This is a genomic window from Nonomuraea polychroma, from assembly GCF_004011505.1.
In the GTDB taxonomy this organism is placed as follows: Bacteria; Actinomycetota; Actinomycetes; order Streptosporangiales; family Streptosporangiaceae; genus Nonomuraea; species Nonomuraea polychroma.
This window is the reverse complement of record NZ_SAUN01000001.1, coordinates 2,284,522-2,397,358: the sequence shown is the minus strand read 5'-3', so window position 1 is coordinate 2,397,358 and position 112,837 is coordinate 2,284,522. Positions and strand designations below refer to the sequence as shown.

The window sequence follows — 112,837 nt, the reverse complement described above, 5'->3', positions numbered from 1 at the left end:
TATCACTGAGGGATGTACGCCCTCGGTGAGGTGGACGCGGGTGCGCAGGGATCCGAGCTCCGAGCCGTCACCGTGCGGCACGTGCGGGTCATGCGGGCGGAAGCTGGTGACCTCTATCCAATCCCCCTCGGACAGCCCGAGCTGCGCCGCCGTGGCCGTGTTGAGCCAGGCGGGATTGGAGTGGACGATCTCCTGGAGCCACTTTGACTGGCCGGTCCGGTGGGCGTTGTGGACGTTCCACTTGAAGCTGATCATGATCAGCTCGTCCGCGGCGAAAGGTCGGCTATGGCTGGGGATGGGGTCGTAGATCGGGAGCGGATCGATGCGCTTGTCGGCCTGTTCGCCCTTCACCGCGATGAACGTGCTGGAGACCTCGACCTTGCGTGAAGGGGTGGTGAAGCCACGGCGGGCGATGCCGTTGATGAGGATGCCGATCGCCTGGCGTTCGCCGGTCTTGGGATCAGTGCCCTTGTAGATGACTCCCGTCGGCTCGTCGATCTCGCTTCCGGCCAGTTCCTCGTCACTGAGCCGGCGCTCGTAGGGCAGGTAGTGCGGCCGCTTCCGGGGGTCTTGCCAGGCACCGTGGGCGCGCATGTGGCTCAGGCCACCGGGGACGGCGCGAAAGTACTCCTCGAAGTACTCTTCCGGCGTCTGCCAGGGGAAATACCGCTCCATGCCGCCGCCGATGCGCCGGGCGAGCTCCGGGAAGACCTCCCGGAGGTCTTTGGTCTCCCCGAGCGGCCGGACGACCGGCTGGCGAAGTCCGACGTAGTCCACGAGTCCCTGAGGTGGTCGTGCGTCGATGTCCCACCGCTCCAGATAGGTGGTCCAGGGCAGGACGATGTCGGCGAGATGGGCGGTTTCCGAGTACATCACGTCCATGCAGAAGTGGAAGGGGATGAGCTCTTCGTCCGCCAGCACGTCCCTGACCAGGTTGGCCTCGGGCCAAGCCCACGCCTGGTCGCAGTTGTAGGTCATCAGGGCGGAGACGCGTTGCCGGCGTTCCTTGATCCACAGGTAGACGATCTCGCCGACCTTCATCTCCCTGCCCTGCCAGGCGTTGGCCAGTGGCCAGTCCTTGGCATCGGCGATGACACTGCGGACCGTGGGCTTGGGTGGAATGGGCCCGGGCTCGGGGAACTGCTTGTCGTCCCATTCGGCGTTCGGATGCCAGCACCAGCCGCCGGCCTTGCCCATGTTGCCGACCAGGGCGTTGAGCACGGTGATGGCTCGATCGTTGTAGAAACCGTTGCGGTGGGCGTGGGATCCGCGGTTGCAGATCGTGGTGCACCGCGGGGCGGCGGCGGCGAATTCGCGGGCGATGCGGCGGATCGCCGTGGCGGGCATGCCGCTTTCGGCTTCGGCGCGCTCGGGAGTGTAGGAGCGGACGTGCTCGGCGTACTTGTCCGCCGGGTAGTTGCACCAGGTGTCGAACCACTCCTTGTCCCACAGGCCTTCGGCGCAGATCACGTTGGACATCGCCAGCGCGATGAGCCCGTCGGTTCCCGGCTTCACGCAGAACCATTCGTCGGACAGGGCCGCCGTATTGGAGAGTCGCGACTCGAGCGTCACGATCTTGGCGTTGTTGTGCTCGCGGGCACGCATCATCCGGGTGGCCACCGGGATATGGCCCTGGTGGGCTTCGGCCCAGTTGCAGCCGAAGTTCAGAATGTAGCGGCTGTTCTCGAAGTCTCCGAGGTCCCAGTCTGATTCGCCGATCGTCGTCAGGATGGCGGCACGTCGGTTCAACGAGCACAGTGCCCGGTGAGTGAAGTGCGACGGGGTGCCGTATGCGTTGAGGAAACGACGGACGATGTCCTTGGATCGGTTGCGTCCCTGTTGGAGCGCGAACTCCTCAGGATGTCCGCTCTCGCGGATGGCGCGCAGCCGGTCCGCGATCTCGTCGTATGCCTCCTCCCAGGAAATCCGCCGCCAGCGGCCCTCCCCACGTCTGCCGACCCGCTTCAGCGGATACAGCAGTCGGTACGGGTCGTACAGCACCGAGGGCCCGGCGACCCCCTTGGCGCAGATTGAGCCTCGGCTGTTTGGATCTTCAGGATTGCCCTCGATCGTGAGCAGCCGCCCTTCACGGACGTTGGCGATGATTCCGCAGGCGGTTGTGCACATCTGGCACATGGACGGTACCCGCGTGACCGCACCCGTCGTCTTGCCAGGCGTGAATCGAGGACCTGGTTCGACTGCCTGGTTGACGATCTCGATCGTTCCCAGTCCAGCGGCGGCGGCACCCGCCAGCGCGCCGATGCGGAAGAGGTCTCGGCGCGTCAGATCGTCGAACATGAGAGTCCCCTTGATCAGCCTGCAAGGAAGATTAAGTAGCGGACGGCGGCCGCGCCGACGAGGATCGCGAGCGCGCTCACCATCACAGCTGCTCGCCGACGGGAAAGGAGCAGGCACGCGGTGGGCGTGGCGACGCCGACCGCGACCACCAGGCCCCAGAACGGCAGCGCGTACGCGCCTGCCACCACCTCAGCCAGCAGTCGCCGCTGCAGCGGATCGCCGTTCAGGGACAGCCCCTCGAATATCAGAGCAAGGAGATAGCCGCCCAGCAACGTCGCCATCCCTGCCCGCGACACACTTCGGGCGCTGTCCACATGGGGCATCAACTCGACGATCAGTACGGCGCCGGCGGCACCCATGAGCAGGGAAGTCAGCAGGAAGATGAGCGCTGCCCCACTGGTGGCGGCCAAGGGAGATCCCCATGAACGCGACAGGACCGAGACGGGATAGATGGCCAGCCCGAAGCTGAGCGCGATCAGAAGCCAGGCCGGCACGGTTCTGATCCATCGTGGAAGCGTCCTCGCCGAAGCACTCCTGTCCGCTCGCCGGCGCCGCTCCAGCTGATAGAGCAGCACCGCGAGCAGGAACATCTTGACGGCAATGAGCTTGGCCCCGACCGAGATTGGCGATCCCAGGTTGTCGAAACGGGTGAGCATGAGGAAGAAGCCGGCGGGACGGCCGAGGTCCACCACCAAGATGACGCTGACCACGGCCAGGACGCCCAGCGCCACCCAAGAGCCGACACGTTCCACCGCGGCCCAACCGGGATACCGCCGCGTCCGTGCCCACCACGAGATCACAGTGAGCCCGCTCGGCATTCCCACCAGGACGAAGTAAGCCCCCAAAGGGGCGCCCCACGGCGTCTCCGGGAGCGGATCGCCTAGGGTCATCACTGTGTTCCGGGCAAGTCGGCCTCCGTGTCGATCTGCACGCCGTCCTCGGCGATGAGGCTCAGGGCGTTCCGGGGGTCGATGTACAGGACACGGGGCTGTGTTCCCTTCTCCTCTTTCCATGATCGGACGGGGTGAGATCCGGCCTTTCTGGCGATCTCACTGTCGGGATCGTCGAGGTCACCGAAGATCCGGCACTTGGTGGGACACGCCTCAACACAGGCCGGCTGCCGCCCTTCTGCCGTCCGATGCTCACAGAAGGTGCACTTCTGCGCCGCGTTCTTCTCGACGTCCACATAGATGGCGCCGTACGGGCAGGCGGCCATGCAGAACCGATTGAGGTTGCAGTCTCCTTCGTCGATCGTGACCTCGCCGTTTTCCAGGCGCACGATCGCCCCTGTCGGGCAGGCGTTCAGGCAGGGCGCGTCTTCGCAGTGGTTGCACAGAACGGGAATGAAATGCCGGGTCGCGTGGGGATAGGTGCCGTCCTCGACATACTTCACCGTGTCGCGGAAGACGCCGAGCGGGACGTCGAACTCGGCCTTGCAGGCGACTGAGCAGGCATGGCATCCGATGCAGGTGTTGAGATCGATGAGCATTCCGAGTCGCACCATGCGGTTCTCCTCGTCCATCGTGGTGCTCTGCCCTCTCGACTTTAGAAACATATAGAACCACGTCAACCGGCGACGGGCCGTATTTGGCAATACGGTTGCGCCGTAAAGCATGATCCCCAAGGTTGGGTTCCCGGCCAGGTGTTCGCATGGCGGCGATATGGCACTTGACCTGGCCAAATGTCAGCCTTCCATGATTTTTTCCTTTTGACAGTTGACGCTAACGTAAGCCGCGACGTACATTTCTGAGTGTCAGCAACCGAAGCCGAACGACAAGCGGAGGAGCTGGACCGACAATCGAGACACCGGATGTGAACCATGGATGAGAAGCGGGATCTGGACGGGGTGTTGCGGGCGATTGCCGAGCCGCGACGCCGGGCGATCTTGGGTCTCATCGCCACCAACGAACTGCCTGCCGGCGAGATCGCCCAGCACTTCTCGGTGACGCGGTCGGCGGTCTCTCAACACCTTCAGGTACTCAAGGACGCAGGCCTGATCACCGAGCGGCGGGACGGAACTCGCCGGCTGTATCGGGCGAGTGAGATCACCCTCGGTGAGCTGCGCGCCTTCTTCGAGGGCCTGTGGAGTGACAGCCTCGACCGTGCGCGATCCCTCGCGGAGGGTTCGAACGGCGGCGGAAACGGGTCGGCGCCCCACTAGCCGAGGCGCCCCGTAATCGATCACAAAGAGTTCTGCGGACACCCACTCATTGGCGTTGTTTCGCTTGCGCTGAATCAGGCTGAGAGCCCGTGCGTGGGTGGAGTCTGCCCCAAAACAGGGACAAGGAGTGTCGAAAATGTACGAGCAGTTTGGTGACAGGGCGCGGCAGATCGTGACGCTGGCGCAGGAGGAAGCCCGGATGTTCAACCACAACTACGTGGGTCCTGAGCACCTTCTCCTCGGGCTCATTCAGAGCGACGGGGCTGCCACCGAGGCACTGAGCAGCCTTGGCATCAGCCTGGACGACGTACACCAGCAGGTAGAAGAGATCGCCGGTATGGGCAGCCAGGCTCAGACCGGTCAAATTCCGCTCGCGCCTCAGCTGAACGAGGTGCTGGTGCTCTCGCAGCACGAGGCGCACCGGCTGGGGTACCGGCAGATCGGGAGCGAGCACCTTCTGCTCGGCCTGCTGGCCGCGCACGACAGCAAGGCGACCGAGGTCCTGGCCAAGTTAGGAGCCGAGCCGAGCAAGGTTCGCGAGCAGATCATGCAGAAGCTGGGCATGGAGCCGCGGCCGGCGGGCGGCCTTCCCAAGGCCCGTACGCTGGTGGGCCCCGAGACGGCTCCCCCGTCCACCCTGGACACCTACGGCCGCAACCTCACCGACGCCGCGCGCGACGGCAAGCTCGATCCGGTGATCGGCCGGGACAATGAGATCGAGCGCGTGATGCTGATCCTGTCCCGCCGCAGGAAGAACAACCCCGTGCTCGTCGGGGAGCCCGGCGTGGGCAAGACGGCGGTCGTGGAGGGGCTGGCCCAGCGCCTGGTCGCGGGCACGGTTCCCGAGACCCTGAAGGGGAAGCAGCTTTACACGCTCGACCTGGGCACTCTGGTCGCGGGTGCACGCTACCGCGGTGACTTCGAGGACCGGCTGAAGAAGGTCCTGGCCGAGGTGTGCGGCCGTGGAGACATCATCCTGTTCATCGACGAGCTTCACATGCTGGTCGGGGCCGGCGCCGCCGAGGGCGCGATGGACGCCGCGAGCATCCTCAAGCCGCTGATGGCACGCGGCGAGCTGCAGCTGGTCGGTGCCACGACGCTGGACGAGTATCGCAAGCACATCGAGAAGGACGCCGCGCTTGAACGGCGCTTCCAGCCCATCGACGTCGCCGAGCCGTCGGTGGCGGGCACGATCGAGATCCTCAAGGGCCTGCGCGCCCGCTACGAGGCACACCATGATGTGACCATCACCGATGCCGCCCTGGTCGCGGCAGCCCGGCTGAGCGACAGGTACGTCAACGACCGGTGCCTGCCCGACAAGGCGATCGACCTGCTGGACGAGGCCGGCTCCCAGCTGCGCCTGCACAGCGTGGACACGGCGCAGGACAGGCGGATCACCGAAGACCTGGTCGCCGAGGTGCTCGCCAACGCCACCGGCATCCCGGTGTGCCGGCTCACCGAGGGCGAGTCGCAGCGGCTGCTCCGCATGGAGGACGAGCTCCGTACGCGCATCGTCGGCCAGAGCGAGGCCATCGCGGCCCTCTCGCGCTCCATCCGCCGGGCCCGCGCCGGCCTGAAGGACCCCGACCGACCCGGTGGATCGTTCATCTTCGCCGGCCCCTCCGGTGTCGGCAAGACCGAGCTGACCAAGGCCCTGGCCGAGTTCCTCTTCGGTGACGACGACGCGCTGATCCGGCTCGACATGAGCGAGTTCATGGACAAGCACACCGTCTCCCGCCTGTTCGGCCCGCCTCCCGGCTACGTCGGTTACGACGAGGGCGGCCAGCTCACCGAGAAGGTCCGTCGCAAGCCGTTCTCCGTAGTCCTGTTCGACGAGATCGAGAAGGCGCACCCCGACGTCTTCGACACGCTGCTCCAGGTGCTGGACGATGGTCGGCTGACCGACTCTCAGGGGCGCGTGGTGGACTTCAAGAACACGGTGATCATCATGACCACCAACCTCGGCACCCGCGAACTGTCGCGAGGCGTGCCCATCGGCTTCGCGTCCGACCACGACCTGGCCGGCGACTACGAACGCGTCAAGGCCAAGACGAACCAGGAGCTCAAGCAGCACTTCCGGCCCGAGTTCTTGAACCGCGTGGATGACGTCGTCGTCTTCCACCAGCTCGGCAAGGACGAGATCATCCAGATCGTCGACCTGATGGCCGACAAGGTGAACGAGCGCCTCGCGGAGCACGGTATGAGCCTGCACCTGGAGCCCGCCGCCAAGGCGCTGCTGGCCGAGCGCGGTTACGACCCGATCCTGGGGGCCAGGCCGCTGCGCCGGGCGATGCAGCGTGAGCTCGACGACAACATCTCCGAGAAGATCCTCTACGGGGAGTTCCGCTCCGGCGACCTCATCATGGTCGACGTCAAGGACGACGGTACCCAGTCCTGCTTCACCTTCACCGCGGTCTCCCGTCTGGACCAGGTCGCTTGATAGGGCGCGAAGACCGTCGCCCAGCCCGAAGCCCACCGGCTCGATGAGCATCTCGAACCGGTGGGCTTTCGCATGGGCGCGTCACCGCCGCTGGAGCGATGCACGCCGTACGAGCGGGACGATCAGCTCCACCTTGCAGCCGCGGCTCGGCCGCCGCATGACGGTGACGGTGCCGCCGATGAGGTCGGCCCGTTCCGCCATGGTGCACAGGCCGGCGCCTCCTGATCGCCGGGGCAGCCGCGGGTCGAAGCCGCAGCCGTCGTCCTCCACCGTGGCGCGAAGCTCATGAGGCGCGATGTCGACCCTTACCAGGATCAGGGCAGGAGCACCGTGCTTCGCCGCGTTCCGGATGGCTTCCCGAAGGATGAAGAACGACTCGTCACGGACCTCCGGCGAGGCCCATGTCTCGTTCCCATTGACCCGCAGGCGCACATCCATGCCCGGAGACTTGACGCTCGCGATGAAGACCTCGAGACCCTGCTCCAACGAGGCCAAGGGTTCTTGGAGGCGCAGATCCGAGGTCAGCGCCCGTACGCTCCGCAAGATCTCCTGCACGGCCACCTGAGCCGTCTTGAGCGTCCGCAAGGCTTGAGCCGGATCATCCTGGCTGATGATGGCCAATTCGATAGAGCGCAAGGCCATGCTCGCGTCGTGGCCGACACGGTCATGCAGTTCCCGGGCGATGCGGCGACGTTCCTCGACGTGCGCCTTATGAATTCGGTTGAGCAGAAATCCCGAATGAGCCATGCAGGATTCCTCGATGTGTCTCGAGATACTCCGATACAACGAAGCGGTAGTGAGCGGGATCAATCCCGATGAATGATCGGACTCGTTCATCCGCCGTAACACATGCATCAAAGTGATCTCGAAGAAGATGGCCGCGGCCTGCCATGAATCCGTGGGGTTCGGGCTTGGCGCGACCGTCGCGGTGTCGGTGTCCCGCGCGCGCAAAGTGTCGTCTTCGGCCACGCGGATCGCCCCCGCCCGAAGGCTTGCGACGAGGTCTATGAGGCTTCTACGTGCGTGCTCTTTTGCCTGTTCCCAGCGCGATCGGTCGTTCGCCAGAGGGCTGCCTGCAGCGTGTAAGGCCCGCTCATATGCGGCCATGATGTCGACGTGATCATTTTCGACGGCTGCGGCGAGAACAAATCCGGGAGGCTCCTTGGCATCCTGATCGACTCTCGTCACTCTCTCCCCCCGTTGCCGAAGACGAGCGTTCTGAGCACCGATACATCGCAGATCATAGTCACTTAAACCGGACGGACAACCGCCAAAGGGAGATAAGAACTCATTGTCCGCCATTCATCCACTCTCCGACTATACCGACATGACGGGGCTGGGTTACCGTGAGCGCACTGCGTCTGCTGGAGAGGCATATGGCCGAGGGACCCACGACTGTTCTGCTCGTCGATGACCACACGATCGTGCGGGAGGGTGTCCAGAAGATCCTTGAGTCCCAGCAGGACTTGGTGGTGGTCGGCCAGGCCGGTGACGCCAAGGAAGCCGTGGCTCTGGCCGGCGAGACGAAGCCAGATGTAGTGCTGCTGGATGTCGAGATCCCCGGCGACGACGTCGAGACGACTGTTACGCGTTTGCACAAGGTGTCGCCGAGATCGCAAGTGATCATCCTGAGCATGTATGACGCAGCTCCTCTCCTCAAGAGCCTGCTTGCCATCGGCATTCGCGGCTACCTGCTGAAGAGCGTCAGCATGGACGAGCTGGTGTCGGCCGTGCGCAGTGCTCGTCGCGACGATGGGCGGGTGCTGCTCTCCGTCTCCCGCGAGAGCCTGGCCCAGACGGAGCAGGAGCCTTCCGGCGTGCTCTCCCATCGGGAGCGCGAAATCCTCGAACTCACCGCGCAGGCGATGAGCAACTCCCAGATCGCCTCTCGCCTGTCCCTCACCGAGGCGACGGTGAAGCGGCACATGCGGAAGATCTTCGCCAAGCTCGGGGCGGTCTCGCGCATCGACGCGGTCAACAAGGCCATGAGCGCATCCTTGATCAAGGGAGTGGATCGCATGTCGTCGAGCAGGTAACTAAGCATTTTAGAAGCAATCTGCCGGACCAAACAGTCCACTGATCCGCGCGCATCTACGTATCTTTCGATACCTGCAACTAACAAAAGGTATAGACAGTCGCCACCTTCGACAGGTAGAACTTACGCAACCGGGCTCCTAGGCTCGGGTCAACATCCAACGTCGGAGGGATGCTCATGGGACAGCCCGTTGCGTGGTTCGACATCACCGCGAAGGATGCCGCGAAGGCACACAAGTTCTATGCCGAGCTGTTCGGCTGGAACATCGACGCCAACAACCCGATGAACTACGGCATGGTCGACACGGGATCCAGTGAGGGGATCCCCGGCGGAATCGGGCAGGCCGGCAACGGCAACCAGCCCGGCATCGTCCTCTACGTCGCGGTTCAGGATGCCAAGGCGTCTCTGGAACACGTCGAACGCCTCGGCGGCAAGACTGAGGTACCCCCGTACGAAATCCCCGGGACCGGCGTGATGGCGGTCTTCCAGGACCCCGACGGCAACCGAGTCGGCCTCTGGCAGCGCTGACACTCCCGCCTGCGGCCAGGTAGGACGGCTACCTGGCCGAGGGCGGCCGCCCAAGGACAGAGGTCGATCCCATGGACGATGCGATCCCGCCCATCGTGGAACCTATCCGGCACGCGATAATGGTCGAGGCCGACCGGGAGCGCACTTTCAACACCTTCATCCGCGAGATCGGCAGTTGGTGGCCGATCCAGACCAGCGCGATCCAACCCGGCCAGGTCGAGTCCGTCCATGTGGAGGAACACGTGGGCGGCCGGATCTACGAGGTGCTGTTCGACGGGCGCGAATGCGACTGGGGTCACATCCAGAAGTGGGACCCGCCGAAGTTCTTCGCCTTCTCCTGGGAGGTGCTGCCGGGACCCATCTACACAGAGGTACTGCTCTATTTCAAGACCCTGGGGCCGCGGCTGACCCGTGTCGAGCTGGTTCATCACGGGTGGGAGAAGCTCGGCCCAATGATGATGGATCTTTACGCGAAGCACAAAGCCGGCTGGCCCAACATCCTCGGGGGTTTTGAGCGGATGTTCGCGCGCTAGCGCCTGGCTGCAGCGGTTCCTTCCTCTCCGTCAGTGGAGCATGCCATGACAACCGTGGTTCCACCTGTGCAGTCGCAACCCACAGAGCAGCAGACGCCCCGGAGGCGGTGGCTCGTCGTCACGCTGAGCGTCGTGGCGGGATTCCTGCTCACCGTCGTCTGGTCCGCGCACTTCGTCGACCAGACGATCGGCCACACGGTGGCCGACGGACTGCTCGGCCACGACGCGAACGAGGTTCCCATAGCGGGAGTGTCCGCAGGGCTGATCTTCGCCTTCGTCACCGGTCTCGCGGGCACGTTCACCGCCTGCAACATCGCCGCGTTCGGCGCTCTGGCGCCGCTGCTCAGCGATCAGCGGACCATGCGCGGACGTCTGGCGGCGGCGCTCAGGCCTCTGGCACACCTCGCCGCCGGAATGGTCGTCGTCTCGGCCCTGTACGGGGCGGTGGTCGCCATCGTCGGCACATCGATGCCCCAGTTCAGCACCGCGACAGCCACGGGACTCACACCGCGCTCGGTGCAGTCGATGGTGACGTTCGGCATCATCGGCATCGTCATGATCTACCTGGGTCTGGCGGCCCTGGGCATCGTCCGCGATCCGCTCGCTCGTGTATCACGCCGCTACCCGCATGCCCGCATGGCGCTCATGGGCGCCCTCATCGGCGCCTTCCTCATCGGGCGGCCGTACGGCCTGTTCCGCCAGCTCTTCAGGGATGCCGCGGAGAGCCACAACGTCCTGTACGGGGTCTTCGCCTTCGTCCTTCAGTCGATCGGCAACATCATCATCATCAGCACGCTCTTCCTGGGCATGGCGCTGCTGCCCGGAGGCAAGATGAATCGGTGGATGACCGCCAAACCGGGCCGCATGGCCGTGGTGATGGGGGCCGCGTTCATCGTCGCCGGCGTGTTCACCCTTCTCTACTGGGACGTGCGACTGCTCGCCCGCCGCGGCTACATCTGGTACCCGATCGCGCCCTGGGCGGCGTGACGGCTTAGCCCATATCACTGGCAAAGGAGATCTCATGGACGCCACTGCGCTGCGCGAGGCGCACGCGAATCTGCTGAACGTGGCCGAGAAGTGTGCGGACCAGCAGCGCATGGCTCCGCCTCCTGGGGAGTGGCCTGCCGAGTTCGTGCTCGCTCACGTGGCGAAGAACGATGCTCTCCTCGCGGACGCCACCGAGCTCCTGATCGCTGGACGGGCGTTGACGTTCGACAACGCGGAGGCGATCGACGAAGACGTGCTCTTGGGGATCGCCGCCGAGAGCGGGGGGTGGGCGAACCTCTGCGCCCTGGTCAAGGCCAATGGCGAGAGGCTTGCCCAGCTGACCGAGTGCCTCACCCCTGAGCAGGCCGCTACCCTGGTCCCCTCGAAGATCGTGGACAATGGCGAGGTGCGCCTGGACAGCCCGGTTCCGTGGGCACAGGTCCTCCAGATCAATGCGACTTTCCACGTGCTGGCGCATACTAGGCAATTGGAAGAACTCTTCAGTCCGCTTGGGGGGATGAATGCCACAGGTGGATGACACCTTGCGCGCGATCGCCGAGCCGAGACGTCTGGCGATTCTCCGGCTCGTCGCGAGCGAGGAACTGTCCGCGGGTCACATCGCAGAGCATTTCGAGGGTGTGACCCGCTCCGCCGTCTCCCAGCATCTCCAGGTGTTGAAAGACGCCGAGCTGATCTCTGAGCGCCGGGAAGGCACCAAGCGTCTTTATCGGGCGAGCGAGGATGGACTGGCCGAGTTGCGCAGGTTCCTCGATCAGATGTGGGGCGACTCGGTGAACCTCGCCCGGCGGCTGGCCGAGGGCGGCGACGGCGAGGAAGAGATTCGCGCGGTCGGCTGAACCCGGCGCTCAACGGAAGGCCGCGATGATCTTCGCCATGCGCTCGATCGGTTCCGTGTCCGAGAGATCCGGCAGGCGCACAATGACCTCTCCCACGCCTGCTTCCGCCAGCTCTCGGAAACGGCCTACGTGATCATGTACAGTGCCGGCGTTCACCGACTCCGCAAAGCGAGCGGGATCCCGTCGGGGCGGGCGAAGTCGGCTCACCAGTTGTGTCACGTGTCTGTCGTCGGCCCCTACCAGGGCGGTGGACAGATGTGTGAGTGCGACCTGCTCGGGATCGCGGCCGGCCTCGGCGCAGTGGCGACGTAGCACTCCCGCCTTGTGCCGCACGGTGCGCACGTCGCCGAAGACATTGGCGGCATCCGCATAGCGGGCGGCCAGCCTCAGCGTCCGCCGCTCAGCTCCGCCGCCCACGATGATGGGTATTTTCGCCTGGATGGGTCTGGGATAGCAGACCGCCTCCGGCACCGACAGGACACGCCCATCGAACCGCGGGCTGCCTGGTCCCCATATCAGGGGCAACAGTTGAAGCGCGTCCTCCAGCAGTGCATATCTCGCGGAGACCGGCGGGAACTCCCAGCCGTAGGCCAGGTGCTCCTCCTTGAACCAGGCGAGCCCCACCCCGCAGACCGCCCTGCCCCGGCTCAATATGTCCAGAGTCGCAACGATCTTGCCGAGGTGCGCGACGTTGCGGTAGGTGATACCGGAGACCAGCGTGCCGAGTCGTACCCGCGACGTGTGCGCGCACAGGTACGCCAGCGTGGTCCAGCTCTCCAGGAAGTCGTCCCAAGGCCGGCCTATCTGCGGAATCTGCCGGAAGTGGTCCATCACGTAGATGCCGTCGAATCCCGCGGACTCCGCCGCTTCGGCGATGTCCCTGAGATGGCCCGCCGTGGCCGCCCTGTCGCGGGAGAAGGAAAAGCTGGCCAGGTGCAGCCCGAACCGCATCCCGGCCGGTTCGTCATGCTGGCGCCGGGCGGCGGCCGCGGCTTCGGAGAACGCCTTGGGCACCACGCGAACGGGCCGGGGAGAGATCACCTTGTCAAAGCCCTCGGTGGCCAGCGTCTCCTTGGTGCGACGCCACGTACGGAGCTGGCTGTTCAGCACGTCAACCGGAATGCGTTTGGCCCGTCCCTGATTGCGTGAGCGGCACTCGGCGGCAGGCGTGTCGAAGGCCACCGCCACGCACGCCATCTGGTTCTCGCGCGCCAGGGCGAGCCAGGCGCGACGGCGTTCCACGTCGAGGCCGAGCGTGTCGATCACTGTGGTCAGCCGCCGACGCACGCGTATCGTCACTATCTGAAGCAGAAGCGTGAGCGCATCCGCGCTGGCTGCGATGTCGTCTTCGCCGCTTCCCACCATGGCGCGGAGATGGTCGCTCGAAACGATCCACTCGGCGGGAAAGCTCTTCGCGGCCCACGTCGACTTCCCCGACGCACCCGGACCGACCAGGACGATCAGGCAAGGTGATGGCACATCCAGGCTGTCTTCCATGCGTCCAGTCTGCATGGGTCCGAAAACTTCTGCTACGACAGTTGACGCTTTCGTAAGCGCTGCCTAACATTTAAAGAGTAGTAACGACCGGTCGTATGAGCTCACGCGCTTCCCGTCGCGTGCCTTCTCCCCATCCCAGGAGTAGCCATGACCGTCGTCGACTATGCCCTCAGGCCGATCGCCGGCTCCGTCAGCCCCGTCCGTGCTCGGACGCGCACCGCGGCCCTCGCCGTCGTGGCAGTGGCACCGTTCGTCGCCAACGCTGATGCCGGAATCGTGGCGCTGGCCCTTCCCGACATCCAGCGCGACCTCGACATGACCTTGACGGCGGCCCAGTGGGTCACCAACGTGTATGTCCTGCTGGTCGGCGGATTCCAGCTGTTAGGCGGGCGGCTCGCGGACATCGTCGGCCGGCGGCGCCTGTTCCTGACCTGCCTCCTTGGGTTCGTCCTGGCCTCCGCGATGTGCGGCGCCGCCACCGACGGCCCCTGGCTGATCGCCGGCCGCGCATTCCAGGCGGTTTCTGCGGCACTGCTCATCCCCGCCGCCATGGCGATCATGATCGCCATGTTCACCGACCCAGCCGAACGGAGCAGAGCCGTCGGCATCTGGGGGACGGTCGGCGGCATCGGCGCCATCACCGGCACCTGCGCGGGTGGCGTCGTGGTCAGCCAGTTCGACTGGCGCTGGGGCTTCTACGTGAACATCCCGATCGGCGTGGCCATCCTGGTGACCTCGCTCCGCCTGGTGCCGAAAGACGGCACCGAGCGCGCTCGCGGCGCGGACGTGCCCGGAGCAGCGTGCATGACCGGTGGCCTGCTCGCTATGGTCTACGGCTTTGTACGCGCCGCCGAACACGGCTGGGCCGACCCGTTCACCCTCGCGATCCTCGCCGGTGGCGCAATCCTGCTCATCGCCTTCGCGCTCATCCAGTCCCGGGCCAGTCACCCTCTCGTGCCGCCTGCGCTCGTCCGGAACCGCCGGCTCGTTTGCGGTGCCGTCGGCGTGCTACTGGTCTCCGCCGCCACGATCCCCGTCATCGTCGTCGGCAGCCTCTACCTCCAGCGAGTTCACGGCGCCGGTGCGCTGACAGCAGGCTTCATGCTCGTTCCTGTCGTCGGCATGGTGCTGCTGGTCGGCCCGCTGGGCACATATCTGCTCAACCGCCTCGGCCCACGTGTGCCGTACCTGCTGGGCTGGGCAGCGATCGGAGGAGGCCTGTTGCTGCTGACCCGGCTGGCACCAGATTCCGCCTACCTCACGGACATTCTTCCAGGACTCGTCCTCGTCGGTGTGGGGATGCCGTTCGCCTGGATCAACAGCGAAGTTGTGGCGACCTCGTCGGCGGACGAGCGCACCGCCGGCCTGGCGGCAGGCGTCGTCCAGGCCGCTGCGCAGATCGGCGCGGCGATCGGGCTGGCCATTGCCATGACCGCCGCCAACACCTACGCCGCCGGCAGGCTTGCCCAGGGCGCGGATCCGCTCACCGCCCTCTCTGACGGCGTAGCGCGGGCCTTCTTGCTGGCAGCGGTTCTGACGATCCCCGCGGTGCTCAACGCGATCGTGGGCATGCGGCGAGCCAACACGGCTGATTCACTTCAATAATCGATAGCTTGATGTTACGCTCAGACCCGGAACCAGGCTTCTAGCTCGAATCATCGCAAAAATCGATCATTGGCCTAATAAGAGTTCGTAGAGTAACCACTGGAGCCTCCCATGGCCACTAGTGACGGCCTCGACGCCGCCTACTCGCAGTCTCGTCAGCGGTGGACCTTAGTCCTCGCCTCCTTCGCCTCCTTCATGGTCGGTCTTGACGTACTGGTCGTCACGACCGCTCTGCCCACACTCCATCAGGACATGAACGCGGGCACGGCAGCGCTCGGTTGGACGATCAGCGCTTACGAGCTGGGCTTCGCGGCCCTGATCCTGACCGGCGCGGCGCTCGGAGACCGCTACGGCCGGCGTCTGCTGTTCGTCTCAGGGCTCGCCCTGTTCACCGTCAGCTCGTTGGTCTGCGCGATCAGCCCGACCATCGAGATCCTCATCGCGGCCCGCGCTCTCCAGGGGGTCGGCGGCGGAATCGCGATCGCGCTCGCCCTGGCCGTCATCACGGACGCCACCCCTCCCGAACAGAGAGGTGCGGCATTCGGTGTCTGGGGCGCCATTTCCGGCCTGGCCGTCGCGCTGGGGCCGCTGATCGGCGGGGCCATCATCGAACTGCTCTCATGGCAGTGGATCTTCTGGCTCAACGTGCCGGTCGGCATCGTCGTGATCATCCTCAGCCTCGTCAGGATCAGCGAAAGCAAGGGGATCGCGCACCGCATCGACCTGCTCGGACTGGTGTTGTCGACCCTGGGTGTCTACGGCATCGCACAGGCGCTCATCAGGGGCGGCGAGGACGGATGGGCCAGCCCGTACGTGCTCGGCGGCCTGGTCGGCGGAGTCGTGGCCCTGGTCGCCTTCCTGTGGTGGGAGCATCGCACCACCGCTCCCATGATGCCTCTCGATCTCTTCCGCAACCGCAGCTTCGTCGGCGGCTGCGTGGTCAGCTTCTCCCTGGCCGCCACGCTGTACGGCGTGGGCTTCGTCTTCGCCCAATACCTCCAGCTCGCCCTGGGCCACGATCCTCTCGGCGTGGGCGTCCGCATGTTGCCCTGGGTCGCTCTCGCGCTCTTCATCTCTCCCATGGCCGGGCGCATGGCCGACAGCAAGGGAGAACGCCCCCTGCTGATCGTCGGGCTCCTGCTGCACGCCGTCGGCTTCTTGGCGATCGCGCTGATGGCCATGGCCGACATCGGCTACGGCATGATGATCGTGCCGCTGCTCGCCGCCGGCGTCGGCGTCGCGGTCGCGTTCCCCACAGCCGCCTCCGCGGTGATGCGCTCTGTCGAGCCACAGCTCGTGGGCATCGCGGCAGGCGTCAGCAACACGATCAGGCAGGTCGGCGCGGTGTTCGGCGTCGCGGTGGCGGCCGCGGTCTTCTCCAGTGCGGGCGGGTACGGCTCGGCCGACCAGTTCGTCGACGGGTTCACACCCGCACTGATCGCGTTGACCGTCATCACGGTAGGGGGCGCGGCAGGCGCAGGGCTGATTCGCCGCCTTGAATTCTCCCCTCCGCCTTCGACGGCCCCGCAGGCAGAGCCGGCGGGCTGATCCCGGCCTGGCTCGGGTGGTGCGCTCATGTCTCGTTTGCCCGGTCTGCTGGCGCTAGGACTGCTCGCCGCCACCGCCGTCGTCACGATCAGGAGGTTGCGTCCGCCGCCCCCTCTTCCGGCGGACGCAGCCTCCCGTGAGTTCAGCGCGGCGCGGGCGAACGAGCACGTCCGGCGCTTTGCTCGCCGCCCTCATCCGGTCGGCAGCGCCGAACATGCCCGGGTGCGCGACTATCTCGTGAGTGAGATGCGACGGCTGGGCCTGCGCACGGAGGTTCAGGAAGCGGTGGGCAGATCGCCGCGCGATCGCCGGCCTGTGCTCGGCAGGGTCTTCAACATCGTAGGCGTGGTGCCCGGCGCCGCCCCCACGGGTCGCGTGATCGTGACGGCGCACTACGACTCGGTGCCGTCCGGCCCAGGTGCCAGCGATGACGGCACCGGTGTGGCGGCTCTGCTGGAAACTGCCCGAGCCCTCACCTCCGATCCGACGCCGCCGCGCAACGATGTCGTCTTCGTCGCGACGGATGCCGAGGAGGCCGGGCTCCTGGGCGCGGCCGCGTTCACCGACGAGCATCCCCTGGCACAAGGGCCCGCGATCGTCCTCAATTGGGACGCGAGAGGGAATCGCGGGCCCGTGCTGATGTTCCGCACGTCTCAGCCGAATGCTCGGCTGGTCCGGACGTTCGCGCGGTCGGCACCGTATCCAGTGGCCGATTCCGGAATCGCGGACATCGCGGCGAGGGTCCCCAATGACACAGACTTGTCCGCGTTCCTCGCCGCGGGCCTGGCCGGACTCGACTCCGGCTACATCACCGGGGCCCCGTACTTCCACAGTCCGCTGGACGACCCCGGTCATGTCGACGAGCCCACGCTGCAGCAGCTGGGGTCCAACATGCTGGCGCTGACGCGGGCTTTCGGCGAGTCGGATCTGTCCGAGCCTGACGACGCCGAGCGACTGGTCTACTTCAACACGCCGAGCGGCGCTCTCGCTCACTATCCGGCTCGCGCCGCGATTCCGCTCGCCGCGCTCGGCCTGGCCGCCACGACCGCACTGGTCGTCGCGGGACACCGCCGCGGCGTCGTCCGCTTCTCCGGATTCCTGGCGGGGACGGCATCGGCACTGCTGCCGCTGGGACTGTCCGTCGCCGCGGGGCAGGCGTTGTGGCCCATGCTTGTACGGGTCCGGCCCGAGTACGCCACCATGCGGATGTCGACGACCTACCGTCCCGGCCATTTCGAGGCCGGGCTGTTGGCCCTCGTCGGTGGCATCGTGCTGGGATGGTACGGCGTCGCTCGGCGACGGTGGGGCCCAGAGGCCCCGGCCGTCGGGATGCTCGTCTGGCCGACCACGCTCGGCTCCGCCCTGGCCGTGCTGTCCCCTGGCTCCTCCCACCTGGCCGCACTGCCTGCCCTGGGCGCCGCCACGGGGCGACTGGCCACGATGTTCTGCCCGCCACGGTGGCATGTTCCCGTGACGGCGGCGAGTCTCGTCCCCGCGGCCGTCATCGGTGCCGGCACGTGGGAGCTCCTGCCTCTGGGATTGCGGATGGCCGGCATCACCGCCGCTCCACGGCTGGCGTTCAGCGCCGGCCTGGCGCTACCGCTGATCGAAGAGCTATGGCCGCGGAGGTGGGCGTACCTGCCGCCGGTCCTGGCCTTCGGCATCGCCGCCGCCCTCGTCGCACGCGGGCTCGTCACCGACCGCGTTTCGCCCGACCAGCCGGGCGCCACGACATTGCGGTACATCATGGACGCCGACACCAGACAGGCGATGTGGGGGGCCGATCCGCCATTGGACGCCTGGAACGCGGGCTACGTGCACACCGATCAGACCGAGCATCCCTTCATCGACGTGTGGGGCGCGCAACCGATCTGCGTCGGCCCGGCGAAAGCCTCCGACGTGCCCGCGCCCGCACTCACGATCCTCGACGACACCACCGAAGGCTCGACCCGCCGGCTTCGAGTCCTTCTGCGATCGCAGCGTGACGTGAGTTCTATCGCATTGTCGGTCATGAACGGCGAGATACGCGAGATTGTCGTGGCGGGTAGACAGATCGTGGGATCGGGCTTCACGTTCGTGGCCCCGGATCCCGACGGAACCGAGGTCACTCTTAGCTTGACGAAGAGCGATGAGCCTGTCCGCCTGCGAGTCAGCGACACACAGGCCGGTCCCGGCACATTGACGGATCTGCCCGGCTATGCCGCGCCGCCGGACTGGCTCTACCTGCTCAGGGCGGACGTCACCGTGGTCAGAACCTACGAGGTGTGATCGGCACGAGCGCGGGGTCGGATGCCAGATGCACCAGCCGGAAGCCGATGGAGTCCCCCAGCGTTCCGCGCTTGCCGAGCTGCCACAGGAGGTGAGCCAGCCCTTCGATGAGCCTGCTCGACGACAGCGGCCCCGCGTCGGCGACATCGAAACCGGCGCGTTCCAGCACGCTGGTGACGAGTCGCTTGGCCACCGGATCGTCACCCGCTATCGGCACGGTGACGGTCTGTTCCAGGCGCGCCAGCTGCTTGGCGGAAACGCAGTTGAGCGCCTTGACCAGGCAACCTCCCGGAAGCGCCCGGGCGATCGCCTCTGCCGAGGACGAGCAGGGATCCAGGTTCCGATAGAACATGGGATTGGACACGTCCATGACGGGCTTTCCCGCGACGAACGAGCGGATCTTGGGCGCGATGTCCGTGCGGGTCACATCCGCGGGCGTGGCCAGGATCAGCAGGTCGGCATGCGCGGCCACCATCTCGGCCGATCCCGCCGCTGCCCTGGGCAGGCGCCGCGCGAGCTCCTCTGCCGTTCTCCGGCGCCGTGACGCGAGCAGCAGCGGAAACCCGTTGAGTGCGAACAGTTCGGCGCACGCGGAGCCCATCCGGCCACATCCGACGACGCCCAGGACGGGCAGACGCTCGCCGTTCACGCTGGCCGGCCCGCGTAGGCGTCGAGAGCGGCGCGCAATTCTTCGGGCACGTCCACGGGCACCAGCCCGTTGTCCTTCCTGGCCAGGCACGCGATCGTCTGCTCGCCTCGGGCCACCAGCTGCGCAAGGCCGGTATTGACCCGGAAGTACGTGAACTCCATGGAAACGCGATTGGCCTCGATACCGCGCAGCGACATGCGTACCGAAACCTGGTCCAGTGCGTAGAGCTCCAAGAAGTATTCGCACGAGCAGGAGACCGTCACCAGAGCGAGGTCGTCGGCGAGCCTTTCTATGACGCCCGGGGCGTGCTCGGCCAGAAAATGCTCGCGACAGACGCCCTGCCATTCCAGGTGGTTCGTGAAGTAGACGTTGCCCACCAGGTTGGTGTCGGCGAAGGTCACCAGGTGCCGGTACTCGTAGAAACGCTTCACGATTCCCCCTCGACCAGAACGGCGACGGCTGCGGGGCGGGACTCGCCGCCGATGTCGACGATCGCTGAGGCCACGTGACTCTTGCCCGCCCTCATGAGTACCCAGCCCTGCTCGTACGCTCCGGCCACGGTGAGCGATGCCTGGCCCGTCCTGCCGGTTTTGGAGAGGCATTCCCGAACTGTCCACAGCCGGGTCAGGACATGGGCCTCGGGCTCGCCTGTCAACCGGGCGATCTCCCTTGCCTGCGCGGTCCAGGCGATGAGCCCACGCAGAGCCTCCGGGTCGCCATCGGCCCACTCCCAGTCACAGGCGACCACACCACGTCCGTGAACTGCCATGGCCAGACCGTCGAGATGGCTCCGGCCGCGTCCGTTCTGGCGGGCACTCGCCCGATCGGCTCCGCTGGGCGTGACCTCCACTCGTACAGGGGAGTCGGGGATCAGGGCAGCCGCGCCTCGTTCCAAATATGGGGCGAGCAAGAGGTCGGGTCGGCCGCCTGCCGGATCGAGCGGGCCGACGTCGCGAAGACGCAGCCCTGTCCAGCTGAGCACGGGGCGGCCAGAGCGTTCGCGCAGCGTGACGTCATAGAGGTAGTCGGCGCCTGAGTGCTCTCGCTCGACGGCGGACAGGACGAGCTCCCCGTCCGTGCTCCGCGTTGTCTGCACGATGAAAGCGGCGCACCCTACAGGCAGCAGCCGCCGTTGGGGCACGCAGGCCTGGAGGACGTGGATGCTCGCGTCGTTGCGAGCCGGATCGCCGAGCATCAGCTTGGTGGGCAGTCCAGGGCCGAACGGGAAGTCGGGGCCGCTCGCGAGAACGGCGGTGCACCCTGTCGCCTCCAGGTGCTGGTAGCCGCGCAACCGTTGGAACAGCGGCCCATGGAAGAACAACCCTCCGTACAGCCCTCGCCCGTCATGGCTGGGCAACGACAACCGCTGCTCGGGCACCTTCACGGTCTCCGGCGGCTCGGACATGAGAATCCTGGCGGAGGCGTGATCCACCGCGTAGCCGCTCTCGTCGCTCCGCACGGCAACGTCGATGTCGCCGTCCTCACGGACGAGCGCGCAGAGCCTGATCGTGCGCGTGCCTTCGTCGGGCACCAGGATCGCGCGGTCGAAGCGCGCATCGGCGATGCCCATCGGACGGCTGCCCGTCAAAACGTGGGCCGACTGCGCCATGGCCTCGAGCATGCAGACTGCAGGAAGCACCCGCAGGCCGTCTATCCGGTGGTCAGCCAGATAAGGATCCGCCTCCGCGCTCAGTTCGGCCTCGGCGACCAGCTCGATGCCAGGGACGAAGAAGGGAGCGGTCTGGACGTATCGGTGCTCGGCCGCGGTGTATGCGCAGGTGAGCTGGGGAAGTCGTCCCGTGACCACCACCGAGGAGGTGTCCGGCCGAACGGTGAGCAACTCCAGCAGCAGGTCGGTGCCCTTCGCCGAGGGGAGGGGGACGACCCCGGCTCGCATCAGGCTGTCGAGCACGTCGAACCGCTCCCCCATCCCGGCGCCCGACCAGACCGTCCAATCGACATCGCAGACCTGACATTGCGGCAGCTCACGACGGAGGATGCGCATGTACTCCCGCAGTCTGCCGTTGGCCAGGGCGTAGTGCGCCTCCCCCCCGAGCCCGAAGCGGCCGATCACGGAGCCGTACGAGATCACCACGCGCAACGCGTCCCGGTCCAGCGCCGCGATCACATTGCGCAGTCCGTGATGCTTGGGCGCGGAGTGATCGGCGAACGCGGCGGCATCGAGGTCGGCGAAGCGTTGTGGCCGGTTGACGCCGCTACTGTGCACCACCGCGGTGATCGTCCCTAGGGTCCGGGAGATCACGTCTATAGCGCGGTGCGTGGAGGCGGCGTCGGTGACGTCCGCGCGCTCGTACACAAAGGTGATGCCTGCCTCGGTGAGCTTGGCGAGATTGGCACGAAGCTCCTCGTCGGAGTCCGGCCGGCTGCGCCCGAGCAGGGCGATGCGAGCTGCCGAGGCTCGACCGAGCGCGAGCGCCGTCTCGAAGCCGATGCCTTTGCCTCCTCCCGTCACGAGCACAACGTCCGCGGCGGTGAGAGGAAGCGTGGAGTGGTCACCGGCGTGGGCGATCGGCCGGTAGGCGGGCACGCAGGGACGCCCGGCGGAATCCAGCAGAATCTCTGGCGTCTCTTCGCCCGAGGACCGGAGGACGCGCAGGAGGGCTCCAGGGCTGTGACAGTCGGCCACGCCTATCCACCTGGCGACTTGGCCCGGATATTCCTGCCGGATCGTCGCGAGCAAGCCTGATGCGGTGTCGCCGTGGTCGACGACCGTGAGGGGCATGCCCTCGGCAACGGCCGCACGCACGGAGCTGACCATGACGTCGACGTCGCTGTCCGTTGGATCTTCGGGGAGGAAGATCAGCATTGCCGAGCGTTCCGCCGACGGGACGGGCAGGAGTGACGCCAGCCCATGCAGGAGGGGACCGGCGCCGACCACCTGCCAGGCATAGGTTTCCGCCTGCTCGGGCAGAGTCACGGGCTCCGCCGTGGGAAGGAGGATTCGGTGCCAGTCGGCCAGCCCTGGGAGAGACGCTGCTGCTTCATCGCCGTCTCCCCCGGCGGGAAGGGCTTCGATCGCCCGCGCGAGGTCGGCCACCGAGACGTCGGACATGATGAGCGGCTCGATGGGCATGGCACGTCCCGCGGCGGTCACGGCTTGCAGGCTGAGCTGGGCGACCCGTAGCGAGTTGAGATGGAGATCGCTGAGCAGCCGATCGTCGTCGGCTATGGCGTCGGACGGCAGCTCCAGAGCGTCGGCGACGAGCGCTCGCACCATCGCCGGCACGTCATCCACGCGGTCGGCCTCGCCCACGTGGTCAGCCTCACCCGGGCTCGGGCGCTCGGACCGCGGTGCCGGCTCGGCGGCACGTTCGCAGGGATTGCTCAGGAACTCAGGGGCGCGATCGAGATCGAACGGGCGATGGAATCGTTCGGCGAAGAACGGCCGCAGGTCGCTGATCGCCCCGGCGGCATAGAGCGCGGCCCCCGCCAGGCACAGGCCTTCCGCTGACGCGGAGCCCACGCCGAGTGCGACCGCGGGGACGGAGGTCTGGGCTGCCGCCATGGAAGCGAGTCCCTGTCCAGGACCGACCTCGACGAGGAGGTCGCACTCGGCGGCGAGAGCGGTGACCGCCCGCCCGAAGTGCACGGGCGAGGTGACCTGAAGGGTCAGCAGGCGACGCAGGTCGTGAGCCGGGGTGAGCAGGCGGCCACTGATCGTCGAGTAAACCCGCCTCTCCACCGGACGGATCGCCATGCGCGAGAGATGTTCTGAAAGCGGGTGCTCCACCGCCTTCATCTCCTGCGTGTGGAAGGCGTGGCTCACCCGCAGCCGCTGGGCCGTCACACCGGCGCGCGCGGCGCGCTCGAGGACCTTTTCGATGTCCGGGAGTGGACCTGCGACGACTTGGGCGACGCCGTTGTCGGCGGCGATCGTCAGGCTGGTGTCGTCGATGAACTCGGCGACCGACGCCGCCGATGCCGCGATCGACACCATGCCCGACCCTGGAGTCCCCAGCTCGCTCATGAGCCGGCCACGTCGGGTGACGAGATCGAGCAAGTCCGTCTCCGACAGGGCGCCGGCCCAGTGGAGGGCGGTGATCTCCCCGAGGCTGTGTCCGACTGCCGCCTCCGCCCGCACACCCAGCTTCGCCAGCCACTTCAGGCCCGCCAGGGATGCGCGCACTATGGAGGGCTGGGCGACGGCAGTGTCGGCTGTTAGGGTCCAGTCGCTGGTGAAAACGCTCTCGACCTCCGGCAGGACCTTCCCCAGCGCTCCGGCCGACGTGGTCGGCGGCGCCCCTTGGCCGGTGAAGAGCAGCCCGATCGTCGCGGCGCGTCCATGCGCCGCGACGATCCCGGGGGCCATGAGCGGGATTCCTTCCGCGTTCCCTTCGAGATCGTCCAGCATCGAGAGGGCCTGCACGGCTCGGCGGGCGAGCTGATCGGGGTCGCGCGCCACGATGCCCATGCGGAAACGCCCCGACCGCTCGGCGGCGGTCGCGGCGAGTTCGGCGGCCAGGTCGACGTGCTGGGCGAAGGCCATGCCGCCGGCCGTCTCCGCCACGCGGGCCACGGCGCCGGCGAGTTCCCGCACGGTGTCCCCGCCGACGACGAACGCCTCGTGACTGAGCGGCCGGGTCGCTGTCTTGCGCTCCGCAGCGGACAGGCCGTTTCGCCGGCGCCGTGCCTCGGACTCCAGAACGACATGGGTGTTGATGCCGCCGAATCCCATGGCGCTGACGGCGGCCCTCAAGGGAGCCTCCGGCCACGGCTCGGCGTCAGACACGATGCGCAGAGGGGCTCCGTCGCGGCGAAGCAGTTGATGAGGCTCTCGGCATCCGGTCGTCGGCGGAATCACCTGACGCTGCAGAGCCAGTGTGGCCTTCAGCAGGCCCGCCACGCCCGCCGCCGCCTTGGTGTGGCCGATGTTGGCCTTGATCGATCCGAGCGCTGCCGCCTGATCTCTGCGCAGGCAACGATGGGCTTCGATCAGCGCGGACAGCTCCACTTCGTCGCCGATCGCCGTGCCGGTGCCATGTCCCTCGAACAGCGAGATCGTCTCCGGCCCCCATCCGGCACGTGTGTACGCCCGCCATAAAGCGAGAAGCTGGCCGTTCTTCTCCGGCCTGCTGATCCCGCCCCGCCCATCGGAAGAGACACCCCAGCCGCGGATGAGCGCGAGGGGCGTCCGCCCTGCGGCCATGGCGTCCTCCCACCTCATGAGCGCGACCATGCCGCAGCCTTCACCTGGCCAAAATCCCGTGGGAGATGCGTCATAGATGCGCATGTCCGAGGTGGCGAGCGCCCCGGTGCGCGCGAAGCCGACGAGCTCGAAGGGATCGAGGCTGATGTCGACCCCTCCCGCCAGCACGAAGTCCGCTTCGCCGGCAAGCAGCGTGGAGCAGGCGGTAGTGACGGCCAGGAGCGAGGACGCGCACGCGCCGTCCACCGTGTAACCGCCGCCATGCAGGTCGAAGTGGTTGCACACCCGTCCTGCCATGGTGTTGGCCAGCGCTCCCGCGAGACTTTCGTCGTTCGGCTCCGGGAAGGGCGCCTTGAACGCCTGCTCGGCCGCCGCGAGGAAGCCTGCCCGCTGTTCGTCTGTCCATCCCTCTTCGGCAAGGGCGCCCTGGAGCACCCGCCGCACGTAGGGCCAGCGCACCCGCAGCCCGACCGCTCGGCTGAACTCGCCGTTCATCGAGTTGCCCAGGACGACGGCGACCCGGTCGCGGTCGAGCCCGCGGGCGTCCGGATAGCCGGCGGCGGCAAGGGCGTCGGCGGCGACGTCCAGGGCGAGCCAGTGCGTCGTGTCAGTGACCCGATGAGCGGATCCCGGGATGCGGAAGCGGGCGCGGTCGAACTGCCACCCTTCGAGTACTCCGGCGAATCTCACGTAGGTGCTGTCAGCATCACCCCCATCGGGGGCGTAGTCCTCCAGGTTCAGCCGCTCTCGGGGGATCGGCCGGAAGGAACGCCTGCACGCGAGCACGTTCTCCCAGAGCTGACCGGGATCCGAGGCGTCCGGGTAGCGGCAGCCCATCCCCACGATGGCTATGGCGTCGGTCATGCCCTTTCCCCCTCGACACGGGAGGCGCCCACCAAGGCCAGCTCCGGCTCCGGCTCGACTTGCGGCCGGGGCGCGCCTGCCAGCCACGCCAGCAGTGCGAGCCCGACCCCGCGAAGCGCGCACACGATCGTCAGGGCGAAGAACAACCCGAATACGATGTGGAAGGCGACCAGGGTCCCGTAGACGCCTGCGGTGATGACTCCGAACCACACCTGGTTCCTGGGCCGGACCGGTGTCGTCCCAGGATCAGTGATCATGTAGTTCGTGAAGAGGATGAAGGCCGTGCCGCTCATCACCAGGAGCGCGCTCAGCACGGGCGTGCCCTCGATGCCGCTCCGGATCACGGCCTGTGCCACGAACCCGGCGAGCCACCCCAGAATGAGCGGCATCTTGCCGGTGAGCTTGGCGTTCAACATCGTGCCGGCCATCAGGATCCCGGCAGGTATCAGCCAGTCCACGGGTCCGCTCACCCACTCGGTGAAGTGGTACGGCGGGGCGATTCCCACCCAGGGGAAGAGGAGCAGGACGACGACGATGCCGGTGTTCGAGGGATTGAGCACGTGGCGCAACCGCCCGCCCACCGGGACCTGGACCAGATACTTGGACGCGATCGCGATCGTCACGGCGAGCAGGATCGGTTCCACGCGGTCGTTGGCGTAGAGCAGCATGGCGCAGGCCAGCCCGGTGATGTGCGCCGGCAGCAGGAAGTCGATCATGCTGCGCCACGTCGGCTGGAACTTCATGGGGCGCTGACGGGTCCGGGCGTCGATGACCTCGAGCCCGAGCTCCAGCACGTACGCGCAGATCACGGCCGCGACCGGGGTGATGAACGCTTGCTCAAAGCCGAGCGCGGCGTGCCCGACCACAGTAAGCACCGTGATCGAGACGGCGAAGCGGCGGAGGGCGGCGACGCGCTTGTCACGCGGTGCGGGGGATTCGGTCACGGCTTAACCTCCTGAGTGGAACCGTTCGCGAGCAGCGCCAGGGTGTGCCAGCCGGGCGTGAGCGAGACGTTGGCGGCGTGACGGGCACCGCACGGATCGCGCCAGGTGAGTTTGGCGGTCACGGGGGTCTGAGGGTTCTGGAGCGCGAAGAGCAGCTCCGGCGCCGAGACCCCGCCGTGTCCGTTGGCCGGGTACACCTGCCCTGACCTGGTACCACGGGCACCGGAAAGAATCTGGGCCGTGGCGCCGATCGCGGGCCGCAGCTCGTCCGCCGGTGCGGTGCAGCGGCCCGCGGTTGCGGGCGTGAGGAGCCGCAGCCCGAGGAAGGGCGCGCTGGTGGCACGGGTGTTGCGGTACACGTAGGACTGGCGCCACTGGTTGGCGACGGCGAAGTCGAGGCGGCCGTCGTGGTCGAAGTCCGACAGGGCGATCGCCCGCGAGGGGCCCGGATCCGACACGCCGAGGCGAGCGGCGATGTCGTGGAAGCGTCCGTCGGCGCCGCGGGCGAAGAACGGATTCGTGTCGTCGCCCGAGATATCATCTCCCGGTGCGAATCGCGGCCAGGCGCCCGGCTTCGACAGCAGGTCGTCGTTGGCCATGGCGAGTTCCTGGAGGTTGGCCCAGCGGTTGGTGGTGCCGGCGACGAAGCCGGTGGTCTGGACGATCTGCACGTCTCCGTCGCCGGCGAAATCGCCGGTCTTGAGATCCCAGCCCCACCCTGACCGGGAGATGCCGAGCGGTTCGCTCTGGTCTTCGTACTGGGCCACGTCACCGGTGATGACGGGTTTCCTGGTACTCACCCAGGCGAAGTTGCTCTCGTGGAGTGCGAAGTTCTCCGTGATGTTGCTGACCACCATGTCCGGCACGTCGTCCAGGTTCAGATCGGGGAAGGCCACGCCCATGCCCTTGAAGGAGTCGTTGCCGAGCACCTTGGACTTCGGCGTGGTGAGATGGCGTGGGCCGCGCAGGACCTGCAGACGGACCTGACCCGGCGTGGACACGTTGCGCAACAGATAGTCGGGGCCGAAATCGTTGGCGAAGTAGAGCTCCGGCCGCCCGTCGGCGTCCAGATCCTGAGCGCCGATGGCGAGAGTCCACGCCTTGGCGAGATCGCCCGGGAAAGGCTGGGCCACAGGGGCGAACTCCACAGCCGGTTCCTGACCGGCTCGCGCGGAGCGGAAGAGCAGGATGCGGTTCGTGCCACCGTTGCGCGCGTCGGACAGCGAGCGTTGCATCTGCAACTCGTCCTGGTACGCCTCCGGATCGAGGACTCGAGCGTCGTCGGGAAAGAAGTTGCCGACGACGATGTCGACGTGGCCGTCCCCGTCGATGTCCGCCAGGGAGAGCGCATTGGTGTTCCACACCTCGTACGGCTGCACGAGCTCCCGCGGCACGTATGCCCCCGACGCGGTCTTGAGGAAGATCACCGGAGAGCGGCCCCAGTAGTAGACCAGGAGGTCATGGAGGCCGTCTTCGTTGTAGTCGGCGGGGACGCACCCTGTCGGAGCCATGGTCGCGTCGAACGCGAGAGGCGCCGGGGTGAGCCGCAGAGCGCTGTATCTGGCGCCCGTGCCGGGCAGCGGGCCGACAGTGACCGAATCGTCCCGGGGATCGATCAGGCAGACGTCGTCGGCCAGGCCGTTACCGTCGAGGTCGGCCAGGCCGACGCTCGCTCCCACGGCTGAGATCCACCCCTTGATGTGCTCGAAGGCAGGCGCGACGATCCGGACGTCACGGCCGGCGGTCGCGGCGTTGAGGGGTTGCCGGCTGAAACTGAACCGCTGTGCCAGCTCGTCCAGCTCCGCGGCGGAACCGGACGGCGGCCGGGCGGCGACCCATGCGGTGATCAGCAGGACGATGCAGCACAACCGGGCCGTCCAGGGCCGTAGCCGCCGCATCATGAGGCCACCCCGTGAGCCCTCAGGTTCCAGGCATCACGAATGCCCGCCCGCCACATCTCATACGCGTCGGGCGAGTCGGGGAACCGGATGGCGTGGCTCAGCGCGCCGTCGGTCCAGTCGGCCGCGGTCTCGGCGTCGACTCCAGTGATCGCTTCGACGGCCGCCGCGCAGCCGGACGGCATCACTCCCGACAGGACCCGGGCTTTGGCCGCGAACGCGGCTCCTTGCGCCAGGTGGTCCCGGTATCCATCGGCGGCCGTGAGCAACTCATCGACGGCGGGTCCCTGCCGCGCTCCGGTGTACGCGGCGGCCAGCCCGATCCCCGCCCATAGGTCGCGTCGGCGCCCGGCCGGGAAACCGCCGATGATGCCGGCGATCCGCGCCACGTTCGCCCCGGCGTAGAACCACAACGCCCGGCCGGCCCCCTGGTCGCGGATGGGCTGGACGGAGCCTCGTCCGCGGCGTTCGACCGCCTGCCTGACGAAGACCGCCTGCGGGTGGAAGAATGCCTGGTGGAAGCCCCAGCCGTCCCACGCGAGCCAGCCCAGCAGGGGATGAGCGAACTCCGTACCCGCCCAAGGACGCCGCCGCAGGCGCGCGTACGCCCAGCCCGCCCCTACGTGAATCAGATGTATGTACCGTTCCCCTGCGCCGGCGGCGAGCTCTCGAAGGCCGCGACCGCCTCCCATCGTGAGCTGGTCGACCAGCGCGGTGCTCATCGCGGCGCCCTCGAAGGCGAATCCGCGCAGCTCCCGTGGGAGATCAGGGAAAGTGAGCTCACCGGTCGGACCTGCTAGGGCCGTGTTGTAGCCGACCGCGAAGGCCTTCACCACCTCCTCGAGAGCGCGTTGAGTCTCGGGTGCCTCGGCTGGATGACAGCGGCCCTCGAGGGCGAGCTTGCGAGGGCCGATGGCGAGCATTCGACGGATCATTCGCGCTCTCATGGCAAATCTCTCAGGGTCAGCGGATCCGATGTGTTGCCTAGAACGGCAGCGTCCGGCCTGACGGTGTGCGCAGGTCGAGCGTCGGCAAGTGAGGATTCTTCTTGCTGCTCCGGGCTTTTCTCTTCTGGATAAATCGAGCCATTACCTGTCCCTTCGCCTGGATGTTATGAGCGGCGCTGACAAGCATTCAACTGCTCCTATCGAAGAAGCCTGTCAGGTATCGAAGGGAGCACCTCCGATACCACCTTCGGAGACTGCGGCGCGACACAGATGGCCATGTAGATTTAAAAATATATAGTGGGAAGAGGCTTCGTGTTACCGAGGAGGCGTCGTGGCAGACCAGGAGATCCAGAGCAATCCCCTCGACTACGCTTCGGCAGGCTTGGGACGACGCGCCGTCCTCATGGCCGGCGTCGCCGCGATGTCCGCGGGCTGCGCGGGGGAGGCCACCCGGCGAGCGCCCGGCCCGGCCTTCGACCCTCGGAACTGGGGCTCGGTCCGTGCCCAGTTCTCGCTCACCTCGCGCTACGCGCACTTCGCCGCGTTCATGCTGGCCGCGCATCCGGCTCCCGTACGGGACGCCATCACGCAGTACCGAGACGCACTGGACAGCCGACCTCAGGACTACGGGATCGGCTTCTACGACCTGGAGCGCAGCGACGACACGCGCAAGGCGATCGCCGGGTACATCGGGGCCCAGCCGCAGGAGGTGGCGCTGACCGACAGCACCACCATGGGGCTCGGCCTGGTCTATGGCGGCCTGCGGTTGAAGGCCGGCGAAGAGGTGATCACCACCGAGCACGACTTCTACTCGTGCCACGAGGCGCTGCGGTTGCGCGCGGAGACCGACGGCATCGTGATCCACAGGGTGCGGCTGTACGAGAATCCCGCCACGGCCTCCGCCGACGAGATCGTGAACAGGCTCGTTCGCCGGATCACCCCCAGGACCAGGGTGCTCGCCCTGACCTGGGTTCACTCGAGCACCGGCGTCAAGTTGCCGCTGTCGCAGATCAGCCAGGCGGTGAAGGAGATCAACGCCCGGCGCGGCCCGAGCCGACGGGTCCTGATCGTGGTCGACGGTGTCCACGGTTTTGCCGCGGAGAACGCCTCCATGAGCGACTTGGGGGCCGATGTCTTCATCACGGCCACGCACAAGTGGCTGTTCGGCCCGCGAGGCACCGGATTCGTCTGGGCGAGAACGGATGCTTGGCCGTTGCTTCGACCGGTGATCCCGAGTTTCTCCCGGCAGGCCTGGACGGGAACCCCCGGCCCGCCGGCCGACCTCAATACTCCGGGCGGCTACCACTCGTTCGAGAACCGCTGGGCCGTACCGCAGGCCGTCGCCTTCCACGAGTCCATCGGCAAGGCGGCCGTCGCGGAGCGGATCAGGTCCCAAGCCGTCCAGCTCAAGGAAGGGCTCGCCAAGCTGCCCAACGTCCGTCTCGTGACGCCCACGTCTCCGGAGCTATCGGCCGGAGTCATCTGCTGCGCGGTCAACGGCATGGAGCCGGACGCCGTCGTCCAGCGGCTTCTCACCAAGCACGCGATCTCGGCGGGTTCGACGCCGTACCGTGAGTCCTTCGTCCGGTTCGGGCCGAGCATCGTTACCAGTCCGGACGAGGTGGAGCGAGTGATCAAGGCGATGGCGTCGATGCGCTGACGATCGGGCGGATCTCCACGGTCGGCGAGCCCGGCCACGTTCGCACCATGCGCAGCACCTCGTCGAGGTCGGCCGCCTCGACCTCGATGTACCCGCTGAGCGCCGGCGTGGCGAACGGCCTGTCCCACATCACGGGATCCGGGCTGAAGCTCACGTCGACTGTGGTCGCGGTCTCCGCGGGTTTCAGCCGTCGGCTGTGCACGATGTTGGAGTGGTATTTGGCGAACCACCGATCGAGGAGATCCCTGGTCTCGTCATTCATTGGCTCGGCATCATCGCCGCCGCAATAGAGCAGTACGTATCGCATGTTCACCGATCCCATGCTCCAGTCCCGGGCTCGCCCATCGCGGACCCGGGACTGGGCGCTTGTGTGCTAGTGGCCTGTGACGCACATCCGGTAGCCGCCGTTGAGGATCATCTCGGCCATGCCCACGTAGGCCTCGGGGTCTTCGGGGGTGTAGGCGCCGAGACCGTCGCAGTACCGGTTGAACATGCAGAACGCCGCGGCGATGAGCACGGTGTCGTGGATCTCGACGTCCGTCGCGCCCGCGTTACGGGCGTCCGTGACGAGTTCCTCCGTGACCGCGTTACCGCTCCGCTGGACCGCTCCGGCGATCTTCAACAGCTTCTTGAGCTTCTCCGGGATCGGGGCGCTGTCGGGGTCGTTCATGACCTTGTCGACCAGCAGGCGGCCCTCGTCGTACTGGGCGCCGCTGACCTCCCGGTGTGTCGAGTAGCAGAACTTGGACTCGTTCAGCGCCGAGACGTAGGTGGCGATGAGCTCCCGGTCCGCCCGGCTCATCGAGTGCGGGTTGCGGAGCAGGGTCTCGGCCAACTCCGCGAGCGGGCGCCCCGTCTCCGGCCGGTACTGGAACAGGCCGGGCGTGCCGGGCGCCATCTCGGGTTGGATCGCGATGTGGGGCATGGTCTCTCCTCTGTCGACCTATCTCTAGTGGTGTGCTTGAGCTACATATAGTTTTCGGCGATTCATGAATTCCATCGCTTGAGCCAGTCGGTTTCTTGCGCGACCTTTTCCCGATGGAAGTCGGGCGAGGGAGAATAGAGGGTCACCTCGGGTGCCGGCTCGTGGAAGAACCGCCCCTCACCTTTGGCGGCGCAGTGTCCGCCGAGCTCGATATAGCACGAGCCGTATCCCGAGAAAGAGGAATCGGGGCCCTCCATTCCCAGAAAACGTGCGACCTCTATCGCGACCGTCTCCGCCTCGCCTTCCGCGAAGACCGCCGCCTTGGGCAGCGGCTTGCCGTTCGGGAGCTTCAGGAGTGTGACGTCGCCGACGGCCCAGACCCCGTCGGCCTCGCTGACGAGCGTGTGCGGGTCCACCGGGATCCAGCCACCGAAACTCGAGGCCACGGGCGCCGGCGGTCGATGTGCCGGGACGACGGCGAGGTGCTCGAACGTCTCGCGACTGCCGTCGGAGAAGACCAGTTGCCGTCTCTCCGGCACTATGTGGTCGATCATCTTGTTCGGGTGGAATCCGATGTTGTGTTGCTCGAGCATCCCCACCAAGGCCTTGCCGACTTCGGGTCCGGCAACAGGCATCGGCAGGGGGTCGGGCGTGAAGGCATCGATCTGGATCCGGTCGGGGATGCCACGTGAGCGCAGCATGTCGGCTGCGAGCAGGGCAGCCTCGAACGGAGCCGCCGGGCACTTGAACGGCACTCCTGCCACTAGGAACGCCACTCGGCCGTGGTTCAGCTTCCGTGCCCGCTCATGGGTCGCGCCGGCTCCCTCCAGCGTGTAGAACTCCGTCGCGACGCCGGCGGCGATCGCAGCGTCCAATCCCGGCGTGCTTCCCGTATCGAGCGCCGCCCCCAAAGCGATGACCAGCGCGTCGTAGCTCAGCTCGCCACCTTCCACGACCACCGAGCGGCGATCGAGGTCGATGGCCTGAACCTCCGCCTTCAGCATCTCAACGCCGCGCAGCGCGGATTCCGTCGGCCGTACTTTGACCGACTCGGCGGTGCGCCAGCCCCGCAGGACCCACAGCAGTGACAGCCCGAGGGCCCCGTCGAACGAGCGATCGACCAGGACGACACGATCGGACTGGGGCAGCAGCTCACGTAGCCGCGACGCCGCGATCAGGCCGCCAACTCCAGCACCCAGGACGACAACATTGCGAGGCATGGACCCTCCCGGATCAAACGTTGATCACCTTGTCCGCCCAGGCCGTCCAACCGGACAGCTCTTTCATGGATGACCGATGGGGCCCCTTGGCCGCGCGGGACTCGTCGATGCCTCGGGCATCCAGGCAGGTGCCGCAGCTCCCGACCTCGGCCCCTCGGTCGATCAGAGTGCGGATCATCGAGCCGACGTTGTAGTAGCCGTTGGGCGTGCGCTGGTCCGCCATCACGGAAACGACGGCGTCCCCGAAGAGGAAGACCTTGACCTCGTTCTCCTCCTCGTCGAGCAGGGTGCGCGCCCACCGGATGCCGTTGTAGGTTCGCTCGGTGCCGTAAGGAGGGTCATGCAGGACGAACAGGACTTTCACGGCGTGCTCCTTTCATAGGACGGTCGAACCGGCGCCATCCAGCGCGTCGTCGCGCCCAGGCGACCCCGGAGGGACTTGGACATGCGGTCCACGCACACGACGAGGATCGCGACGGCAGCGATGAGGGTCGCCAGCTCCTGATAGCGGAACAGGCGGAGCGCGATGGCCAGCGCCTGCCCGATGCCGCCGGCTCCGACGAAGCCGATGACGATCGAGCTTCTGATCGCGCACTCCCATTGGTAGAGGAGCTGGGAGGCGATGTTGGCCCGGGCCTGAGGCAGAATTCCCAGCAGCGCGCACGTCAGGCGAGAGCCGCCGGTCAGTTTCATCGTTTCCACGGGCGCGCGGTCGACGGCCTCGAGCTGCTCCGAACAGAGCTTGGCCACCACACCTGCCGAGTGAAGGCCGATCGCATAGACACCGGCGGCCGGCCCGAGCCCTACCGCGGCCACGAACAGCAGCGCCCAGAGGAGCTCGTGCACGCTGCGCAGGAGCGTGGCGGTTCCCCGGGCGACTCCGGATATCCATCGTGGCGCCTCGACATTGGCGGCGATCAGCAGCGCCAAGGGCAGGCCTATCGCCATGCTCAACACCATGGCCGCTACTGAGATCTGCACTGTTTCCAGCGCCGCGACGGCGACGCGTGACAGCAGATCGCCGTCGAGGTCCGGTGGAAAGAGCCCGGAGATGATGTCGGCGGCGCCTTCCCTGCCGGCCAGGAGGGACGCCGGCCCTACGCCTGTGCCGCTGATGGCCCAGCCCGCCATGACGGCCGCGCCGATGGCTAAAGTCCAGCGGAGCGCGCGCCGCCGCGGGGGAAGCTCGGTCATCATGTCACCCGCTCCGCCACGAGAGCTCTGCCGTAGATCCGGCTGAGGTCATCTGCTTCGGGTACGGCGCCGTCGAACACCACGCGGCCGTGGCGGAGCGCCACGACGCGTTCGAAGCAGGAGGCCACGGCCAGGTCGTGTGTCGTGGCCACCACGGTGGCCTCGGTTTGCAGCAGGTGTTCGATGACCTCCGCCGCACGGACCGGGTCGAGACCAGATGTCGCCTCGTCGGCAAGCAGGAGGAGAGGCTCCGTCAGCAGGGCCCGGACCAGTGCCACGCGCTGCCGTTGCCCTCCGGAGAGCCGCTCCACACTGGCAGGGAGCAGCTGCTCGATCTCGTGCCGGCGGGCCAGCTCGGTCAGACGGCGGACGTAGCGGCGGGGCACGGCTCCGCGCAGCACCGTGAGCCAGTCGATCAGACGCCACTGGTAGGCAGCCGCCGCCAGGATGTTGGTTCTGGCGGTCATTCCGGGGACGAGATCATCTCGCTGGCGTACGCAGCCGATGGATCGGCGCAGCGCGGTCACTTCGGACCTGGATCCGAAGGGATCGAGTCCGTCGACCCGGATCCACCCGGTGACGGGCGGGACGGCGCCGACGATCACTCTGAGGAGCGTCGTCTTACCGGCTCCAGACGGGCCGAGCAGGGCGACCCGTTCACCCGCCGCCACGGTCAGGTGAATGTCCTCGAGCACTGTCTGGTCACCGAAGCGCACCGTGACGTCCGCCAGTTCGATTCGCATAGCAGCCCCATTACCTGCCCTGTTCGGCGAGCAGCCCGAGTTCCGCCGCCTTGGTTCGCACGTCGGCGTAATGCACGCCCGACACACGGACGTACGCTTTGGCGCGTAGCAGGTCGAGCAGCTTCGCATCCTTGATCGCCAGGAAGGCGTCCGTGATGGCGGAGCGGATGTTGCCGTCCAAACCCTCCCGGGCGACCCACGGGTACCCCATGACCTTGTGGGTGCCGACGACCCGCAAGCCTCCCTTGGGGACCGTCCCCTGGCGCTCGAGGCGGTGGAGGATGCGCAGCTCGATCCCTCCGGCGTCCACACTGCCCGACAAGACGGCCCGGGCTGTGGCGTCATGGCCCCCGGTGAACCGCACGCTCTTCAGCGGCGGACACCGGGTCAGGTCGCCCGGTTCGCAGCGGGCCCCAGCCTCGACGATCATCGCGCGCGGGTACAGGCTGCCCGAGGTCGAGCTGACGTCGCCGAAGGCGAAGCGGCTGCCACGAGCGACCACGTCCCGGACCGAGCGCGCGGAGGAATCCTTCGGGACCACGATGGCGGCCAGGTACTCAGGAGTGCCCGTCTCCTGGTCGACCTCGGACACCAGCGGTGTGACCGCGGACTTTTCCCGTGCCTGCACGTAGGAGAGACCGCCGAGATAGGCCAGGTCGATCTTCTTGGCCGTGAGGGCGGTCACCACGCCGGCGTAGTCCGCGGCGACGAACAACTCCACCTTCCGCTGGAGCCGGCCCTCGAGATAGGCACGGAACGGCTCGTAGTGGGCGCGCTGCTGGTCGGGCGAGATGTTGGGGATGACGCCGACGTGGAGGGGTTCGTCGGCGGTCCGCTGGGCGCCGCAGCCGCCGGTCATGACGAGCACGGCCGACACCAGCAGGAGCGCGGCTTTGGGGAGTCGCATCAGCCGGCACTTCCCGTCGTGGCGAGTGCGGGTCCGGCGGCGTCCGCGCCCGCGACGGGACGTACGGAGACGCCGAGCGCGGTGGCGCCGATGAGCTCGTTGGCCATGAGATTGGAGATCGGCATGATGAGCCCGGCCTGGACATCCCGCCACAAGCGCTCGAAGGGCTGGGTGCGGGTATACGCGGCGCCACCCAATACGTCCACGAGGCGGCGGTAGATCGCGACTGCGTTGTTCGTGCAGGTGTTCTTGACGAAGGCGCAGCGGGCCAGACCCTCCTGCACCCCGAGCTGCTCGACCAGCCGCCTGCTGACGAACTCCTCCGCGTGCCGGTGCAGCACACTGCGGTTGATCTCGAGGAGGATCTCGCAATCGGCGATGGCGTCCTGCACCCGCGTGTCCCTGGTCAACCCGCGGCGCCGTACCACGTCGATCACCCACTCCAGGCCGGCGGCCGCGACTCCGGTGTACACCGCGCCGAACGAGGGGGCCTGCCAGCAGATGATCGTCTCCAGGATCCCGGCGTCGAAGTGGCCGATCGGTACCGACTGCACCACTGCCTGTTCGGGCACGAACAGGTCCTCGAAGACCACGTCGTTGCTCTGGGTGGCCCGCATGCCGAGCGTGTCCCAGGTCTGGTGAACGGTCACCGCCGGGTCCGACATGTCGACGAAGACCACGAACAACCGCGGGCCCAGTTCGGGGTCGTCATAGTGTGCCGTCGTCGCGCAGTGAGTGGCGACCGCGCTGTTCGTGGCGAAGTTCTTCCTCCCGTTGATGAGGAAGCCGCCGGGGACCCGCTCGGCCTTGGTACGGGCGTCGAGGAACAGATTGGAGACGCCGATCTCGCTGGAGATGGCCGCCAGCACGAGACCATCGCGACCGGCGATCCCGAGAACATGCTCCAGCATGGGGTTTCCGGTCTGCCGCCATACGGCGGCCCAAGAGCCGAGCGGCGCCGCGTGCATGGCGTAGGCCAATGCCGTCGCGCCGTCGGCCTGTGCCAGCCGTTCCAGGACCAGCAACATCTCTCCCTGCTCGGCGCCCAGCCCTCCGAGGGTTTCCGGCACCGTCAGCCGCATCAGCCCGGCCGCGCGGAGGTCGGCGTAGTTGTCGTAAGGGAAGACGTTGTCCCGGTCGTTCTTGACAGCGCGTTCGGTCAGCGCGGGGGCGACCTTTTCGGCGAGGCTCAGGAAGCCTCGCTGCCGTTCGTTCAGGCACTGTCGCACGGTGATCTCCTTGGTGATCCGCGACACGTCGGGCCGGGCGTGACATCGCCCGGACGGCCTGTCAGGTGACGTACCGGTCAAACATGATCAAACGGTACTTTATAATTATATAGTTCAGTCGAGGGACGGCTCTGTCAATAGGCCGTGCATGAGGTACGGCGCCGCTTCCAGTTGAAAATCCATAAGTGGATGGTGTCGTTTGACCGCACCTTCCACGGCGAGCAGGCACAGCAACGGAAAGACGAACTGGGGGTCGGCGAAATGGCCGTGCCGGCGCTGGAGGTCGAACAGCTCCACGGAGAAGGAGGAGAGGCTGAAGCGGTCGGCCACCAATCCCGCACTGCGGGCGATCAGCTCGGAGACGTCGCGCCTGAATCCCGCGACATCAGCGCCGGATGCGACCTTACGAACCGTGGACAACAAGATCTCGGCACATTCGTCGCCACGCCCCTGCACCATGCCCGCGAAGAACTCGGTGAACTTCAGCCGCGCGTCAGGGGTCATCTGGTAGGTGAACCCGGCGTCCAGCACAATCACCGAGCCGTCCCGTCTGATGTACGCGTTGCCCTGGTGCAGGTCGACGTGGATGAAGCCATGCAGGAAGAGCATCCGGTACACGGCCCGGACCAGCACCGCCATTCCCGTCTCGCGAACCGTGGCCGGCAGGCGGTCGGTCATCGTGCGGTCGAGTCCATCGATGAATTCCATGGTGATGACACCGTCGCCGCACCATTCCGGAACGGTCGCCGGTACCACGACCTCAGGAAGATCCGCGAGGTCCCGGCGAAGACGTTCAAGGTGGACCCGCTCCGAGACCAGGTCAAACTGGCGGATCAGGCATTCCCCCAGCTGCTCCGCGATGTCGTCGAGCGGCACTCGCAGCAGCGGCGGGAGCCTGCCGAGCACCCGCATCAGAGCCTTGACGATCCCGATGTCGGCTGACATGGCACGCTCGATCCCGGGGCGGCGCACTTTGACGGCCACCGCGAGACCATCCAGCTCGGCACGGTAGACGCAGGCGATGGATCCGCTCGCGACGGGTCGGCCGCCCAGCGCTCGGGCCAGTTCCCCGGGCAGCGGCCCGAGCGCGCGCTCTGCCGCTCGCCGCGCGTGAACCGCGCGCATGGGCGTGACGTCGTCCTGCAAGGCACCCAGCGCTCGTGCCATCGTCGTCCCCACCAGATCGGCCCGCGTGCCGAGGAGTTGCCCTACCTTGATGAAGGCGCCTTGCAATTTCTCGGCCAGCCGCACGACCTCGGACGCGACGCGCTCGGCCCGCGTCCGCCGCGACGGCAGCGCGAGGACGAGCACGACCCGAGCCATCGCGAGAACCGTCCAGAGCACGATGCGGAAGGCACGTGCCACCAGGAACGGGGCAGTCCGGAATCGCATGGTCAGCCCCGCCTTGTTCCCAGTCGCCTCTCCATGACTTCCCGCAGTTGTTCTGGGGAGCCGTCGAAAGCCGTGGGCGGGATCGGCACGGCCTCCGTGGAGCGGACGAAACCCGACTGGTGACCGCTGTCAGGCCGGGAGACTTTGATGCGCTTCGGCAGGCGGTCTTCCGCGGCGTCGCCGAACTCCACGACCTCCCATCGGCGGATCTGGCGCGCTCCCCGATGAACGAGGCGGGAGACCACGATTCCGTCGCCCACGGTGACGGACTCCGTGATATGAAGCCCCGGCACTGTGGCCGGTCCTTCGTAGCGCTTGAGTTCCGTACGCCGCGGTCGTATCGGAACCAGACCCCGCTCACCATCGGGGTCGATCGGCTCGAGCGCCGGGTGAGCCCAGGCCATGAGGTCGATGTAGCCGACGTCCGTCAGCGGCAGGCAGTCGAAGACCAGCCGCTCCAACACCTGAATCGGCTTCTTCATGGTCGGCAGGTACGTCTGGACCTGACAGGTCCGCTCAAACGGATCTTCGGTGATCCACACGTAGGTGCCGGACAGCACCTCCGGTTCCATCACGAAGAGTGCCGTCTGCGCCACTCCCTCTCCCCCGCCGCCGGTGAACCGCCGGCCGAACAGATAACGCATGGGTTTGTGGCCCAGATCGGCCTCGATGCAGAATCCATAGGAAGCGTGCCGGCCCGCACGGAGGTTCGCGCGGACCGGCACGGCAACGCGCACGTCGTTCATTCTCGATGGCCTATGCGAGCACTTCGGCGAGGTCGGCCGGAATCACCGCGCTCTGGATCGGCACATGGTGGATCAGCGAGCCGATCTCGATGTCCGCGGCGATGAGCTCGCCGACCTGACGGCCTTCAGGGTCGAAGAGCGTGTAGCTCTGCGACGTCCGCGACACGTCCCCGATGGGGGGAACCATCGCAACCCGCGACTCCAGCCGAACGATCTTGCTGCCGGTGTCGATGGTGGTGCCCAGCTCTTCAACCTCGAACCGAGGATAGAGCATGGTGATACAGTCCTTGATCGGTTGTATGCCGTGATCTTCCGGCGGCGGGCTCGGCTTGACCCGTGCTCCCTCCGCCTTTCCCGGTGAGTTCGACACCCGGACCTGACCGAACACTTCGCTGTGCCCGGTCACCTGGAGGGCCAGGAACTGCGCGGTGATGGTGGAGTTCGCCCAGGTGAGCGGCTGGCCGTCGGCGGCCTTGGGGTCGTGCCGACGGTAGACCGCCATGCCGTGCAAGTCGACGATGTCCTCGCCGAGCCCTTCGACCCGGACGTGGATGCGCTCCCGCACGGTGAAGGCCTCGAGCGAGGCCGACGTCAGCGTGTAAGGACGGATCGGGTAGAGGTTACCCTCGCCTCCCCACGCCGCTTCGTGACCCTTCACAACCTCCGCAGACGAGAGCGCCGCGCTCTGCTCGTTCTCGACGAGGGGTTTGAGGGGACGTTGAGGTTCGCTCACAATTGAACCTTTCGTCTGGATTTTTACTGTTGCTCGATGTCACCGCCTACTTGGCGAGTGACTGCATGAGCTCATCGAGAGAATCGACGACGTGCGCGAAGTCGATCTTCCGCTCGAGCCTCTCGGTGTCCTTGACCGTCCGGTCTCCGAGTTCGGTCGCGAGGACCTCGATCAGGCGATCGAGGTTGTTCTGCGCCACGCTCACCGGGAAGTGCTTGAGGGGGAGCTCGTGGACGGGGTCGGCCAGCGGCGAGCCCGTCTCCAGGGTGCCGTCCGTGCCGGTCGAATCCCGCCACACCCGCTCCACAGTGCGGTCGTACTCCCGGAAGGTCCCCGTGTAAAACGGCTTCCAACGCCTGCGCAGTTCGTTGGCCGAGATCCGCCCCTCGAGGAAGTCCGCGGCGACCGGAACGAAAGTGCCGCGGAATTCTTCGAGCAGTGAGGCGACGTCAGGAGTGAGAGTGGTGGCAGGGCTTTCCGCGATTGTCATGTGGCGCTCCCGTGTGTTCCTCGACCTGGTGTTACCTCTCTGGACATCTCATTCATTGGACTACTTTAAAGAGATATAGTCAAGCATGTGCTGAGGTGGTCGTCTCGGGGGTGAAATGTCACCATTTTCCTGACGGGAGGAGCGTTCCCCCAGGTGGAGGCGGTGGAGATCGACCTTGTGGCGAATGAGGCGCCGGCAGAGGATCCGGCGAGTGCTCCTAAAGGAATGCGCCGTACTCCTAAAGATTCCCGGCCTACCACTAAAGAGTCGTCGTGAAATAAAAAGGAGGCCCCGCCGTGCGGGGCCTCCATTTAGCGGAGACGGACGGGAATCGAACCCGCCGGCGACGCATCACGCCGCCCATCGGTTTTGTAGACCGTGAGGGCCACCAGACACCTAAACGTCTCCAACACCTGGAATTGTATCGCATCAATGGTGTCGATAGAAGTTCGTCCAGCATGATTTCTGCATTTTGCTGTTATGTCAGGTCAGGCTACTTATTGATTTTGAGCCGTCTCGAGTTACCGTCCACACGAACGGTGTGTCCTCGTTGATCAAGAAACTCCAGGAACGGGATGACCACCCGACGGCTGGTGTCGAGCGCTCTCCTTGCCTCACTGGCTGTGAACGGCTGGCGCAGCTCGCCGAGGATCCGCACCGCCTCCGCTTCGGCCTCCGGCAACAGCACGACCGTGTCGGCGATGCGGAGCACCGCTCCCGCCCGGGCCGCGGCGGCCAAGGTCCTGCCGGTCAGCCGCAGTTGCGCCAGACGGGACGCCTCGGGGGCCTGGAACGGGGAGCGTTCAAGGTCCTGGCGGAGCCGGTCGACCGCTTCTGTCACTTCAGGCGGGAGGCTAGGCCCCTGTGATGGACGGACGATCCGACCGGCCTCAAGTCGCAAGGGCGGCTGAACCAGAGCCTCGGCAAGGCGCCTGTCCGGCAGGCCCAGTTGTTGCCGCGCCGCGTCGACAGTGAGTCCGGGATCCAGCGGATGGTTGGCGGCATGCTTGGCAACGGCTTCGGTCAGATCCGTACGGAGCGATTCCCAATGGGCAGGATCGGCCAGCCAATCACCCGCGACAGGCCGGCCTTGCGGCTCACATCCCATCACGACCAGATCGGCCCTGCGCAGGAGCTTGTGCCGGCTCAGCAGGACCTGGGCGTCCGGCACCTCCGGCCAGCCCGCGAGCTCACGTGCCATCGTCGCTCCTCCGCCCCGGCGTTTGATCGGCGGTGGGCACACGTCCAGGACAGTGAGTCCGGCGATACGCCGCGATCCCGGATCACGCAGGATCGCGCGATCACCGATATGGAGCGGCAGGGGTGAGGCCAAGGTCAACCGGGCGGTGTCAGGGCCAAGTGGCCGCACGTAGACGGCGGTCGAAGCGGAACCGATATGCAGGCTCGGCTCGCGAGGCAGGACTTCCGCTGCTATACCCCTCAGTCGCACGTCGATCTGGTCGGTGATCGTCCAGTGTTCCGGGGTCACCAGCGCCATGCCACGGGTCACCGCGCCCTTGTCCACTCCTCTGAGGTTGACCGCCACGCGCGCCACGGCCGTTACGGTGTCCACTCGTTCCTTGAGCGATTCAAGACCCCGTACTCGGACGCGGGCCCCACCAGGGGCGAGCAACAGCTCGTCGCCGACCCGTACTCTTCCCGCGGGAAGCGTGCCGGTGACGACTGTCCCGCTGCCCCTGATAGTGAACGATCTGTCCACCCACAGCCTCACCGGAGCGGCGTCATCGGGTGCGGGCAACCTCCGCACGAGGCGGCTGAGCGCCGAGCGGAGTGCGGGTATCCCGTCACCCGTGATGCCACTGACGGCGACCGCTTCCACCTCACCGAGACAGGTGTTGACGATCTCCGATTGGGCCTCGGCTATCGCGGTTTCCGGGTCCTCTCTGTCGCTTCGGGTCACCACGAGCAGGCCATCCCGGACGCCGAGTGCGTCGATGGCCGCCAGATGCTCCGCCGACTGCGGCATCCAGCCTTCGTCGGCGGCGACCACGATCATGACGGCGGGCACGGGGCCCACACCGGACAGCATGTTGGTGACAAAGCGTTCATGTCCCGGCACGTCGACGAACGCCAGCCATTCCCCTGACGGGAGCTTCGTCCAGGCGTAGCCCAGATCGATCGTCATGCCACGCCGACGCTCCTCGGCCCACCTGTCGGGGTCGGTGTCGGTCAGCACGCGGACGAGCGTCGACTTACCATGGTCGACGTGTCCGGCTGTCGCTACGACATGCATGGCCGTGTCCTTCGTGCTCAGGTTGGGTTGTCGCTCGCCTTCAGCATGGCGAGGAGGATCTCGCCCAGCAGCTGGTCCTGTTCCGGCGGAACTGTGCGGAGGTCGACGACGACACGCCCCTTCTCAGTACGGGCGATGACAGGCGGATCGGCGGTCCGGAGCCGGGCCATCGCGACCGCCTCACTGATCGGTGCGGGATCGATGTCGACCAGAACGCTCGGCAATCCCTCGCCCGGCAGACTGCCGCCTCCCACCACGCTGACCCCTCGGCGCAGGCGGGCGGCCGAGCCAAACAGCGCGGCCAGCGTCTCCGCACGCGGGCGGATGTCCTCGGGAGTGAGCTTGAGCGCCCGCCACACCGGAAGGTCGTCGAGCCGGCCCTTCAGATGCGAGAGCAGCGTCGCCTCCATGGCCGCCAAGTTGAGCTTGTCGATCCGTACGGCGCGTGCGATGGGATGACGGCTCAGCTGGGTGACCAGATCCGCGCGACCGACGATGATCCCGGCCTGGGGACCGCCGAGCAGCTTGTCGCCGGAGAACACGGCGAGGTCCACGCCCGCTTGCAGGCTGTCCTCCAGCGTCGGCTCATCTCCCATCGAGCCATGCAGCAGGCCCGAGCCGATGTCGTGAAGCAGCGGTATGCCATGCTCCCGCGCCAGCTCGACCAGGGAGGACAGCGGCGGCTGGGCGGTGAAACCCTCGATGCGGTAGTTCGACGGGTGAACGACCATGAGCATGGCCGTTCGATCGGTGATGGCGCTCCGGTAGTCGCTCAGATGCGTGCGGTTGGTGGTACCAACCTCCACGAGAGTGACGCCAGCGGCCTCCATGACGCTCGGGATGCGAAACTCGCCGCCGATCTCGATCAGCTGCCCGCGAGAGACAATGACCTCGCGGTCCTTGGCCAGGCCGGACAGCGCGAGCAGGATGGCCGCGGCGGCGTTGTTGACCACCAGTGCCGCCGGCGCGCCCGTCAGCTCGCACACCAGGGCCCGCACCGCGGTGCCGCGTTTGCCGCGCTGGCCGGTCTGAAGGTCGAACTCGACCGTGGAGTATCCCGCCGCGTCCTCTATCGCCGCGCGCGCGGCCGCCGACAGGGGAGCGCGCCCGAGGTTGGTGTGCAGCACCACACCGGTCGCGTTGATGACCGATGTCAGCCGCCCGGCGCGCAGTGCTTCGATGGCCTTGGCCACCGTCTGCGCGAGATCGTCGAGCGAGGGCAGCTCGTGGCCGTCCCCTATGTCCAGGCGCGCGTATTCGAGCACGCGTCGTGCGGCTGTAACGACCACCGGCCGTCCCCAGGTCTCCACCTGCTCGACCAGCCAGGGATGGGCGAGGAGCACATCCATCTTGGGAATCGCCCGGCGTGCGTCATTGCTCATTCCTGGTCACCTCACGGCTGCTCGCCCGTCACCACGATCCGGCCCGCGTCTCCGTCGATCACCTTTCCCACCAAAGTCGCATAAAGACCGCGCCTCCACAGCTCCTCCAGCAGTTGCTCCGCGGGTTGGGGCACGGACATGAGCAGTCCGCCTGAGGTCTGCGCGTCGTGCAGCAGGATGCTGGTCTCGACGCTCACCTCGTCAGCGATGTCGACAGCCGATTCGAGGAACGAAATGTTGGCGCGGGTGCCCCTGGACACAAAGCCTGCTTGGGCGAGTTCCCACGCCCCGGGAAGGAAAGGGACTCTATCGGCGTAGATCTCGGCGCTGAGGCCGCTGGCCGCCAGCATTCTGTGGAGATGGCCGAGCAGCCCGAAGCCTGTCACGTCGGTCGCGGCGGACACCCCCGCCGCGACGGCCACCTCGCTGGCCGATGAGTTGAGCGTGGTCATCGACCTGACCGCCGCGCGGACAACGTCATTACCCGCCGCCTCCTGTTTGATGGCGGTGGAAATGACCCCCGTACCCAGAGGCTTGGTCAGGATGAGCCGATCGCCTGGTTGGACGCGGTCGATTGACAGGAGCCGATCCGGGTGGACCATGCCGACCACGGCCATGCCGTACTTGGGCACGGCGTCGTCGATGGTGTGGCCGCCCACCACCGCGCAACCGGCCGACGTCGCCACGGCGGCGCCTCCGCGCATTACCTCTCCGAGCATGTCGATCGGCAGGTCGTCGGCCGGCCAGGCGGCGAGGTTCAGCGCGATCGTCGGATGCCCGCCCATCGCATACACGTCGGAAAGGGCGTTGGCCGCGGCAATGCGTCCCCAGTCGAAAGGAGAGTCCACGATCGGGGTGAAAAAGTCCGTCGTCACGATGAGCGCCTGATCCTGGTTCAATTTGAGGACCGCGGCATCATCGCCCTCTGACAAGCCGATGAGCAGGTTCTCGTTCATCGGCTGAGGGAGAGGACCGAGGCTGCTCATGAGCTGGGTCAGGGAACCCTGGCGTAGCTTGCACGCACACCCCGCCCCCGGGGACAGTGAGGTCAGGCGAACGCTTTCCACGGTCAGCTCGCTCATCGCAACACTCCCACTGTCTATGCGCCATCGCACCCCGGCGAGAGAGATCTCGAGGCCTTGTCAGGTCCTGCTGAACAGCGATCTCACCGCAAGTAGACTACTATGAAGATATATAGTCAAGACGTTCCTTTTCGGGTACGCCGTGCTAGATGCTTTAGATCAGTGAGTGGGCGTTCCCGGAGCCAGTCCCAGCAAGGCGCTGCAGCGCATGATGGACTCCACATCCCCGATCATCGAGAGGCGCCCCGAGGCGAGGGCTTCGAACGGCGTCAGGCGCTTCGCGCCGATCTCCACGAACGTGTACGCGTCCGTGCGGGCGACCATGGCGGCCTCGCCCCCGTAAGGACCTTCCAGGGCCTTGACCTGGCCATCCGCGACCTGAATATGGAACACCACGTCATCCACATGGAACTCGTACGCTTCGTCCACATCGCCGGCACGATTCGCATCGATCATGGACTGCACGGCCAGGAAGCCCCAGTGAGGCCGCACTTCCAGGTCATCGTCGGGCCTGCCGAGGAATCCCATGCCCCAGTTGGCAAGCTTGAGCACGGGATCGCGAAGCTGGCGGCCGACCTCGGTCAACGCGTAGCCCTGGTCCCGGTTGGCGGGCTTGGTCAGAACGCCGTTCTCGACAAGGAATTTCAAGCGATCAGCAAGCAGGTTGGTCCCCATGCCAGGCAAGGCAGCGAGCAGCTCACCGTACCGCTTGGGGCCGAGCAGCAGCTCTCTCACGATCAGAAGCGTCCAGCGCTCACCAATGACGTCGAGAGCGGAGGCAAGGCCACAGTATTGCCCGTAGTACCTGCGCGAGTGGCTCATGGCGCGCACTCCTTTTCAATCGTCGCTACGACAACTACTTTAGTTCTAGATAGAATACACCCGGAATCCGGACTGAGCCGGAGGAGTCATGGCATCTGGATCACCTCGGGCACGCGTGTCCATCGTGCAGGATTCCGCCGCAAGCGGCGATCTCTCGCGGCTCTACTCGGACATCCGTGGGCACTTCGGCCTCGACTTCGTCCCAGATGTGTTCAAGCTTCTGAGCGGCAGACCGGATCTGCTCGAGGTCTTCTGGGTGGGCTACCAATCGATGTTCTCCATCGGGGTCCTGCCGCGTGAGGTGAAGGAACTGATCGCGGCGTTCGTGTCCCGTGAGGTGGCCTGCCGTTACTGCGCGGACGCCCATACGTTCTTCCTCACGCTCATCGACGCCGACCCGCGGTTGGTGGAGAGCCTTGCCATACCCGATGTCGATGGCATGCCGATCCCCGAAAACGTTCGCGAGTTACTGCGTTTCGCGGCTCGCGTGACGCATGAGGCGCACCGGATCGAGGACGGCGACTTCGACCGGTTGCGGGCGGCCGGCTGGGATCAGGAGCAGATCCTGGAGGCGGTATGGGAGATATGCCAGTTCAACGCCGTTGCGCGCCTGGCGAACGCCTTGGGGCTCCGGAGGGTCGGCGAACTCGCGGATCCCTAGACGACTACTGATAGATATAGTTAAGAATGCGAGATATGGTGCCATCAGTGGGTCATATCGCGATGGGCAGGTCGGACAGGCGCCACACGAGCATGCCGTCTTCAAGACGGAGGGCGCGGCGGGCCGTGAGCCGTCAGCGCACGGACGGCCTCATGTGCGAGCTCGCAGTAGGCGCCACGGCAGTAGGCCACGATGGTCGAGTCGCTCGGCAGATCCGTGAGCGGTCGGCGAGGTAGTTCAGCAGGATCGAGATGGCTTCGGCGATGTGGCCTGCGGCGTACTCCTCGTACGGCCGCACATCGATGACCGTCATGAGAATGTCGCATTCATCGTCGGGTTGGGCGCGCCGCCGAGATCGCCCGAGCCGAACTGGTCGACACCTCGGCACGGATGAGGCGGGATCTTCTCCACCGAGAACTCCCGAATTGCTGCCCGGAATGGTGCACCTGCACGGCCATCCAACGGATCTTTGCCAGGGACGCTGAACGTCAGCATCGAGGGAATCGTCGGCCGCGACGTGTCGGCCGCGATTCCCGAGGTGGCCGCATCGACCGGCTCCGCCTGCCATGAAGGTACGAATACGCCGTCAGCCGTTCTGGCCGCTATGCGGCCAAGCTGATCGCCCGCCAGTGCTCGAGCCCGGAGCAAGAGTCTCGTAGCACGGCACGGTCGCGCCTCCGGCGTGTCCTGGCTACGCCGGAGGCGCGGAAAGCCGGGCCCTGGTCAGGTGCTGGGCAACGGGGCGTACAGGTCGACGCCATTCCCGTCCGGGTCGAGTACGGTCGCGTATCTCATGCCCCAGGGCGTGTCCCAGGGTTCCGTGAGCGATGTAGCTCCGGCGTCGGTGAGTTCACGAAACTTCGTGTCGACTTCTGCTGGTGCGGGGAATTCGAAGGCGAAGAACGTTCTGGAACCGCTGGCCGGGCTGTTCCAGCCCGGTGTGTAGGAACTGCGGAACGGCTCGGTGTCGAGCATGAGGTGCATGCCGTTGGGCAGATCGCAGGAGGCGTGGTCGGGCATGTTGGCATCAACCTTGAAATCGAGCCCGAGCATGGCATAGAAGGCGATCGTCTTGTCCATGTCGGCCACCGCAAGGTCGATGGCGTTCATCACTGGGTACATGATCTACTCCTTCCGGAAGACTTCTCCTTGGTCGATGCCATGGGCATCGGCAGTTCGACAATAGACAAGTGACTCGGTGGCACAACCGCAATGAGGAATTTTGCGCCGAGATCGTGGACCCGCTTGGTGATCGTGTCGGTCATCCGCGGGCGCGGGCGGTTTTTCGCGGGATTGTCGTATCAGCCAGTGCGCCAACCGTCTTCTGAGTAAAGGCCGTTGGACGGGTGTAGCGAGAAGTCACGGATGCCGCGGCCAAAGCACCGCACGGTCATTGGAGGAACGACACGAGGAGGTCGGCCCGGTGAGGTACGTGCTGATGTTCTTCGCGGACGAGGAGCTCGTCCAGGAGATGGAGGCGACGGGCGAGCCAGGGCGGGAGGCGGTGTACGAGGCGGTCGCCCGCTGGATGGCCGGCAACGCCGACAAGGTCGCCGGCCGTCCGACCGCCGCGCCGCTGTTGTTCGAGGGCGAGCTCGGGTGGTCCCAGGAGACCCTGCCTCCCACTGTGGCGATAAATCGTACCGATGACAATCATCCATAGATCCTTGGAATACCGTAGAAGCGACCTGGGTGAGGAAGGACGTGATGATCCCGATCGTGGATGAGGGCTTGGGGAACTCCGCCTACCTGGTGGATCTCGGCGATGGCCGGGCCCTGGCAGTTGACGCTTCGCGTGACCTGCGAGAGATGAGGGCCGAAGCAGATCGACGTGGGCTCCGAGTGGCGTTCGCCGCTGAGACCCACCTGCATGCCGACTTCTTGACCGGCGCAATCGAGCTGGCCGCCACCGATGGAGCACGGATTGTGGCCTCCGCCTCCGGCGGGCGGACTTTCGATCACGTCGGACTGCGGGATGGGGATGAGGTAGACCTGGGCGGGCTGGTGTTATGGGCGTGGGAAACCCCCGGCCACACGGGAGAGCATCTGGCGTACTTGCTGCTGGACGGAAACCGAGTGCTGGGAGTGTTCACCGGCGGTTCCTTGATCGTGGGAGCGGCGGCGCGTACGGACCTGGCCGGTCCCGAACACACGGAGCCGCTGGCCCTCGCCCAGTACCACTCGTTGCGCCGCCTGATGGCGCTTCCTGACGAGACGGCGATCTGGCCCAGTCATGGCGCCGGGTCGTTCTGCTCGGCGTCTCCAGGTGCCGAGCGGACCTCGACGATCGGGAAGGAGAAGATCTCCAATCCGTTGCTCCAGTTGGGTGATGAGGAGACCTTCGTACGGAGGTTCCTGGACAGCCTGGGCAGCTTCCCGCCCTACTTCCGGCGCCTGGCGGAGATCAACCGGGGTGGGCCCGGCCTGGTCGGCCGGGCACGACTGGAACCGCTGAGCGCGGTCCATGTGCTGGCGTTGCTGGGCGATGGGGCTGTGCTGGTCGACGTACGTCCGGCAGCTGCCTTCGCGGCCCGGCACATCCCCGGTGCGATCTCCATTCCGCTACGACCGCAGTTCGCTTCCTGGCTCGGTTGGCTGCTGGATCTCGATACCACCATCGTCATCGTGCGGGATCGTGATCAGGACGCCGATGAGATCGTCTGGCAGGCGTTGAAGATCGGATACGAGTCAATGGCAGGCGAGCTGGCCGAACCCTGGCCGGGCGATCTGGAGACCATTCCCATGATCGCCCCAGGCCAAATCGGGGACCAGGCGGTGCTGGATGTGCGACAGGACGGCGAGTACGTCTCCGGACACATTCCTGGCGCCGTTCACGTCGAGCTCGGCGAGCTCCCTGGCGCGCCTGTGCCGGATGAACCGTTCGTCGTGATGTGCGGGCACGGCGAGCGCGCCATGACGGCGGCGAGCCTGCTGGCCCGGACCGGCCACCGGCGTCTGCGTGTGCTGAACGGCGGCCCCGAGGACTGGGCCAAGGCCACCGGACGTCAGCTGGAGCAAGGCGCGTGACCAGCGTGACTCCTGTACGACCTGATCACGGTAGGAATCCTCGTCCAAGCGTTTGCGATCCCCAGCGTCGCCGTGGGCGACACGTTCGTCATCTGGGCAGGCGCGCAGCTCCTCCTGGGGTCGGCACCGCACTGGTGTATCTGACACTGCTGGCGGTCATGGGCGGCGTGGCCCACCCCGCATGGCGCGCCCGCGCGGTGGGTGTCTACCGTTTGTGGCGCGACGGCGGTATCACTGCCGGTGCCTTGCTCGCCGGTCTGCTGGCTGACCTCTGGGAGCTCGACGTCGCAGTCTGGGCGGTCGCCGCAATCACCGCCTGTTCAGGATTGCTGGTGGCGGTGCGGATATACGAGACCCGCCCCAAGCAGTGGGCACTCACTGGTTGATCAAATGTCGACGCGGGTCCTGCCCCACCTGGTCACGATCTGTGTGCCTCCAGAAAACGGTCCACGTCCGCGGCCAATCGAGGCAGATCGGCTGCCGGGTCCGCCGAGCGGGCGAGAAGCATGCCGGCTTCGCACAACGTGCCGAAGATGAGCTGCGCCCGAGCGGGCAGTTTGTCATCCGCATCATCGCCAGCGGCCAAGCGCAGGCCGGCCAGGAGGACCCGCAGCGTGTGATCGTGCTCGATTTCCCGGGCCCTCTCCCAGCCCATCAATGACGGCGCATCAAGCAACACGATTTGCCGGAACCTGGGGTCGAGGCAATATTCCAGAAAGGTGCGAGCGCCGCGGCGGAGCGCGGTCCAGGCGTCGCTCTCCTCGGAGGCGGCCTGCTCGAGTTTTGCCGCCAATTCCTCTTGTTCGCGAACGAACACGGCGCGGAACAGTTCCATCTTCCCGCCGAAATGGTGATAGGCGGCACCCTTGGTGACGCCCGCCACTGCGGCGATCGCGTCAATCGACGTCTTCGCGTAACCATTGGTACCGAACAAGTTTCTCGCGGCACACACCAGCGCCGCTGTCGTCGCATCCGAACGCTCTGCCTGGGTACGGCGAATCATCGTCTCCCCATGAGCTCGCTACTCGCTGACTAATTGAGCACCGCCTGTATGGAACATCAAGTGACCTGAGCTTGTCACCCTCTCTGCTGCGTCAGAGCTGGAACGCTGGCCGTACCGTTCCGCCCGCGCCCGCGGCTGCCCTCGAAGGCCGACCCGGCCTGTGCACGCCCGAGTCGGGCTCTCAAGATCAGAGGGCAGGCCGACCTTCTCGACGGGCACCCTGTAGGAGAGGAACCATGTTGGCCGCTCATCGAGCAACTAGGCTGCCCGCTCGTCAGGTGCGCTCGCCCGCTCAGCCAGTCGCCACCGACACGATCACGAGTGGTGGCCTGCAGTCGTTCCTGGCCGTGGGCTGACCGCTGTGCAACAAACTGATCGTCGTGGCGTTGGGCACTTCGGGTGCGTTGAGCGTGTGGGCGCCGCTTCAGCCGCTACTGCTCGCGCCCGGCTGGCGGCCAGCGGCCTGAGCAACGTGCAGTTCGTCCACGCCGACGCACAGTCCCACACCTTCCCCAGCCTGTTCGATGTGGCGATCAGTCGGTTCGGCACGATGTTCTTCACCGACCCTGCCGCGGCGTTCACCACCCTTGCATCAGGCATGCGCTCCGGCGCCCGCCTGGTGTTGTCCACCTGGCAGCCGCTGGCCGCCAACGACTGGCTGATCATCCCCGGCGCCGCGCTGCTGCGCTACGGCACGATGCCCGCCCTCGGCGAAGGGCCGGGCATGTTCGCCCAGTCCGACCCCGCGGTGGTGGAGCAGGTTCTGACCGGCGCAGGCTTCGTCCATGCCCGGCTCACCGATGTGCGGCTTCCTCTCACCCTCGGTGCCGACCTGGACGAGGCGGTCGACTACCTGGCCCATTCGGGGCCCGGCCGCAGCGTCCTGGCCACCGTGCCCGCCCACGAGCGCGACGCCGCGCTCAGCGACGTACGCGCCGCTCTGACCGATCGCGCTGACCAAGCCGGTGTCCACATGAACGCCGCCATCTGGCTCATCACCGCCACCCGCTCCTGACGTGAGCTCGCCGGTGACCACGGAACGACGGTATGCCCGTTGTCGTTCTTCGTACTCGGCTCGGCCGCCATCGGTGTGGCTGCCGATGGCGGCTCCGCGCGGGGTCAGGGGTCACCCGGCGTTGTCAGCGCCGCTCTGTCAGCGGCGCCGGGTCAGCGGCGGGGCTGCTCGGTGATCCAGTAGGCGGCGAGCAGGCCGGAGGCGGCGGTGAGCACAGCGGCGGCGATGACGGTGGCGTTCAGGCCGAGGGCGTCGGCCAGGATGCCCGCGATCAGGGCTCCGGCGGCGTAGCCGACGTCGCGCCAGAACCGGTAGGTGCCCAGGGCGTTGGCGCGCCAGGCGGGATGGGCGTGGTCGGAGACGGAGGCAATCAGGGCCGGGTACACCATGGCGGTGCCGATGCCGAGCGCGACGGCGGACAGGATCCCGGCCAGCAGGGGGCGCTCCAGCAGGGCCAGGGCGAGGACGAACCCGGCGGCCTGGACGAGCATGCCGTACACGATGAGGGGCTTGCGGCCGATGCGGTCGGCGAGATGGCCTGTGGGTATCTGGCCTATACCCCACAAGATCGGATACAGGCCCTTGATCAGGCCGACGGCGGCCAGGCCCAGACCGTGGTCGGTGAACAGCAACGGGAAAACGCCCCAGGTCAAGCCGTCGTTGAGGTTGTTGACCAGACCGGCCTGACTGGCGCCGCGCAGCGAACGCTCACGCCAGGAGGTACGGGCGAAGGTGTGCGCCAGCCCGATGTCGCCGTCGGGCAGCGGCTTGAGGTGCTGGGCGAGTTCGAGGGCGACGTGGGCGGCGGTGTCGCGGACGATCAGCGCCAGGATCAGGCCGGCGGCGACAAAGACGACGCCGATGAGCTCGGGAGCCGGGCGCAACCCGTAGGCGGTGGCCAGATAGCCGGTGACCAGCGCGGTGACGCCGACCGCGGTGTAGCCGGCGGCCTCGTTGAGCCCGGTGGCCAGTCCCCGGCGGGCCGGGCCGACCAGGTCGATCTTCATGTTGACGGTCATCGACCAGGTCAGGCCCTGGTTGAGGCCGAGCAGCACGTTCGCGGCCACGATCCACCACCACGACGGCCCCCACGCCAGCATGAACGGCACCGGCGTGCCGATCAGCCATCCGGTGACCAGGAGTTGCTTGCGGTGGAAGCGCGCGGTCAGCGCGCCTGCGGCGAGGTTGGTCAGCGCCTTGGTCAGGCCGAAGGCGATGATGAACGAGAACACCGCCAGGTCGCTGGTCAGGCCGAACACGTCGGTGCCGATCAGCGGCACGGTGGTGCGCTCCAGCCCGACCAGACCACCGACGCACACGTTGACAATGACCAGCAGGGTGAACTGCGGCCAGTTCTCCCGCAGCCCGAGCCGCACTGGTGCGGCCGTGCCTGCGCTCACCGCTCACCGCCTTCGGTGGCGTCGAGCCGCGTGCCGTGGGCGGCGGCGTACTCGGCCGGGCCGCCGTTCAGGACAGTCACGCCGGTGTGGCCGGCGCGTTCCAGCAGGCTCGCGGCGGTCATGGCGCGCTCGCCGTGCCCGCAGGCCACGACCGCGCCCGCTGGGATGCCGTCGGTGTGGTCGGCGAGGTCGCCGAGTTCGACGTGGAGCGCGCCGGGCACGTGCCCGGCGGCGTACTCGGCCTCCTGCCGCACGTCGAGGTAGGGACCGTCCGGGGTCTGGTCGGCGCTCGCGAACGCCGTGGTGGCCTGCGCGCCGCCCGCCTCCAGCCAGGCGGGCATGCCGCCGGCCAGGTGCCCGGCCAGCCGTTCGTACCCGATCTTGTACGCCTGCCAGACGATCTCCTCCAGGTCCTGGCCGGCTCCGGTGACGAAGACCAGAGGTGCGGTGTCGGGCAGCAGCCAGCCGAGCCAGGTGGCGAACTGCTCGCGCAGCGGGATGGAGATCGCGCCGGGGATGTGACCGGCCGCGAACTCGGCCGCCGGGCGGGCGTCCACGACCTGACTGCCGTTGGCGAGCAGGTCCTTGACTTGAGTGGCGTTCAGTGCGGGCAGCGGCGGCGTGCCGACGAGGAGGGCGGGGCCGCGCCGGTTGTGCTCGGTCAGCAGGTCGAAATAGGCGGGGCAGGAGCCCAGGCTCGCCATCAGGCGCTGAACGAAGGTGTCCTCGTCCGGCGCGGCCAGCAGCGGGTTGGTGTGCTTTTGGGCGGCGATCGTGGTGGTGCGCTCGGCGCCGGGCGGGGCCGAGCAGAACGAGCCCGCCCCGTGCGTGGGCCACACCGCGGTCGCGTCCGGCAGGGCGACCAGCCGGTGCAGGGACCGGTACTGGGCGCGGGCCAGTTCCTCGGTGCGGTCGGCGCCGAGCAGGTCGGTGCGGGCGGCGGAGTCCACGATCAGCGATCCGCCGGTGAACACGCCGAGCTGCTGGTCGCCGTCGAGCAGCAGGTACGACAGGTGCTCGTCAGTGTGGCCGGGCGTGGCCAGCGCACGCAGGGTCAGCCCGCCCAAATCGACCTCGTCGCCGTCGACCAGGCCGCGGTGTGGGAAGGCGCGGCGCCCGGTGGCGGAGGCCAGCACCGTGGCCCCGTGATCATGGGCGAGTTGAACGGCGCCGGACAGGAAGTCGGCGTGCAAGTGGGTGTCGGCCGCGTACGCCACTGTCAACCCGCGCCGCCGGGCGGCGGCGTGCAGGGCGCGCAGGTCACGACTGGCGTCTACGGCCAGGGCCCGGCCGTCGCCCAGATCAAGCAGGTAGGCACTGTTGCCCAGCCCTTCGTCGACCAGCGGTATCAGATGGTCGTCAGCGAATCCCACGATGGTCCTCCACGATCTCGCCCGACAGATGGCTCGGGAATGTCTCGCATCACAGCCCTGAGCTATGTACGATATTCCATAGATTAATGGAGGATTGGATGACCAAGACAACCCCCATCGAGGCCAAGGCTCAGCTGTATGAGGCGTTCGCGGCCAGCGGCAAGGCGCTGGCCAGCGGCAAGCGCCTTGAACTGCTCGACCTGCTCGCCCAAGGAGAGCGCACCGTCGAAGCCCTGGCCAGGGCGGCAGGGCTGAACCTCACCACCGCCTCTGCCCACCTGCAGACACTCAAGCAGGCCGGGTTCGTCACCGCCCGCCGCGACGGCGTCCGTATCCACTACCGGCTCGCCGGTGACGACGTCGCCCGGTTGTTCGCCCTGCTGCGCAAGGTCGCCGAGACCCACCAGGCCACCGTCCCCCCAGCACGTGATGCTTACCTCGGCGATGACGGCGCGGTGGAGGTCACCCGGGAGGAACTGCGCGCCCGCGTTCAGGCAGGCGATGTGGTGGTGCTGGACGTACGGCCGGTGGAGGAATACCTGGCCGGCCACATCCCGGGCGCCGCCTCCATCCCAGTCACCGAACTGGCCGACCGCATCGGCGAATTGCCCGCCGACACGGAGATCGTCGTCTACTGCCGCGGCGAATACTGCGTGCTCGCCCACGACGCGGTCCGCCTGCTGACCGATCACGGCCGCCGGGCGATCCGCCTCAGCGACGGCATGCTGGAATGGCGGCTGTCCGAGCTGCCCGTTGAGACCGGAGCACCCGCATGACCGCCCGCCCGTCCCTGCACACGATCCCGCATCCGGGACTGGCCGGCGGACCGGTCTACCTCGACTACAACGCCACCACCCCCGTCGACCCACGGGTGGCCGAGGCGATGCTGCCGCACCTGACGGACCTGTTCGGCAACCCCTCCAGCAGCCACCCCTACAGCGAGCAGCCGCGCGCGGCACTGGAACAGGCCCGAGGCCAGGTCGCCGCACTGATCGGCGCACGCCCGCGCGAGGTCCTCTTCACCGCCTCCGGCTCGGAGGCCGACCTGCTTGCCCTGCGCGGCGCGGTCCTCGCAGACGACCGCCCGCGCCCGCATGTGATCACCCAGGCCACCGAGCACCCGGCCGTGCTCCAGACTTGCCACGCGCTCCAGCGCCTGCACGGCGCCCGGGTCACGGTGCTGCCGGTCGATGGCGACGGCCTGGTGGAGCCGGCCGCGCTGGCCGCGGCGCTTGATGAGGACACGGTGCTGGTGTCGGTGATGGCCGCCAACAACGAGACCGGCGCCCTGCAGCCGATCAGCGACCTGGCCGCTCTCGCTCACCAGCATGGCGCACTGCTGCATTGTGACGCTGCCCAGGCCGTCGGGAAGATCGGCGTCGACGTCGAGGCGCTGGGCGTGGATCTGCTCACCGTGGTCGGGCACAAGATGTACGCCCCGAAAGGGGTGGGCGCCCTGTACATACGCGACGGGGTGGAGCTGGAGCCGGTCGTCTACGGCGGCGGCCAGGAACGCGGCCTGCGCGCCGGCACCGAAAACGTCGCCCTGGCCGTCGCCCTCGGCACCGCCGCCGAACTCGCGGCCCGCGACCTCGCCAGCGGCGAGCCCGCCCGCCTGGCCGCCCTGCGCGACGGCCTCCATCAGCGGCTAGCGCACGGCCTACCCGGCCGGGTGCACCTCAACGGATCCGCCGAGCGGCGGCTGCCGAACACGCTGAACGTCAGCATCGACGGCGTTCTCGGCCACGACCTCCTCACGGTCGCTCCGGAAATTGCGGCCTCCACCGGATCGGCCTGCCACAGCGGCACCCACACCCCCTCCCCTGTCCTGACCGCCATGGGACTGGATGCTGATCACGCCCTCGCCGCGGTGCGGCTGTCACTGGGCCGCTGGAGCACCCCCACCGACATCGACACGGCAGCGACCACGCTGATCAAAGCGTCCATCCCGTGACAAAACCCGACACCACCGGGCAACCGCCGCCGCCACCAAAGGCCGATGAACCACCCGCTCGGATGCTGCCGACGGACGCGAGCCGTCAACTAGAGCGGTGCGACAAGTGCATACGCCTCTCCCGCCACTGGGAAAATGTAAGTCCCCGGTCGTCCATGGATGGCCGGGGACTGAAGAAGTCGCAGCTCTGCTCAAGGTCGATCCATCGACCATCCGCCGCTGGCGCACCGCCCGACCGCCTCCAGGACCGCCTTTCGTCCGGCTGACATCACGGCTGACCCTCTACAGCGTCCACGACCTCGAGCACTGGGTCACCCAGCACCGCATCGACCCGAAGTGAACATCGCACCAGCACGACAGTGCACGGCACTCAATCCATCCCCACAGAAGTTGAAGCACCGAGAGTCCACGGAGGCCCGCGACCTCTGTTTCGGGACGATCGAGCCCCGTGAGCGTCTCGTACGGCGCTTCGGAAGCTTCGCCGACGCCGGCCTATGGGCATGGAGGGCGGCGGACGCCTTCTTCGCTGAGGCGCGCGATCAAGAACGTCAGCCATGCCACGCCGCTCAGCTACCAGACCGGCTTACGGCTGTTCTGCGCCTACATCACCGATGCGTACTACGGCTGGCCAGCCGGATCCGAGGACCGTTTCAGGCGCGTGAAGTAGTCCGGAGCGTGCCTCCGCGGCCGACCGTCATGCCAGGTCAGCCAGAGCGGTTGTGAGAAAAATACCGCCGCCGCGCCGTGGGATCCGGCCGGCAACCGCCGACAGAGGCTCGACCGCTTCATTCCTGAGCGGAGGCCTGCGGCTTCAGGCGCCCGCCAGCCTGCTGTAGTCGGTGGCGGCATAAACCTGCAGGAGCCTCTCGACTCCATGCAGGAAGGTCTCGCAGATCAGCACCGGGTCGAACAGGCAGCCGGCGGCCATGGCGCCGTCGCGCATCATCACGAAGTGGCGGGCGGCCGGCTCGGCGCCGGTCTCCTGGATCTTGGCCAGCAATTCCGTGACGGTTTCCAGGAACCATTGGCGGTGGGCGAGCACGGCCTTGTGCACTGGGGACTCGGGGTCGGGATGCTCGGCGGCAGCGTTGAGGAAGGCACATCCCCGGAAGCCGGGGGACTGGATGCTTTGGGCGATGGACTTGCTGAGGGCGAGGATGGTGTCGGCGGCCGGTAGTCCGGCGGCAACGGCCTCGTCCGCCTGACCCCGCATGGCTCGGTCGACCTCGTTCAGGTAGGCGAGGACGAGGTCTTCCTTGCCGGGGAAGTGCCGGTAGAGGGTGGCCCGCGTCACCTGCGCTTCGGCGACGATGCGATCGATGCCGACGGCGTGGATGCCCTCCGTGTAGAAGAGCCGGGTGGCCGTGTTGAGCAGCCGGGACCGCGCTTCGGACGGCCGGCCTTCGGATTCGCTGCGCATAAGACCATCCTAGTAGGTAGAACGTTCGGTCTTGACAGTTTGCACTGTAGATTGCAGGCTATGCGAGATAGAACGTTCTGTCTTGCGAGAGAGTTGTTCCAGTGGCTCGTCGTCTTTACGTACGCACCGCCGCGCTGTCCATCGGTACGGCCGTGGTCGTCGCGGTCGGCCTGTCGGCGGCGGGTCCGGCGTCCGCGGCACGGAAGACCTCGGACCTTCCGTCCTTCGTGAAGCCGGCCCGGATTCCGATCGAGCATCCGCCGCGACCATGGCAGTCAGCAGCGCCCGTGCGCCGGGAGTGCCTTTCCGGAACGAGCAAGGCAGTCTCCTCGTCACTCAAACTCTGAAAGGATCACCGTGAGCTCCATCGCTGCTTGGCCCGGCATCTCCGGGACCGCGTCCGCGCTGCGGCGGCTGTACTTCGTCCGGTTCGCGTTCGCCATCGTCTGGGCCCTCGTGATGTTCACGACCGCCGCGAACCTGGGTCCGCTCGCGGTCACTCTGCTCGTGCTCTACCCGCTGTTCGACGTGACCGCCGCCATCATCGACGCCCGCGCCTCGCGCACCACCGGATCACCTGCCCTGCTGTACGTGAACATCGCGGTCAGCCTGATCACCGCCATCGGCGTGGCCATCGCCTGCACGTCCGGTATCCCGGCGGTGCTGCGCGTGTGGGGCGCTTGGGCGGTCGTGGCCGGGCTGCTCCAGCTGATCGTGGGGGTCACCCGCCGCAAGATGGGCGGCCAGTGGCCGATGATCATCAGCGGCGGCATCTCCGTACTCGCCGGCGCGTCGTTCATCCTCGGTGCCTCCGCGGACAGCCCGACGCTGATCAACGCGGCCGGCTACGCCATCACCGGCGGCATCTTCTTCCTCATCTCGGCCATCCGCCTCGGCCGCGCCGCGAAGGGAAACTGACATGGACGGCAGCACTTACGACAACACTTACGACGTCGTCGTCATCGGGGCTGGCCCGGTCGGGGAGAAGGTCGCCGACCGGGTGGTGCGGGGTGGAACTGAGCGCCGCTGTCGTCGAGCGCGAGCTCGTCGGTGGGGAATGCTCCTACTGGGCCTGCACGCCGACCAAGGCATTGCTGCGCAGCGCGGCGGCGTTGCGGGCGGCGCGTCAGATGCCGGGAGCGCGCGAGGCGGTGACCGACGGTCTCGACGCGGCCGCGGTGCTGGACCGCCGGGATTCCTTCGCCTCGCATTGGAAGGATGACGGTCAGGTCGGCTGGCTCGATTCGGCCGGAATCACTCTGCACCGTGGTCAGGGCCGGATCGTGTCCGCCAACGTGGTCGAGGTGACCGGCGACGACGGCGTCCGATCCCCTTGACGGCCCGGCATGCGGTGGTCATCGCGACCGGAAGCGGCGCGCTGCTGCCGGACGTTCCCGGTTTGCGCGACGCCGCGCCGTGGACCAGCCGGGAGGCGGCCGCCGCAAGCGCAGTCCCCCGCCGGCTCCCGATCATCGGTGGTGGCGTGGTGGCGTCGGAGATGGCCACCGCCTTCGCCGCCCTGGGGTCCTCGGTGACGATGCTGGCCCGTGACGGTGTGCTGCCGCAGGCCGAGCCGTTCGCCGGCGAGCGGGTCACCGAGTCGTTGCGGGACGCCGGCGTGTCGGTACGCCCCGGCGCGGAAGCCGCATCGGTGCACCGCGACCAGGCCGGAACAGTGCACATCACGATGACCGACGACGAGCAGGTCGAGGCCGACGAGGTTCTGGTGGCGATCGGCCGGACACCGAACACCCAGGACATCGGTCTCGGCGTAGTCGGCCTGGCGCCGGGCGCCTGGCTCACGGTGGACGACACGCTGCGCGTGGTCGGGGAGGACGGAACGCCGATCGGTGACGGATGGCTGTACGCCGCCGGTGACGTCAACCGGCGAGTGCTGCTGACCCACCAGGGCAAATACCAGGCCCGCGCGGTCGGCGACGTCATCGTGGCGCGGGCGAAGGGCGAAGAGGTCGAGGACGGCCGCTGGGGCCGGCACGTGGCCACGGCCGACGAGCGCGCGGTGCCCCAGGTGGTCTTCACCGAACCGGAGATCGCGTCGGTAGGGCTGACCGCTGCCGCGGCCGAGGCCGCCGGGATACGGATCCGCGTGGTCGATTACAACCTGGGCGCGGTGGCCGGATCCGCCCTGCATGCCGACGGATACCGGGGGCACGCCCGCATGGTCGTCGACGAGGACAGGAAAGTGATCGTCGGCTTCACGCTCGTGGGTCCGGATGTCGCAGAACTGCTGCACGCCGCGACGATCGCGGTCGTCGGCGAGGTTCCGCTGGACCGGCTGTGGCACGCGGTTCCGTCGTTCCCCACGGTCAGCGAGGTGTGGCTGCGGCTGTTGGAGGCGTACAGCCGCTGACCGCCGGGCCGCGTGCTGTTCCTGTCGCGGCTGCTCAACCGAAACCGCATGATCATGGTGACCCGTCAGGCTGTGACACGGGCACTCAGAAGAGCGGACCGCCGTCGGTCGCCTCGTATTGCTTGACCTCGATGTCCTTGGGTTTGCCACCTTCGGGCCTCGGAATCGGCACCCGATCACACTGGCTTGCCCACACTGGACGGTCGGGAGGATGCCGCATTCGATGCGAACCGAGGGGTCTTCGCGGTGAGGATCCGCCGGGAAAGCTGAACACCAGGACGTCGGCATCGTCCAGACCGAGCCGGAACGGAATGTCACGCCAAGCCGCTCCCGTCCAGCTCACTAGCGCGACTTTTCGTTCGCATGCTCGTCAACCGCCCCCGTACACGCCGCCCTTGTTCTTACCGGTAGGGACGATCGGGAGAATACATCGCGCTTCGAATACAGCACTGTTACCAGCGGTCCGAGCGGATATCGACCCATCACAGGTCGGTGGCTCGGAAGATCTCGAGGCGTTATCTGGCTCTAGCTCTGCCTGCGGACGCACCAGCTCGAACAGCACCTGAGTGCCCCGTCAGGGGGCGCTGGCGAGCCCTCAGCATGACCTATGGATACTTACTTTCGGCTCTCGTGAGGCGTTGGCGTGGGCCATGGTTCGCGCTCCTAGGGACGTGGGGTGTTCTCTGCGTTCGGGGCGGGGGCCTGGACGGTCGGCAAGGGCGCGATGACATTGTTCACCAACACGGTCGTGGCGGTCGTCGCCACGGCGATGGCGACGGCGGCCAGTGGTGCGGCGAGGGCCCGTAGCGTACGGATGTCCCTGAGACGCGCCCATGGCTCTCCGGCCAGCGCCATGAGGCGCCACTCCCACCACAGGCCCAGCCCGATGCTGACGACCGCGATGTTTCCCACCGCCACCAGCACAGCGGCCAGCGCCTCCTTCGGCGTGGGTGGCGTTGTATCGGCCAGATTCGGATCCGCCGTCATGGAGACGACGAGCGTCCCGACAATTCCGGGCAGTTGGATGAAGACGGCGGCGGCCAGGAAGGCCAGGCTCTTCACGATCGGAGTGGTGCCACGCACGCGGGGATAGAAGTAGCCGAAGACCATGCAGAGCGCGGGCAGGGACAGCACCGTCAGCGCTCCCGCCAGGAGCTGCCGGCCCTCTCCTTGCCCGGTCTCGACCGACTCGACGACCCGTACCGCCGAGAACGGCAACGACAGCAGCGCCCCCACCACCAGGGAGGCCAGCCCGTTCTGCCAGGGCGTTCGCCCGGCCAGGGGGGTGAGCGCGAGATCGGAGTCGACGGGGCCGGCGCTCTCGTCGGCCGCGCGCTCCAGCGACGTCCGCTGCTTGTCAAAGTCGGACAGGGACGCCTACGGCGGCTGCCGCAGCAGGTTCGTCAATGCAGCGCGGACGGCACGCCGCCTGATCATGTCCCGGACAAGCAGACGGTGCTCCGCCTCGGACACCTGCACGGGCGGGCCGTCCCAGACAGCAGCCAGGCGACGGCAGGCCACGCAACAAGCGCCATCGCCTGGCCGAAGGAGGAGGGGCCGCTGAGCAGCCCACGCAGCGTCAGAACAAAGAACACGGCCGTGTGCCAGGCCGTCGTCGCCGTCAAGGCGGCGGCGGTCCGGCCGATCCGCCGGGCGCGGACGACGAGCATCGCGGAGACCAGCAGCGCCACGGCGTAGGTCAGGGTGACAACGATGCTGTTTACAGGGCCGACGTACCCGTGCCAGACCCATTCTCCCTCGTACCACTGTTCTGGAAATGCCGTATAGATCAGGACGCCTGAGGTCACCAGTACAGCCCCGACCCACCAGGGTCCCACCTTCGGCGACCAACTGCGGCTCGCCTCGACACCCCATCCGAGGCCAACGTGGTCCCGGCCACGGACAGCACCGCCAGCCATACGGCGATGCCGGGAGCGACGCCGGACTGCCCCGCCCATACCCCCAGCAGCACGCCGCAGCCCATCGCGAGAAATGGCACGACGGGCAGCGCCCGGCGCCACCGGGGCACCGCGGCGACCACGGCCGCGAGCCCCGCCGCGCCGGACAGCCACCAGGCGTCCGCCGCCTGCCCGGAGAGCATCACCAGTCCCCAGACCGACAGCGTCACGCCCACCACCGCCGCCGCCACCGAACCGGTAACGAGCGGGCTTTTGCCGGGCACCGCGCGCGCAGCGGAAAACAGCGACAGGACGGGGAGCACACCCGCCAACACGCCAAGAGCGGTCCAGAAGCCCCAGTCGTTCAGGAAATTCTGCGCAAGGAACAGGGCCACCAACGCGGCGATCAGGAGCCAGTTGCGCGGGCGGCGCCACCAGCAGCCGCCGAGCGCGCGAGCGAATCAGTAGACGATCGCCAGCGAGACTCCCAGGTAGACCATCGGTTCGACCGCGGCAGCGGCCCTTCCCCGGAAGTCGAAGTCGGAGCGGCGCAACTCCTCCTCCTGTTCCCCCTCTCTGCCCACTTCCGCCCGCTGGCCGATCTCGTCGTCGCGGGCGAGGTAGCCCGCCACCGACGCAGTGTGGCCGTTTCTGACAAAGGCCGCCCTCATCGAGCGGTAGCCGTCCAGCCGTAAGTAATGCCGATCCTGGGTCAGGGGCGGCGGCCCGGTCACACCCGCGACCGTCCAGCCTTCGGCGGTGATGACGATCTCGTGAGCGGAGAAGGGCAACACGCCTTCGCCGGAGGCTGGCGAGAAGTCGATGGCGACATAGTCGTCGGTCTCGTACTTGCCGTACCCGATGCCGGTGAAAGTGACGATAGCCAGGCCGGAGCCGCGTTCCACCGTGGTTGTCGGGGTCGTGAACGCGGGGTACAGGACAGCGCCGCTTTCCGGGTTCATCCCGACATTGCCCACCCTGTCTTCAACGAACGGGGTGAGCGAATAGCCGGCGGCGCCCGCGCGCAACGCGGCCACGTCCGGGTCGTCGTCGGGCAGCCGGAACTCGTGCGTGACAGTGAGCTGGAAGACGCGCTCGTCCAAGCCGGAAACATCAATGCGTACGTCGTTTGCCTTCGGGTGTGCGCGCCAGGCGCCCACGCGGGCCTGCGTCAGCGTGATCGTGGTCGTCGCGGTGCGCTGCGGCTTCGGGGATGACGGCGTGGCCGGACCGCCGGTGACCGTCAGCGTGGCGGTGCCGAACCGTGACGCCGCCTGGTGGAACAGCAGCGACGGCGTATCGTGCTCCATCGCTTGGTCAAGAAGGAACTGCTCCAGCTTCTTCAGCCTCTCCCCCTTGGTCGAAACCGGTTTCCAGTCCAAGTACTTCAGCACACCAGCTTCAAATGATCACTACGGGTCTGCGCCCCCGTACTGCACCAGCACCCCGGAGACACCGCCAGCCGCTGCACTGCCGCCTGCGGCACCGACCAGATGGCATCCGGTACGACCCCCAGTCACAGCAACGTGCACAGCTGCACCGCCAAGCCCAAGCGCCCCCGCCGAACCCTGCCCCCGCCCCGACTCAAGTTGTCGATGAACCCCAGATCCTTCCGCGTCAACGTGAAGACCTGCTCAACTCCTCCCTGCCGATGTCCGAATACGACCGCAGCCGCTCCATCTGCTCGTCGGAGAAGAACTGGACCGCCAACCCCACCAACACTCCACGACCGCACCGAAACCAGCTCGAACCGTAGTAGCAGAGATCGTCAGGCGTTCTCCAAACTCAAATAACCCCTGGCCAGGGGCAGGTTCATGGATTCTGCTCCATTGCTACTGAGACCCCCGGATCAACAGGCGGACGGGTTCTCGGTGACCTGGCTCATCCGCCGGCCTCCCATTCCAGACGGCACCAGGTCCTGCGGGCGTTGACCGCCGTGGTGACCTCGTAGGCGTCCGCCAGTTCGATGACCAGGACCAGGCCGAGCCCGCCCTCACCAGCCGGGCGGCAGACGGTGACCGGCGCCGGCCCGGCATCGACCACCGCCACCGCGATCGCATCGGCCTCCACGTCGACCAGGAGCTGGAACGTCCCGCCTGGGGCTCTGGACGCGCTGTGCAACACGGCGTTGGTAGCCAGCTCCGACACCACCAGGGCCACATCGTCGGCACGGGGGCAGCCGGCGGGCAGCACCGTCAGCGCCCATGCGCGGGCCTCGCCCACGCTTTCGAGAAGACCAGGCAGCGACATCGCCGCTTGGCAGCAAGTGGTATCGGTCATCACGCACTCCCATCGCGTGATCAGACTGCGGGTCATCTCAAACCCGCTGGCTTTCGTCTCTGCTAGACGTAACCCTTCTCCCCTCCATGGATCCGGCAGGCGTACTCCTCCTCCGCACTCAGTACGATCATCGGAAGCCGCTCGACCCCTGTGGCGAGGGCCTGGTGGATCCGATGCCAGCCATCGATCACCAACGGCTCGCCGCAGGGCGAAGCAGGGACGGCGATCAATGGGACTGTACGGTCTTCGGTGTAACTCCTGATCAAGGAGAACGCACCTGATGAGTACTGTGATCCAGGCATCGACGGAGATCGACCTGGAGGACGCCGCGGTGGCGCGTAAGAAGTCGGAGAGCTCGACGGATCGGGAGCTGGTGGCCAGGCTGGTCGACCAGGCGCGAGCCGAAGGGGTGGAGCTGGTCGGTGAGAACGGGCTGCTGGGCCGGCTGACCAAGCTGGTGCTGGAGTCCGCTCTCGAAGGCGAGATCACCGACCATCTCGGCTACGACAAGCACGAGCGCGCTGGCAGCGAGACAGGCAACTCGCGCAACGGGACCCGGTCCAAGACCGTCATCACCGACGTCGGCCCGGTGGAGATCACCGTCCCGCGGGATCGGGACGGCAGCTTCGAGCCGAAGATCGTGCGTAAGCGGCAGCGGCGCCTGTCCGGCGTCGATGAGATGGTCATCTCGCTGGCCGCCAAGGGCCTGACCACCGGCGAGATCTCCGCGCACCTGGCCGAGGTCTACGGCGCCGAAGTCTCTAAGCAGACCATCTCCACCATCACCGACAAGGTGCTGGACGGCATGGCCGAGTGGCAGAACCGGCCGCTCGACGCCGTCTACCCGGTGATCTTCATCGATGCCATCCATGTGAAGCTGCGGGACGGCCAGGTGGCCAACCGGCCGGTCTACGTGGCGATGGCGGTCACCGTCGATGGCGAGCGCGACATCCTCGGCTTGTGGGCCGGCGACGGCGGCGAGGGCGCCAAGTTCTGGCTGCACGTGCTGACCGAGATTAAGAACCGTGGCGTCGCTGATGCGCTGATGGTGGTCTGCGACGGGCTCAAGGGGCTGCCGCAGGCCATCGAGACCGTCTGGCCGCAGGCCGTCGTCCAAACGTGCGTCGTTCACCTGCTGCGTGCCTCGTTCCGGTATGCCGCCCGCCAGCACTGGGACGCCATCGCCAAGGCGCTCAAGCCGGTCTACACCGCGCCGACCGAGGCGGCGGCGCTCGAGCGGTTCTATGAGTTCGCCGAGGTCTGGGGCGGTAAGTATCCGGCGATCGTGAAGTTGTGGGAGGACGCCTGGGCCGAGTTCGTGCCCTTCCTCAACTTCGACACCGAGATCCGCCGGGTGATCTGCTCGACCAACGCCATCGAGTCGGTCAACGCCCGTATCAGGAGGGCGGTCAAGGCCCGCGGCCACTTCCCGAACGAGCAGGCCGCGCTCAAGTGCGTCTACATGGCGATCATGAGCCTGGACCCGACCGGCAAGGGCCGCAAACGCTGGATCACCCGCTGGAAGGCCGCTCTGAACGCCTTCGCCATCACCTTCGAAGGCCGCCTGACCCCGACCACCCGATAGATCAAGTCAAGATCGAGATACACCGATCACTGGACAGACCCCGATCAATGGCTCAACCAGGTTCACCGTCTCGGCATGGTCCTCATCGATCACCATCAAGGCGAGCAGGGCCGTCCAGTTACGTGGCAGCAACTGCCCGTTCGGGGCGCGGTTGGCCGCGTACCTTTTGGCGGCGGACACATCCCAGGTCCAGGCCAGCAGGCGGAAGGTCTCGGTCTCGGTCATCACCGCTCCACCGCTTTGCCGGCAAGAGCTATCGCCTGCTCGAAAAGATCCGCGGTCGCGGCGAGACCGATGTTGGGCGGGGCGGCGTGTGAACCGCCGGAGGTGAGCCGGTTGACCTGCCGTCTGGCCAGGGCCGGCGCTCGCCGCCAGCCGGGCCCGTTCCTCCCGGGCACGCGCCCGGACCTGCTCGGCCGCCTCCGGCGTGAGGCCGATGCCGATCTCACCCGTCGTCCCGTCCACCGAGACGACGGTGCCGTCCGGAAGGTCGAGGACGCCCGGGCAGGCCACCACGGCGGGCAGCCCGCGGCCGCGCGCCAGGATCGCGGTGTGGCTGGTCGGGCCGCCTTTCTCGGTGACCAGTGCCAGCACCTGCCCGCCCAGCCCCGCGGTGTCGGCCGGAGAGAGATCCTCGGCCAGCAGCACATACGGGTAGCCGGGCGCGGGTACACCGGGCATCGGCAGGCTCCGCGCGTCGAGGATCTCGGCGGCGTCGCCGTCACGGGCGTCGTGAGCCCGCCGCCTCAACTCGGCCACCACTGCGTCGAGCGCGTTCGACACCGCGGCGACCTCCATGTCGGTGTCGGGCGCCGGCCGGGGAGGGGGCAGCACGGGCGGCCCGGCCATCCGCACCACCGGTCCCGCCGTACGGCCAGGGCTCACGCCCAGCCCGGACATGCCCGGCAGGCTGTCAGCCACTGGGCACCTCGTCGGCGTCCAGGTCGCGGGAGAGCAGGTCGATCAGCGCGTCGAGCGCCTCTTGCGCACCTGGGCCTTCGGCCTCCAGGGTCACCTCAGTGCCGTGGGTCGCGCCAAGCGACAGCACACCAAGCATGCTGTTGGCGGGGACCGCCTTGCCCTGGCCCACCCGGATCCGCACCGCCACGTCCTGTCGCGCCGCCGCCTGCACGAAGATCTTTGCCGGCCGGGCGTGCAGCCCGCTGCTCGAGGCCACGATCGCTGTTCTGTCCATCATTGAAAAACCTCCTCAGGGCTCGATCGTGACCTTGATGGCCGCGCCCCTGCTGACGAGGTCGATCCCGTCGAGGACCTGGGACAGTGGCAGCCGGTGAGTGATCAGGTCGGACACCACGACGGCCCCCTCCGCCACCAGCCGCAGCGCCGAGGCGTTGTGGGCGGGGCTGGAGCCGTTCGCGCCGATGACCGTCAGCTCCCGATAGTGCACCAGGTTGGAGTCCAGCGCGATGATCGGGTCGTCCTTGGGCAGGCCGCCGAAGAAGCTGACCCGGCCCTGCCGGGCCGCCATCCGCACCGCCTGCTCCTGCGCCGCCCCCGACGCCGCCGCCGTGATCACCACGTCGGCGCCTCGCCCGCCGGTCAGCTTCAGCACCTGCTCGACGGGGTCGGCGTCGATGGCGGCGTCCGGGCGTACCAGCTCGGCGGCCATCGCCAGGCGCTGCGCGTTGACGTCCACGAGGAACACCCGGGCGGCGCCGCGCGCCCGCGCGAGGCGTACGTGCAGGCAGCCGATCGGGCCCGCGCCCATCACCACCACGTCGTCGCCCGCGCCGACGCCCGCCAGCTCCTGCCCGTTCAGCACGCAGGCCAGGGGCTCGGCGACGGACGCCTCGGCGTACCCGACGCCGGAAGGGATGGCGTTGACGCCGTCAACGGCCAGCACCTTCGCCGGGACGATCATGTACTCGGCGAAGCCGCCGTCGTAGTGGTAGCCCATCGACTCCTGGTTCGGGCAGACCGTCTGCCGGCCGCGCAGGCACTCGCCGCACGTCCCGCACGGGATCGCGGCGATCACCTGTACCCGTGCGCCCGTGTCCACGACCTCGCCGGCGATCTCGTGGCCCATCACCCGCGGGGGCCTGATGTGGTGGTGCCCGAACTTGTAGATCTTGGCGTCCGTGCCGCAGGTCGAGCAGTTGCGTACGACGCAGATGGCGTCCCGCTCGATGTCCTCCTTGGAGGCGGCGGTCCCGTGCGGGATGGCGACGCCCTCGCCGACGTAGGTGGAGATCGACCGCTCCCGTTCGAGCATCGCCTCGACGTACGGCTCGGTGACCGCCCCCACCTCGACCAGCACCCGGCCGCAGAGGCGGATGGCCGCGTCGCGGTCGGGAGCGCTCTCGTGCAGCCGCACCGCCCGCGGGTCGAGCAGGTCGTCACGCATCGACGGTGCCGCCGTTCTTGATGGTGTTCACCAGCCTGGTCACCGCCGGGTCCCCGAGGAAGATCTGGAACGGCACCAGCACCTTCCCCGGAGCGGAGGCCCTGGCGCGGGCGGCCAGCCCGGCGTGGCAGAGCACCACGTCGGCGTCGTCCGGGATGGAGTTGACCGGGGTGTGCTCCACGGTGACGCCGCTGTCCTTGAGCTGCTTGCGCAGCTGGGAGGCGAGCATCACGCTGCTGCCCATCCCGGCGTCGCAGGCGACGATGATCTTGCGGATGTCCTTGGCGTCCATGGCTTACGCCTCCTTGGTGGCGGGTTCGGTGCTGGAAACTTCCTCATCGGCGGCCTTCTCGCCCCTGCCGAAGCCGAGCAGGACGGCGGCGACGGCGAAGGACACGGCTGTGGCCACGAGGATGCCGAGGCTGGAGCCCAGCCAGCCGCCCTTCGGGGTGACCGCGATGTAGGCGAAGATGCTGCCGGGCGACGGGGTGGCGACCAGGCCCGCCCCGGTGATCATGAACGTGAACACCCCGGCCGCGCCGCCCGCGATGACGGCGGCGATGAGGCGCGGCTTCATGAGCACGTACGGGAAGTAGATCTCGTGGATGCCGCCGAAGAAGTGGATGATCATCGCGGGGGGTGTGCTCGGCCGCAGCTCGCGCGGCCCGAACAGCATGTACGCCAGCAGCAGCCCGAGACCGGGGCCCGGGTTCGACTCCAGCATGAACAGGATCGACTTGCCCTGCTCGGCCGCCTGGGCGACGCCGAGCGGGCTGAGCACGCCGTGGTTGATGGCGTTGTTGAGGAACAGCACCTTGGCCGGCTCGATGAGCACGGACGCCACGGGCAGCAGGTTGTTGGTGATCAGCCACTCGACGGCGTTGCCCGCGGCCGTGGTGACCGCCTGCACGATGGGCCCGATGCCGAGGAATCCGACGATCGCCATCGCGCCGCCCACGATGCCGGCGGAGAAGTTGTCCACCAGCATCTCGAAACCGGCCTTGGTCCGCGCCTCGGTGAACTTGTCCACATATTTCAGGATCAAGGCGGTGAGCGGGCCGATGATCATGGCGCCGAGGAACATCGGGGCCTCGGTGCCCACCACGACGCCCATCACCGCCACCGCGCCGACGACGGCCCCGCGCTGCCCGTGCACCATCCGGCCGCCGGTATAGGCGATGAGGACCGGCAGCAGGGTCGAGATGATCGGGCCGACCATCTTCGCGAGGTCCTCGTTCGGCAGCCAGCCAGTCGGGATGAACAGCGCCGTGATCAGGCCCCAGGCGATGAACGCGCCGATGTTCGGCATGATCATTCCGGCCAGGTGGCCGCCGATGCGCTGGATGGTGGCCTTGACGCCGGTTCCGGTGACCGGAGGTGTGTAAGTGTCGGCCATGGGACCTCCTCCTTCTAGACGAGGTCGGAGTGGGATGGCGGCGGGGGTGGGTCGGTGGGGGCCCGTAGCCGTCGGGCCAGATCGGGCGGGCCGATCGTGACGCCCTCGCGACGGATGTGCGCCGGGCCGGGCATGCGGCTGCCGGTCAGCGACACGGCGGCGGCGCCCCAGGCCAGCGCCTCGAGCAGGGCTGGTACGCCCCGAGCTCCGGCCGCCAGGAACCCGGCCAGCATGGCGTCGCCCGCGCCGACCGAGCTGCGTGGCTCGGTCACCGTGGCTTCGCCGTACCAGACGCTGTCCTGTTCGACGAGGACGGCGCCGTCGGCGCCGAGGCTGGCCAGGACGGCCCGCGCGCCCGCCGCCCGCAGCTTCTTGGCTGCCTCGACCACGTCACCGACGCAGCCGAGCGGCATGCCGGTGGCGGCGGCCAGCTCGTCCTGGTTCGGCTTGACGAGCGCGGGGCCCGCGGCGAGCGCGTACGACAGGGCGGGACCGCTGGTGTCGACGGCGACGTTGATTCCCGCCCCGGCGAACCTGCGGCACAGCCGGGCGTAGACGTCGGCCGGGACCCCTGGGGGCAGGCTCCCCGAGGCGACCACCCAGTCGGCCGAGTGCGCGGCGGCCAGCACCGCCACGGCGACAGTGTCCAGCTCGGCGGGCAACAGCGCGGTGCCCGGCTCGTTGATCTTGGTGACGGTCCCGTCCGGCTCCGCGAGCGTGACGTTGGAGCGGGTGGCGCCCGTCACCGGCACGGTCACCATGTCGAGGCCCTCGAGGAAGAGTAGATGCACCAGATGCCTGCCCTCGTCCCCGCCGAACGGCACCACCGCACGCGAGGCGATCCGGTTGGCCAGCAGGGCGCGGGAGACGTTCACGCCCTTGCCGCCCGGGTCGAGGCGGGCAGCCGCGGCCCTGATCACGGCGCCCCTGCCGAGCGAGGCGATCTCGATCGTCCGGTCCAGGCTGGGGTTGAGGGTCAGCGTGAGAATCACGATCGCCGCCCAGGGCGGGACAGGGGAGGCCGTGTCATGCCCGCACCACCTCCGGGCCGGCCGCCGACAGCTCGGCGGCGAGCGCGACGTCCAGGCCGGTGTCGGTGATCACTACATCGATCTCCGCCAGTGAGGCGAACCCGGCCAGGTAGGTGCGGTTGAACTTGGTGTGGTCGGCCAGCAGCACACTGCGCTCGGTGGCCTTCATCATCGCGCGCTTGATCGCCGCCTCGGCCGGGTCCGGCGTGGTCAGCCCTTTGGCCACCGAGCAGCCGTTGGTCGCCATGAACGCCACGTCCACATGCAGGTGAGCCAGCGGCTGCAGGGCCCAATCGTCGACCGTGGCCATGGTGAGTCCGCGCACCCTGCCGCCGAGCATGATGACGTGCAGGTTGGCGCGCGAGGCCAGCGCGGTGGCCAGCGGAGGCGAGTTGACCACGACCGTGAGCTCCCGGTCGGCGGGCAGGATTTGCACCAGCCGGGCCGTAGTGGTCCCCGCGTCGATGATCACGGAACCGTCCTCGGGCAACTCCGCCAGGGCGGCCTTGGCGATGCGCTCCTTCTCCGTGATCATGACCTCGTCACGGGTGGCCAGCGCCGGTTCGAAGCCCAGCAGCTCCACCGGGATCGCGCCCCCGTGCACCCGGCGCAGCACCCCCGCCCGCTCCAGCGCGGTCAGGTCGCGGCGGATCGTCTCGGTCGTCACGTCGAGCTCCTCGGCCAGCGTCACCACGTCGACGCGGCCTGCCGTACGGGCTCTGCGCAGGATCTCCTGCTGGCGCTCCTCGGCATACATGATGTTGATTTACCACCGTTTCGATTTGGTTTCAGCTGTGTTTATACATGTTTCTGTTGGAAGCCAATAGAGGGTATGCCTCCGGAACTGGCTGGTTTGGTGGAATGCGGACCAAGCTTTGGGGCGCCCATGCCGCCGAGCGGCACCACGGCCGCCTGGGTGGCGTTCGACAAGTAGCAGGCCCAGGCTGATGCACCTCACGGCAAGCCTCCCTTTACCCCATCCACCTGCGTGAACGCAGTCGTGAAGTTAACGGCGTGACCGCCTTCATGGGGCAGTCCCACCCCCGTCGGATGCCTCGCAGGACCGTCAGTCGCGGCATCGTCTCGATCGTCACGTCGAGCTCCTCGGCCAGCGTCACCACGTCGACGCGACTTGCCGTACGGGCTCTGCATGGGATCTCCTGCTGGCGCTCGGCCGGCAGTGTGATGTTGAGTACCACCGTTTCGACTTGGTTTCAGCTGTGTTTATAGATGTTCTGCTGGGGAGGGTCCGGCCAAGGTCACCGGTTGGCAGAGCGAATACAAGAAGGCCGAGGACGAACTGGACGACCCTCGGGCGCTCGCCTTGCCCAACTGGGCGGCGCTGGAGCGACTTGCCGCTTGTGGAACGTTCCATGAATTGCTACGCAGGCCGGGGAGAAGTCGTGATCTTCGCCGCCTGTACGGCGGCACGCATCGGCGAGGTCTCGGGAGTCCGTGTCAGGGACATCGACACCGGCACATGGACGTGGACGGTACGCAGACAGACGACGCCGAGCCCTGGCGGTCTCGTAGACAAGGGGACCAAGGGCAAGCGGGCCAGGAAGGTCCCGATCATCGCCGAGGTACGAGAACTGGTGCTGCGGCGTCTGAACGCCGCGGGCGACGACCCCGACGCCCGGCCGTTCACCGGCCCGAGGGGCGGCCGCATCACCACGGCGGTCCTGCGGGACGCGACGCACTGGGACGAGGTCGTGGCGAAGCTCGGCTACGAGCACCTCCGTCGGCACGATCTTCGCCACACCGGGCTCACCTGGATGGCGGACGCCGGGGTCCCGATTCACGTCCTTCGGGAGATCGCCGGCCACGGTTCCCTGACCACCACCCAGGGTTATCTCCACCCGGACCACGACTCCCTCGTGGCGGCGAGCACCGCCCTGAGCGCCCACCTCACCACGGGCTGATCCCAAACTGGTCCCGAACTGAAGGCGGTCTAGATGATCAGCATGATCGTCCAAAGAGACAGAAAGGCCGGTCCACCTGGGCTTTCACCCAAGGCGACCGGCCTCGTTCCACCGTCGGGACGACAGGATTTGAACCTGCGACCCCTTGACCCCCAGGCACATCACGGAGGGGCGGGATCATGGCCGATTCCCGCCCTGACCTGGGCTATCAGTCCGCTCTCATCCACTGGGGTACGGTGCGATCCGTTGTCGTTGTCACTCAGTTAGTCACCCAGGGTCTTGATCATAGTTCCGCCAGCCTTGGTCGCTTGCCTCATCCCGCAATGCATCCGGCCAGGAGGCGATGAAGTCCGCAGTCGCCGGATCCCAGGGCCCCACGTTCTCCACGAACGATACGGCGACGAGCTCGCACACGCGGGCATCGGCGGATTTCATGGCTAGTGCCAGGAATGTCAGGCAGCGCCTGACCAATTCTTCATCGCCTTGCTGGTGGGCGTGAAGCACGAACCCGGTGAGATCTCCGAACAAGACGTGCGGCAGGACTTCGTGGTAGTCCGTGATATGCCCATGCAGCACCGAGCTGAACTCGGGTACCTCCTGTACAAGACGATCAGCGATGTGCTCATACGTCAGCAACCCAGCAATCCAATCTCAGTTATCCGTACGGCTGGCGTCAGCAAGAGCATCCAGCAAAGCGGCGGCCTGACGCGACGGGTGTCGAGTCAATAGGGCTGCGACATCGATCAGTTCCTTGTGGGCGTGGCGGTTCAGCGTAATGGCATCGGCGACGATGGGCAGACTGACTTGTAGGGCCGTCTCCACGTCTCCGGCCTGGGCGTGTGCCTTGGCCAGGCATGATCCGTACCACGCGCGGTCGCGCTTGTAGGAGGCAGGCAGGCTCGCCAGCCCGGCCGTCAGCAAGTCGGCGGCCTTGGGCCAGTTCGAAAGATGCAGTTCCGTCATGCCGCGCTGGAGTCGGAACCACGTCTCGTCGTAGAAGTACATCCACGCCGGTTCGTCGTCGGCGTGCTCGGCGGCTCGACGGATGAGGGCTTCGGCCTCGTCCAGCAGCGTGCGGGCCGGACGGGCCTCCCCTGCCAGCGCGTGCCCTCGCGCGGCCATCTGGGTGGCCATGCCGCGCACACCGGGAGTCACCCGTCCGTCGTGCCAGCGCGCGGCTTCGGCCAGTCGGACGGTTCTGCGGGCGTTGCCCGCGCTCCACGCCTGGTGGGCCTTCATGCTGAGCGTGGTGGTGGCCATATTGACGTCGCCGATCTCCAGCGCCCAGTCGTGGGCGCGGTCATACCAGGCAAGAGCGGCGGCCTGGTCGTCGATGTCGAGTGACATCCACGCAACGAACTGGGCGTACTGCGCGGCCAGATCCACCACGGTGTCGGCGATGCCGCCTCGCGCACTCTGCGCCAGCTCGACCACGATGCCGAGTTGCTGCCGAACGATGCCCAAGAGGGGGCGCGAGCCGATGGTGTCCTCGACCTTGCGATGTTCGGCCAGGCAGGTGGCAAGCCAGTCCACGGTGCCCTGGTCAACGCGGCGAGGATCTTGGAGCGTACGGGTAATGCGCTCATAGAGATCCAGGTCAGGGGCGACGCTCTCCAGAGGCAACGCGGGAACAGGAACACTGGGTCGCTCATCCAGGTCGAACAGGTCGGCCTCTGTCGCGTTCAGCGCGCGAGCGTACAGGAGGCGGTAGCGCTCGCTGGGGTAGTGGTCGCCTCGCTCCCACCCTCGGATCATCCGTGTCAGATCTCCCACGGTGGGCAGCGGACCGTCCGCCACTCCCTTGAGCCGTCTGGCCATGTCCGCGACGGTGCCGACCTCGGCCTTGCGCTGGACCCGGAGCCGTACGGCCCACGGGGGCGGTGTTCCTTGGGTGCCCATCGTTCACCTCCGGATATTCGCGGATACGGAGTGTCCTCGGCTGTCTCCTATTGTCATCGTGCCCGGCAAGAGCGGGACCGCTTTGCTTGACGTGATGAATCCTTCACAAGTTTCGACGCGCACCGATCCAGCAGAGGACACCACGCAACGGCTTCACGCCGAGTCGCTGCGACAGGCTCTCGCGCAGGAGGGCATCGCCGCAGACGTACACGACGGTTACGGGCTCGCGTTGGTGTCGGTCTGGGTGAGGCTGGTGGTGTGGTGCGACGGCTACCGCTTCTGGTGGCGTACCGGCTGGGACCCCGAGCGCAAACGCGCTGTCTACGCCTGGCATCCGGCCATCGAACCTGGACGAGCCGCCCGTCGCGTCGCCTTCCGGTACGCCGATCTCCGCGCCAACCACCCGCTCTCCCCGACGATCAGCGACATGGCATCCGCCACCAGCGCTTCACCAGCAGGAAACCTCCCATGACAACGGCTGGCAGCACCACCGGCGGCCGCGTCAAGATCGTGGACATACTCCATAGTCCGGCCAGGACACGGGCTTTCGCCTCTTGGCTCATTGGACAACGCGGCAAGGTGGTGAGCATCCTGCGCAATGGCACGCTGGCACTCGTGGAACTCGACGGCGAGCCAAGCGAACTGCTCGGCGGAGCACGACGATGGCCCATCCACTGGGATGACCTGCTGGTGTACACGGTGGACGCCGGGCCAGTGAACCTCGAAGACGGCTACCGACTGGGACTATCCAGCCTCAAACGGAACGCCGTGCAGCATGCCGTACAAGCTGGCAGCAGGACGAGCCTCTGCGGGAAGCCAGTCCATCCACTGCCGATCTGCGACTGGTCGATGCCGTTCTCGCCCAGGGCGACTCGGGCATGCCCGGCCTGTGTCCGCTTGGCAGCGCAGCCTTCATAGGCAAGCCGACGAGCGCGCGCTTGTTCTCCCCGTGGTCTCGGATGTGCGGAGAGGAAGCCATCAAATCTCCTCGCCGTCGACTCCCGCCAGCGGACTGGTGCGTCCCATAGACGCCCCTCCTCGACCCCGATAACGACCTGATCCCACCTCGAATGCGCTATGACCAGAACGGAGTAACCAGCACTCACGTCGAGAATGACTGTCCGCTTTTCAGACGTGGCAATCGCTGCGCCCTGAGACGCTGTGCAAGAAGCATCCCGGCGTCCGCCGACTCCCTGGTTCAGCTCGTGTGCGATCAGACCATCGCGAAGCGCCCAGCAGGCCGACACCGCCAAGCTAAGTAGCCTGTGGATGTGAATCTTGTGCAGCGTGCCGTTGGCGCGGTCGTCGGCTCGGCTGTGGGCGACGCGCTGGGCGCTCCCTTCGAGTTCGGCCCGGCAGGCGCGTTCTCCTCCCGCTTTCCCGTACCAGGTGCCGGCGGCGAGATGAGCGGAGGCGGCGGCTGGGACGCCGGGGAGGCCACCGACGATACGCAGATGGCCGTTCATGTAGCCGAGTCGCTGCTGGAGTGCGGCGGTCTGGACCTGCCGGACATCTTCGCCCGCTTCCAGCGGTGGGCGGCCGACGAGCCCAAAGACATCGGGCTGCAGACCGAGGACGTACTGTCCCGCGGGCTGCCCTGGGATCAGGCCGCCGCCGCCCACTACCGCAGCAGCCACCGCGCCGCAGGCAATGGCGCGCTCATGCGGGCCACCCCGTCAGCGGTGTACTTCGCCCGCGACGGGCGGCAGGCCACCATGGACGCCGCTCGCAACATCGCCGCCCTCACCCACGGCGACCCGGCGGCATGGGAAGGCAGCGCGATCTTTCACGACCTGATACGCGTCGCCTTGGACGGTGCGGACCCCTTGGACCACCTCTCCCAGACCCTCGCCGCTGTCCATCCCCACCATCGTGAGCGCTACGCCACCGTCCTCGCGCCCGGCTGGCATCCCGACCAGGCCACCGAGTTCAACGGCGCCGTCTGGCCCTGCCTCGGCTCAGCCGTCTGGGCTCTGCGCACCACCTGCGGCTATGAGGAGGCGATCCGCGCCGCGATCGACCTGGGCGGCGACACCGACACCGTCGCCGCGGTCACCGGCGGCCTGGCCGGAGCCGTGTACGGACCGGCAGCGATTCCCACCGACTGGACCGAGCCGTTACACGTTCCGTTCCCCGGAAGCGGCGGCCGAATCCTGCGTCTGCCCCACCTGCTCGACCTTGCTCGTGATCTCGTGAAGCGTACAAATTCAGGCTGACGACGGAGCCTGCCCGGCCAGAATGCTATGACCTCCCGCTCTTCAGACGGAACAATCACCCTGCTCGGCTGATCGAGGCCGTAAACAAGCGCGTGTGAACGGTGGCGCGGATGCGTCGGCGTGTAGGGAGGTTGCTGTCAGCACTGCTGTCAACCTCAACCTGGCCACCCGGTGGCAAGGCTCGACGTAGGAGGGACTTGCCGTCGATCGCCCCAGCCCCGGTCGGCGAGAACCGAAATGCGATCGTCACGGCCGCAGCCAGATCACTTCATGACGAGTCAACGGCAGAGCAGTGGCCGAAGGGTCGCCGCGCTGGTCAGGCGTGTGAAGGGGTGCGGAGTGAGGAGCCTGTGCGAGGGGGCGTTGCTGTACCTGTGTGCCGTACGGCAGAGGCCAGGGCGTGGTTGAACGCGCTGCGAGAACTCAGCGCCTTGCCTCGCATGCCCGCTGAAGGGTTGGTGGAATTGGTGGCGATCCATTACTACGAGAGGAACGCCGGGTGAGCCAGTCACGTCGAAGATCACATGGAGGCTACCCCACGAAGGATCAAAATCGCGATCGCCTTGATCCTTTCCCCGGCCCCGACCGGAACCGTGATGGCACTGATCACGCTGCTCGCCCACGCGCAGAGCTCACTCACCCTGCCGTACTACCAGGACCCGCGGGAGATCTCGGCAGCGATGTGGCACTCCGCGGCAAGCCAGTCCAGCACGGACATCCGTGACCAGCTACTCGGGCTGGGAATACTCACCGCGGTGGCCACCGTCGCGTTCGGCGTGACCACATGGAATGTATGGCGTGGCACACGCCGGCCCACGCTCCTCCTCGCGGTGGCCGCCGGACTGACCGCCATCTACGTGGCCATGCTCTGGATATTCCTCAAGCAGCCGTCCTCCTTCTTCATCGTGAGCGACGGCAGGGAACTGACGCACGTCATCGATCTGAGTCAGCCCGGTTGGTACGCCCCCCTCCGCGGCGCCCTGCTCGTCGTCGGCACAGTCGCACAAGTACAGGGCCTCGTCCTGCTGACCAGCAGCCACGGAGTGTCATGGTTGACCAGGCATCAGAAGCAACCCGTCGAGCAGGAATCCCCACCCCTGTGGGCGAGCCCGTCCCGCCAGGCAACCGTGCTGATGTTGCTCACCCCGGCCTTGCTCCTGATCTACGCCGCAGTGAACTATGCCGGCTGCCTGGCCGGTCTGATCGACGAGCGCGACGAACCAGACCTCCTCCCCAGCGCCTTTCTCCTCGACATGCAGGTCCACGTCAAGTACCTTGCGATCCCGGCCATCGCTGTCGTGGTGGGCGGCCTGATCCTGCTGCTCAGCCACGGGCGCGCACGGGCATGGGCCGGCTTGATCGCGGGGATCCTCGGATTGCCCTACACAGCAGCCTTGCTGGAGTCCGCCCTGCATTACAGCGACACAAGCGGGTTCCACAATTACGTGGCCACGGAGATCGAAACACCCTGGTGGAACCAGCCCGCGGTATCAACCACAGGCATCGTCATTCTCCTCCTGCATTTGGCAAGCCTGGCCCTCCTCTTCCGCGCCCCCACCCCCCAGAACGAACAACGTAGTTCTGCTTCCAGGTGACATCTGGAAGCGGAGCTTCGGCATGCGCACACCCGAGAGGATGCGAACCCTAACCCTCTAATCCGTAGTGAAGCGGAGAACCGCTGCTGATCGGTGCCCGCACGGAGGAACTGCGGGCGCTCACATGCGGACTGGTGCGACAGCCGATCAGCGCTGACACAGCGCGCCGGCGAAGAAAGCGAAGTCAATCTCGCGCCTGGAGTACCGAAGCAACCGGCTGGGGACGGCCCGACACCTTCACGGTCGCCACCTCACTGGCCGCGCGGACCACGACGTTCCAGCCGCTGATCGCCGTCCGGCCCGGCTACTGGCATCCGGCCAAGTTCGCCTCCGCCGCAGCGACTCTCGACCATCTCACCGGGGGCCGCGTGCTGATCAACATCGTGTCGGGCAAGGACAACCTGGCCGCGTACGGCGACAGCGAAGGCGACCAGGCCCACCGCTACGCCCGTACGAAGGAGTTCCTCCAGATCGTGCGCAAGCTGTGGACCGAGGAGAACGTCACCTACCACGGCGAACACTTCAGCGTCACCGGCTCCACCGTGGCGCCGCGCACGGTCGTCCGCGGCGAACGCACGCACCCCCCGCTCTACTTCGGCGGCGCCTCCGCAGCCGCCGAGAAGGTGGCCGCCACCGAGGCCGACGTCCAGCTCTTCTGGGGCGAACCACTCGACGACGTCGGCGCACGGATCGAGCGGCTCAAGCACCTCAGCGAGAAGCTCGGACGCGAGCACCCTCCCCTGGAGTTCGGGCTGCGCATCACCACGCTGGTACGCGACACCACCGAACAGGCCTGGGCCGACGCCGAGGCCAAAGTCGCGCAGATGGCGAACGGCGGCATCTCGCGCGACCCGAACCGGTTCACCGCCGTCGGTCAGCAACGGCTGCTCGACCTGGCAGCACGCGGCGAGGTGCTCGACGACAACCCTTACACCACCCCCGGCAAGTTCGGCGGCGGTGGCGCGGGCACCACCTGGCTGGTCGGCTCGGCCGAGGACGTGGCGAAGTCGCTGCGCAAATACCAGGCCCTCGGCATCACCCACTTCGTGCTCTCCGACACCCCCTACCTGCCGGAGATCAAGCGCCAGGGCGAGCGGCTCCTGCCGCTGCTGCGCGAATGAGCACCGGCCTGCACCTGGTGTGGTGAACCGCCCGGCTCAACCGCGTCATGCGGCTTCCCTGGCCGTCACCGGCGTATCGGTGGACGGGTCCCGCGCCGGAACCCGTACAGTGCGGAAGTCCGTGGTCCGGCGCAGGCGGAATCCGAGCAGCTCATACAGACGGATCGCGCCGACGTTGGCGGCCGACGCGTGCAGGAACGGCGTCTCGTCCCGGCTCCGAATGCCCGCGGCGACGGCGAGCACCAGCCTGGTCGCCAGTCCCCGGCCTCGATGCGCGGGATCTGTGCACACGGCGCTGATCTCTGTCCAGCCCGGCGGGTGCAGGCGTTCGCCGGCCATCGCCACCAGCACGCCGCGGTGCCGGATGCCGAGGTAGACGCCGAGTTCGACGGTACGCGGCAAGAAAGGGCCCGGCTTCGGGTTTCATCCGCACCTATGGGGCCGCTGCCGGCTCAGCCTACGGGCCGGACGCGGGCGCCCGCCCGGCGTCGTGTCGCCCGCGGGCCTCATCGATGTCATCGTGGTGCTCCAGCACCCAGTCGATCAGCCCCCAGACCCGCTCCAGCAAGGTGCTGCCAAGCGGGGTCAACGTGTATTCGACGCGCGGCGGCACCTCCGGATACACGCTGCGGGAGACGAGCCCGTCACGTTCGAGAACGCGCAGCGTGACGGTCAGCATGCGCTGACTGATCCCCGGGACAGCGCGTTTGAGCTCGTTGAAGCGCCGTGAGCCGTGCCCGAGCTCGTTGACCACCGACAACGACCACTTGTCCCCGACGCGGTTCAGGATGTCGCGGACCTGGCAGGTCAGCTCGTCGCGCGCCTGCAACGCGGCAGACGGGGTGGACTGGACGGCTCCCGCGCCGTCGAGGGATCCCTTGACGTGCATGGTTCTCTCCACCTCACCGAGGCAAGAAAAAGTGCCTTCTTCCGATAGGGATTCAGCCTTACGCACAATGGCCGTAGTTACCAGTCAGAACCGCCTTTGACTTCGAGGAATCAACATGTCCGTGCAAACTGTCGTGCCCGATGAGACGTTCGCCACCGCCGCGGCGCCGGCACAGCTGGACCGCGCGACGGCCGCGCTGCGCGGGAACGGCTACCTGGTGCATGTCGTGGACACCGTCTCCGAGGCCCGCGGTCTCGTCTCCGGCCTGCTCCCCCGCGACGAGAGCGTCTTCACCGCCTCCAGCGAGACGCTCCGGCTGTCCGGCATCGCCGCCGACATCGACGACTCCGGGACGTTCGCCTCCGTACGGGCCCAGACCGGCGACCTTGGCGACGACGTGCAGGCCGTCATCCGGCTGGGAGCCGCACCGGAGGTCGTCGTCGGCAGTGTGCACGCGGTGACGGAGGACGGCCACCTGGTCGTCGCCTCGGCGAGCGGCAGCCAGCTCGCGCCGTACGCCTCGGGGGCCCGCAAGGTCATCTGGGTGGTGGGCGCCCAGAAGGTGGTGCCGGACCTGGAGACGGCCCTGCGGCGGATCCGCTCGTACAGCCTGCCGCGCGAGCACCTCCGCCTCCAGGAGTTCGGCCAGTCGTCGTTCATCGGCAAGATCCTCATCGTGGAGAGGGAGGCCCTGCCGGAGAGGGCCACGGTGGTGCTGGTACGCGAGCCGATCGGTTTCTAGCCCTCAGGAACGCAGCACCCTGCCCATGACCGGCGCAGACCCAGTACAGGAAGCAGCCGGTCATGGGGCCGGGCCGCCGCGTGAGCAGGGCGGAGCCGGCGGTCCGGCCCGGTGCAGGGCGATGTACGGCTCGGCCTGGCCGCAGTAGCGGATTCGCTCGAACGCGAATTGGCCCAGGTACCGGGCGTGCCCTACGGGGCGCTGGTCATCGGGGATGATCAATTCGTCAACGTCGGTCTTCTGGATACGCTCCCGCAACTCGGGATCCGCTCCCGCCGGCGATCGCACTGCGGGCGTGGGCGCGGACGTCGGCGTCCGGGTCCGACAGTGCGGCACTCAGCGCGGCCGCCACTTCGGGCCGGTCCGCCCAGGGCGACAGTGCGAGCACAGCTGCCTTGCGTACGTCGAGGTTGGCGTCCGTGAGCGCGCCGACGAGCGGCGCCGATGCGACGTCCGCATCCGCGGCGGCCAAGCAGCGGACCGCTCCGACCCGTACCTGCCAGTCGGGCTCGTGGATCGCCTGCGCGGCCTGGGCCTCCAGCGGGGAGCCTGCCGCGCCCGAGGCTTCCAGCGCGGCGGCGCGCACGAGCGGGTCAGGATCGGCGGCAAGGGCCACCAGCGCGGCGGACGGCTTGCCGATGAGGCCCAGCCCTTTGGCCGTCCACACCCGGACCTCCCGCGACGGGTCAGTGGCCGCCGCGGCCACGAGGTCGGCCTCGTCCAGCGACACCAGCCCGCGGATCGCCTCGATGCGCACCCGCCGGTCGGTGTCGGCCAGTCCGGCAGCGAAGGTCTGCCGGTCGCCGAGCCGAAGGGCGCGCAGGACGTCGAGCGCGCACGCCCGGACCACGGCGTCCTCTCCGCCGAGCCGACCGGCCAGGGCCGCGCCGAGTTCGGGGGTGGCGGGCAGGACCTCGACCAGTTCCTTCAGCGCGGTGGCCGCGGCCCGCCGCACCGTGCCGTGGGCGTCGCCGAGCGCGGCGGCCAGCGCCGCGCCGGCGCCCTCGGGGACGACCTCGGTGAGCGTGGCGATGGCGGCCCGCCTGACCTTGGGGTCGGGGTCGGACAGGTAGGGAGTGAGCTGTGCCGCGGTGGGCTGCTCCTCGGCCAGCCGGTTCAGCTCCAGGATGCGGGGCGAGCGGCCGACCGCGGCCCGGTCGGCACGTGTGGCGGCGGCCCGCCGCACGGTGGTGGCGGTGTGCGCGCCCAGGAGCACCGGTTCGGCGGCGGCCGGGGCGAACTCGGGCACGGGCACCACGTAGGGATCCACCGGGCGCTTGACGAACTCCATCGCTCCGTCGCCGCGCTTGCGCAGGTTCAGGTGGAACAGCCAGGTGGCGTCGTCGCGGGCAGGCAGGTCGGCCCGCTCGTGGTACAGACCCCAGCGACTCTCCGTACGGGTGAGCGAGGCGCGGGCCGCCATCTCGGCGCAGTCCCTGATGAAGTCGACCTCCACGCAGCGCATGAGCTCGTGCGGGGTGCGCGCGCCCATCGACGCGATCTCCTCGCGCATCCGCTCGAAGGACTCCAGCGCGATGTCCAGTTTGGCGGCCGTCTTGGGCGGGGTGACGTAGTCGTTGACGAAGCGGCGCAGCTTGTACTCGACCTGCTGCTGGGGCGGCCCGTCGGGGTTGCGCAGCGGGCGGTAGATCAGCTCGTGGGCGTCGGCGATCTGCTCCTCGGGCAGCTCGCCGGGCACGCCGAGGTGAGCGGCGGCGTGGGCGCCGGCCAGGTCGCCGAAGACGAACGCGCCGATCATGTAGTTGTGCGGCACGCAGGCCAGGTCGCCGGCCGCGTACAGGCCCGGCACCGTCGTCGCCCCGTTCTCGTCCACCCACACGCCGGAGGCCGAGTGGCCGCCGCACAGGCCGATCTCGGAGATGTGCATCTCCACGTCGTGGGTGCGGTAGTCGTGGCCGCGCCCGGCGTGGAAGGTGCCGCGGGTGGGCCGCTCGGTGGTGTGCAGAATGTTCTCCAGCGCCGAGACGGACTCCTCCGGCAGGTGGGTCAGCTTGAGGTAGATCGGGCCGCGGGCCGAGGCGATCTCGGCGGCGACCTCGGCCATCATCTGGCCCGACCAGTAGTCGGAGTCGACGAACCGCTCCCCCTTGTTGTTGACCTGGTAGCCGCCGAAGGGGTTGGCCACGTACGCGCAGGCCGGGCCGTTGTAGTCCTTGATCAGCGGGTTGATCTGGAAGCATTCGATGCCGCTGAGCTCGGCGCCGGCGTGGTAGGCCATGGCGTGGCCGTCGCCGGCGTTGGCCGGGTTCTCGTAGGTGCCGTACAGGTAGCCGCTGGCGGGCAGGCCGAGGCGGCCGCACGCCCCGGTCGCGAGGATGACGGCGCCGGCGCTCACCGTGACGAACCGTCCGGACCTGGTGTCGAAGCCCGCCACGCCGATCGCCCGGCCGCCGGAGGTGAGCACCCTCACCGGCATGACCCGGTTCTCGATGCGGACCTTCTCCCGGATGTCGCGGCGCCGCAGAACCCGGTAGAGGACCTTCTTGACGTCCTTGCCCTCGGGCATGGGCAACACGTAGCTGCCCGAGCGGTGGACGCGACGCACGGCGTACTCGCCGTACTCGTCCTTCTCGAACTTGACGCCGTAGCGCTCCAGGCGCCGGACCATGTCATGGCCTCTGGTGGCGGTCTGGTAGATCGTCTTCTGGTTGACGATCCCGTCGTTGGCCCTGGTGATCTCGGCGACGTAGTCCTCGGGCGTGGCCTTGCCGGGAATGACCGCGTTGTTGACGCCGTCCATGCCCATGGCCAGGGCGCCGCTGTGGCGGGCGTGCGCCTTCTCCAGCAGCAGGACGCGCGCGCCCCGCTCCGCCGCGGTGATCGCGGCCATCGTGCCCGCGGTGCCGCCGCCGACGACCAGAACCTCGCACTCCAGGTGCAGGCGGTCCTCGATCGGGGGAATCTCCATCTACAGCTCCTTCACGATCCTGTCGCGCAGCCGGGTGCGTGCGTCCTCGTCCGTCCCGCGTGCGTCGAGCACCGCGCGCAAGCCGTGGCCGCCGATCACCGCAATCCGGTCGGCGAGCAGCAGCGCCTCGTCCACGTCGTGCGTCACGAAGACGACCGTCGCCTGGGTGTCGCCCAGCACGTCCAGCAGGACGCGCTGCACGTCCAGCAGGACGCGCTGCATCTGGGCGCGGGTCTGGGCGTCGAGCGCGCCGAACGGCTCGTCCATCAGCACCGCGCGGGGCGCGGCCACCAGGGCGCGGGCGAGTTGCACGCGCTGACGCATGCCGCCGGACAGCTCGCGCGGCAGCTTGTCCTCGGCCCCGGCGAGGCCGACGCGCTCGATCCACTCCTGCGCCGCGGCCGCGCGCTCGCGCCGGCCCACCTTGCGGATGCGCAGGGCCAGCTCGATGTTGCGCCGGACGTTGCGCCAGGGCAGCAGCCCGTCGTCCTGGAAGACCATGGCACGCTCGGCCGAGGTGCCGGTGATCTCGGCATCGCCGGCGCGGACGCTGCCGCCGACCGGCGGGAGCAGCCCCGCCAGGGCACGCAGCAGCGTCGACTTGCCCGAGCCCGAGGCGCCCACGACGACCAGCACCTCGCCGGGCACGATCCGCAGGTCCAGCTCGCGTACGACGAGGTCGCCGCCGTAGCCCAGGGACAACCTCTCCAGGGTGAACCCGAGCCCGGCCTGCGCCTGCTCGGGTGGTGCCAGTGTGGTCATGTCACGCTCCCCTGGGCAGCCAGCGGGTGACCCGGCGCCCGATCAGCTCGACGGCGGCCGAGGTGAGCCACCTCCCCACCTGGACACAGGCAATAACCTAGCAATTGAGTAGGTAAAGTGGGATAACAGTAAGATTGCGCCACCTTGCGCTACGCACTCACCGTCTGCGGGCAGCGGCTAGTCTCCGGACGCCACAAGATCTGCCACCTCGCGGCAGCGAAATGGCACGCCGCACCATCTACCAAGCCGCCCTCGCCGCAGCCGTTACCCAGTCCGAATCCGGGTGCACGTGACCGAGGTGCCAGACCGGGATCGTGTCCTCAGTCACGGCTCACCCTGAGCACGATCTTGCCTCTGTTGTCGCGACTTTCCAGGTCGCTGGTGGGCCCGGGTCGCCTGCTCCAGCGGGAAGACCGCTTCCTTGAGGCCCGATATGCGCCGGCGGCGTCCAGCACAACGTCCGCGCTGCGCCCGCCGGTCAGGCGCAGGATCTTCTTCTACGCCCGGTCGCCGTGGTAGGCGGAGGTGTCGATGATCTCGTGAGCCCCGAGTCCGGCATCCAAGCCGGTCTTCGCGGCCGAGCGCGGCCTGCCTGGCAGGCCGCGTGCGCGGAGGAGCAGCTGCGACAAGGCGTGGTGGGCGCGTCCAGGGATCGACCAGGCCGCCGAGGCTGATGATCACTCGCTCGTCAGACCAGCGGTGCTCCCGATCGGGTCCGAACCAGCGTTCCGCTGACGGGCTGTGGGTTGCGGATCAGGTTGAGTATCGGGCAGACCCGCTCGACCTCGGCGTGCAGGTTCGCCAGTTCCTTGTCGGAGGCGGGCGATTCGATCAGCACGTTGTAGCGGAAGTTGTGCGGGTACACGGGAATGTCGGCGTCACCCGGCTGCTGGGCTCTGGGGTCGTATTCGGCGCGCACGTCCACCTCCAGCGCGTCGATCGGCACCGCCAGCTCGGCCGCCTTGATCAGAAAGATGTGCGTGACGCAACTGCCCAGCACGCCGGCCTGCAACTCGGGCGAGGTAGGGCCGAGGTCGTAACCGGCGAAGTCGGGGCCGCTGTCGCTGATGAGCTGGAAGTCCCTGATCCTGATGCGCCGGATCCCGCTGCGGCCCTCGGCGGTGACATGGGCGTGCAACGGGACCGGCCCGGCGGCGGGCGCCTCCCGGCGGGCCAGCAGGGCCGTGCGCTTGTGTGACAGGTACTCGCGAAGGGTGCTCATGGTCTTCTCTTCTGGTCAGCGCAGGGTCACGTGGCCGAGCGGGGTGTCGATGACGGCCCACAGCGCCGGCTCGCGTTCTTGTGAGATGTCGAGCCGGACGCCGAGGGCGGCCAGGTCGCGCCGCAGAGCGTCGGGGTCGGGGTGCACGGCGGAGAAGGAGGTCAGGCTCAACAGGGGCAGGTCCGAGGAGGCGGGGTGGGGTGTGTCGCCCCAGTCGATGAGGAACGGCACCGGCCTGACCGCCGCCGAATCCTCGCGCCGGGTGAGCCGCCACTCCAGCAGCACGCCCGCAGGGGTGCGCCGGGACAGGGGCTGCACGTCGCCGGGGTCGTAGCCCTGCTCACGGGACTGCCGCACCGCCTTGTCGATGTCCCCGGGGCGCACAGCCCAGGCCGCGAGCCGCGGCGCGGTCAGGGTCTCCAGGCCGAACGCCCGGGGCCGTGCGGACGCCTCCGGGTCCGGGCCGATGATCTCCAGGTAGGAGGTAGGACCGAAGCGGACGAGGTAGTTCGCGGTGCCTCCGGGGTGTCTGCCGCCGGGCACAGGGCGGATCCCGGTGCGCTCGGCGAAGTCGGCGACCCCCGCCGCGAGGTCGGGCACCGCGTAGACAAGGTGGTCGAGCTGGGGTTCCATCACTGGCCGGCCTCCTGGGTGGGCTCCCCGAGCGAGAGCATGAGCCGGTTGGCCCAGTTGAAGAACGCGGCGGCGTGGATGGTGTCGCTGATGGCCAGGTCATCGAGCCCCGCGGCGCGGAGCGCGGCGACGTGCTCCGGACCGAACTCGTCCGGCGTGGCGGCGAGCGCCACCGAGGCGTCGACGACGGCCCGCCAGGTGCCCTCCTGCGGCGCACCGACGCCCTCGTCCAGCAGGCGCTGCACGTCGTCGGGGCGTTTGGAGTAGTGGCCGGCGAAGCGGGCGTGCACGGACGCGCAGTACACGCAGCCGTTGCGGCGCGAGGTCGCGGTGGCGGCCAGCTCGCGCTCGGCGCGCGGCAGCCCGCTGTCGGCGTTGTAGAAGATGTCCACGTCGGTCTTCGTGCGGGCGTGCAGGACATCCGGATCGCGGGCGAGCAGCAGGAAGTACGGGGAGGCGGCGCGTGCCTTGTCGACCAGCGCTTCGTAGTGCTCGTCAGTCAGCTCGTCGGCCGTCAGGGGCGCAAGCCAAGGCTCCCAGCCGAGCTGGTCCTGGGTGAATCCGGTCATGAGGCCGATCCCTTCCGCAGCAGCCGCAGCCCGGCCACCACGCGTATCTGAAAGGTGAGGAAGGCGACGAGCTGCGACAGCGTCACGATGGCCGTGGCGCTCCAGCCCGCTCGGGCCAGAGCGTCCAGATCGCCCTCCCGAGCCTCACGTGGCCGGAACACGAGCAGGTGGGCGTGCTCGAACGCAGCGGCGAGCCGGACTCCCAGGTCGGCGGGGTTCCGCGCCCGGTAGCGCAGTCCCTCGTCGCTCTCCTTCGCCAGCGGGCCGCCGTCCGGGTAGACCCCGTAGGGACCGGTGGTGCCGCCCGCCTCGATCTCGGACTCCACGGCCTTGAGCAGGCCGGGTGAGAGCTCGGCCAGCCGGTCGGCGTAGAAGGAGGCGATCTCGGCGTCCTGGTGCAGCCCGGCCACGAAGGCCGCGATCGCGTCCCGCTCGACGAGCGTGACGTCGCTGTCGTCGTCCGGGGTGAAGAGCGCGTCGAAGCTGCGCTGGGCGTGCTCGCGCGCGCCCGGCCGCCGGGCGCGCAGCCGGTCGAGCGGGGAGCCGGGTGTTATCCCGGCCAGGTGGTCGATGACATCGTTGATCATTTCGTGCTCAATTCTGTGGAGGGAAGCCAGCCGAGCGCGGGCGCGACCTCGGTCGCCAGCAGCTCGATCGAGCGGATGACGAGCGGGTGCGGCGGGTCGACCGAGTGCACCTGGAAGACCAGGTCGGTGACCCGGTCGAGCGTCGGGTCGGCCCGGAGGCTCTCGATGACGTCCTCCGGGGTGCCCAGGTGCACGTCGAAGGCCGCGATGCGGCTGTCGAGACCGCCCTCGGGCAGTTCGAAGGGCAACCTGCCCCGGCCGAGGCCGAGCTCGGCGTAGCGCAGCGCCTCGGCCCGGCTGTCGGCGACGAACGCGGTCCGCGAGGCCACGATGCGCGGCCCGACGCCGGACGGCAGGTTCTCGTGGTAGGCGTCGACAATCGGCAGCTGGATGTCGGCCAGCGTCGCCTGCGGGTTCTCGGCGGGCCGCGGCTGGGTGCGTGACAGCATCAACCCGTGGCCCGCCCTCCCCGCCCGAGCCCCGCCCGCGACCGAGAACGTGGCTTCCCACACGGCGTCGAGGAGCCGGGGCGCGGGCGGGTAGAGCCGGTTGCCGCCGCCGAGGTCCTCCCCCGACCAGGCGCGGCGCAGCACCCACAGGTGCTCGGCGTAGAGAGCCGCGCGGTCGGCGCTGTCGTGCCCGAACGGCGCGAACGACGACGGCGTGCCCCCGCCGCCCACGCCCACCTCCAGCCGGCCGCCGGTCAGCAGGTCCAGTACCGCCGTGTCCTCGGCCACCCGCACCGGATGCTCCAGCGGCAGCGTGATGATGCCGGTGCCGAGCCGGATGCGACCGGTCCGCGCGGCGACGTGGGCCAGGAACACCAGCGGCGCGGGCAGGCCGCCCTCCTCGCCGTCGAAGTGGTGCTGCGCCACCCACGCCGTGTCGAACCCGCAGGCATCCGCGTGCTCGATCTGCTCGGCGGCCAGCCGGTAGCGCTCCCCCGGCGGCACGTCGTCGAGGAGCCGGGTGAAGAAGCCGAGCCTCATCGCACCCGCTCCGGGATCGCGGCCAGCAGCTCGCGGGTGTAGTCGTGCCGGGGCTCGGTGAAGACCTGCCGGGTGGTTCCGGTTTCCACGATGCGTCCTTTGCTCATGACGGAGACGGTGTGCGAGATCTGGCGCACCACGGCCAGATCGTGCGAGATGAACAGATAGGTCAGCCCCAGGTCGCGCTGGAGTTGTTCGAGCAGGTCGAGGATCTGCGCCTGTACGGTGACGTCGAGGGCCGAGACCGCCTCGTCGAGCACGATCACCTCAGGCTCGGCGGCCAGCGCGCGGGCGATGGCCACCCGCTGCCGCTGCCCGCCGGACAGCTCCCGCGGCCGGCGCGCCAGCACGTCCTTCGGCAGCGCCACCCGCTCCAGCAGGTCGGCGACCCGGGCGCGGCGGGTGGCCCGGTCGCCGAGCTTGAAGTTGCGCAGCGGCTCCTCCACGATCTTCCCGATGGACTGGCGCGGGTCGAGCGACCCGTACGGGTTCTGGTAGACGAGTTGCACGTGCCGGCGGAAGCGCCGATCGTCCGGCGCCCCGGCGATGGTCACCGTTCCCGAGGTGGGCGTCGCGAACCGCACGACCAGCCTGGCCGTGGTGGTCTTGCCGGAGCCGGACTCGCCCACCAGCGCGTGCGTGGTGCCGCGCGCAACCTCGAAGGAGATCCCGTCCACGGCGCGGAACGGGCGCCGCCCCACGCGAAACTCCTTGACCAGGTCGCGGACCACGATCGCGGGCCCCGTCGCCGGCCGGGCCTCGGGAGGCTCGCCCGGAGGGTCCAGGAACGGCCGCGCCGACAGGGCGGGAGCGTCGTTCAGCAGCCGCTTGGTGTAGTCCCCTTCGGGGGCGGCCAGCACGGCGGCGGTCGGCCCCTGTTCCACGATGCGGCCGTCCTTCATCACCACGAGGCGGTCCGACCGGCTCGCGGCCAGGCCGAGGTCGTGGGTGACCAGCAGCACGGCGGTGCCGTACTCGGTGCGGAGGTCGTCGAGGAGATCGAGGATGCGCCGCTGCACGGTGACGTCCAGTGCGCTGGTGGGCTCGTCCGCGATGATCAGCCGGGGGCGCAGGGCGATCGCGATGGCGATGAGCACGCGCTGGCGCATGCCGCCGGACAACTCGTGCGGGTACCGGCGGTCCTGCATCTCCGGGTCGGGCAGGCCGACGCGGGCGAGCAGGTCGAGGACTCGGCGGCGGATCGTCCTGCGGTCCCAGCGCTGATCACGGTGACCGTGGATGCGCAGCACCTCGCCGATCTGGGCGCCGATGGTCTTGACCGGGTCCAGGGAGTTGGCGGGGTCCTGCGGGATCAGCCCGATCTGCGTGCCGCGGACGGACCGCAGGCGGCGCTCGGACCAGCCGGCCAGGTCCACCTCGCCGAATCCGATCCGACCCGCGTCCACGGTGGCGTTGCCGGGCAGCAAGCCGATGATCGCGTGCGCCGTGGTGGACTTGCCCGACCCCGATTCGCCGACGACGGCCACGACCTCCTCCGGCTCGATCGCGAAGGAGACGCCGTCCACCGCCCGCCTGCCGTCGTAGGAGACCGCCAGGTCGCGGATGTCCAGCAGGCTCATGCTCGTTCCTTTCCGATCGAGCGGCTGATGCGGCCGGCGGCGAGCACCACCGCGACCACCGCCGCGCCGGGCAGCGTGGTCAGCCACCACGACGTGGCCAGGTAGTTGCGGCCCTCGGAGATGAGCAGCCCCCACTCCGGGGTGGGCGGCTCGGCGCCATACCCGAGGAAGCCGAGGGTCGAGATGGCCAGGATGGCCGCGCCGAACTGCAGGGCGGCCAGCGCGATGACGGGGCCCAGCGAGTTCGGCAGCACGTGCCGCCACAACACGGCCGGGAACGTGCCGCCGCTGCCGAACGCGGCCTCCACGTAGTCGGCGCGCCGGACCCGCACCACCTCGGCGCGCGCCAGCCGGGCAAAGGCTGCCACCGAGCCGATGCCCACCGCGATCGCCACGTTCACCGTGCCGGGCCCGAGCAGGATGATCACCGTCAGGGCCAGGAGCAGGCCGGGCACCGACAGCAGCACGTCCACGACCCGCATGACCGCCGCGTCGGCGAACCCGCCTGCCGCACCGGCCAGCAGCCCGAGCAACGTGCCCAGCAGCAGGCCCACTGCCACGGCCACGAGCGCCCCCGACAGCGAGTGCACCGAACCGTGCACCACCCGGGCGAACACGTCGCGCCCGACAGCGTCGGTACCGAACAGGTGCTCCGCGCTCGGCGCCTGGAGCTTTTCAGCAGGCACGCCCGCGATCGGGTCGTAGCCGGTGAACACCCCGGGCACGACCGCCCAGAGCAGCGCCAGGCCGAGCACCGCCCACGCGAGAACCACTCCGCCCTTCACGCAGCCGCCTTCAGCCGCGGGTCGAGGATCGGGAACAGCACGTCCACGACCAGGTTGACCAGCACGAACACGGCTGCGGCGAGCACGACGACCGCGAGCATCACCGGGGTGTCCTGCGCGTTGACGGCCTGCTCGGTCAACCGGCCGATGCCGGCCCGGCCGAAGACGGTCTCGGTCACGACCGAGCCCGCGATCAGCTCGCCGAACGTCAGCCCGGCCACGGTCAGCGTCGGCAGCACGGCGTTGCGGGCCACGTGCCGCCACAGGACCCACCACCGCGTGGCGCCCTTGGCCTCGATGACCGGCACGAACGGCTGCGCGTACACCTGGTCGATGCTCCGGGCGAGCACTTGCGCGATGGGCGCCGAGATCGGCACGGCCAGCGTCAGCACGGGCAGGATGAGCTGCTGCAGCTCGCCGCCGCCGATCACCGGCACCAGCTTCAGCCGGAACGAGAAGACCTGGATCAGCAGGATGCCCAGCCAGAACGCGGGGACCGAGATGAACACCGACGGCACCGACAGCAGCGCGCCCCGCAGCCACGAAGTCCTGCTGTAGCTGGCCACGAAAGCGATCACCACGGCGATCAGCACCGCCAGCAGGAACGCGGCCGAGGCGAGCCGGGCCGTCTCGGGCAGCGCCTCGGCCAGCCGCTCGATCACGGGGGTGCCGGTGTCGATCGAGTAGCCGAGGCCGCCGGTCACGAAGCCGAACAGGGTCCGGAGGTAGTCGCCGATCGGCGAGCCGCCGGCGTAGTAAGCGCGGATCTCGGCGATCTGCTGCGGCGACAGGCCGAGCTCGGGGTTCTGGAACTTGATCAGGATCGAGTCGCCGGGCAGCAGTTGCAGGAGCACGTAACTCGCCGTGAAGGCGGCCCAGAGCACGAGCGCCGCCTGGCCGGTCCTCGACAGGAGGTATCGCGTCACTGCTGCGACTTCCACACCGAGTAGAACCAGGGCCGGGCGACCGCTTCGAAGGCCACGCCCTTGACGTGCGGCGCGGCGCCGTACACCTGGGGCTCCTCGAACAGCGGGATCGCGTAACCCTGCTCGATCACGTACCGCTGGATCTCGGCCACCTTGGCGTTGCGCGCGGCCACGGCGGGCTCGGCGGACTCCTCCTCCAGCAGCCGGTCCAGCTTCTCGTCCTCGTGGAGGATGACGTCGCGGTTCTGGCTGTGGAAGTGGCTCTTGATCACGTCCTGGTCGGCGCGGCCGACCATGCCGTGCTGAATCGCGGTCTTCTCGGCGTTCTTGATGTCCACGGCCTGCGTGCCGGCGTCGGCGGGGCGGATCTCCAGCTTCACACCGAGCTTGGCCCACTGCTGGGCGACGAGTTCGAGCGTCTGCTTCGACAGCGGCTGCGGACCGGAGACGAACACGCCGAGCTGCAGCCTCACGCCGTCCTTGGCGCGGATCCCGTCGGCGCCGCGCGCCCAGCCCGCCTTGTCCAGCAGGGCGTTGGCCTGGTCCGGGTCGTAGGCGAGCTCCTTGGACAGGTCGACATAACCCTGGGCGAGGTGGCTGAGCACGGAGGTGGCGACCGGGTAGCTCGCGGTGAACAGGGTGTCGACGACCTCCTTGGCGTTCGTGCCCGCCTGCAGCGCCCTGCGCACGTCGACGTCCTTGAGGATGCTGTTCGCAGGCCGCAGGTAGAGGCCGTTGTTCACGCCCCGGGTGGGCTCGGCGTAGATCTGGAAGCCCGCATCCTTGACGGTTTTCTCGTCGTACGCCTGGACGTAGCGCACCATGTCGGCCTGGCCGGAGATGAGCGCACCCACCCGCACGTTGTCCTCCGGCGTGACGATGATCTTGACTTCGTCGAGGTACGCGCGGCCCTGGTGCTGCGACGACGGCGGGGCCCAGTTGTAGTCCTTGCGCGCGGCCAGGTCGACCTCCTTGTCGACGATCTGGTTCTTGAGGGTGAAGGGGCCTGAGCCGATGATGTTCTTGAGCTGGCATTGCTGCTCGTACGGCAGGGAGAGCGTCTTCTTGGAGACAAGGCCGGCGCCGATCACGGAGGTGCCCTGGAGGAAGCCGGGCGAGGGCTTCTCGAAGTGGAACTTCACCGTCTTGGCGTCGACGACCTCGCTGCGTTCGTAGTTGTTGACGAACTCGGCGACGGGCAGCTTGAGCTCGGGGTCGCCCAGGCCGTACACGTTGAAGTTGGCCGCCACGGCGGAGGCGTCGAGCGGGCTGCCGTCGCTGAAGGTCACGCCGTCGCGCAGGTGGAACGTGTACTCGGTGGCGTCCTCGTTGATCTCCCACTTGGTGGCGATCCACGGCTCGATCTTCAGCGTCTCGGGGTCCTGCCAGGTCAGCTTGTCGGTGATCTGGTTGAGGATGCCGCCGTTGGGATAGAAGCCGGCGGCGGGTAGGTAGAGGCAGGTCGGGGGCTGATGCTCCAGATAGGTCAGAGTGCCGCCGTAGACCGGTTTGTTGCCGTCGCCTGCCGCGGTTTCGGCAGCTCCCCCGCCGCCACAGGCGCCGAGTAGGCCCACGACGGTGAGCATGACGGCGGTGAGCAACGGCCTGGATGGAGACATGGGGGTACTGCCTTTCTGAACGTTTGTGGCCCTAAAGCCACTATAACCTACCTATATTGTGGAGAATTGCATGCGGGGTACGGCGGCGACCAGCGCGCGCGTGTAGGGGTGGCGGGGCCGGGTGAACACGTGCTCGACGTCGCCTTCCTCCACCACCCGGCCGTCCTTCATGACCAGCACGCGGTCGGCGACGTGATGGACGACGCCCAGGTCATGGGAGATGAACACCATCGCGGTGCCGCACTCGGCCTGGATGTCGGCGAGCAGGTCGAGGACCTGGGCCTGGATGGACACGTCGAGCGCGGAGACGGGTTCGTCGCAGACGAGCACGTCGGGGCGGGGGCCGAGGGCGCGGGCGATGGCGACGCGCTGGCGCTGGCCGCCGGACAGCTCACGGGGATGCCGGGCGGCCGTCTCGGGCTGTAGGCCGACGCGGGCGAGCAGGTCGCGTACGCGTTCGCCGCGTTCCGCCCGAGGCAGACGCAGTGGTTCGGCGATCAGACGGCCAACGGTGTGGCGGGGGTCGAAGGAGTCGAGCGGGTTCTGGGAGATGAGCTGGATTCTGGGGCGGAGGGGGCGGCGGGCGCGTTCGCGCTGGTGGCTCCATGGCCGCTGGTGCAGGGTGACCTGGCCGGTGTCGGGTTCGAGCAGCCCGAGGGCGAGTCGGGCCAGCGTGGTCTTGCCCGAGCCGGACTCGCCGACGACGCCCAAGGTCTCGCCCTGGTCGAGGGCGAAGGAGACGTCGTCCACGACGCGGCGCGGGCCGTAGGAGCGGGTGAGCCCGGCTCCGGCGAGGACTTGGACCGAGGAGCCGCGGGCGGGGCGGGTGCGCGGGGTCCCGGTGGTGAGGCGGGTGCCGCGGGAGGCAGCGGACGGGACGGCGGCCAGCAGCGCGCAGGTGTAGTCGTGCGCGGGCGCGGCCAGCACCTCCCGGGCGGGCCCCTCCTCCACGACCTGCCCGTCCTTCATGACCAGGATGCGGTCGGCGATCGAGCCGACGACGGCCAGGTCGTGGCTGATCAGCAGTATCGCGGTCCCGGCGGCCTTGCGTTCGGCGAGCAGCCGCAGGATCTGGGCCTGGACGGTGACGTCGAGCGCGGTGGTGGGCTCGTCGGCGATGATCAGCTCGGGGTCGGCGGCGATGGCGGAGGCGATCAGCGCCCGCTGCCGCAGCCCGCCGGAGAGCTGGTGCGGGTACTGCCCGACCCGGGTCGCCGGATCCGGTATGCCCACCGCGTCGAGCAGCTCCAGCACCCGGTCCGCGCGGCGGGCCCGGGGCACGACGTCGTGCACGGTGAGCACCTCGGCGATCTCGGCGCCCACGGTACGCAGCGGGTCGAGCGAGACCAGCGCATCCTGCAGGACGAGCCCGGCGAACCCGCCGCGCAACCGCCGCCAGTCGCCGGAGGTGAAGGCGAGGGCGTCCCGGCCGGAGACGCGGAAGGCCGAGGCCCGCACGGTCGAGCCGGGTCCGGTCAGGCCGAGCAGGGTCCGTGCCGTGACGCTCTTGCCGGAGCCGGACTCGCCGACGATGGCCACGCACTCGCCGGACTCGACCGCCAGGGAGACGCCGCGTACGACCTCGGCGTGGCCGAAGCTCACGCGCAGGTCCTCCACGGTAACCAGCGAGGTCATGATGTTCTCCCCTCGAAGCGGCGTTGCAGACGGCGCCCGACGACGGTCAGGCAGACGACGGTGAGCGTGATCGCCAGGCCCGGGAAGAGTGCCTCCCACCAGGCGACCCGCAGGTAGTTGCGGGCCTCGGAGAGCATCGCGCCCCACTCGGCGGCCGGCGGCTGAGGTCCCATGCCGAGGAAGCTGAGCCCGGAGCTGGCGATCACGGCCTGGCCGAGGCCGATGGTGGCCAGCACGGGGATCGGGCCGAGCACGTTGGGCAGCACGTGCCCGGCGATGATCGCCAGACGGGAGCGGCCGAAGGTGAGCGCCTGCTCGACGTATCCGGAGTGGCGGACGACGAAGGTCGCGGCGCGGATCACGCGGGCGTAGTTGGGAATCTGGGCGACGGCGATGGCGACGATGACGTTGCCGGTGCCCGGGCCGGTGATGGCCACGACGAGGAGGGCGAGCAGCAGCTCGGGCAGGGTGGACAGCACGTCGAACGAGCGGGCCAGCACCTCGTCCAGCCATTTCGGCGACAGCCCCGCGGCCAGGCCGAGCAGCACGCCGGCGGTGACGGCCAGGGCGGTGGCGGCGACGCCGATGCTGATGGAGTGGCGGGCGCCATAGACGACCCTGGCCAGCACGTCGCGGCCGAGGTGGTCGCTGCCGAACCAGTGGGCGCCGCCGGGCGGGGCGAGCGCGTTCAGCGGGTCGGCGGCCAGCGGGTCGGCGTCCGTGAGCAGCCCAGGCGCCGCGACGGCCACGATGAGGAGGCCGAGGAAGGCCACCGGCACCAGCCGGCGCAGGAGGTCCGCCGCGGCTGACCCGCTCGAAGCCGGCCGGGCGGGCCAGGCCGGACTCGAGCGAGTGGCGTGCCAAGTGCGCAGGATCCTCCGGTCGGGGCGGGATTCCCTGCGGGTGAGTACGCGCATCGCCCGGGTCACCCTCGTATCCGCGGGTCGATGACGCGGTAGGCCAGGTCGAGCAGCGTGCTGATGATCACGTAGACGACCGCCGACAGCAGCACGACGGCCATCACCACAGGCATGTCCCGGCCGGTCACCGCCTGCATCGCCACCTGGCCGAGCCCCGGCCGCCCGAACAGCACCTCGGTGATCACCGCGCCGCCCAGCAGCGTCCCGGTGAACCACCCGGCCAATGTCACCGCGGGGATCAACGCGTGCCGCAGGGCGTGCCGGGCGACCAGGGCGCGCTCGGTGAGCCCGCGGGCCCTCGCCGTCACCGCGAACGGCTGCTCCAGCGCCCGTTCGAGCCCGCCGCGCAGCACCTGTCCGAGCACGCCGGCGATGGGCAGGCCGAGCGCGAGCGCGGGCAGCACCAGCGCCTGCGGCCCCTGCGCCCCGGAGACCGGGAACCAGCCGAGCGTGAACGAGAACACCGACAGCAGCACGATCCCGATGAGGAAGGGCGGCACCGACACCGACACGAGCTCGGCCGCGGAGGCGGCGCCGCGCAGCCACCGCCCTCTGCCCGCCGTGACGACCGCGATGACCCCCGCGAGCGCCACACCGGTGGCCGCCGCCGCGAGCGTGAGCTGGGCGGTCGGCCCGAGCTGGGTGGCGAGGATCTCGCCGACGCCACGTTGCTGCTGGTAGGAGCGGCCGAGGTCGCCGTGGAGCAGCCGCCACAGGTAGGCCAGGTACTGCACGATCTGCGGTCGGTCGAGCCCCCACTCGGCGACGATCCCGGCCCGGATCTCCGGCGTGTCCGCGCCGTCGCCCACCAGGATGTCCACGGTGTCGCCGGGAGCCAGCAGCAGCGCCACGTACGAGGCGGTCGCCGCGGCCCAGAGCACGGCCAGCCCGGTGGCCAGTCGCTTGATCATGTGCCGATCCGCACGTCGTACGCGCTCGCCGGAGTGCCGGAGGAGGGGTCGAAGCCGAGTCCCTGGACGCTCTTGTGCGCGGCGATCTGGTCGGCCGGCACATACAGCGGGAACACGATGGCCTTCTCCCGCACTGCCGCCTGCTGCACCTTGGCGTACAGCTCCTTGCGTTCGGCCTGGTCGGAGGTGGCCGAGGCGGTGGCGAGCCACTTGTCCACTTGCGGGTCGGCGAAGCGGGTGCGATTGATGGCGCCCTTCGCCGGCAGGATGAGGTTGAGCGCGGCGCCCACGTCGGAGTCGCCGCGGGAGTTGCCGAAGAGCTCGTACTCGTTCTCGTCCAGGGCCTTCTGGGCGGTGCCCTGGTCCACGATCTTGACCTGGAAGTCGATGCCGGCGCTCTGCTTGACCTGCGCCTGGATGGCCTGGGCGAGGATGTCCCGCCGGTCCCGGACGAACGGCGCGGAGGCGACCTCCCGCACGGTGAGCCGCCTGCCGGCCTTGACCCGAAACCCCTCGGCGTCGCGTTGCTTCCAGCCCGCCTCGTCGAGCAGGGCGTTGGCCTTGGCCACGTCGCCGCCGTAGGTGTTTTCGAGGGTGGCGTCGTAGAAGGGGCTCTTCTTGCCGACGATGCTCCACGCCCTGGTGGCGGTGCCCTGGTAGACGGACTTCAGCACGGCGTCCACGTCCACGGCCTGGCGGAACGCCTCCCGTACGCGCTGGTCGTCGAAGGGGGCGTGTGAGGTGTTGAAGTAGTAGGAGTAGGCGGTGCCGGAGTTGAGCGACGCCTGCAGGGCCAGGTTCGGGTCCTTCTTGATCAGGTTGACTTCGGTGGCGGGGACGCCTTCGATGACCTGCACCTGGCCGGACGTGAGCGCGCCGACGCGGACGGCGGCCTCGGCCAGGAACCGGTAGGTGATCTCGGACAGGTGGGCGGGGCCCTGGTGGGCCGCGCCGGCGGGCGGCCAGTTGTAGGCGGGGTTGCGGCGGTAGTGGAGCTCCTGGCCCTGGACGTACCGGTCGAGGATGAAGGGCCCGGTCCCGACCAGGTCGGGCCCGCCGAACTTGAGGTCCTTGGCGCTCTTGAGCGACTTCGGCGACACCTGCCCGGCGTAGGGCGAGGCGAGGAAGTCGAGGAACAGCCCGTCCGGCTCCTTGAGCATGATCTTCAGCCGGTACGGCGAGACGACCTCGGCCCTGTCGAAGGCCTTGAGCTGGATCGCGGCCACCGCAGGGTTGTAGCCGGGGACCAGGAACTGGTCGAGGTTGGCCTTGACGGCGGCGGCGTCGAACTTCGTGCCGTCGTGGAAGGTCACGTCGTCCCGTAAGTCGAGGGTGTAGGTCAGTCCGTCGTCTGACACCTGCCACGCTTTGGCGAGCCAGGGCCGGAACGTGCCGTCCTCGGCCTTCGACAGCAGCGCGTCGAACTGGTTGAACACCAGCAGCCTGACCTTGTTCTGCGCCCACAGCTGCGGGTTCAGGGTGATCGGCTGTGTCTCGATGGCCCAGGTCAGCGAGGTGCTCTGTACGGTCTGAGCGGTCGGCGCGCCGCAGGCGGCGAGCGTGAGAACCAGCAGGGCGGGCGTCAGGCGCTTCACGGGCGTTCCCAGGCTTCGGCGAGCAGCTCGTACGAGCGCACGCGGTCGACATGATCGTGGGTGATGGTGGTGACCAGCAGCTCATCGGCTCCGGTCACCCGGCGCAGCACCCGCAGCCGCTCGGCCACCTGCTCCGGCGAGCCGACGAACTGCGTGTCGAGCCGGTCCTTGACGAGCTCGCGGTCGGCGGCGGTCCAGACGTGCGCGTCGGCCTCCTCCGCCGTGGGGTACGGCATCGCGCCCGCGCCGGTCCTGATGCTGCGGACCCACAGCCCGTACCCCTTGGCCAGCTCGCGGGCCGTGGACTCGTCGCCGGCGACGACCGCGTCCGCCGACACGATCACGTAGGGCTCTTCCAGGACGTCGGACGGCTTGAACGCCTCCCGGTACGCCTCCACCGCCTCCAGCACGCTGGAGGGGCTGACGTGGTAATTGGCCGCGAACGGCAGCCCCCGCTCGCCGGCGACCTGCGCGCTCTGGCCGCCGCTGCTGCCGAGGATCCACACCTGCACGTCCGCGCCCTCGCCGGGCACCGCGTGGGCGTCGTGCGTGCCGTTGAGGAAGGCCAGCACGTCGTCGATCTGGTCGGCGAAGTCGGGCGTCTGCGCGCCCGGCTGCTGGAGCAGGGTCGCGTAGTGGGCGAGGTGCGGGTGCTTGGCGAGCTTCGACCAGTCGAACGGCGGCGGGATGAGCAGCCCGTCGACGACCCTCGCGTCCTTGGGCTCGAAGGCGTCCTTGGCCAGCTCGGCGCGGCGCCGGCCGGACCGGCCGATGCCGAGGTCGATGCGGCCCGGGTACAACGCGTCGATGAGCCCGAACTGCTCCACCACTGACAGCGGCGTCTGGTGCCCGAGCTGCACGGCCCCCGACCCGACCCGGATCGTGGACGTGGCGGCCGCCACCAGGGCGATCAGCACGGCCGGGGCGGAGCTGGCCACGCCGGGCGCGAAGTGGTGCTCGGCCAGCCAGTAGCGGCTGTAGCCGAACTCCTCGGCTTTGCGTGCCAGGTCGATGGTGTTGCGGAGCGCGTCACCCGCGTTGCCGCCGGAGGTGATGGGGGCGAGGTCGAGAATGGACAGCGTCACGCGGTACCTCCGGGGAACGGCCTGCTGGGGATCTCCGCCCGCAGCGCGGGCGCGATCTCGGTTTGGAACAGCTCCAGCGCGTCCCGGTGCTGCTTCGGTGTGAGGCCGTCGGCGTCGGCGTGCAGGTGCATGACCTCGTGCCCGAACCGCTTGTGGTAGCGCAGCACCTTGTCGATGACTTGCTGCGGGCTGCCGACCAGGATCGAACTGCGCTCGATGGCGTCCTCCAGGGTCGGGAAGACGATCGGCAGGCCGAGCGTGCGCTGGAAGGCCACGCGTGCCTCGTAGATCGGCCGGTAGGTCGCGATGGCCTCCTGCGAGGTCTTGGCCGCGTAGTAACCCGCCGTCCCGGCTCCCACCAGCGCGTCGGCCGGGTCGTGCCCGTAGTGCGCCCAGCGCTCCCGATAGTGGTCGATCAGTTCGGCGTACGGGTCGATGGGGTTGGTGACGTTGGCGGAGAACAGCGGGTCGCCGTAGCGGGCGGCCAGGTCCACCGACTCCTTGCTGGTGGCGCTGCCGTGCCAGACGCGGATCGGCCGCTGCAGTGGGCGGGGCCAGGTCTCGGCCTCGGTGAGCGATGGCCGGAACCGGCCCTCCCAGGTGACCTTGTCCTCCCGCCAGAGGCGGCGGAACAGCTCGTACGACTCGCGGTTTCTGTCCCATTGGTCCTCGGCCGTGACGTGGAACAACTGGGCCTGCGCGGCGCCGTTACCCTTGCCGATGATCAGCTCCAGCCGGCCATCCGACAGGTGGTCGAGCGTGGCGCAGTCCTCGTAGGCCCGCACCGGGTCCAGCAGGCTCAGCGTGGTGACCGCGGTGAACAGCCGGATCCTGGACGTCTTGGCCGCGATGTGGCTGAGCACCACCGGCGGCGAGGAGGAGATGAACGGCCGCTCGTGCCGCTCCCCCACGCCGAACCCGTCGAAACCGAGGTCCTCGGCGAGCACCGCGTTCTCGACGACCTCGCGGAACCGTTCGGTGGGCGATCGGTCGTCGTTATGCACGATCAACGTAACGAGCAGGAATTTCATGACACCTCCGCGTAGCGGCTGACCGGGCGCGGCAGGCCGAGCAGCCCGCGCAGCGTGGCGGCCTCGTACGCGTGCCGGAACGCCCCGCGCCCGCGCAACTCGGCGGTCAGCCCCCGGGCGATCTGCGTCAGGTCGTACGGCAGCGCGCCGGGCCGCAGCCGGAACCCCTGGATCCCGGCCCGCCGCCACTCCAGCAGCACGTCGGCCAGCTCCCCTGCGGTGCCGGTGAAGATCGCGGCGTCGGAGACGAGCTCGGCCCCGTCCCGTTCGTCGAGCCGTGCCTTGCGCCGCGCCGCGTCCTCGCCCAGGAAGACGAGCAGGTCGGCGAAGATCTTCACGTCCCCGGAGAGCCCTCTGACCTCCTCGACAATGGCGCGGGCCTGCTCGGCCGAGTGCGGCGTGACGTACACGACGTCGGCGCCGCCCGCGGCGAACTCGTACGGCGGCCGCGCGTGCGCCAGCGCGGTCACCACCGGCTGCCCCTGAGGCGGGCGCGGCGTGATCGACGGCCCCTTGACCGAGAAGAACCGCCCGGCGAAGTCGATGTAGTGGAGCTTGTCCCGATCGATGAACCGCCCGGTGGCCACGTCGCGGATCTCGGCGTCGTCCTCCCAGCTGTCCCAGAGCCGCCGCGCCACCTCCACCGCGTCGGCGGCCTCGGCGAACAGGTCGCGCACGTGAGGATCGGTGGACAGGTCCACGCCGCCCGGCCGGTTCAGGATCTGGTCGACCGGCGGGAACTCCCTGCGACCGAAGTGCCGCGCCTCGGCGGCCCGCGGGGAAACCTGAGCCCGCCAGCCCGCCCGGCCGCCGCTGACGTGGTCGAGGGTGGCGATGCCGATGGCCACGTGGAACGGCTCGGTGTGGGTGGTCGTGGCGGTCGGCACCAGCCCGATCCGGGTGGTGGGCGGGGCCAGCCGGGCGGCGAGCAGCACAGCGTCGAACCGGCCCCGCACCTGGTCGGTACGGTCGTCGAAGCCGTCGGGCAGCGTGGACTGCGGCCCGAGCGCGTCCTCGATGGTGACGAAGTCGAGCAGCCCGCGCTCGGCCTCGGCCACCAGCGCCGCCCAGTATCCCGCCGAGAAGACGGCCGGCGAGGACTCCCGCCAGGCGGCGGGGTGCCAGCCTGCGGCGTCCAGCGCCACGGCCAGGTGCAACGTCATGCGAGCTCCAGATGGTCACGGAGGGTCGTGCCGGTGTAGTCGGCACGGAAGACGCCGCGCTCCTGCAGCAGCGGCACCACCCGGTCGGCGAACTCGTCGAGCCCGCCTGGCGTCAGATGCGGCACGAGGATGAACCCGTCAGCGGCGTCCGCCTGCACGTGCTCGTCGATCAGCCGGGCCACAGCCTCGGACGTGCCGATGAACGTCTGCCGCCCGGTCACCTCGATGACCAGCTCGCGAATCGTCAGGCCCTTCTCCTCGGCCAGCGCCCGCCACTTGGCCGCCATGGCCGCGCGGTCCTTGATCGGCACCCGGCCCTGGGAGACGCCTTCCGACAGGTCCGGCTCGACGTCCGGCAGCGGCCCCTCGGGGTCGTAGGCCGACATGTCACGACCCCACACCTGCTCCAGGAACGCGATCGCGGTCAGCGGCCCGACCTGCTGGCGGCGGATGTGGGCCGCGTTCTCGGCGGCCTCCTCCTCGGTGTCGCCCAGCGCGAACGTCACACCGGGCATGATCTTGAGCTGGTGGGGCTCGCGGCCGTACTTGGCCAGGCGGCGTTTGACGTCGGCGTAGAACCGCTGACCGTCCTCCAGCCTGCCGTGCGGGGTGAAGATCACGTCCGCGTGGGCGGCGGCGAACTCGCGCCCCTCGCCGGAGTCGCCCGCCTGGATGATCACAGGGCGTCCCTGCGGGCTATGTGGCAGGGTGAACCGGCCCTGGACCGTGAAGTGCTCGCCGGAGTGCTCGACCGTTCCGATCCCGCCCGGCCTGACGAACGTGCCGGTCTCCGGGTCGGCGGCGATCGCGTCCGGCTGCCAGGAGTCCCACAGCTCGCGCGCCAGGCGGAGGAACTCGGCGGCCCTCTTGTACCTGTCGGCCCGGTCGAGGAAGCCGCCGCGGCGGAAGTTCTCGCCGGTGAAGGCATCAGAGGTGGTCACCACGTTCCACGCCGCTCGGCCCTCGCTCAGGTGATCGAGCGTGGACAGCCGCCGGGCCAGCTCGTACGGCTCGTTGAAGGTCGCGTTGACCGTGCCGGCCAGTCCGAGCCGGTCCGTTACCGCAGCCAGGGCGCTGAGCACGGTGAGCGCCTCCGGACGCCCCACCACGTCGAGATCGTGGATGCGACCCTTCAGCTCGCGCAGCCGCAACCCCTCGGCCAGGAAGAAGAAGTCGAACTTGCCACGCTCGGCCGTCCTGGCCAGGTCGACGAACGAGGCGAAGTCGATCTGGCTGCCGGAGCGCGGGTCGGCCCAGACGGTGGTGTTGTTCACGCCCGGGAAGTGGGCCGCCAGATGGACCTGCTTGCGCGTCATCGGCCCCGCCCGTGCGGTGCGTCCCACGTCGCGGGCAGGCCCTCCGTCGTCTCCCGAAAGGCGGGGCGCTGGTAGAGGTCGCGGGCGTAGGGCCAGAGGTGTTCGAAGTCGCTCAGCTCCCGCTCGCTGATGAGATGGCCGCGATTGTGCTCGGAGTCGAACCTGGCCAGCGTCACCCACAGCCGCACATCGGCCTCGGTGATCGTGTCCCCGGTCAGGAAGCGCTGTTCGGCCAGGCGCTCGTCGAGCCGTTCCAGCGCCGCGACGACCCGGTGGCGCTCCTGCTCGCGATCGGCCTCGGTGGTGGAGCGGGCGACGCGGGCGACGCCGGTGTTGACGTCGTAGTAGATCCAGCCGTTGAGCTTGTTGATCTCCGGGCGCAGCGCGTCCGGGTAGAGGTCGACGGAGGTGTCGGCCCACTGCTCGAACTGGGTGGCCAGGTCGATGGTGATGTCGGGAAAGTTGTTGCTGACGATCCGGCCGGCCTGCCGGTCCCAGAGCACGGGGACGGAGATGTGGCCGCCGTAGCCTTGCTCGGTCGCCTCGTACGCCTGCTCCAGCAGGGTGAAGCCGTTGACCGGGTCGTGGCCCCGGCGTTCCCTGAACGCCCAGCCCCGCCCGTCGCGCTCGTCGTCCACGTAGGACAGCGAGACTATGTCCTCCAGTCCCTTGAGCTTGCGGACGATCGCGGCGCGGTGCGCGTACGGGCAGACCCAAGCGACGTACAGGTGATAGCGGCCGGGTTCGGCGCGGAAGCCGCTGGAGCCGTCGGCGGTGACGCGCCCCTGGAAGGGATAGATCGGGCGGTTCCAGCCCGGTGAGAGGTGCAGGCGGCCAGGGCCGTAGTAACCGTACGCGGTGTGGTCGACGGAGCTCGCGTAGGCCGACGTCTGCGTGGATGTGGACACGGGTCCTCCGGGGTTCAGGAGTCGGGGTGGGCCAGGAAACGGCCGAAACGGCCCTGGTGGTAGAGGAGCGGGCGGCCGGGGCTGAGCACGTCCGCCTCGGCCACCAGGCCGACCACCAGCAGGTGGTCGCCGACCTCGGCCCGTTCGTAGGGCAGGCAGATCAGGTGCGCCGAGACGTCCTGCAGCAGTGGGGCGCCCAGCGGTCCCGGCCGCCAGCGGGTGGGCGCGGCGAACCGGTCGATGCTCTTGCGGGCGAAGCGGGCCGCCAGCTCGGCCTGGTCGCTGGCCAGGATGTTGACCGCGAAGTGGTCCGCGGCGCCGAGCTGCGGCCAGGTGGTGGAGGAACGGTCCACGTAAAAGGAGACCAGGGGCGGTTCGAGGCTGACCGAGGAGAAGGAGGTGGCCGTGAGCCCGACGGGAATGCCGTCACTCTGCGCGGTGATGACCACGACCCCGCTGGCGTGCACGGCGAGCGCTTGTCTGAACTGGTCGGCCGCGATGGCGCGGTCGGGCAGCGTGTCGGTCATGCGGTCGCCCCCGTCCGATGCGGAAGGCGGACAGGGTGGCCGGGTTTCACTGATGGCACGATCACGAGTGAGTTCCTCACGGGAGAAGGCATGCTCACGCGACGCCCTGGCGGCTGCCGGGGGCGCGGAGAAGAGGGAAGTCGTCGGCGAGGGCGTGGGCGGCGTCGGCCACGCCGGGAGCACGAGGGTGGTATTCGGCGACTACGGGTCCGTGATCAACGACACTGCGCGCTGGCGACGTGGCAGAAGTCCACGTGGGAGCGCCTGGTCAGGAGGAAGCCCTGGCTCATACCCACGACGCTAAGCCGCGGCCTCGAATAAGTCAATATTTCCTACTGGTTTATAGGGTAATCCTCGTCACGCAGCCGGTCGGGCGGCACGGGGATGGCGGGGAACGGATTGTCGGGCAGCAGGATGATCCGGCGCGCGTGGCGTGGCTGCATGGCGGCATCGAGATGCAGCAGGGCCGCGCCGATGCCGGCGGCGCCGACCATGTAGCCGGTGTCCGCGCTCACCTCGCCGGGACGAAGCCGCCGATACGCCTGGTACCAACGAAGGCCCCGTCCGTCGGGGTCGCTGGCGGAGCCGATGAGATGCTCGGCGAGCCCGCCGGCGAAGGTCAGGTAGGCGTCCTTCCCCGTGACCGCCCACAGCCCGGTGAACAACTCCAGCAGCCCGGCGGTGCCGCAGCACTGGCAGGCCACGTTCCAGAACCCGGGCGTGCGCCTGTGCGGCGCTCCGCTCTGCAGGATGCCGTTGGCCAGGCGCTCCACCCAATCCAGATGGCCCGCATCGCCTGTGACCCGGTACAGCTCGTAGAACATCCGGGCCACACCCGCCGAGCCCGAGCAGAACCCCAGATAGTGCAGCGTGCGCTCGTGCGGCACGTGGTGCGGCACGACGGCACACCGGTCGGTCACGGTGCTCACCTCACGCACGAAGCCCGCGCCCCGGTCCGCCGCCTCCAGGAAGCGCCGCTCGCCGGTGACGCCGTACAGGCGGGCCAGCAGGAACGCCGTCCCTGCAGTCCCGGCGAGGAATCCCGGGGTGACCGCGTCCACGGGCAGGTCCGGGCAGTCGCCGAAACGGTGGCCGGGCACGGCCAGACCGGCGATGCGCTCCCCCGCCGCCACCGCGATCTCCTCATACGCCGGCACGCCCAGCGCGGTGGCGGCCCGCAGCAGCCCGAGGACGATGCCACCGTCGCCACCCTGAGCGGGATCACCCGTCCAGCCGGGACCGCCGTCCAACGGGCGGGCCGCCCGGACGATCCGGTCGGCCGCGGCCACGGCCTCCTCCTCGAAGCGGCCGTCGCCGAGCGCCCACCCGGCCTCGATGAGCGCCACGACGGTGCCGGCCAGGCCGTGGTAAAGCGACAGGTCCGCCTGCTCCCGCCAGGCGGCGGCCAGGTGGCGCGCCCCCTCGCGGGCGTCCTCCAGATAGGCCTCGTGCCCGGTCGCCCCGGCCAGTTCCAGAAAGAACAGGACGATCCCGGCCGCCCCGGAGTACAGCGAGGCAGGCTCGGCGGCGGCGAGCGCCGACCGGCCACGGGCGTCCGGATTGGCCCTCCAGCGCCTCCCGCCCTCGTCATCCACGGCGGCAGCGCGTATCCATCGCCCGGCCAGGATGGCGGCGGTCAGGGGCGTCTCGGCCAGCGGCTCGACCTCGGCGCGCGGCCGGCGCTGGGCCGACAGCGGCGCCTCCGCGAGGTTCTGCCTGACCGTGAGGTGCGGGAACAGGTTGAACGCCTGGAAGACGAACCCGATCTCGGTGCGCTGCCGCAGCACTTCGCGTTCGGGCAGCTCGTGCAGACGGTCGCCGACCTGCCGGTAGGCGAGCAGCCTGCCGTCGACGCGGACCGAGCCGCGGTCCACTTTCTCCAGGTTGTTGATGGTGCGCAGCAGCGTGGACTTCCCTGACCCCGACGGGCCCAGGATCACCACGACCTGCCCCTTGTGCACGTCCAGGTCCACACCGCGCAGCACGTGCAGGGGGCCGAAGCTCTTGTGCACGCCGCGCAGCTCGACCATGGGGCTGCTCATGCGCGCCCCTTGCCGTAGTGGCGTTCCACGTAGTGCTGGACGATCGACAGGGCGGTGGTCAGGATGAGGTACCAGATGGCCGCGACCAGCAGCAGCGCCATGACCCTGCCGTTGCGGTTGTAGATCACCTGCACCTGGTAGAACAGCTCGGGCAGCGCCATGATGTACACCACCGAGGTGCCCTTGACCAGGCCGATGATCTCGTTGCCGGCGTTGGGCACGATGGTCCGCATGGCCTGCGGCAGGATGATCCGGAACAACCGCCGTGCCGGTGGCAGTCCCAGAGCGGCCGCCGCCTCCCTCTGCCCGGAGTCCACCGACAACAGGCCGCCGCGCACGATCTCGGCCGCGTACGCGGCCTGGTGCGATTGCGCGCTGGCGACGTGGCCGTGGTCCACGTGCGGGCGCCGGGTCAGGTCGATCGGAGCCTGCTTCTACGACCGGCCCGCCACGCTCGGTCTGCCGAGCATCGTCGGCGTCATCGCCCTGTTCGACGCCGCCAACGGCCAGCCCCTGCTGTTCCTGGAATCGGCCACGGTCACCCGGCTACGCACCGCCGCCGCCACCGCCGTGGCCGTACGCCACCTGGCAGTGCCGGACGCCGCCACGCTGGCCGTACTCGGCACCGGCGCTCAGGCCGCTGCCCACATCGCGGCCGTCCGCGAGGTCCGCCCGATCGAGCGAATCCTCGTATGGGGCCGCGACCCGGCCAAGACCGCGCGCTTCGCCGCCCAACACGGCGCCGAGGCCACCAGCGCTCCCGCCGAGGCCGCCAGGCAGGCCGCCGTCGTCGTCACCCTGACCCCCTCCACCGACCCCTACTTGGCTTTGCGCGATGTGCGGCCGGGCACGCTGGTGGCGGCGGTGGGCTCAGATGCGCCCGGCAAACGTGAACTCCACTACGACCTGCTCGCCGCCGCCACCCTGATCACCGACGTCACCCACCAGTGCGCCGCCGTCGGCGAATTGCACCACCGCCCCCAGACGCCGGTCAAGGCCGAGCTCGGCGAGATCGTCCTGGGCACGAAGACCGGTCGCGAGCACGCCGACGACCTCGTGGTCTTCGACTCCACCGGCACCGCCGTCCAGGATGTCGCCGCTGCGCAGGCGCTCTACACCGCCGCCATAAAGAACGGCGCCGGCCGCCCACTCCCTCTACGGGAATGAGCTCCACGGCGGCAGGAAGTCAGGACGCCATTTCGTGCCGTCATGCTCTTGCGCGTGCGGCGCTGGAGTGGCGGTCGGCCAGGCCGCCGCCGACGCGCTGCACAGGCTGCTCGACCAAACGGCGGCTCATCCAACTGCTCGGCAGAAGCACGCTGAGGAGGCCCCGCTGATACTCAGGGATGATCCGTAGAATCGGTGGCTCTCCTCAACTGAGGGCGTCACCCGACGATGGCTCAACGAGTCCAGCGCTACCGGGCTTCTTGATCCATCGCCCCCAGCGGGGACTGCGAGAAAATTGCGCAATCGCCTTGCCCGATGGCAAGTGGCCATCCGGACCACAGTTCTTCTGCGCCCACTACCATGCCACCTGATGCAGATACCGGGCCGCTCTCGCGCTGCCTTCGGCTGAACGTCATCCCAGCCTCCAACGCTCTGCGACTGGAAATCTTGCCGCACGCCTTCCCTCGACCTGCCCCGTGCCCATTGGCCCTGCCGGATCTGCCCCACGAGCATTTCATAGGCACCGATCAGCGCGAAGGACGGCCAGGCAGCGATGACACGAGCGATCAGCGTGGGATCGGCGACAGCAGCGTTGGCCCCCAGGCTGGCCAGGCTACCGATGATCAGAAGAATCCACGCCAGCGCTCCTCCGCGGCGACCGTATCGACTGGCCAGAAGGATCGACATCGATGAGGCCATGATCATGCCGTCCACCGCGAGCGGGATCAGTGTGGCGCCCCTAGCGAGCTCCCGCCATGCCGCAGCGCCAGCTCGTACATGTGACGATACGACACGACTGCCGCGATGCCGGCCACCAGCACCACCGACAAGGTGGTTGTCCATCGACTCAACGCATCCGCAGAGCAGGAGAAGAGGATCCGCGTTCTCATTGCTTCGCACCGCCCTTGGGCACCTCGGCACGAGCCCGCGCTGCCCAACTGGACGGCGCTGGAACGACTCGCGAAGGCGCTCATGGAACGTTCTAAGGACGGTTATGAAGGCTGGGGTGAAGTTGTGATCTTCGCTGCATGCACGGCAGCGCGCATCGGCTAGGTCTCAGGCGTTCGTGTCGGCGACATCGACACGAATACCTGGACGTGGACGGTACGCAGGCAGACGACGCCGAGCACCGGAGGTCTCGCAGACAAAGACACCAAGGGCAAGCGAGCCAGAAAGGTCCCGATCATCGCAGAGGTCCGAGAGCTGGTGCTGCGGCGTCTCAACTCCGCCGGCGCCGACCCTGCCGCCCGGCTGTTCACGGGTCCCAGAGGCGGTCGCATCAGCACGGCGGTCCTTCGAGACGCGACGCACCGGGACGAGGTCGTGGCGAAGCTCGGCTACGAGCACCTCCGTCGGCACGATCTTCGCCACACCGGGCTCACCTGGATGGCGGACGCCGGGTCCCGATCCACGTCCTTCGGGAGATCGCCGGCCACGGTTCACTGACCACCACTCAGCGTTATCTGCACCCGGACCACAACTCCCTCGTGGCGGCGAGCACCGCCCTGAGCGCCCACCTCACCACGGGCTGGTCCCAAACTGGTCCCGAACTGAAGGCGGTCTAGATGATCAGCATGATCGTCAATAGAGACAGAAAGGCCGGTCCACCTGGGCTTTCACCCAAGGCGACCGGCCTCATTTCACCGTCGGGACGACAGGATTTGAACCTGCGACCCCTTGACCCCCAGTCAAGTGCGCTACCAAGCTGCGCTACGTCCCGGTTGCGTCGGCCGCTCCCTGTGGAGCGGGACGTCATAACCTTAGCGCACATCGAAGGTGCACGCGTACACGGCAAACGGGAGTGGAGGTGGCCGGGTGGGGCGTAAGCCGACCATCGATCGGGGGGAACTGGCCGAGCTGGTCGCCCAGGGGATGAGCGTGCAGGAGCTGGCGGCTCATTTCGGGGTCAGCGAGTCCGGGGTGTTGCAGGCGAAGCGGGCTGCCGGGCTGGCCAAGCCGATGATGGACCACAGCGCGGCCGTGCCGTGGAAGCTCGCGCGGGCGCATGCCCAATCAGGGCCTGCCACGAATCTGCGGAATCTGTCGGCGGCCGCGCAGGGGAGGCCGCCGACGGCCGAGCGGTTGAACACCGCGCTGCGGTGGGCGCAGCGGCTCGTGGATGCCGGGCTGGATGTCCGGTACGACTTCGACGAGGGGTTCAGCGAGGTCCCTGTTTCCCCATCGGGCTCACATGTCGCAGCCGTGCTCGCGGCGGCGAGAAAGGGCCTCGAAGGCCGCTGAACAGGGCATGTCCGGTATAGCCGGGCAAGTTTCACATGCCTGTTCGAGGGCAGTCGCTGGTCTCAACAAGAGACCGGAGGCGAACATCATGACCACCTATGTCTGGGTGGCCGTCGTCGTGGTCGCGGTGGTGGCGGTCGCCGCAGTCGTGTACGTCATGCTTCAGCGACAGAAGCGCAGCACCCACCTACGCGAACGTTTCGGCCCGGAATACGAACGTACGGTCGCCGAACGCGAGAACCGGCGGGAAGCCGAGCAGGAGCTGCTCGCCCGCGAGCAGCGGCACGCCGAGCTCGACATCCGTCCGCTCTCTCCGGAGGCCCGCGATACCTACGCCAACCGGTGGACCGAGGTGCAGGAGCGCTTCGTGGACGCGCCGGGCTTCGCGGTGACCGAGGCGGATCAGCTGGTCACGGCGGTCATGGCGGAACGGGGCTACCCGACGGAGGACTTCGATCAGCGGCTGTCCGACCTGTCGGTGGGGCACGCGGCGACTCTCGATCACTACCGGACGGCTCACGAGATCAGCGGGCGGGCGGCCAGGAAGGAGGCCTCCACGGAGGAGCTCCGGCAGGCCATGGTGCACTACCGCGCGTTGTTCGAGGAGCTGCTTCAAAAGACCACCCGAGGAGGACGGTGACACGATATGAGCGGCGACGAGCTGAAAGTGCCGTCGCAACGCGCTGACGAGCCTTCGGATCAGCACGCCGGTGAGCGTGCTGACGAGCGGACCGATCAGCACGCCGACGCGCGCGCTGACGAGCGGACCGATCCGTACGCCGATGAGCGTGCTGGTGACGTCGGTCAGCGTGCTGACGAGACGAACGAGGCTTCGCGTGGCGGTGAGCCTGGTGCGGTCGGCCAAGCGGACGAGGAGCCTGGCCGGCAGGCCCGCGGCGACCTGGCCGACGAGGAGGAACTCGCCCGGGGCGGGCAGACCACGACGCCGGTCCCCGGTGCCGCGCCCCCTGTTCCCGGTGCTGTGGCGGCTCCCGTTCCCGGTGCCGTGCCCGCCGACGACGAGACCGCCTATCGGGATCCGTACGCCGGGACCGGCGGTGACATGCTGGCCGAGCCGGAGCCCGGTCCCGAGCCGGAACCGGAGCCAGAGCCAGAGCCCGAGTCGGCTCACGCGCCGGAGCACGCCGCGCCTGAAGACGTCGTCCTGTTCGATCAGGACCCCGCTGAGGTGCAGGCACGCTGGCGCGACCTGCAGACGGCCTTCGTCGACGACCCGGGTGAGGCCGTGCGACGCGCCGACGGCCTGGTGGGCGAGGTGGTGGAGACGCTCACCAGCAGCCTCACCAGTCGTACGAACGCCCTGCGCGAGCACTGGAAGGACGCCGAGTCCTCCGACACCGAGCAGCTGCGCCTGGCGCTGCGCGACTACAGGAACGTCCTGGAACGCCTGCTGGCCCTGTCCGGAACGCAGCAGGGCACGCAGACGACGTCCCAGGCGTCGGGCCACCAGAGCGAGGGATCGAGGTGACATGACATGCTCGCGATAGTGGCAGCGATCATCTTCGGGCTGGGCTTCCTGCTCGACCTGATCGGCGTGAGCATCCCCGGCGGATTCTCGGGGATGACGTTCGCGCTGCTGGGGCTGTGCCTGCTGGCCCTGCATCAGGCAGGGGTCGGCACGGCCGGCATCCGCACCGGTTACAGCAACTGGCGAGGCCGAGCCCGCCGATGACATGACGATCGGCGGGGTCGTGCCCGCCGATGGTCACAACTGCAGGCGGCACTGGCCCGCCGGGATCCGCCGCCGCCGGTATCCGGCGGCGGCGGACGCATGCTCAGTCCTTGCCGGGGAAGCGCATGATCACCGTGACCCATGCTCAGTCCTTGCCGGGGAAGCGCATGATCACCGTGCTGCCGCCGTTGCCCACGCGCAGGGTCAGGTCGGACGACAGCAGGCGGGCCACCCACAGGCCCATGCCGCCCACGGCGCCCGGCACCGGCCCCGGCTTCCAGGAGCCCTCGTCGTGCACCTCGACGACCAGGTCCCCGCTCACCGTCCAGGTGCGCAGGACGGCGTGATCGGCGCCGTGGGTGACGGCGTTCGTGGCGACCTCGTTGACGGCGATGACGAAGTCCCCGACGGCCTCCTCGGCCATGCCGGCGTCGCGGGCCTCGTCCTCGGCGAACTGCCGGACCCGCGGCAGATCCGGCAGCCGGAACCGCAGCCGTCGCACGGGCGCGCCGGGTGGCGGGCTCGTGTAGCCCGACGGAGGCTCGACGTCCTCGTTCACCCGGCAAACCTTCTTCTCAGCCGACCAGCTCGGTGCGCAGCTGGTCGAGGACCTTGCGGAGGATGCGCGAGACGTGCATCTGGGAGATCCCGAACTCGGCCGCTATCTCGGCCTGTGTCATGTTGCCGAAGAACCGTAGCAACAGGATGTGCTTCTCGCGCGAGGGAAGCGCGTCGATGAGGGGTTTGACGGCTTCCCTGTCGACCATGGTGCTCAACGTGTCGTCGTCCTCGGGGATGACGTCGCCGAGGGAGGCGGCGTCGTCATCGGTGCCG

The 112,837-nt window shown here is 68.3% G+C and carries 115 protein-coding genes and 2 tRNA genes (2 of these 117 running past the window's edge); 39 read left to right on the top strand and 78 right to left on the bottom strand.

What is annotated here, in order from left to right; all coding sequences use genetic code 11:
* The 3 genes in view from EDD27_RS10705 to EDD27_RS10695 are tightly spaced (at most 14 nt apart) and all read right to left on the bottom strand, a layout consistent with a single transcriptional unit that may run on beyond the window.
* On the bottom strand, positions 1-2,298 hold the 5' portion of the coding sequence (locus EDD27_RS10705) for a molybdopterin-containing oxidoreductase family protein (RefSeq protein ID WP_127932265.1). 228 nt of this gene lie to the left of the window's left edge; 2,298 of the gene's 2,526 nt are visible here — the first part of the coding sequence; it begins with the start codon at positions 2,296-2,298; its stop codon lies beyond the left edge, outside the window.
* A 14-nt stretch (positions 2,299-2,312) separates the two neighbouring features.
* Positions 2,313-3,188, bottom strand: a complete 876-nt coding sequence (nrfD, locus tag EDD27_RS10700) for an NrfD/PsrC family molybdoenzyme membrane anchor subunit (protein ID WP_164903567.1) — start codon at positions 3,186-3,188, stop codon at positions 2,313-2,315.
* Complete coding sequence (locus tag EDD27_RS10695) at positions 3,188-3,820, bottom strand: 4Fe-4S dicluster domain-containing protein (RefSeq protein ID WP_206641340.1); 633 nt, start codon at positions 3,818-3,820, stop codon at positions 3,188-3,190. The genes nrfD and EDD27_RS10695 overlap by 1 nt, the downstream gene beginning before the upstream one ends.
* Before the next feature lie 297 nt (positions 3,821-4,117).
* Between EDD27_RS10695 and EDD27_RS10690 the strand changes: the two genes are divergently transcribed.
* Together EDD27_RS10690 and EDD27_RS10685 are read left to right on the top strand one after the other, a co-directional pair.
* Positions 4,118-4,459, top strand: a complete 342-nt coding sequence (locus tag EDD27_RS10690; protein ID WP_127932263.1) for an ArsR/SmtB family transcription factor — start codon at positions 4,118-4,120, stop codon at positions 4,457-4,459.
* Between the two features lie 136 nt (positions 4,460-4,595).
* Positions 4,596-6,899, top strand: a complete 2,304-nt coding sequence (locus tag EDD27_RS10685) for an ATP-dependent Clp protease ATP-binding subunit (RefSeq protein WP_127932262.1) — start codon at positions 4,596-4,598, stop codon at positions 6,897-6,899.
* An 81-nt stretch (positions 6,900-6,980) separates the two neighbouring features.
* Here the strand turns inward: EDD27_RS10685 and EDD27_RS10680 are convergent, their stop codons facing one another.
* The gene (locus tag EDD27_RS10680) at positions 6,981-8,087 is read right to left on the bottom strand and encodes a sensor histidine kinase (protein WP_164903566.1); all 1,107 of its coding nucleotides are present in this window, start codon (positions 8,085-8,087) and stop codon (positions 6,981-6,983) included.
* A 188-nt stretch (positions 8,088-8,275) separates the two neighbouring features.
* On the opposite strand from EDD27_RS10680, the gene EDD27_RS10675 reads away from it, so the two are divergent.
* The 6 genes from EDD27_RS10675 to EDD27_RS10650 all read left to right on the top strand — a co-directional run bounded on the left by EDD27_RS10675 (position 8,276) and on the right by EDD27_RS10650 (position 11,839).
* Positions 8,276-8,935, top strand: coding sequence for a response regulator (locus tag EDD27_RS10675; RefSeq protein WP_127932260.1), 660 nt, complete (start codon positions 8,276-8,278; stop codon positions 8,933-8,935).
* A 176-nt stretch (positions 8,936-9,111) separates the two neighbouring features.
* Entirely contained in the window at positions 9,112-9,462 is a 351-nt protein-coding gene (locus EDD27_RS10670; RefSeq protein ID WP_127932259.1) for a VOC family protein, read from the top strand.
* A gap of 71 nt (positions 9,463-9,533) precedes the next feature.
* Complete coding sequence (locus EDD27_RS10665; protein ID WP_127932258.1) at positions 9,534-9,995, top strand: SRPBCC domain-containing protein; 462 nt, start codon at positions 9,534-9,536, stop codon at positions 9,993-9,995.
* A 45-nt stretch (positions 9,996-10,040) separates the two neighbouring features.
* Complete coding sequence (locus EDD27_RS10660; protein WP_127932257.1) at positions 10,041-10,982, top strand: ABC transporter ATP-binding protein; 942 nt, start codon at positions 10,041-10,043, stop codon at positions 10,980-10,982.
* A 34-nt stretch (positions 10,983-11,016) separates the two neighbouring features.
* A complete protein-coding gene (locus tag EDD27_RS10655) occupies positions 11,017-11,520 on the top strand; it encodes a hypothetical protein (RefSeq protein WP_127932256.1) in 504 nt (167 codons plus the stop codon).
* A 4-nt stretch (positions 11,521-11,524) separates the two neighbouring features.
* Entirely contained in the window at positions 11,525-11,839 is a 315-nt protein-coding gene (locus EDD27_RS10650) for an ArsR/SmtB family transcription factor (RefSeq protein ID WP_241563962.1), read from the top strand.
* A 9-nt stretch (positions 11,840-11,848) separates the two neighbouring features.
* Here EDD27_RS10650 and EDD27_RS10645 read toward each other — a convergent pair whose 3' ends face one another.
* Positions 11,849-13,336: a TIGR03560 family F420-dependent LLM class oxidoreductase gene (locus tag EDD27_RS10645; protein ID WP_206641338.1), complete on the bottom strand. Its 1,488-nt coding sequence runs from the start codon at positions 13,334-13,336 to the stop codon at positions 11,849-11,851.
* Positions 13,337-13,483: 147 nt separating this feature from the next.
* Here EDD27_RS10645 and EDD27_RS10640 point away from each other — a divergent pair, with 147 nt between their 5' ends.
* The 3 genes from EDD27_RS10640 to EDD27_RS10630 all read left to right on the top strand — a co-directional run bounded on the left by EDD27_RS10640 (position 13,484) and on the right by EDD27_RS10630 (position 18,757).
* A complete protein-coding gene (locus EDD27_RS10640) occupies positions 13,484-14,941 on the top strand; it encodes an MFS transporter (protein WP_127932254.1) in 1,458 nt (485 codons plus the stop codon).
* A gap of 111 nt (positions 14,942-15,052) precedes the next feature.
* Positions 15,053-16,489 (top strand): DHA2 family efflux MFS transporter permease subunit, encoded by a 1,437-nt coding sequence (locus EDD27_RS10635; protein WP_127932253.1) that lies wholly within the window; start codon positions 15,053-15,055, stop codon positions 16,487-16,489.
* A gap of 27 nt (positions 16,490-16,516) precedes the next feature.
* Entirely contained in the window at positions 16,517-18,757 is a 2,241-nt protein-coding gene (locus tag EDD27_RS10630) for a M20/M25/M40 family metallo-hydrolase (RefSeq protein ID WP_127932252.1), read from the top strand.
* Here the strand turns inward: EDD27_RS10630 and EDD27_RS10625 are convergent.
* From EDD27_RS10625 to EDD27_RS10600, 6 genes are read right to left on the bottom strand one after another with little or no spacing between them, the layout of a single operon-like run.
* Positions 18,738-19,406: an NADPH-dependent F420 reductase gene (locus EDD27_RS10625; RefSeq protein ID WP_127932251.1), complete on the bottom strand. Its 669-nt coding sequence runs from the start codon at positions 19,404-19,406 to the stop codon at positions 18,738-18,740. The two genes, EDD27_RS10630 and EDD27_RS10625, sit on opposite strands and share 20 nt — an antisense overlap.
* A complete protein-coding gene (locus EDD27_RS10620) occupies positions 19,403-19,837 on the bottom strand; it encodes an acyl-CoA thioesterase (RefSeq protein WP_127932250.1) in 435 nt (144 codons plus the stop codon). Before EDD27_RS10620 ends, EDD27_RS10625 begins: the two co-directional genes overlap by 4 nt.
* The gene (locus EDD27_RS10615; RefSeq protein ID WP_127932249.1) at positions 19,834-25,437 is read right to left on the bottom strand and encodes a type I polyketide synthase; all 5,604 of its coding nucleotides are present in this window, start codon (positions 25,435-25,437) and stop codon (positions 19,834-19,836) included. Before EDD27_RS10615 ends, EDD27_RS10620 begins: the two co-directional genes overlap by 4 nt.
* Positions 25,434-26,381 (bottom strand): RnfABCDGE type electron transport complex subunit D, encoded by a 948-nt coding sequence (locus EDD27_RS10610; RefSeq protein ID WP_127932248.1) that lies wholly within the window; start codon positions 26,379-26,381, stop codon positions 25,434-25,436. Before EDD27_RS10610 ends, EDD27_RS10615 begins: the two co-directional genes overlap by 4 nt.
* Positions 26,378-28,282, bottom strand: a complete 1,905-nt coding sequence (locus tag EDD27_RS10605) for an FG-GAP repeat domain-containing protein (RefSeq protein WP_127932247.1) — start codon at positions 28,280-28,282, stop codon at positions 26,378-26,380. The genes EDD27_RS10610 and EDD27_RS10605 overlap by 4 nt, the downstream gene beginning before the upstream one ends.
* Positions 28,279-29,214, bottom strand: coding sequence for a DUF1702 family protein (locus tag EDD27_RS10600; protein ID WP_164903565.1), 936 nt, complete (start codon positions 29,212-29,214; stop codon positions 28,279-28,281). The genes EDD27_RS10605 and EDD27_RS10600 overlap by 4 nt, the downstream gene beginning before the upstream one ends.
* A 343-nt stretch (positions 29,215-29,557) precedes the next feature.
* On the opposite strand from EDD27_RS10600, the gene EDD27_RS10595 reads away from it, so the two are divergent.
* A complete protein-coding gene (locus EDD27_RS10595; protein ID WP_127932245.1) occupies positions 29,558-30,886 on the top strand; it encodes an aminotransferase class V-fold PLP-dependent enzyme in 1,329 nt (442 codons plus the stop codon).
* Here the strand turns inward: EDD27_RS10595 and EDD27_RS10590 are convergent.
* From EDD27_RS10590 to EDD27_RS10515, 17 genes are all read right to left on the bottom strand, one after another.
* A complete protein-coding gene (locus EDD27_RS10590; RefSeq protein WP_127932244.1) occupies positions 30,861-31,148 on the bottom strand; it encodes a YciI family protein in 288 nt (95 codons plus the stop codon). The genes EDD27_RS10595 and EDD27_RS10590 overlap by 26 nt on opposite strands.
* Before the next feature lie 111 nt (positions 31,149-31,259).
* On the bottom strand, positions 31,260-31,811 hold the full coding sequence (locus tag EDD27_RS10585) for a carboxymuconolactone decarboxylase family protein (RefSeq protein WP_127932243.1): 552 nt from the start codon (positions 31,809-31,811) through the stop codon (positions 31,260-31,262).
* Positions 31,812-31,873: 62 nt separating this feature from the next.
* Complete coding sequence (locus EDD27_RS10580; RefSeq protein ID WP_127932242.1) at positions 31,874-33,031, bottom strand: NAD(P)/FAD-dependent oxidoreductase; 1,158 nt, start codon at positions 33,029-33,031, stop codon at positions 31,874-31,876.
* Positions 33,032-33,044: 13 nt separating this feature from the next.
* Positions 33,045-33,395 carry a DsrE/DsrF/TusD sulfur relay family protein gene (locus EDD27_RS10575; RefSeq protein WP_127932241.1) on the bottom strand — a complete coding sequence of 117 codons (351 nt, stop codon included), beginning with the start codon at positions 33,393-33,395 and terminating at the stop codon, positions 33,045-33,047.
* Complete coding sequence (gene phnE / locus EDD27_RS10570) at positions 33,392-34,225, bottom strand: phosphonate ABC transporter, permease protein PhnE (protein ID WP_277750828.1); 834 nt, start codon at positions 34,223-34,225, stop codon at positions 33,392-33,394. Before phnE ends, EDD27_RS10575 begins: the two co-directional genes overlap by 4 nt.
* The gene (locus tag EDD27_RS10565; RefSeq protein WP_164903564.1) at positions 34,225-34,968 is read right to left on the bottom strand and encodes an ATP-binding cassette domain-containing protein; all 744 of its coding nucleotides are present in this window, start codon (positions 34,966-34,968) and stop codon (positions 34,225-34,227) included. The genes phnE and EDD27_RS10565 overlap by 1 nt, the downstream gene beginning before the upstream one ends.
* Positions 34,969-34,978: 10 nt before the next feature.
* Positions 34,979-35,875, bottom strand: a complete 897-nt coding sequence (gene phnD / locus EDD27_RS10560) for a phosphate/phosphite/phosphonate ABC transporter substrate-binding protein (RefSeq protein ID WP_127932238.1) — start codon at positions 35,873-35,875, stop codon at positions 34,979-34,981.
* Positions 35,875-37,104: an acyl-CoA dehydrogenase family protein gene (locus EDD27_RS10555; protein ID WP_127932237.1), complete on the bottom strand. Its 1,230-nt coding sequence runs from the start codon at positions 37,102-37,104 to the stop codon at positions 35,875-35,877. The genes phnD and EDD27_RS10555 overlap by 1 nt, the downstream gene beginning before the upstream one ends.
* A 114-nt stretch (positions 37,105-37,218) precedes the next feature.
* Positions 37,219-38,496 (bottom strand): ABC1 kinase family protein, encoded by a 1,278-nt coding sequence (locus EDD27_RS10550; RefSeq protein WP_127932236.1) that lies wholly within the window; start codon positions 38,494-38,496, stop codon positions 37,219-37,221.
* A gap of 2 nt (positions 38,497-38,498) precedes the next feature.
* Complete coding sequence (locus EDD27_RS10545; RefSeq protein ID WP_127932235.1) at positions 38,499-39,242, bottom strand: hypothetical protein; 744 nt, start codon at positions 39,240-39,242, stop codon at positions 38,499-38,501.
* Positions 39,243-39,252: 10 nt separating this feature from the next.
* Positions 39,253-39,975, bottom strand: coding sequence for a DUF6073 family protein (locus EDD27_RS10540; protein WP_277750700.1), 723 nt, complete (start codon positions 39,973-39,975; stop codon positions 39,253-39,255).
* Positions 39,976-40,021: 46 nt separating this feature from the next.
* Positions 40,022-40,465: a hypothetical protein gene (locus tag EDD27_RS10535; protein WP_127932233.1), complete on the bottom strand. Its 444-nt coding sequence runs from the start codon at positions 40,463-40,465 to the stop codon at positions 40,022-40,024.
* A 315-nt stretch (positions 40,466-40,780) separates the two neighbouring features.
* Positions 40,781-40,873: transfer RNA gene (locus tag EDD27_RS54085), tRNA-OTHER, on the bottom strand.
* 85 nt (positions 40,874-40,958) lie between these two features.
* The gene (gene selB / locus EDD27_RS10530) at positions 40,959-42,719 is read right to left on the bottom strand and encodes a selenocysteine-specific translation elongation factor (RefSeq protein WP_127932232.1); all 1,761 of its coding nucleotides are present in this window, start codon (positions 42,717-42,719) and stop codon (positions 40,959-40,961) included.
* Between the two features lie 17 nt (positions 42,720-42,736).
* Positions 42,737-44,101: an L-seryl-tRNA(Sec) selenium transferase gene (gene selA / locus EDD27_RS10525; protein ID WP_127932231.1), complete on the bottom strand. Its 1,365-nt coding sequence runs from the start codon at positions 44,099-44,101 to the stop codon at positions 42,737-42,739.
* Positions 44,102-44,112: 11 nt separating this feature from the next.
* Positions 44,113-45,168 (bottom strand): selenide, water dikinase SelD, encoded by a 1,056-nt coding sequence (selD, locus tag EDD27_RS10520; protein ID WP_421917270.1) that lies wholly within the window; start codon positions 45,166-45,168, stop codon positions 44,113-44,115.
* A gap of 174 nt (positions 45,169-45,342) precedes the next feature.
* Positions 45,343-46,005 (bottom strand): winged helix-turn-helix transcriptional regulator, encoded by a 663-nt coding sequence (locus EDD27_RS10515; RefSeq protein WP_127932229.1) that lies wholly within the window; start codon positions 46,003-46,005, stop codon positions 45,343-45,345.
* Between the two features lie 115 nt (positions 46,006-46,120).
* Between EDD27_RS10515 and EDD27_RS10510 the strand changes: the two genes are divergently transcribed.
* Positions 46,121-46,666: a carboxymuconolactone decarboxylase family protein gene (locus EDD27_RS10510; protein ID WP_164903563.1), complete on the top strand. Its 546-nt coding sequence runs from the start codon at positions 46,121-46,123 to the stop codon at positions 46,664-46,666.
* A gap of 133 nt (positions 46,667-46,799) precedes the next feature.
* On the opposite strand, the gene EDD27_RS58590 is transcribed toward EDD27_RS10510, so the two are convergent.
* From EDD27_RS58590 to EDD27_RS10500, 3 genes are all read right to left on the bottom strand, one after another.
* A complete protein-coding gene (locus EDD27_RS58590; RefSeq protein WP_206641337.1) occupies positions 46,800-46,979 on the bottom strand; it encodes a rhodanese-like domain-containing protein in 180 nt (59 codons plus the stop codon).
* Positions 46,976-47,161, bottom strand: coding sequence for a hypothetical protein (locus EDD27_RS55440; protein ID WP_206641336.1), 186 nt, complete (start codon positions 47,159-47,161; stop codon positions 46,976-46,978). The genes EDD27_RS58590 and EDD27_RS55440 overlap by 4 nt, the downstream gene beginning before the upstream one ends.
* A 228-nt stretch (positions 47,162-47,389) precedes the next feature.
* The gene (locus EDD27_RS10500) at positions 47,390-47,788 is read right to left on the bottom strand and encodes a VOC family protein (protein ID WP_127932227.1); all 399 of its coding nucleotides are present in this window, start codon (positions 47,786-47,788) and stop codon (positions 47,390-47,392) included.
* Positions 47,789-48,089: 301 nt separating this feature from the next.
* Between EDD27_RS10500 and EDD27_RS10495 the strand changes: the two genes are divergently transcribed.
* From EDD27_RS10495 to EDD27_RS10485, 3 genes are all read left to right on the top strand, one after another.
* Positions 48,090-48,329, top strand: coding sequence for a hypothetical protein (locus EDD27_RS10495; protein ID WP_164903562.1), 240 nt, complete (start codon positions 48,090-48,092; stop codon positions 48,327-48,329).
* Between the two features lie 179 nt (positions 48,330-48,508).
* Complete coding sequence (locus EDD27_RS10490; RefSeq protein ID WP_241563960.1) at positions 48,509-49,693, top strand: rhodanese-like domain-containing protein; 1,185 nt, start codon at positions 48,509-48,511, stop codon at positions 49,691-49,693.
* 134 nt (positions 49,694-49,827) lie between these two features.
* Positions 49,828-50,079 carry an MFS transporter gene (locus EDD27_RS10485; protein WP_206641335.1) on the top strand — a complete coding sequence of 84 codons (252 nt, stop codon included), beginning with the start codon at positions 49,828-49,830 and terminating at the stop codon, positions 50,077-50,079.
* A 32-nt stretch (positions 50,080-50,111) separates the two neighbouring features.
* Here EDD27_RS10485 and EDD27_RS10480 read toward each other — a convergent pair whose 3' ends face one another.
* Complete coding sequence (locus EDD27_RS10480; RefSeq protein ID WP_127932224.1) at positions 50,112-50,696, bottom strand: TetR/AcrR family transcriptional regulator; 585 nt, start codon at positions 50,694-50,696, stop codon at positions 50,112-50,114.
* Between the two features lie 412 nt (positions 50,697-51,108).
* On the opposite strand from EDD27_RS10480, the gene EDD27_RS10475 reads away from it, so the two are divergent.
* Positions 51,109-51,711 carry a class I SAM-dependent methyltransferase gene (locus EDD27_RS10475; RefSeq protein WP_164903561.1) on the top strand — a complete coding sequence of 201 codons (603 nt, stop codon included), beginning with the start codon at positions 51,109-51,111 and terminating at the stop codon, positions 51,709-51,711.
* A 152-nt stretch (positions 51,712-51,863) separates the two neighbouring features.
* Here EDD27_RS10475 and EDD27_RS10470 read toward each other — a convergent pair whose 3' ends face one another.
* Complete coding sequence (locus EDD27_RS10470; protein WP_127932222.1) at positions 51,864-53,111, bottom strand: MFS transporter; 1,248 nt, start codon at positions 53,109-53,111, stop codon at positions 51,864-51,866.
* Positions 53,108-54,484, bottom strand: coding sequence for an MBL fold metallo-hydrolase (locus EDD27_RS10465; RefSeq protein ID WP_127932221.1), 1,377 nt, complete (start codon positions 54,482-54,484; stop codon positions 53,108-53,110). Before EDD27_RS10465 ends, EDD27_RS10470 begins: the two co-directional genes overlap by 4 nt.
* Before the next feature lie 98 nt (positions 54,485-54,582).
* Here EDD27_RS10465 and EDD27_RS10460 point away from each other — a divergent pair, with 98 nt between their 5' ends.
* The 4 genes from EDD27_RS10460 (at position 54,583) to EDD27_RS54080 (ending at position 57,105) form a co-directional block, all read left to right on the top strand.
* Entirely contained in the window at positions 54,583-55,260 is a 678-nt protein-coding gene (locus tag EDD27_RS10460; RefSeq protein ID WP_127932220.1) for an ArsR/SmtB family transcription factor, read from the top strand.
* Positions 55,257-56,438 (top strand): cysteine desulfurase family protein, encoded by a 1,182-nt coding sequence (locus EDD27_RS10455; RefSeq protein ID WP_127932219.1) that lies wholly within the window; start codon positions 55,257-55,259, stop codon positions 56,436-56,438. Before EDD27_RS10460 ends, EDD27_RS10455 begins: the two co-directional genes overlap by 4 nt.
* Before the next feature lie 97 nt (positions 56,439-56,535).
* The gene (locus EDD27_RS58585; RefSeq protein WP_421915041.1) at positions 56,536-56,778 is read left to right on the top strand and encodes a helix-turn-helix transcriptional regulator; all 243 of its coding nucleotides are present in this window, start codon (positions 56,536-56,538) and stop codon (positions 56,776-56,778) included.
* Between the two features lie 108 nt (positions 56,779-56,886).
* Positions 56,887-57,105, top strand: a complete 219-nt coding sequence (locus EDD27_RS54080; RefSeq protein WP_164903378.1) for a hypothetical protein — start codon at positions 56,887-56,889, stop codon at positions 57,103-57,105.
* Between the two features lie 144 nt (positions 57,106-57,249).
* On the opposite strand, the gene EDD27_RS10445 is transcribed toward EDD27_RS54080, so the two are convergent.
* Positions 57,250-57,858, bottom strand: coding sequence for a TetR/AcrR family transcriptional regulator (locus EDD27_RS10445; RefSeq protein ID WP_127932218.1), 609 nt, complete (start codon positions 57,856-57,858; stop codon positions 57,250-57,252).
* 357 nt (positions 57,859-58,215) lie between these two features.
* Here EDD27_RS10445 and EDD27_RS10440 point away from each other — a divergent pair, with 357 nt between their 5' ends.
* The 3 genes from EDD27_RS10440 (at position 58,216) to EDD27_RS10435 (ending at position 60,229) form a co-directional block, all read left to right on the top strand.
* Positions 58,216-58,776, top strand: coding sequence for a hypothetical protein (locus tag EDD27_RS10440; protein ID WP_127932217.1), 561 nt, complete (start codon positions 58,216-58,218; stop codon positions 58,774-58,776).
* 92 nt (positions 58,777-58,868) lie between these two features.
* Positions 58,869-59,195, top strand: a complete 327-nt coding sequence (locus EDD27_RS56410; RefSeq protein WP_241563959.1) for a hypothetical protein — start codon at positions 58,869-58,871, stop codon at positions 59,193-59,195.
* Positions 59,192-60,229 (top strand): FAD-dependent oxidoreductase, encoded by a 1,038-nt coding sequence (locus EDD27_RS10435; protein ID WP_241563958.1) that lies wholly within the window; start codon positions 59,192-59,194, stop codon positions 60,227-60,229. The genes EDD27_RS56410 and EDD27_RS10435 overlap by 4 nt, the downstream gene beginning before the upstream one ends.
* Positions 60,230-60,892: 663 nt before the next feature.
* On the opposite strand, the gene EDD27_RS10430 is transcribed toward EDD27_RS10435, so the two are convergent.
* The gene (locus EDD27_RS10430; protein WP_127932216.1) at positions 60,893-61,465 is read right to left on the bottom strand and encodes a hypothetical protein; all 573 of its coding nucleotides are present in this window, start codon (positions 61,463-61,465) and stop codon (positions 60,893-60,895) included.
* Between the two features lie 219 nt (positions 61,466-61,684).
* Between EDD27_RS10430 and EDD27_RS54075 the strand changes: the two genes are divergently transcribed.
* Positions 61,685-61,927, top strand: coding sequence for a hypothetical protein (locus EDD27_RS54075; protein WP_164903560.1), 243 nt, complete (start codon positions 61,685-61,687; stop codon positions 61,925-61,927).
* Between the two features lie 106 nt (positions 61,928-62,033).
* Here EDD27_RS54075 and EDD27_RS10420 read toward each other — a convergent pair whose 3' ends face one another.
* The 3 genes from EDD27_RS10420 to EDD27_RS10410 all read right to left on the bottom strand — a co-directional run bounded on the left by EDD27_RS10420 (position 62,034) and on the right by EDD27_RS10410 (position 64,407).
* The gene (locus EDD27_RS10420; RefSeq protein WP_127932214.1) at positions 62,034-62,525 is read right to left on the bottom strand and encodes a hypothetical protein; all 492 of its coding nucleotides are present in this window, start codon (positions 62,523-62,525) and stop codon (positions 62,034-62,036) included.
* 63 nt (positions 62,526-62,588) lie between these two features.
* The gene (locus tag EDD27_RS10415) at positions 62,589-63,521 is read right to left on the bottom strand and encodes a hypothetical protein (protein WP_127932213.1); all 933 of its coding nucleotides are present in this window, start codon (positions 63,519-63,521) and stop codon (positions 62,589-62,591) included.
* Between the two features lie 487 nt (positions 63,522-64,008).
* A complete protein-coding gene (locus EDD27_RS10410) occupies positions 64,009-64,407 on the bottom strand; it encodes an ATP-binding protein (RefSeq protein ID WP_164903559.1) in 399 nt (132 codons plus the stop codon).
* Between the two features lie 280 nt (positions 64,408-64,687).
* Here EDD27_RS10410 and EDD27_RS10405 point away from each other — a divergent pair, with 280 nt between their 5' ends.
* Entirely contained in the window at positions 64,688-65,992 is a 1,305-nt protein-coding gene (locus EDD27_RS10405; protein ID WP_127932211.1) for an IS256 family transposase, read from the top strand.
* Between the two features lie 6 nt (positions 65,993-65,998).
* Here EDD27_RS10405 and EDD27_RS10400 read toward each other — a convergent pair whose 3' ends face one another.
* The 7 genes from EDD27_RS10400 to EDD27_RS10370 are packed head-to-tail and all read right to left on the bottom strand — an operon-like array spanning position 65,999 to position 71,541.
* Entirely contained in the window at positions 65,999-66,913 is a 915-nt protein-coding gene (locus EDD27_RS10400; protein WP_241563957.1) for a PEP-utilizing enzyme, read from the bottom strand.
* Complete coding sequence (locus EDD27_RS10395; RefSeq protein ID WP_127932210.1) at positions 66,906-67,190, bottom strand: HPr family phosphocarrier protein; 285 nt, start codon at positions 67,188-67,190, stop codon at positions 66,906-66,908. Before EDD27_RS10395 ends, EDD27_RS10400 begins: the two co-directional genes overlap by 8 nt.
* Before the next feature lie 12 nt (positions 67,191-67,202).
* Positions 67,203-68,357 (bottom strand): zinc-binding dehydrogenase, encoded by a 1,155-nt coding sequence (locus EDD27_RS10390; protein WP_127932209.1) that lies wholly within the window; start codon positions 68,355-68,357, stop codon positions 67,203-67,205.
* Complete coding sequence (locus EDD27_RS10385) at positions 68,350-68,649, bottom strand: PTS lactose transporter subunit IIB (protein WP_127932208.1); 300 nt, start codon at positions 68,647-68,649, stop codon at positions 68,350-68,352. Before EDD27_RS10385 ends, EDD27_RS10390 begins: the two co-directional genes overlap by 8 nt.
* Positions 68,650-68,652: 3 nt before the next feature.
* Complete coding sequence (gene mtlA, locus EDD27_RS10380) at positions 68,653-69,753, bottom strand: mannitol-specific PTS transporter subunit IIC (protein ID WP_127932207.1); 1,101 nt, start codon at positions 69,751-69,753, stop codon at positions 68,653-68,655.
* A 14-nt stretch (positions 69,754-69,767) separates the two neighbouring features.
* Positions 69,768-70,745, bottom strand: coding sequence for a 1-phosphofructokinase (pfkB, locus tag EDD27_RS10375; protein WP_127932206.1), 978 nt, complete (start codon positions 70,743-70,745; stop codon positions 69,768-69,770).
* A gap of 34 nt (positions 70,746-70,779) precedes the next feature.
* A complete protein-coding gene (locus tag EDD27_RS10370; RefSeq protein WP_127932205.1) occupies positions 70,780-71,541 on the bottom strand; it encodes a DeoR/GlpR family DNA-binding transcription regulator in 762 nt (253 codons plus the stop codon).
* A gap of 646 nt (positions 71,542-72,187) precedes the next feature.
* On the opposite strand from EDD27_RS10370, the gene EDD27_RS10360 reads away from it, so the two are divergent.
* Positions 72,188-72,706: a tyrosine-type recombinase/integrase gene (locus EDD27_RS10360; protein ID WP_206641334.1), complete on the top strand. Its 519-nt coding sequence runs from the start codon at positions 72,188-72,190 to the stop codon at positions 72,704-72,706.
* Positions 72,707-72,973: 267 nt separating this feature from the next.
* Here EDD27_RS10360 and EDD27_RS10355 read toward each other — a convergent pair whose 3' ends face one another.
* Both EDD27_RS10355 and EDD27_RS10350 read right to left on the bottom strand, forming a co-directional pair.
* The gene (locus tag EDD27_RS10355) at positions 72,974-73,342 is read right to left on the bottom strand and encodes a DUF7674 family protein (RefSeq protein ID WP_127932204.1); all 369 of its coding nucleotides are present in this window, start codon (positions 73,340-73,342) and stop codon (positions 72,974-72,976) included.
* Positions 73,343-73,357: 15 nt separating this feature from the next.
* Positions 73,358-74,524: an NsdA family TPR-like regulatory protein gene (locus EDD27_RS10350; RefSeq protein ID WP_206641333.1), complete on the bottom strand. Its 1,167-nt coding sequence runs from the start codon at positions 74,522-74,524 to the stop codon at positions 73,358-73,360.
* A gap of 175 nt (positions 74,525-74,699) precedes the next feature.
* Here EDD27_RS10350 and EDD27_RS10345 point away from each other — a divergent pair, with 175 nt between their 5' ends.
* The 4 genes from EDD27_RS10345 (at position 74,700) to EDD27_RS10330 (ending at position 79,537) form a co-directional block, all read left to right on the top strand.
* The gene (locus tag EDD27_RS10345) at positions 74,700-75,077 is read left to right on the top strand and encodes a hypothetical protein (RefSeq protein ID WP_127932203.1); all 378 of its coding nucleotides are present in this window, start codon (positions 74,700-74,702) and stop codon (positions 75,075-75,077) included.
* A gap of 799 nt (positions 75,078-75,876) precedes the next feature.
* Positions 75,877-76,821 (top strand): ADP-ribosylglycohydrolase family protein, encoded by a 945-nt coding sequence (locus EDD27_RS10340; RefSeq protein ID WP_127932202.1) that lies wholly within the window; start codon positions 75,877-75,879, stop codon positions 76,819-76,821.
* A gap of 755 nt (positions 76,822-77,576) precedes the next feature.
* Positions 77,577-78,416 (top strand): hypothetical protein, encoded by an 840-nt coding sequence (locus tag EDD27_RS10335; RefSeq protein ID WP_164903558.1) that lies wholly within the window; start codon positions 77,577-77,579, stop codon positions 78,414-78,416.
* 134 nt (positions 78,417-78,550) lie between these two features.
* Entirely contained in the window at positions 78,551-79,537 is a 987-nt protein-coding gene (locus EDD27_RS10330; RefSeq protein WP_206641332.1) for an LLM class flavin-dependent oxidoreductase, read from the top strand.
* Positions 79,538-79,582: 45 nt separating this feature from the next.
* Here the strand turns inward: EDD27_RS10330 and EDD27_RS10325 are convergent, their stop codons facing one another.
* Both EDD27_RS10325 and EDD27_RS57670 read right to left on the bottom strand, forming a co-directional pair.
* A complete protein-coding gene (locus EDD27_RS10325) occupies positions 79,583-79,939 on the bottom strand; it encodes a GNAT family N-acetyltransferase (protein WP_241563956.1) in 357 nt (118 codons plus the stop codon).
* Positions 79,940-79,994: 55 nt separating this feature from the next.
* Positions 79,995-80,426 (bottom strand): winged helix-turn-helix transcriptional regulator, encoded by a 432-nt coding sequence (locus EDD27_RS57670; RefSeq protein WP_127932199.1) that lies wholly within the window; start codon positions 80,424-80,426, stop codon positions 79,995-79,997.
* Positions 80,427-80,541: 115 nt separating this feature from the next.
* Between EDD27_RS57670 and EDD27_RS10315 the strand changes: the two genes are divergently transcribed.
* Positions 80,542-81,168: an LUD domain-containing protein gene (locus EDD27_RS10315; protein ID WP_127932198.1), complete on the top strand. Its 627-nt coding sequence runs from the start codon at positions 80,542-80,544 to the stop codon at positions 81,166-81,168.
* Between the two features lie 226 nt (positions 81,169-81,394).
* Here the strand turns inward: EDD27_RS10315 and EDD27_RS10310 are convergent, their stop codons facing one another.
* The 23 genes from EDD27_RS10310 to EDD27_RS10200 form a co-directional block, all read right to left on the bottom strand.
* Positions 81,395-84,097: a fumarate reductase/succinate dehydrogenase flavoprotein subunit gene (locus EDD27_RS10310; protein WP_127932197.1), complete on the bottom strand. Its 2,703-nt coding sequence runs from the start codon at positions 84,095-84,097 to the stop codon at positions 81,395-81,397.
* Positions 84,098-84,859 (bottom strand): ABC transporter ATP-binding protein, encoded by a 762-nt coding sequence (locus tag EDD27_RS10305; protein ID WP_127932196.1) that lies wholly within the window; start codon positions 84,857-84,859, stop codon positions 84,098-84,100. It abuts the gene before it with no gap.
* Between the two features lie 688 nt (positions 84,860-85,547).
* Positions 85,548-86,081, bottom strand: coding sequence for an OsmC family protein (locus tag EDD27_RS10300; protein ID WP_127932195.1), 534 nt, complete (start codon positions 86,079-86,081; stop codon positions 85,548-85,550).
* A gap of 15 nt (positions 86,082-86,096) precedes the next feature.
* On the bottom strand, positions 86,097-86,714 hold the full coding sequence (locus EDD27_RS10295; protein WP_127940604.1) for a VOC family protein: 618 nt from the start codon (positions 86,712-86,714) through the stop codon (positions 86,097-86,099).
* On the bottom strand, positions 86,714-87,283 hold the full coding sequence (locus EDD27_RS56400; protein ID WP_127932194.1) for an alkylhydroperoxidase domain protein: 570 nt from the start codon (positions 87,281-87,283) through the stop codon (positions 86,714-86,716). The genes EDD27_RS10295 and EDD27_RS56400 overlap by 1 nt, the downstream gene beginning before the upstream one ends.
* Complete coding sequence (locus EDD27_RS56395) at positions 87,280-87,870, bottom strand: CMD domain protein (RefSeq protein ID WP_127932193.1); 591 nt, start codon at positions 87,868-87,870, stop codon at positions 87,280-87,282. The genes EDD27_RS56400 and EDD27_RS56395 overlap by 4 nt, the downstream gene beginning before the upstream one ends.
* Positions 87,867-88,859 carry a putative FMN-dependent luciferase-like monooxygenase gene (locus EDD27_RS10280; RefSeq protein ID WP_127932192.1) on the bottom strand — a complete coding sequence of 331 codons (993 nt, stop codon included), beginning with the start codon at positions 88,857-88,859 and terminating at the stop codon, positions 87,867-87,869. The genes EDD27_RS56395 and EDD27_RS10280 overlap by 4 nt, the downstream gene beginning before the upstream one ends.
* Positions 88,856-90,439 carry a dipeptide ABC transporter ATP-binding protein gene (locus tag EDD27_RS10275; protein WP_127932191.1) on the bottom strand — a complete coding sequence of 528 codons (1,584 nt, stop codon included), beginning with the start codon at positions 90,437-90,439 and terminating at the stop codon, positions 88,856-88,858. Before EDD27_RS10275 ends, EDD27_RS10280 begins: the two co-directional genes overlap by 4 nt.
* On the bottom strand, positions 90,436-91,224 hold the full coding sequence (locus EDD27_RS10270; protein WP_127932190.1) for an ABC transporter permease: 789 nt from the start codon (positions 91,222-91,224) through the stop codon (positions 90,436-90,438). The genes EDD27_RS10275 and EDD27_RS10270 overlap by 4 nt, the downstream gene beginning before the upstream one ends.
* Positions 91,221-92,150 (bottom strand): ABC transporter permease, encoded by a 930-nt coding sequence (locus EDD27_RS10265; RefSeq protein WP_127932189.1) that lies wholly within the window; start codon positions 92,148-92,150, stop codon positions 91,221-91,223. The genes EDD27_RS10270 and EDD27_RS10265 overlap by 4 nt, the downstream gene beginning before the upstream one ends.
* Positions 92,147-93,769 (bottom strand): TIGR04028 family ABC transporter substrate-binding protein, encoded by a 1,623-nt coding sequence (locus tag EDD27_RS10260; protein ID WP_206641331.1) that lies wholly within the window; start codon positions 93,767-93,769, stop codon positions 92,147-92,149. Before EDD27_RS10260 ends, EDD27_RS10265 begins: the two co-directional genes overlap by 4 nt.
* A gap of 51 nt (positions 93,770-93,820) precedes the next feature.
* Positions 93,821-95,404 (bottom strand): dipeptide ABC transporter ATP-binding protein, encoded by a 1,584-nt coding sequence (locus tag EDD27_RS10255; protein ID WP_127932188.1) that lies wholly within the window; start codon positions 95,402-95,404, stop codon positions 93,821-93,823.
* Positions 95,401-96,321 carry an ABC transporter permease gene (locus tag EDD27_RS10250; protein WP_127932187.1) on the bottom strand — a complete coding sequence of 307 codons (921 nt, stop codon included), beginning with the start codon at positions 96,319-96,321 and terminating at the stop codon, positions 95,401-95,403. The genes EDD27_RS10255 and EDD27_RS10250 overlap by 4 nt, the downstream gene beginning before the upstream one ends.
* 8 nt (positions 96,322-96,329) lie before the next feature.
* Positions 96,330-97,235: an ABC transporter permease gene (locus EDD27_RS10245; protein ID WP_127932186.1), complete on the bottom strand. Its 906-nt coding sequence runs from the start codon at positions 97,233-97,235 to the stop codon at positions 96,330-96,332.
* Entirely contained in the window at positions 97,232-98,830 is a 1,599-nt protein-coding gene (locus EDD27_RS10240; RefSeq protein WP_127932185.1) for an ABC transporter substrate-binding protein, read from the bottom strand. The genes EDD27_RS10245 and EDD27_RS10240 overlap by 4 nt, the downstream gene beginning before the upstream one ends.
* A complete protein-coding gene (locus EDD27_RS10235) occupies positions 98,827-99,915 on the bottom strand; it encodes an LLM class flavin-dependent oxidoreductase (RefSeq protein WP_127932184.1) in 1,089 nt (362 codons plus the stop codon). The genes EDD27_RS10240 and EDD27_RS10235 overlap by 4 nt, the downstream gene beginning before the upstream one ends.
* On the bottom strand, positions 99,912-100,946 hold the full coding sequence (locus EDD27_RS10230; protein WP_127932183.1) for an LLM class flavin-dependent oxidoreductase: 1,035 nt from the start codon (positions 100,944-100,946) through the stop codon (positions 99,912-99,914). Before EDD27_RS10230 ends, EDD27_RS10235 begins: the two co-directional genes overlap by 4 nt.
* Entirely contained in the window at positions 100,943-102,109 is a 1,167-nt protein-coding gene (locus EDD27_RS10225; RefSeq protein WP_127932182.1) for an LLM class flavin-dependent oxidoreductase, read from the bottom strand. Before EDD27_RS10225 ends, EDD27_RS10230 begins: the two co-directional genes overlap by 4 nt.
* A complete protein-coding gene (locus EDD27_RS10220; protein ID WP_127932181.1) occupies positions 102,106-103,425 on the bottom strand; it encodes an NtaA/DmoA family FMN-dependent monooxygenase in 1,320 nt (439 codons plus the stop codon). Before EDD27_RS10220 ends, EDD27_RS10225 begins: the two co-directional genes overlap by 4 nt.
* Positions 103,422-104,333, bottom strand: coding sequence for a glutathione S-transferase C-terminal domain-containing protein (locus tag EDD27_RS10215; RefSeq protein ID WP_127932180.1), 912 nt, complete (start codon positions 104,331-104,333; stop codon positions 103,422-103,424). Before EDD27_RS10215 ends, EDD27_RS10220 begins: the two co-directional genes overlap by 4 nt.
* A gap of 14 nt (positions 104,334-104,347) precedes the next feature.
* Positions 104,348-104,860, bottom strand: coding sequence for a flavin reductase family protein (locus EDD27_RS10210; RefSeq protein ID WP_127932179.1), 513 nt, complete (start codon positions 104,858-104,860; stop codon positions 104,348-104,350).
* 332 nt (positions 104,861-105,192) lie between these two features.
* Positions 105,193-106,902 (bottom strand): lanthionine synthetase LanC family protein, encoded by a 1,710-nt coding sequence (locus EDD27_RS10205; RefSeq protein WP_127932178.1) that lies wholly within the window; start codon positions 106,900-106,902, stop codon positions 105,193-105,195.
* A complete protein-coding gene (locus tag EDD27_RS10200; RefSeq protein ID WP_241563955.1) occupies positions 106,899-107,219 on the bottom strand; it encodes an ABC transporter permease subunit in 321 nt (106 codons plus the stop codon). The genes EDD27_RS10205 and EDD27_RS10200 overlap by 4 nt, the downstream gene beginning before the upstream one ends.
* On the opposite strand from EDD27_RS10200, the gene EDD27_RS10195 reads away from it, so the two are divergent.
* Complete coding sequence (locus EDD27_RS10195; RefSeq protein WP_241563954.1) at positions 107,134-108,069, top strand: NAD(P)-binding domain-containing protein; 936 nt, start codon at positions 107,134-107,136, stop codon at positions 108,067-108,069. The two genes, EDD27_RS10200 and EDD27_RS10195, sit on opposite strands and share 86 nt — an antisense overlap.
* 126 nt (positions 108,070-108,195) lie before the next feature.
* Here EDD27_RS10195 and EDD27_RS10190 read toward each other — a convergent pair whose 3' ends face one another.
* Positions 108,196-108,795 carry a DUF2637 domain-containing protein gene (locus tag EDD27_RS10190; protein WP_338324747.1) on the bottom strand — a complete coding sequence of 200 codons (600 nt, stop codon included), beginning with the start codon at positions 108,793-108,795 and terminating at the stop codon, positions 108,196-108,198.
* Positions 108,795-108,890, bottom strand: a complete 96-nt coding sequence (locus tag EDD27_RS58255; protein ID WP_338324746.1) for a hypothetical protein — start codon at positions 108,888-108,890, stop codon at positions 108,795-108,797. Before EDD27_RS58255 ends, EDD27_RS10190 begins: the two co-directional genes overlap by 1 nt.
* On the opposite strand from EDD27_RS58255, the gene EDD27_RS55425 reads away from it, so the two are divergent.
* Both EDD27_RS55425 and EDD27_RS58580 read left to right on the top strand, forming a co-directional pair.
* Positions 108,874-109,122 (top strand): hypothetical protein, encoded by a 249-nt coding sequence (locus EDD27_RS55425; RefSeq protein WP_206642347.1) that lies wholly within the window; start codon positions 108,874-108,876, stop codon positions 109,120-109,122. The genes EDD27_RS58255 and EDD27_RS55425 overlap by 17 nt on opposite strands.
* Positions 109,123-109,146: 24 nt before the next feature.
* Complete coding sequence (locus EDD27_RS58580) at positions 109,147-109,515, top strand: tyrosine-type recombinase/integrase (protein WP_206642108.1); 369 nt, start codon at positions 109,147-109,149, stop codon at positions 109,513-109,515.
* A 200-nt stretch (positions 109,516-109,715) separates the two neighbouring features.
* On the opposite strand, the gene EDD27_RS10180 is transcribed toward EDD27_RS58580, so the two are convergent.
* Positions 109,716-109,789 (bottom strand) — tRNA-Pro (locus EDD27_RS10180).
* Between the two features lie 95 nt (positions 109,790-109,884).
* Here EDD27_RS10180 and EDD27_RS10175 point away from each other — a divergent pair.
* The 4 genes from EDD27_RS10175 (at position 109,885) to EDD27_RS10160 (ending at position 112,003) form a co-directional block, all read left to right on the top strand.
* Positions 109,885-110,310 (top strand): helix-turn-helix domain-containing protein, encoded by a 426-nt coding sequence (locus EDD27_RS10175; RefSeq protein ID WP_127932176.1) that lies wholly within the window; start codon positions 109,885-109,887, stop codon positions 110,308-110,310.
* Between the two features lie 88 nt (positions 110,311-110,398).
* Entirely contained in the window at positions 110,399-110,950 is a 552-nt protein-coding gene (locus EDD27_RS10170) for a hypothetical protein (RefSeq protein WP_127932175.1), read from the top strand.
* 6 nt (positions 110,951-110,956) lie between these two features.
* Entirely contained in the window at positions 110,957-111,799 is an 843-nt protein-coding gene (locus tag EDD27_RS54070) for a hypothetical protein (protein WP_164903557.1), read from the top strand.
* Positions 111,800-111,805: 6 nt separating this feature from the next.
* On the top strand, positions 111,806-112,003 hold the full coding sequence (locus tag EDD27_RS10160) for a hypothetical protein (RefSeq protein WP_127932174.1): 198 nt from the start codon (positions 111,806-111,808) through the stop codon (positions 112,001-112,003).
* A 145-nt stretch (positions 112,004-112,148) separates the two neighbouring features.
* On the opposite strand, the gene EDD27_RS10155 is transcribed toward EDD27_RS10160, so the two are convergent.
* Positions 112,149-112,562: an ATP-binding protein gene (locus tag EDD27_RS10155; RefSeq protein WP_127932173.1), complete on the bottom strand. Its 414-nt coding sequence runs from the start codon at positions 112,560-112,562 to the stop codon at positions 112,149-112,151.
* Positions 112,563-112,578: 16 nt separating this feature from the next.
* Positions 112,579-112,837 carry the end of a SigB/SigF/SigG family RNA polymerase sigma factor gene (locus EDD27_RS10150; RefSeq protein ID WP_127932172.1) on the bottom strand. It continues 512 nt past the right edge of the window, so 259 of the gene's 771 nt are visible here — the last part of the coding sequence; the start codon falls outside the window, past its right edge; it ends in the stop codon at positions 112,579-112,581.

Coding starts and splice junctions, on each gene's coding strand:
- EDD27_RS10640 (WP_127932254.1), top strand. CDS start 13,484: ATGACCGTCGTCGACTATGCCCTCAGGCCGATCGCCGGCTCCGTCAGC.
- EDD27_RS10690 (WP_127932263.1), top strand. CDS start 4,118: ATGGATGAGAAGCGGGATCTGGACGGGGTGTTGCGGGCGATTGCCGAG.
- EDD27_RS10695 (WP_206641340.1), bottom strand. CDS start 3,820: ATGGACGAGGAGAACCGCATGGTGCGACTCGGAATGCTCATCGATCTC.
- EDD27_RS10565 (WP_164903564.1), bottom strand. CDS start 34,968: ATGCGAATCGAACTGGCGGACGTCACGGTGCGCTTCGGTGACCAGACA.
- EDD27_RS10295 (WP_127940604.1), bottom strand. CDS start 86,714: ATGGAACCCCAGCTCGACCACCTTGTCTACGCGGTGCCCGACCTCGCG.
- EDD27_RS10260 (WP_206641331.1), bottom strand. CDS start 93,769: ATGTCTCCATCCAGGCCGTTGCTCACCGCCGTCATGCTCACCGTCGTG.
- EDD27_RS10205 (WP_127932178.1), bottom strand. CDS start 106,902: ATGAGCAGCCCCATGGTCGAGCTGCGCGGCGTGCACAAGAGCTTCGGC.
- phnE (WP_277750828.1), bottom strand. CDS start 34,225: ATGACCGAGCTTCCCCCGCGGCGGCGCGCGCTCCGCTGGACTTTAGCC.
- EDD27_RS10455 (WP_127932219.1), top strand. CDS start 55,257: ATGACCGCCCGCCCGTCCCTGCACACGATCCCGCATCCGGGACTGGCC.
- EDD27_RS10655 (WP_127932256.1), top strand. CDS start 11,017: ATGGACGCCACTGCGCTGCGCGAGGCGCACGCGAATCTGCTGAACGTG.
- EDD27_RS10310 (WP_127932197.1), bottom strand. CDS start 84,097: ATGGAGATTCCCCCGATCGAGGACCGCCTGCACCTGGAGTGCGAGGTT.
- EDD27_RS10480 (WP_127932224.1), bottom strand. CDS start 50,696: ATGATTCGCCGTACCCAGGCAGAGCGTTCGGATGCGACGACAGCGGCG.
- EDD27_RS10535 (WP_127932233.1), bottom strand. CDS start 40,465: ATGACAATCGCGGAAAGCCCTGCCACCACTCTCACTCCTGACGTCGCC.
- EDD27_RS10385 (WP_127932208.1), bottom strand. CDS start 68,649: ATGGACGCCAAGGACATCCGCAAGATCATCGTCGCCTGCGACGCCGGG.
- EDD27_RS10685 (WP_127932262.1), top strand. CDS start 4,596: ATGTACGAGCAGTTTGGTGACAGGGCGCGGCAGATCGTGACGCTGGCG.
- EDD27_RS10550 (WP_127932236.1), bottom strand. CDS start 38,496: ATGCGATTCCGGACTGCCCCGTTCCTGGTGGCACGTGCCTTCCGCATC.
- EDD27_RS54070 (WP_164903557.1), top strand. CDS start 110,957: ATGAGCGGCGACGAGCTGAAAGTGCCGTCGCAACGCGCTGACGAGCCT.
- EDD27_RS10590 (WP_127932244.1), bottom strand. CDS start 31,148: ATGAATGACGAGACCAGGGATCTCCTCGATCGGTGGTTCGCCAAATAC.
- EDD27_RS10160 (WP_127932174.1), top strand. CDS start 111,806: ATGCTCGCGATAGTGGCAGCGATCATCTTCGGGCTGGGCTTCCTGCTC.
- EDD27_RS56400 (WP_127932194.1), bottom strand. CDS start 87,283: ATGACCGGATTCACCCAGGACCAGCTCGGCTGGGAGCCTTGGCTTGCG.
- EDD27_RS55425 (WP_206642347.1), top strand. CDS start 108,874: ATGCCGGCCACCAGCACCACCGACAAGGTGGTTGTCCATCGACTCAAC.
- EDD27_RS10170 (WP_127932175.1), top strand. CDS start 110,399: ATGACCACCTATGTCTGGGTGGCCGTCGTCGTGGTCGCGGTGGTGGCG.
- EDD27_RS10225 (WP_127932182.1), bottom strand. CDS start 102,109: ATGACGTTGCACCTGGCCGTGGCGCTGGACGCCGCAGGCTGGCACCCC.
- EDD27_RS10585 (WP_127932243.1), bottom strand. CDS start 31,811: ATGCCCCACATCGCGATCCAACCCGAGATGGCGCCCGGCACGCCCGGC.
- nrfD (WP_164903567.1), bottom strand. CDS start 3,188: ATGACCCTAGGCGATCCGCTCCCGGAGACGCCGTGGGGCGCCCCTTTG.
- EDD27_RS10210 (WP_127932179.1), bottom strand. CDS start 104,860: ATGACCGACACGCTGCCCGACCGCGCCATCGCGGCCGACCAGTTCAGA.
- EDD27_RS10670 (WP_127932259.1), top strand. CDS start 9,112: ATGGGACAGCCCGTTGCGTGGTTCGACATCACCGCGAAGGATGCCGCG.
- EDD27_RS10675 (WP_127932260.1), top strand. CDS start 8,276: ATGGCCGAGGGACCCACGACTGTTCTGCTCGTCGATGACCACACGATC.
- EDD27_RS10220 (WP_127932181.1), bottom strand. CDS start 103,425: ATGACGCGCAAGCAGGTCCATCTGGCGGCCCACTTCCCGGGCGTGAAC.
- EDD27_RS10250 (WP_127932187.1), bottom strand. CDS start 96,321: ATGCGCGTACTCACCCGCAGGGAATCCCGCCCCGACCGGAGGATCCTG.
- EDD27_RS10630 (WP_127932252.1), top strand. CDS start 16,517: ATGTCTCGTTTGCCCGGTCTGCTGGCGCTAGGACTGCTCGCCGCCACC.
- EDD27_RS10255 (WP_127932188.1), bottom strand. CDS start 95,404: ATGACCTCGCTGGTTACCGTGGAGGACCTGCGCGTGAGCTTCGGCCAC.
- selA (WP_127932231.1), bottom strand. CDS start 44,101: ATGAGCAATGACGCACGCCGGGCGATTCCCAAGATGGATGTGCTCCTC.
- EDD27_RS10370 (WP_127932205.1), bottom strand. CDS start 71,541: ATGTATGCCGAGGAGCGCCAGCAGGAGATCCTGCGCAGAGCCCGTACG.
- EDD27_RS10580 (WP_127932242.1), bottom strand. CDS start 33,031: ATGCCTCGCAATGTTGTCGTCCTGGGTGCTGGAGTTGGCGGCCTGATC.
- EDD27_RS10605 (WP_127932247.1), bottom strand. CDS start 28,282: ATGATGCGGCGGCTACGGCCCTGGACGGCCCGGTTGTGCTGCATCGTC.
- EDD27_RS10345 (WP_127932203.1), top strand. CDS start 74,700: ATGAATCCTTCACAAGTTTCGACGCGCACCGATCCAGCAGAGGACACC.
- EDD27_RS10615 (WP_127932249.1), bottom strand. CDS start 25,437: ATGACCGACGCCATAGCCATCGTGGGGATGGGCTGCCGCTACCCGGAC.
- EDD27_RS10315 (WP_127932198.1), top strand. CDS start 80,542: ATGTCCGTGCAAACTGTCGTGCCCGATGAGACGTTCGCCACCGCCGCG.
- EDD27_RS58590 (WP_206641337.1), bottom strand. CDS start 46,979: ATGACGGTCATCGATGTGCGGCCGTACGAGGAGTACGCCGCAGGCCAC.
- EDD27_RS10515 (WP_127932229.1), bottom strand. CDS start 46,005: ATGAGCCACTCGCGCAGGTACTACGGGCAATACTGTGGCCTTGCCTCC.
- EDD27_RS10275 (WP_127932191.1), bottom strand. CDS start 90,439: ATGAGCCTGCTGGACATCCGCGACCTGGCGGTCTCCTACGACGGCAGG.
- EDD27_RS10395 (WP_127932210.1), bottom strand. CDS start 67,190: ATGATGGACAGAACAGCGATCGTGGCCTCGAGCAGCGGGCTGCACGCC.
- EDD27_RS57670 (WP_127932199.1), bottom strand. CDS start 80,426: ATGCACGTCAAGGGATCCCTCGACGGCGCGGGAGCCGTCCAGTCCACC.
- EDD27_RS10665 (WP_127932258.1), top strand. CDS start 9,534: ATGGACGATGCGATCCCGCCCATCGTGGAACCTATCCGGCACGCGATA.
- EDD27_RS10245 (WP_127932186.1), bottom strand. CDS start 97,235: ATGATCAAGCGACTGGCCACCGGGCTGGCCGTGCTCTGGGCCGCGGCG.
- EDD27_RS10660 (WP_127932257.1), top strand. CDS start 10,041: ATGACAACCGTGGTTCCACCTGTGCAGTCGCAACCCACAGAGCAGCAG.
- EDD27_RS10445 (WP_127932218.1), bottom strand. CDS start 57,858: ATGCGCAGCGAATCCGAAGGCCGGCCGTCCGAAGCGCGGTCCCGGCTG.
- EDD27_RS10500 (WP_127932227.1), bottom strand. CDS start 47,788: ATGTACCCAGTGATGAACGCCATCGACCTTGCGGTGGCCGACATGGAC.
- EDD27_RS10350 (WP_206641333.1), bottom strand. CDS start 74,524: ATGGCCAGACGGCTCAAGGGAGTGGCGGACGGTCCGCTGCCCACCGTG.
- EDD27_RS10230 (WP_127932183.1), bottom strand. CDS start 100,946: ATGAAATTCCTGCTCGTTACGTTGATCGTGCATAACGACGACCGATCG.
- EDD27_RS10460 (WP_127932220.1), top strand. CDS start 54,583: ATGACCAAGACAACCCCCATCGAGGCCAAGGCTCAGCTGTATGAGGCG.
- EDD27_RS10405 (WP_127932211.1), top strand. CDS start 64,688: ATGAGTACTGTGATCCAGGCATCGACGGAGATCGACCTGGAGGACGCC.
- EDD27_RS10280 (WP_127932192.1), bottom strand. CDS start 88,859: ATGAGGCTCGGCTTCTTCACCCGGCTCCTCGACGACGTGCCGCCGGGG.
- EDD27_RS55440 (WP_206641336.1), bottom strand. CDS start 47,161: ATGCTGACGTTCAGCGTCCCTGGCAAAGATCCGTTGGATGGCCGTGCA.
- EDD27_RS10410 (WP_164903559.1), bottom strand. CDS start 64,407: ATGACCGATACCACTTGCTGCCAAGCGGCGATGTCGCTGCCTGGTCTT.
- EDD27_RS10600 (WP_164903565.1), bottom strand. CDS start 29,214: ATGATCCGTCGAATGCTCGCCATCGGCCCTCGCAAGCTCGCCCTCGAG.
- selB (WP_127932232.1), bottom strand. CDS start 42,719: ATGCATGTCGTAGCGACAGCCGGACACGTCGACCATGGTAAGTCGACG.
- EDD27_RS10390 (WP_127932209.1), bottom strand. CDS start 68,357: ATGCGTGACGACCTGCTCGACCCGCGGGCGGTGCGGCTGCACGAGAGC.
- mtlA (WP_127932207.1), bottom strand. CDS start 69,753: ATGGCCGACACTTACACACCTCCGGTCACCGGAACCGGCGTCAAGGCC.
- EDD27_RS10645 (WP_206641338.1), bottom strand. CDS start 13,336: ATGGAAGACAGCCTGGATGTGCCATCACCTTGCCTGATCGTCCTGGTC.
- EDD27_RS10305 (WP_127932196.1), bottom strand. CDS start 84,859: ATGACCACACTGGCACCACCCGAGCAGGCGCAGGCCGGGCTCGGGTTC.
- EDD27_RS10300 (WP_127932195.1), bottom strand. CDS start 86,081: ATGAGCACCCTTCGCGAGTACCTGTCACACAAGCGCACGGCCCTGCTG.
- phnD (WP_127932238.1), bottom strand. CDS start 35,875: ATGCGACTCCCCAAAGCCGCGCTCCTGCTGGTGTCGGCCGTGCTCGTC.
- EDD27_RS10545 (WP_127932235.1), bottom strand. CDS start 39,242: ATGAACGACGTGCGCGTTGCCGTGCCGGTCCGCGCGAACCTCCGTGCG.
- EDD27_RS10195 (WP_241563954.1), top strand. CDS start 107,134: ATGGCCTGCGGCAGGATGATCCGGAACAACCGCCGTGCCGGTGGCAGT.
- EDD27_RS10635 (WP_127932253.1), top strand. CDS start 15,053: ATGGCCACTAGTGACGGCCTCGACGCCGCCTACTCGCAGTCTCGTCAG.
- EDD27_RS56395 (WP_127932193.1), bottom strand. CDS start 87,870: ATGATCAACGATGTCATCGACCACCTGGCCGGGATAACACCCGGCTCC.